Annotated in this window: 68 protein-coding genes, 1 tRNA gene, 1 other RNA gene and 2 pseudogenes (2 of these 72 cut by a window edge); 61 read left to right on the top strand and 11 right to left on the bottom strand. The window is 57.4% G+C overall.

Going from position 1 to position 115,343, the window contains the following annotated elements; genetic code table 11:
- Positions 1-1,726, bottom strand: the 5' portion of a protein-coding gene (locus tag OZX67_RS08005) for an ABC transporter permease subunit (RefSeq protein WP_277142385.1). The gene continues 41 nt to the left of window position 1, outside the view; the window shows 1,726 of its 1,767 coding nt (coding positions 1-1,726); the start codon lies at positions 1,724-1,726; the stop codon falls past the left edge of the window.
- A gap of 1,110 nt (positions 1,727-2,836) precedes the next feature.
- Here OZX67_RS08005 and rplS point away from each other — a divergent pair.
- The 4 genes from rplS (at position 2,837) to OZX67_RS07985 (ending at position 6,298) form a co-directional block, all read left to right on the top strand.
- A complete protein-coding gene (gene rplS / locus OZX67_RS08000; protein ID WP_277142383.1) occupies positions 2,837-3,205 on the top strand; it encodes a 50S ribosomal protein L19 in 369 nt (122 codons plus the stop codon).
- A 202-nt stretch (positions 3,206-3,407) separates the two neighbouring features.
- The gene (gene lepB / locus OZX67_RS07995) at positions 3,408-4,163 is read left to right on the top strand and encodes a signal peptidase I (RefSeq protein ID WP_277142381.1); all 756 of its coding nucleotides are present in this window, start codon (positions 3,408-3,410) and stop codon (positions 4,161-4,163) included.
- Between the two features lie 186 nt (positions 4,164-4,349).
- Complete coding sequence (locus OZX67_RS07990; RefSeq protein WP_277142380.1) at positions 4,350-5,102, top strand: ribonuclease HII; 753 nt, start codon at positions 4,350-4,352, stop codon at positions 5,100-5,102.
- Positions 5,103-5,182: 80 nt separating this feature from the next.
- Positions 5,183-6,298, top strand: a complete 1,116-nt coding sequence (locus OZX67_RS07985; RefSeq protein ID WP_277142377.1) for a LacI family DNA-binding transcriptional regulator — start codon at positions 5,183-5,185, stop codon at positions 6,296-6,298.
- An 11-nt stretch (positions 6,299-6,309) separates the two neighbouring features.
- Here OZX67_RS07985 and OZX67_RS07980 read toward each other — a convergent pair whose 3' ends face one another.
- Both OZX67_RS07980 and OZX67_RS07975 read right to left on the bottom strand, forming a co-directional pair.
- Positions 6,310-7,308 (bottom strand): helix-turn-helix domain-containing protein, encoded by a 999-nt coding sequence (locus OZX67_RS07980; protein WP_277142375.1) that lies wholly within the window; start codon positions 7,306-7,308, stop codon positions 6,310-6,312.
- A 246-nt stretch (positions 7,309-7,554) separates the two neighbouring features.
- Positions 7,555-10,182, bottom strand: a pseudogene (locus OZX67_RS07975) (DUF6020 family protein); the annotation flags it as partial.
- Positions 10,183-10,402: 220 nt separating this feature from the next.
- Here OZX67_RS07975 and OZX67_RS07970 point away from each other — a divergent pair.
- The 25 genes and pseudogenes from OZX67_RS07970 (at position 10,403) to OZX67_RS07850 (ending at position 61,068) form a co-directional block, all read left to right on the top strand.
- Positions 10,403-11,542: a biotin--acetyl-CoA-carboxylase ligase gene (locus OZX67_RS07970; RefSeq protein WP_277142373.1), complete on the top strand. Its 1,140-nt coding sequence runs from the start codon at positions 10,403-10,405 to the stop codon at positions 11,540-11,542.
- Positions 11,543-11,796: 254 nt separating this feature from the next.
- Entirely contained in the window at positions 11,797-12,825 is a 1,029-nt protein-coding gene (locus OZX67_RS07965) for a sugar kinase (protein ID WP_277142371.1), read from the top strand.
- A 72-nt stretch (positions 12,826-12,897) separates the two neighbouring features.
- A complete protein-coding gene (gene eda / locus OZX67_RS07960; protein ID WP_277142369.1) occupies positions 12,898-13,593 on the top strand; it encodes a bifunctional 4-hydroxy-2-oxoglutarate aldolase/2-dehydro-3-deoxy-phosphogluconate aldolase in 696 nt (231 codons plus the stop codon).
- A gap of 67 nt (positions 13,594-13,660) precedes the next feature.
- Positions 13,661-15,106, top strand: a complete 1,446-nt coding sequence (locus OZX67_RS07955; protein ID WP_277142368.1) for a tagaturonate reductase — start codon at positions 13,661-13,663, stop codon at positions 15,104-15,106.
- Positions 15,107-15,166: 60 nt separating this feature from the next.
- Positions 15,167-16,735: an altronate dehydratase family protein gene (locus OZX67_RS07950; protein ID WP_277142366.1), complete on the top strand. Its 1,569-nt coding sequence runs from the start codon at positions 15,167-15,169 to the stop codon at positions 16,733-16,735.
- Between the two features lie 102 nt (positions 16,736-16,837).
- Entirely contained in the window at positions 16,838-17,875 is a 1,038-nt protein-coding gene (locus tag OZX67_RS07945; protein ID WP_277142364.1) for a LacI family DNA-binding transcriptional regulator, read from the top strand.
- Positions 17,876-17,975: 100 nt separating this feature from the next.
- A complete protein-coding gene (gene uxaC, locus OZX67_RS07940) occupies positions 17,976-19,394 on the top strand; it encodes a glucuronate isomerase (protein ID WP_277142362.1) in 1,419 nt (472 codons plus the stop codon).
- Positions 19,395-19,417: 23 nt separating this feature from the next.
- Positions 19,418-20,962 (top strand): glycoside hydrolase family 43 protein, encoded by a 1,545-nt coding sequence (locus OZX67_RS07935; protein WP_277142358.1) that lies wholly within the window; start codon positions 19,418-19,420, stop codon positions 20,960-20,962.
- Positions 20,963-21,197: 235 nt separating this feature from the next.
- The gene (locus OZX67_RS07930) at positions 21,198-22,589 is read left to right on the top strand and encodes an extracellular solute-binding protein (RefSeq protein WP_277142356.1); all 1,392 of its coding nucleotides are present in this window, start codon (positions 21,198-21,200) and stop codon (positions 22,587-22,589) included.
- An 87-nt stretch (positions 22,590-22,676) separates the two neighbouring features.
- Complete coding sequence (locus OZX67_RS07925; protein WP_277142354.1) at positions 22,677-23,621, top strand: sugar ABC transporter permease; 945 nt, start codon at positions 22,677-22,679, stop codon at positions 23,619-23,621.
- 8 nt (positions 23,622-23,629) lie between these two features.
- Entirely contained in the window at positions 23,630-24,607 is a 978-nt protein-coding gene (locus OZX67_RS07920) for a carbohydrate ABC transporter permease (protein ID WP_348519626.1), read from the top strand.
- Between the two features lie 306 nt (positions 24,608-24,913).
- Positions 24,914-29,956: a pectinesterase family protein gene (locus tag OZX67_RS07915; RefSeq protein ID WP_277142350.1), complete on the top strand. Its 5,043-nt coding sequence runs from the start codon at positions 24,914-24,916 to the stop codon at positions 29,954-29,956.
- Between the two features lie 347 nt (positions 29,957-30,303).
- Positions 30,304-32,112: pseudogene (locus tag OZX67_RS07910) on the top strand (biotin carboxylase N-terminal domain-containing protein); the annotation flags it as partial.
- Positions 32,113-32,360: 248 nt separating this feature from the next.
- On the top strand, positions 32,361-33,968 hold the full coding sequence (locus OZX67_RS07905; RefSeq protein WP_277142348.1) for an acyl-CoA carboxylase subunit beta: 1,608 nt from the start codon (positions 32,361-32,363) through the stop codon (positions 33,966-33,968).
- A 141-nt stretch (positions 33,969-34,109) separates the two neighbouring features.
- Entirely contained in the window at positions 34,110-43,574 is a 9,465-nt protein-coding gene (locus tag OZX67_RS07900) for a type I polyketide synthase (protein WP_277142346.1), read from the top strand.
- 522 nt (positions 43,575-44,096) lie between these two features.
- Positions 44,097-47,606 (top strand): BspA family leucine-rich repeat surface protein, encoded by a 3,510-nt coding sequence (locus OZX67_RS07895; RefSeq protein ID WP_277142343.1) that lies wholly within the window; start codon positions 44,097-44,099, stop codon positions 47,604-47,606.
- An 825-nt stretch (positions 47,607-48,431) separates the two neighbouring features.
- Complete coding sequence (locus OZX67_RS07890; protein WP_277142341.1) at positions 48,432-51,380, top strand: BspA family leucine-rich repeat surface protein; 2,949 nt, start codon at positions 48,432-48,434, stop codon at positions 51,378-51,380.
- Positions 51,381-51,760: 380 nt separating this feature from the next.
- Entirely contained in the window at positions 51,761-52,099 is a 339-nt protein-coding gene (locus OZX67_RS07885) for a hypothetical protein (protein ID WP_277142339.1), read from the top strand.
- Positions 52,100-52,346: 247 nt separating this feature from the next.
- On the top strand, positions 52,347-52,913 hold the full coding sequence (locus OZX67_RS07880) for a 4'-phosphopantetheinyl transferase superfamily protein (RefSeq protein WP_277142337.1): 567 nt from the start codon (positions 52,347-52,349) through the stop codon (positions 52,911-52,913).
- 382 nt (positions 52,914-53,295) lie between these two features.
- Complete coding sequence (locus OZX67_RS07875) at positions 53,296-55,551, top strand: exo-alpha-(1->6)-L-arabinopyranosidase (RefSeq protein ID WP_277142335.1); 2,256 nt, start codon at positions 53,296-53,298, stop codon at positions 55,549-55,551.
- Between the two features lie 342 nt (positions 55,552-55,893).
- Positions 55,894-55,964: transfer RNA gene (locus OZX67_RS07870), tRNA-Gly, on the top strand.
- 153 nt (positions 55,965-56,117) lie between these two features.
- Positions 56,118-56,867: a hypothetical protein gene (locus OZX67_RS07865; protein ID WP_277142333.1), complete on the top strand. Its 750-nt coding sequence runs from the start codon at positions 56,118-56,120 to the stop codon at positions 56,865-56,867.
- A gap of 281 nt (positions 56,868-57,148) precedes the next feature.
- Positions 57,149-57,418 (top strand): 30S ribosomal protein S15, encoded by a 270-nt coding sequence (gene rpsO / locus OZX67_RS07860; RefSeq protein WP_277142331.1) that lies wholly within the window; start codon positions 57,149-57,151, stop codon positions 57,416-57,418.
- Between the two features lie 315 nt (positions 57,419-57,733).
- Positions 57,734-60,481 (top strand): polyribonucleotide nucleotidyltransferase, encoded by a 2,748-nt coding sequence (locus OZX67_RS07855; protein ID WP_277142327.1) that lies wholly within the window; start codon positions 57,734-57,736, stop codon positions 60,479-60,481.
- Positions 60,482-60,729: 248 nt separating this feature from the next.
- Positions 60,730-61,068, top strand: a complete 339-nt coding sequence (locus OZX67_RS07850) for a hypothetical protein (protein WP_277142325.1) — start codon at positions 60,730-60,732, stop codon at positions 61,066-61,068.
- A gap of 15 nt (positions 61,069-61,083) precedes the next feature.
- Here the strand turns inward: OZX67_RS07850 and OZX67_RS07845 are convergent, their stop codons facing one another.
- Positions 61,084-61,326: a hypothetical protein gene (locus tag OZX67_RS07845; RefSeq protein ID WP_277142323.1), complete on the bottom strand. Its 243-nt coding sequence runs from the start codon at positions 61,324-61,326 to the stop codon at positions 61,084-61,086.
- Positions 61,327-61,396: 70 nt separating this feature from the next.
- Between OZX67_RS07845 and OZX67_RS07840 the strand changes: the two genes are divergently transcribed.
- The 14 genes from OZX67_RS07840 to leuA all read left to right on the top strand — a co-directional run bounded on the left by OZX67_RS07840 (position 61,397) and on the right by leuA (position 76,776).
- Positions 61,397-62,398 carry a hypothetical protein gene (locus OZX67_RS07840; protein ID WP_277142321.1) on the top strand — a complete coding sequence of 334 codons (1,002 nt, stop codon included), beginning with the start codon at positions 61,397-61,399 and terminating at the stop codon, positions 62,396-62,398.
- A complete protein-coding gene (locus OZX67_RS07835; RefSeq protein ID WP_277142319.1) occupies positions 62,398-63,384 on the top strand; it encodes an ATPase, T2SS/T4P/T4SS family in 987 nt (328 codons plus the stop codon). Before OZX67_RS07840 ends, OZX67_RS07835 begins: the two co-directional genes overlap by 1 nt.
- Before the next feature lie 4 nt (positions 63,385-63,388).
- Positions 63,389-64,078 (top strand): hypothetical protein, encoded by a 690-nt coding sequence (locus OZX67_RS07830; RefSeq protein WP_277142317.1) that lies wholly within the window; start codon positions 63,389-63,391, stop codon positions 64,076-64,078.
- Between the two features lie 24 nt (positions 64,079-64,102).
- Positions 64,103-64,756 (top strand): hypothetical protein, encoded by a 654-nt coding sequence (locus OZX67_RS07825; protein WP_277142315.1) that lies wholly within the window; start codon positions 64,103-64,105, stop codon positions 64,754-64,756.
- A gap of 397 nt (positions 64,757-65,153) precedes the next feature.
- Complete coding sequence (locus OZX67_RS07820; protein ID WP_277142314.1) at positions 65,154-65,441, top strand: DUF4244 domain-containing protein; 288 nt, start codon at positions 65,154-65,156, stop codon at positions 65,439-65,441.
- Between the two features lie 69 nt (positions 65,442-65,510).
- A complete protein-coding gene (locus OZX67_RS09670; protein WP_348519602.1) occupies positions 65,511-66,041 on the top strand; it encodes a TadE family protein in 531 nt (176 codons plus the stop codon).
- A 200-nt stretch (positions 66,042-66,241) separates the two neighbouring features.
- Complete coding sequence (locus OZX67_RS07810) at positions 66,242-66,595, top strand: Rv3654c family TadE-like protein (RefSeq protein WP_277142311.1); 354 nt, start codon at positions 66,242-66,244, stop codon at positions 66,593-66,595.
- A 209-nt stretch (positions 66,596-66,804) separates the two neighbouring features.
- On the top strand, positions 66,805-69,816 hold the full coding sequence (gene dnaX, locus OZX67_RS07805; protein ID WP_277142309.1) for a DNA polymerase III subunit gamma/tau: 3,012 nt from the start codon (positions 66,805-66,807) through the stop codon (positions 69,814-69,816).
- Positions 69,817-69,819: 3 nt separating this feature from the next.
- A complete protein-coding gene (gene recR / locus OZX67_RS07800; RefSeq protein ID WP_277142307.1) occupies positions 69,820-70,422 on the top strand; it encodes a recombination mediator RecR in 603 nt (200 codons plus the stop codon).
- Between the two features lie 428 nt (positions 70,423-70,850).
- Positions 70,851-71,615, top strand: coding sequence for an aspartate kinase (locus OZX67_RS07795; protein ID WP_277142303.1), 765 nt, complete (start codon positions 70,851-70,853; stop codon positions 71,613-71,615).
- 155 nt (positions 71,616-71,770) lie between these two features.
- Positions 71,771-72,313, top strand: a complete 543-nt coding sequence (locus OZX67_RS07790) for an ACT domain-containing protein (protein ID WP_277145042.1) — start codon at positions 71,771-71,773, stop codon at positions 72,311-72,313.
- 194 nt (positions 72,314-72,507) lie between these two features.
- Positions 72,508-73,581, top strand: coding sequence for an aspartate-semialdehyde dehydrogenase (locus OZX67_RS07785; protein ID WP_277142301.1), 1,074 nt, complete (start codon positions 72,508-72,510; stop codon positions 73,579-73,581).
- Positions 73,582-73,779: 198 nt separating this feature from the next.
- The gene (locus OZX67_RS07780) at positions 73,780-74,400 is read left to right on the top strand and encodes a DUF5701 family protein (protein ID WP_277142299.1); all 621 of its coding nucleotides are present in this window, start codon (positions 73,780-73,782) and stop codon (positions 74,398-74,400) included.
- A 465-nt stretch (positions 74,401-74,865) separates the two neighbouring features.
- Positions 74,866-76,776 (top strand): 2-isopropylmalate synthase, encoded by a 1,911-nt coding sequence (gene leuA, locus OZX67_RS07775; protein WP_277142297.1) that lies wholly within the window; start codon positions 74,866-74,868, stop codon positions 76,774-76,776.
- Between the two features lie 150 nt (positions 76,777-76,926).
- On the opposite strand, the gene OZX67_RS07770 is transcribed toward leuA, so the two are convergent.
- A complete protein-coding gene (locus OZX67_RS07770; RefSeq protein WP_277142295.1) occupies positions 76,927-79,242 on the bottom strand; it encodes a transglycosylase domain-containing protein in 2,316 nt (771 codons plus the stop codon).
- A gap of 286 nt (positions 79,243-79,528) precedes the next feature.
- Between OZX67_RS07770 and OZX67_RS07765 the strand changes: the two genes are divergently transcribed.
- Positions 79,529-80,671 (top strand): inositol-3-phosphate synthase, encoded by a 1,143-nt coding sequence (locus tag OZX67_RS07765; RefSeq protein WP_277142293.1) that lies wholly within the window; start codon positions 79,529-79,531, stop codon positions 80,669-80,671.
- 104 nt (positions 80,672-80,775) lie between these two features.
- On the opposite strand, the gene glf is transcribed toward OZX67_RS07765, so the two are convergent.
- On the bottom strand, positions 80,776-81,957 hold the full coding sequence (gene glf / locus OZX67_RS07760) for a UDP-galactopyranose mutase (RefSeq protein WP_277142290.1): 1,182 nt from the start codon (positions 81,955-81,957) through the stop codon (positions 80,776-80,778).
- A gap of 319 nt (positions 81,958-82,276) precedes the next feature.
- Here glf and ffs point away from each other — a divergent pair.
- The 10 genes from ffs (at position 82,277) to OZX67_RS07710 (ending at position 100,918) form a co-directional block, all read left to right on the top strand.
- Positions 82,277-82,373, top strand: an RNA gene (ffs, locus tag OZX67_RS07755) — signal recognition particle sRNA small type.
- A gap of 40 nt (positions 82,374-82,413) precedes the next feature.
- A complete protein-coding gene (locus OZX67_RS07750; RefSeq protein ID WP_277142288.1) occupies positions 82,414-87,393 on the top strand; it encodes a PD-(D/E)XK nuclease family protein in 4,980 nt (1,659 codons plus the stop codon).
- Positions 87,394-87,395: 2 nt separating this feature from the next.
- Positions 87,396-92,096, top strand: coding sequence for a UvrD-helicase domain-containing protein (locus tag OZX67_RS07745; protein ID WP_277142286.1), 4,701 nt, complete (start codon positions 87,396-87,398; stop codon positions 92,094-92,096).
- A gap of 240 nt (positions 92,097-92,336) precedes the next feature.
- Entirely contained in the window at positions 92,337-93,038 is a 702-nt protein-coding gene (locus tag OZX67_RS07740) for a GNAT family N-acetyltransferase (RefSeq protein WP_277142284.1), read from the top strand.
- A 339-nt stretch (positions 93,039-93,377) separates the two neighbouring features.
- Positions 93,378-94,733, top strand: coding sequence for an MFS transporter (locus tag OZX67_RS07735; RefSeq protein WP_277142282.1), 1,356 nt, complete (start codon positions 93,378-93,380; stop codon positions 94,731-94,733).
- A gap of 215 nt (positions 94,734-94,948) precedes the next feature.
- Positions 94,949-95,701 (top strand): 4-hydroxy-tetrahydrodipicolinate reductase, encoded by a 753-nt coding sequence (dapB, locus tag OZX67_RS07730; protein ID WP_277142280.1) that lies wholly within the window; start codon positions 94,949-94,951, stop codon positions 95,699-95,701.
- 282 nt (positions 95,702-95,983) lie between these two features.
- The gene (dapA, locus tag OZX67_RS07725) at positions 95,984-96,895 is read left to right on the top strand and encodes a 4-hydroxy-tetrahydrodipicolinate synthase (protein WP_277142278.1); all 912 of its coding nucleotides are present in this window, start codon (positions 95,984-95,986) and stop codon (positions 96,893-96,895) included.
- A 336-nt stretch (positions 96,896-97,231) separates the two neighbouring features.
- The gene (locus OZX67_RS07720) at positions 97,232-99,106 is read left to right on the top strand and encodes a ribonuclease J (protein ID WP_277145040.1); all 1,875 of its coding nucleotides are present in this window, start codon (positions 97,232-97,234) and stop codon (positions 99,104-99,106) included.
- 334 nt (positions 99,107-99,440) lie between these two features.
- A complete protein-coding gene (locus tag OZX67_RS07715) occupies positions 99,441-100,283 on the top strand; it encodes a phosphatase PAP2 family protein (RefSeq protein ID WP_277142276.1) in 843 nt (280 codons plus the stop codon).
- Positions 100,284-100,423: 140 nt separating this feature from the next.
- Positions 100,424-100,918 (top strand): hypothetical protein, encoded by a 495-nt coding sequence (locus OZX67_RS07710; protein WP_277142275.1) that lies wholly within the window; start codon positions 100,424-100,426, stop codon positions 100,916-100,918.
- 108 nt (positions 100,919-101,026) lie between these two features.
- Here OZX67_RS07710 and OZX67_RS07705 read toward each other — a convergent pair whose 3' ends face one another.
- Positions 101,027-101,317: a hypothetical protein gene (locus OZX67_RS07705; RefSeq protein WP_277142272.1), complete on the bottom strand. Its 291-nt coding sequence runs from the start codon at positions 101,315-101,317 to the stop codon at positions 101,027-101,029.
- Complete coding sequence (locus tag OZX67_RS07700) at positions 101,308-101,775, bottom strand: hypothetical protein (RefSeq protein ID WP_277142270.1); 468 nt, start codon at positions 101,773-101,775, stop codon at positions 101,308-101,310. The genes OZX67_RS07705 and OZX67_RS07700 overlap by 10 nt, the downstream gene beginning before the upstream one ends.
- 210 nt (positions 101,776-101,985) lie before the next feature.
- On the opposite strand from OZX67_RS07700, the gene pepN reads away from it, so the two are divergent.
- The 3 genes from pepN to OZX67_RS07685 all read left to right on the top strand — a co-directional run bounded on the left by pepN (position 101,986) and on the right by OZX67_RS07685 (position 107,144).
- Positions 101,986-104,595: an aminopeptidase N gene (pepN, locus tag OZX67_RS07695; protein ID WP_277142268.1), complete on the top strand. Its 2,610-nt coding sequence runs from the start codon at positions 101,986-101,988 to the stop codon at positions 104,593-104,595.
- A gap of 387 nt (positions 104,596-104,982) precedes the next feature.
- Positions 104,983-106,371 carry a phosphoglucosamine mutase gene (glmM, locus tag OZX67_RS07690; RefSeq protein WP_277142266.1) on the top strand — a complete coding sequence of 463 codons (1,389 nt, stop codon included), beginning with the start codon at positions 104,983-104,985 and terminating at the stop codon, positions 106,369-106,371.
- Positions 106,371-107,144, top strand: a complete 774-nt coding sequence (locus tag OZX67_RS07685) for a peptide deformylase (protein WP_277142264.1) — start codon at positions 106,371-106,373, stop codon at positions 107,142-107,144. The genes glmM and OZX67_RS07685 overlap by 1 nt, the downstream gene beginning before the upstream one ends.
- Before the next feature lie 118 nt (positions 107,145-107,262).
- Here the strand turns inward: OZX67_RS07685 and OZX67_RS07680 are convergent, their stop codons facing one another.
- The 3 genes from OZX67_RS07680 to OZX67_RS07670 form a co-directional block, all read right to left on the bottom strand.
- A complete protein-coding gene (locus OZX67_RS07680) occupies positions 107,263-108,258 on the bottom strand; it encodes a helix-turn-helix domain-containing protein (RefSeq protein WP_277142262.1) in 996 nt (331 codons plus the stop codon).
- A 113-nt stretch (positions 108,259-108,371) separates the two neighbouring features.
- Positions 108,372-108,791 (bottom strand): hypothetical protein, encoded by a 420-nt coding sequence (locus OZX67_RS07675; RefSeq protein ID WP_277142260.1) that lies wholly within the window; start codon positions 108,789-108,791, stop codon positions 108,372-108,374.
- On the bottom strand, positions 108,788-109,000 hold the full coding sequence (locus OZX67_RS07670) for a type II toxin-antitoxin system HicA family toxin (protein WP_277142258.1): 213 nt from the start codon (positions 108,998-109,000) through the stop codon (positions 108,788-108,790). The genes OZX67_RS07675 and OZX67_RS07670 overlap by 4 nt, the downstream gene beginning before the upstream one ends.
- Before the next feature lie 509 nt (positions 109,001-109,509).
- Here OZX67_RS07670 and OZX67_RS07665 point away from each other — a divergent pair.
- From OZX67_RS07665 to OZX67_RS07650, 4 genes are all read left to right on the top strand, one after another.
- Positions 109,510-111,144, top strand: a complete 1,635-nt coding sequence (locus OZX67_RS07665; protein ID WP_277142256.1) for an FGGY-family carbohydrate kinase — start codon at positions 109,510-109,512, stop codon at positions 111,142-111,144.
- A gap of 286 nt (positions 111,145-111,430) precedes the next feature.
- Complete coding sequence (gene araA, locus OZX67_RS07660; RefSeq protein WP_277145038.1) at positions 111,431-112,948, top strand: L-arabinose isomerase; 1,518 nt, start codon at positions 111,431-111,433, stop codon at positions 112,946-112,948.
- A gap of 379 nt (positions 112,949-113,327) precedes the next feature.
- Positions 113,328-114,674 carry an extracellular solute-binding protein gene (locus OZX67_RS07655; protein ID WP_277142255.1) on the top strand — a complete coding sequence of 449 codons (1,347 nt, stop codon included), beginning with the start codon at positions 113,328-113,330 and terminating at the stop codon, positions 114,672-114,674.
- Between the two features lie 137 nt (positions 114,675-114,811).
- Positions 114,812-115,343: the 5' portion of a sugar ABC transporter permease gene (locus OZX67_RS07650; protein ID WP_277145037.1), read on the top strand. The gene runs 398 nt beyond the window's last position; 532 of the gene's 930 nt are visible here — the first part of the coding sequence; the start codon lies at positions 114,812-114,814; the stop codon falls past the right edge of the window.

Raw genomic sequence — 115,343 nt, 5'->3', positions numbered from 1 at the left:
GGTTCCAGAAAAGGCGGTTGACGGCGACCACGAAGATGGCCATGACGGCCACGCCGATGATGGTTTTCATGCTTGCGGCGTGGGCGGTGGCTTCGGCGATGTAGGAACCGAGGCCCTTGGCGACCAGCGTGTGGCGTCCGTAGCTGACGATTTCGGAGACGATGGAGGCGTTCCATGCGCCGCCTGCCGCGGTGATGCCGCCGGTGACCCACGAGCCGAAAACGGCCGGCAGGATGAGCGTCTTCCATTTCATCCATCCGGTGATGTGAAAGTTCTTGGCCATTTCGATCAGGTCATCGGGGATGGCGGATGCGCCGGCGATGACGTTGAAGAGGATATACCATTGCGTGCCCAGTGCCATCAGCAGAATCGAGCCCCAGTTGATGTCGACGCCGCAGGCGACGAAGACCATGACCACGAATGGGAAGATGAAGTTGGCCGGGAAGCTGGCCAGCACCTGTACCAGCGGCTGAACGAGGCGCGAAATCTTCGGGTTCATGCCGATGATGGCTCCGAGCGGCACCCAGATTATCGAGCAGACCACCGTCAGCAATGCCACGCGCAGGAAGGTGATGCCGCCGAGTCCAAAGGCCGTTCCAAGCTCGCCCAAGCCTGTGGTTTTCATAATGGAGATGATCAGTTCCACGGCTCCGGCGATGACCGCGACACCCACGATTACGCCAAAGACGACGTCACCGGCGCGGCGACGGCTGGGCTTGGCGCCCCATTTCGAGCCGGTGTGGCCGAGCGGGCGGGTAATCCAGTTGAGGAATTCACCGACGGGACGGAAGAGACGGCCGATGAAGTCATCGATATGTGACTGACGGATGAGCGTCAGGACGGCGCTGCGCTTGGGTTCCGAGGACTCGCTTTGCGTGATGCGGAACTTCTCGGCCCAAGCCGTCAGCGGTTTCCAGACCAGCAGATCGATGGCGAGCACGACGATGACCATGGTCAGGATTGCCCAGCCGATTTTGCCTGGATTCTCCTCGGCGGCCGCGGCCTCGACATAGCTGCCTATGCCGGGCAGGGCGTAGGTTTTGTTGTTGACCGAAATCATTTCCGAAGCGGTCAGGAAGAACCAGCCGCCGCCCACGCTCATCATCATGTTCCAAAGCAGCGGAATCATGGAATTGGGCACGTCGAGCACCCAGAAGCGCTGCCAGTGCGAAAGCCGCAGATTGCGCGCCGCCTCGTCGAGTTCCTTGGGTTCGCTTTTGAGCGACCGGTAGAACGAGAAGGTCATATTCCAAGCCTGCGAGGTGAAGATGGCGAAAATCGACGCGGCCTCGACGCCCATCATCGAGCCGGGGAAAAGCGCGAGCCAGATGGTCACGGTCGCCGAAAGGAAGCCCAGGATCGGCACGGACTGCAGGATGTCGAGCAGCGGAATGAGCACCTTGCCCAGCCTGCGCGAGCGGGCCGCGGCCAGTCCATAGACGAAGGTGAACACCAGCGAGAAGAACAGGGCGATCGCCATGCGGAAGACGGAACGCAGTGCGTAATACGGCAGGTTGCGCGGGTCGGTCGAGACGGTGGAGGGGATGCCTTTCGGCCCCACCGGCGCGTTGATGGCGGGCAGGACCCAGGCGATCAGGCCGAAGATGGCGAGGATGCCGACGGCCACCACGCAGTCCGAGACCACGCGCTTGGTAAAGCTGGTGTTGCGGCCCACGTCCGATGTTGCCGGCGCGGCGCGGTTGAAGTTGAAGGAGAAGTTGGTCATGATGATTCCTCATGAACGGCGTATCGTGGCATTGCAAAAACACGGATTAAGCGGTTGGCATTGCTGATTTGGACGGCGGGTCGCGCATCAGAAATTTACGATTCCTGCAATGCCGACTTTCGAGTCAAGCCGGTCAGGTACAGACTACGAGTGGTGAATCGTAAATCCTTGATGCGATTATTTGCCGAATTCCGTGAACTCTTGCAGCACGAAAATACGTTTAGTTGAATTGAAAGGGAATCTCGAAGACGGAATCATGGGCAAGTTGGTTGGAATCGTTTTACATCGTCTTACGCTCGTAGCGTGACGCGCAAATCGAGAGATTTTACATCCAACGCCGAGTCATCGTGTCGAGATGAGGTTGCGCACAGCTGCACAAATGATGCAGATCGTTGATACTACTAGGAAGATCGTCAGCCATGATCCCCACCTCCTTCGACTCGGTGTGCGGGGCACAGAAATTATTACCGACCCTAAAATAAGGGGGCCGGAGGAGTTTGTCAACTCCGTTTGTTTCGAGCGGGTATCATCCGTCCGGGTGCCAATACGGTAGGCGTGTCGCATCTGCAATAGGGTTTTGTATTTGCGACGTAAGGGGACGGTTTTCCGGCGCTTCTGCAATTATTTGGTTTTTGCGACGCTTCGATGTGGTTTTGCGTCACGTTCGCAATGGTGGATTGTATTTAGAACGCAAATTGGCGGATTATCGTTGCATTGGTAATCATCGGTTGTTTTTGCGACGCTGGGCCCGCGTAAGCGTGGCGAACGAAATCCGAATGCAATGCCGTATACCAACGTCAAGCGCAACCTCGGTAGGCGATTGGTAGGAGAGCCGTTGTAAACTGCCGTATCTGTCTGGCCACGACGTTAAAATTATCGTTTGTTATGCCAAGGGGCGGGCTGCCGCATGGGTCCGCTTCTTCATTTGGGTTCAGCCTCGTGGCCTCGTCCGTTAAACCGGTCGGGTCCGCCGCGGCGAATCGGCAACATTCCGCCGGGTTTCGGCGGAATACGATAGTGGGCGCGTTCGGCATCATTTGCCGCAGAGGCACGAAAGTGCGGCGCCGCCCCTGACATGTACGCTGATATGCGGCAGCGACAGGTGAAACAATGGTTAACGCTATTGAGGCATTTGATGCCAAGCACATGAAGCCCTCGGATTCCATCCCGGAGTTCCGTCCCGGCGACACCGTCGAGGTCAACGTCAAGATTCAGGAAGGCAACAACTCCCGTCTTCAGGCGTTCACCGGCGTGGTGATCGCACGGCAAGGCGCCGGCCTGCGCGAGACGTTCGTCGTCCGCAAGGTCAGCTTCGGCTGCGGCGTGGAGCGTCGCTTCCCGCTGCACTCCCCGGTGATCGATTCCATCAAGGTGCTGCGTCACGGCCGCGTTCGTCGCGCCAAGCTCTACTACCTGCGTGCTTTGCGTGGCAAGGCCGCTCGTATCACCGAGCGTCAGGACAACAGCGCCAAGGCGTGAATGCAAGCCTAAAAGGCTTTGTGCTTTACGGCAGTCGGGATTTGTTTCCGGCCGCCGTTTTTGCTTTTATCAAAATTCGGGCACTTGTATCGTGATGCATGACATCTCTGTACGGTCCCACATACTATGATGGTTTTCGGTTATCGAAAGTTATCGTTTGAATAGCCGCGGATATGGATATATTGACGGTTGGGAGATGCGGATGGCAGGGGATGATACGCGCAGCGACGAGCGGCGTGAGGCGGATTCGCATATCATCGAGGTCGCGGATTACGGCGTGAGTCCTGAACCCAGACCGCGCAATATTCTCAGCAATCCGGAACATGCTGATCCCGAATCGCAAGGCTATACGTTCCGCGATTTATTGAGTTTCGTCATCCCGTTTACGGTGTTCGTGCTGGTTCTGGTGCTGCTGCGGGTATTTGTCATCGGCGTCTACGAGATTCCTTCCGGCTCGATGGAAGACACCATCCAGATCGGCGATCGGTTGGTCACCAATCGTCTCGCGCGGCCGATGAACAAGCTGAAGCGCGGCGATGTCATCGTTTTCAAGGATCCGGCGCATTGGCTCGCCGGCACCGACAACCACGGCTCCGACGACTTGATCAAGCGGCTGATCGGCATGCCCGGCGACGTGGTGGCCTGCAAAGGCAACGGCTCGCCCGTCACCGTCAACGGCGTCGCGATCGATGAAACTGTCTATATCAAGCCCGGCACCGAACCCAGCAATTTCGCGTTCAAAACCAAGGTGAGCGCCGGCAACGTCTTCGTGATGGGCGACAACCGTGCCAATTCCGCCGACTCGCGCTACCATGCCGACGATGGCAATGGCGGGCTGGTGCCGATGTCCGACATCAGCGGGGTGGCGATGCTGACCATTTGGCCGTTCAGCCATTTCAAGGTCGTGAAGTCGTACCGTGATGTTTTCGCTGCCGTGCCAGGCGTGCCGAAATCTTAGGCCGATAAACGAGAGGGTGCCGTTTAACCGGTTTTAATATTGTATGACATTTTACATGTCTGAGACGTTTACTCGTGTAAGGTCAAACCGCAATCTTAGGCACCGCTCTCCGGTCTATACTCGAGACGTGCTTTTGATGGAGTATCCTCGTTTTTAGTAATGGAGCATTGCTGAAAGGCAAGATATATGGACGTCAGAGCGACTTCGGAAGTCGGCGATGCGACCGGCCACAAGCGTCGTGGTGCCGCTCACCATGTTGCCGCGCCGACATTGGATTTGGAACGAGAACTGGCAGGTCGCGGATTTGATTTGATTGTCGGATTCGACGAGGTGGGACGCGGTGCGCTCGCAGGTCCGGTAATGGTGGGTGCGGCCGCGGTGTGGGCCCGCGATTTGGACGGGCTTGACGTACCGGATGGCGTGGCCGACTCGAAACTGCTTACGGAACACAAGCGCGAGGCGATGTTTGAGGGCTTGTGTTCATGGTGCGCGGCCAGTGCGGTCGGGCAGGCGAGCAACAAGGAAATCGACGAGTGGGGGATAACCTATGCGTTGGGTATTGCGGCCCTGCGCGCGGTCAATGAGGCTGAGCGTGAGCTGAACATCGACTCGGGTGAGTTTCGTGTCGGCGCGATTCTCGACGGGCCGAACGACTATATTTCCAAGGCTGCAGGGACGTTCGACGCGCCGGTTGTTCCGATTGTGCCGAAAGTGACCACCAAGGTAAAGGCCGACCAAAGCTGTGCGCTCGTTTCGACGGCATCCGTCATCGCCAAGGTCACCCGAGACCGGCTGATGGTCGCCTTGGCTCAAGGCAACCCGAATTACGCGCCCTACCAGTGGCAGCACAACAAGGGCTACGGCTCTGCCGCCCATCGCGCCGCCATTGCCGAGTATGGCCCGACCCCGCTCCATCGCGTCAGCTGGCATCTGGTCTGATAGGCAACGTCGAGTAGACTTGTGAGCGTTCACTGAAGGGTGCGTCTCGGGACGTGCATCGACTGGCAAGAGGAGGCAGGATGAGCGCTCAACGCAATTCGGGCAAGCGGCCATCGATGTTCGAGGTAGCCAAAATGGCCGGGGTCAGCCATCAGACGGTTTCCCGCGTCATCAACCATTCCTCCGAAGTCTCCGACGCAACGCGCGCCCGCGTTCAGCATGCCATCGACGTGCTCGGCTACCGTCCGAGCAATTCCGCGCGTACGCTTGCTTCGCACCGTTCCCGCACCATCGGGCTTATCGCGGGCGGCCTCAATTTCCTCGGACCGATTTCCGCGATCGCCTCCATCGAAACCATCGTGCGCCGTCACGGCCTTTTCCTCATGGTCTCCATGGTGCACGAGGCGAGTTGTACGCAAAGCGAGTTCGAGAATCTGTGCCGCACCTTTGAAGAGCAGAACGTCGACGCCTTCATCTTCCTGACCCCGACGGATATCATGTTTTCGGCGGCCTGCCGCACGAGGCTTCCCGAACCGCGCGTCCTGATCACTTCCACCCACGGCAACCTTTCGATGAGCCGGGCGGGCGGGTTGATGGACGCCGAAGGCCGCGGCCGGACGGCTTTGGTGGGCATCGACCAGTGGGGTGCGATGCACGAGGTGGCGCGTCTCGTTTCCCGTTTTGGTCATCGCTCCGCGCTTTATTTCGTGGGGCCGGTACAATGGCGCGATGCTGTGACGCGTTTGCTTGGCTGGCGTAAAGCCGCTACTCAGTATCACATCGAATCCCGCGAGATACAGTGCAATTCCTGGGATTCCTCCGAGGCGTATGCTCGGATGAACCACGAACTGGAAAACCTTGGTTCGGCCGGTGCCGAGAAGCCCACTGTTGTTGTCACCGCCAACGACGCGCAGGCAATCGGCGTGGCCCGCGCCCTGCACGAGCACGGCTTGCGCATTCCGCAGGATATCAGCGTGGTCGGCTTCGACGACATGACCGGCGTCAACGACATGTGGCCGCCGCTGACCACCGTTCACCCCGATTTCGAAGGACTCGGCACTGCTTCGATGCGCGAGACCTTGCGGCTGCTCGGCGAAGGTCCAGAAACGACGTTCGTGGCCAATGCCCACGGGGCCGGTCTTATTCCCGCCGAAGTCATTCAGCGCCATTCGCTGGGCCCCGTTCCGCGGCTTTAAACGGGCGGATTTCAGCTGATGATGCCGTTTCCGGCGTCGCGGATGGCACCGATGGTGATGGCGGTGCGCAGCACATAGGCGTCGCGCGGATCGTTGGCATCCCAACCGGTGGCGTCGGCGGCGCGTTTGATGCGGTAGCGCACGGTGTTGGGGTGCACGTTCAAAGCCTTGCCGGTCGCCTCAAGCGAGCCGCCATAAGTGAGGAACGCGGAGACGGTCTGCAGCGTCGGATCGTTTTCGTTCTCGCTTTTAAGACTTTGGTAGACGGTCTGATAAAGCTCGTCGACGGCATCCTCATCGCCGACGAGCGCACGTTCCGGCAACATGTCGGCCGCGCGGGCCGGCCTTGGCAGCGGGTGGATTGCCGGCATCACGTGAAAGGCTGAGAGCACGGCGCCCAATGTCCGCGCGGCGCCGTTGACATTGCGCCGCGTGGGGCCGAGGCATACGGGCTTTTCGCGGTCAAACGCTTTCATTATGGCCGTGCATGTCACTTCCGGCGTGGCCGCGCTTTGCACTATGATAAGCCCGATGATTAGCCCGTTGCTGCGTCCGACCAGACAATATTGGCTGCCGAGGTCATGGGCGCCCCTGGCAATGATGGATTGCGATTCTTCGAAAGTCGAAGCGGCCGTACCCCCAACGGCAAAGCAGCTGAACGTCTCCGGCCATTTCAGCACATGCAGCAGGGAGACGACCCGCTTGTCGCAAAGCCCGTCGGCCAGGCACTCGAAGGCGATGGCCTCCAGATTCTTGCGGTTGCCCAGCATTTCGAAGGTTTTTGCCGCTTCCTTGTTTTTCTGGTTGTCGTGACTGTCCGCGATGACGGTGATTCGAGGTATGCGATGCCGGTTGGCGTTCTGATCTCGGCCGGTATCCGATGATTCCGCAGCCGCTTTGCCGCCCGCCTTTTCATTTGCAACGCTGCCGGCCATCGATTGCGCAAGACCTAGGAAATCGGCGAATTGCCCTGGTTCCTCGTCTTTTTGGTCGGTATCGTGCTTGTTCATACTTTATGATTCTAGTCCGCCTGTTTCCGTCGTGCCGGCGGCGTTGGCGTCTAACGTAACAGCGGTGTCTAACGCAACTGCAGTGTCGAATTTATTGCTCTCGGGCTTGCCGGGAACATTGCCGTTACCGGGAGCCTTGCGCTTATCGGCAGTCTCCAGGTTACCGGCAGGCTCATCAACGTCAATCCGCTTCTCGGCAATGTTTCCGGCGGTGTCGTCGGCGTTCCGTAACGCTCGTGCCTGCGTGCGTTGTGCGCGTGAATCCTGCCAGAACGTGAGGAGCACAAAGCCCAAAACGAAGACCAACGGGAGCATGTGACGCTCGAAATTGTTGGCCGGAGAGGTGACCATGACCCCCATCAGCAGCAGAAGCGGAAGGTGCGTGGCCAAGGTTTTCCAACGGCGCAGAACGACTTCGGCCGCGCCCAAAAGCAGCGTGATGATGACGTAGGTATTGCCATGGATGAGCCAGCCGAGCACAGGTTTTGCGCTCCAGTTCTGCGCGAAGTCGGTGACATTTTTTCGCCAGTCGGAGCACCAGCTTCCGATCCAATCGGTGAAGTTCGCATTGCCGGCGTATATGACGTAATACGTCATGTCGATATAGGGTTGATCCACGATGTCGAAATATCCGTAGCTTTTGGCGAGCAGTGCATCCATCGCGATGCGCGGATTGGCCTTGACTATTTCAAGCCACGCCGCATTGAAATTCTTCATATCCGCTTTTGTGACCGTGCGCCAGCGGTAGCTGACGCGCTTTGTCTGGATCCCCGACGATTTCACCGGGTCGGCGTCCTGCTGGGAGTAGGCTTCGGCCATCTGGTCGAGGTTGAAGATCGGGGCCAGTTTGTTTCGGGCGTCCTGCGGGATTCCGTTTGGGTTGAGCACGGCCACGCGTGCGATCTGCTGCAGTTGGACGCCGTGGCTTTCGATCGGGTCGCCGTTGATGATGGCGCCGTCGCGCGTGGCCAGACCCACAGCCCCCTCGAAGAGGATGACCGGCAGAAGCAAACCGATGATGTAGGTTTTCCAACGTTTGCGGTCCGCGATCAGGGCTATCACCAGCGCGAAGAGGATGATATACAGTGCGTATTTCGCCGAAATCATCATCACGATAGTTGAAAGAAGCAGCGCGATGAACGTGCGTTTGCGCAGGTGAAGCACGATCCTGTCGTAGGAAGGGGCGGAGTCGATGGCTGCGGTCTCGTTCTTGTCGTGGTTAGATGTTGTCGTATCGTTGTTGCGCCCGGTGTCCAGTTTCCATGGTTTGGGCAATGACGTCGGTTTCTTGGGTGATGTTTGTTGACGCAATTTCGCGGTGCAAAGTATTTCGTACCCGACCCCGAACCACCAAACGAACGCAAAGGCGAACAACGGCGATTTGGTGAGGCTTATCGTCGAAAACAGCACCAACGGGCAGACCAGGAAGAACAGAAGAATGAAAAAGCGGGGGAGAGGCCCGACGAATCTCGAGTCATCGGCTTTTTCGTCCGCTAAGGCAGGCTGCTCTTTTTTGGACGGTGACGCCGAGAGGAAATCAATCAGTTTTCTACGTGGCTTGAGCCAAGGATGATTGAAGAAGCGATTCGCGGTGGCGGCCAGGCAGAATGCGGCGAACAGCAGCTGACCCGAGGCGAGGAAGACGATGCCCCAGTCATTGGCACCGGTGAAATAGCGCGAAATCGTTCCTGCGGCGCCGTAGACCAGCGTGAGCACGATGTTGTGTTGGTCGGTCAGGTAGGTGGGTTTGGCGGGCCACAGGTAGTGTGCGGTGGGGTAGATGTCCATCGGCACGAACGAGAAGAAGCCGATATAGGGCTGTTTGAGGCCGGTCCATTGGTTCCAGGCCCAGCTGAACTCGCGGAACTGGCTGCGGATGTCCGCGCCGAACGCCGCTATGAGGGTTATCGGAACCCAAAGCCAGCCGATGATGAGAATAAGCGCGATTTTCCACCATTTGTCGGTGATTGACATCATGCATCGATGCGCTCCCGAGCGAATGCGGGAAGCGATATGGCATATTCGTCGCCAGACTCGTCTGCGCGCTGAATGGGAGGTGCCTGGTTTAGTGCCTTGTTCGCTATCGGCTTTGCCGTTTGGCGCGCCTGTAAGGGATACGTCTAACTTGTTGGTTTGGCTATTTGGTGTGCTTGCAGATATCGTATCTACAGTGCCGGTTCGGCCGTTTGTCGTGCCTGCAGAAGCGCTGTCTAAATTATCGATTTTTCCATTTGGCAAGCCGATGGAAGACGTTTCTGAATTGTTGGTTTTTCTGTTTGATAAGCAGGCGGAAACCGTGTCTGAATTGTTGGTTTTCGCATTTGCCGGGTTGTGGTTTTGACGGCGTTTCCGCCACGCCTTGAATCTGGCGCGAATGCCGAAATCGTAGGGAACGAGCAGTTGGCCGCGCCCGAAGCGAACCAGTTCGACGATGACCAGTATGCAGATGGCGAAAGTTAGTACGAAAATGGCCGCGTTGTGCCACGAAAAAGCGCGGATTGTGGCGATGTCCGGATTGAATTCGTATTGACGATAGAGTGGCCCGAGTGCCGTGCACAACGCGATCCACAAGCTTGCCGCCACCGCCAGCGCCCAACGCAGGAATGCGAAAAGCCTGCCGGAATGCATTGGTGTTGTAGCCTTTGCCAAGGTAGTGGTTTTTGGTGAAGCGTCGGTATTGTTGGTAGCGGAATCAGTGGCCGAATCGTCGATTTCGGTATTGCCGTTCATTGTCGCGGCATTCGCCGTTTTCTTCGAAAAATCGTTGCTGGATTGTGATAATTGGTCTTTTTTATCGTTATCCCCGAGTTCCTGCGAATATGCTTCGCCGCCATCTTGGCGGCTGGCTGCGGCCGCAGGACTGGGATTACTCATAACCGGCATTCTATCGTTTGATATCAACCTTGACTGTATTAAATAGTGCTTGAATTGCAGGAAACCACAAAGTGTGACGGAGACCAAACGTGGTGGGCGCCGCACAAGTCGGCATATCGGTTTTGGGAAACTTTGATATTCCGCCATTCTTAAAAACCTATCTACTGACTTGTGCGAAATGACAAAGCCGAACAGCGCGGTTGCGCATACAGTGGGGCGTATGGATAACGAGACTGATTCCCCGATGGCGGGGTATGTGAAGCAGATCGAAACGGAATATGCGGCTTTCGCGCGAAGGGCCGGGGCAAGCAAGCCGCAGATGCCGGAAACGGCCGGTGCGGTCAATGAGCTGGTGGCGCTCGCGGCGCTCGATTCCACCAATATTTTGGCTCGGAAGATACTGGCAAACGGAGACCTTCGCGTCATTGATGGGGGAGGCTTGCCTGGGATGGCGGCGGTTTGTGCGGATACGCAAAGCGCAGGGCACGGGCGTCTCGGCCGGCAGTGGAGCGACAAGGCCGGCGGTGCCTCGTTCCTGGTTACGTATGTCACCGCATTGCCGCAACGTTTGGTGACCGATTCGCATTACAATGGGTGGTTCACGGTCATCGCCGGGCTTGCGGCGCTTGATGCCTTGAACGGCGCGTTGGAAAAGTGTGGTGCCAAGCCGCTTGACCCGGCGCATGGCCTTGAGCTCAAATGGCCGAACGACATTTTCTATAACGGCCACAAACTTGGCGGTATCTTGGCCGAACTGGTCGAATTACCGGAAGGCCTGAACCGTCTGGCGGTGCCGCAATCCCAACTTTCTTCGGAACTCCAGAAAGAACATGGCGACGGACGGATTGCGGCGGCTTCTGTGTCAGATTCCGATGACGCTGCCGATTCGTCTCATGCTGCTTTGCAAAGTAACGATGCGAAATCTTTTGCCGGGAATGTTGAAGAAGATTCGTCTGACGCCAGTGAGCTCGCCGTCGGCGTGATGTTCGGCATCGGCATCAACCTTGACATCGCCGAGGAAAGTCTGCCAACCCCGATTTCCACCTCTTTGCAACTGCTCTATGCTCCGTTGCCGGTTCCGGCTACGATGCGCGACATGGTTGCCGCGCGCCTCGCAGCGTCGTTGAAGCGGCGGCTTGCGGCTTTGGTCGCGAATCCTGGCGCCCAATTGGCGAAATTGTGGGAAGAGGCACAGGCCAAGTGTTGGACGCTGGGCCGTGAGGTTGAGGCGAAGTTCACCGACGGCTCGAAGCTGGCGGGCAAAGCCATATCGCTCAACCCCGATGCCTCGCTGACAATACAGGATGCGCAGGGTACCCCCCACGTCGTCAAAACCGGTGACGTGGGCGTACTGGCCTGAATACCGGGGCTTCGCGGACAATGTTGTCTGCGAAGCCTAAATCCCGCTTTGTGTCTATTGCTTACGTTTATTGTTCGTTTTTATTCCCAGCATCGCGGTTTTGCAACGCGTGGCAACAATATAAGGTATTGATTGCTTTTCTTCTTACACTCCTAAACATAAAAGGATGATTATATTTTTCCTTTGAAAATGGGTCAGCAGTAGGCCCATAATGTTTTGCTCTGATGTGTGCAGCTTGGAGGGGAAGGGCTCAGATGAATGACATACAGGAAGCATATTCGTCTGAGGCAGATCAGGAATCATCATTTGCAATCCATGGGTTGAACAAGGGCAAGGTCCTTCTCGTGGGTGAAAGCATGGGGTTGTTTGCTGCTGATACGGAAGGGCCTTGCAGCAGGGTGGATGTCTTCAATGCCTCGGTCGCGGGTGCGGAGCTCAACGTCGCTTTGGGTTTGTTGCGCATGGGTCAGCAACCCGTGTATGTTACGCGGGTCGGTGACGATCCATTTGGTGATCGTATCCGCATATTTCTTGATAAGAACGGATTAACCGATTCAAGGGTGACGGTCGACAAAACGCGCCACACAGGTTTTATGATGAAAACCAAGGTTTCCAAAGGAGACCCCGTCACTTCCTATTTCCGCAAACGGTCGGCTGCTTCCGCAATCACGCCGCAGGATATCTTTGATATTGACTTGACAGGCATTTCGGTGCTTCACCTTACGGGGATACTTCCTCCGCTTTCATCGACGACAATAGAGGCTTCGGATGCCCTCGTCGCGCGGGCGCAGTTCAACGATCTCTTCATCTCCTTCGACCCCAATTTGCGCCCAGCTTTGTGGAAGAACCCTCATCAGATGCACTCCACATTGAAACGTCTCGCCTCACAGGCCGATCTGGTGATGCCTGGCAGAAGTGAGGGACAGGAGCTTTTCGGCGTTTCCAATGTCGAAGATGTCGGCAAGGCGTTTATCGATAACGGCGCCAAATATGTCGTCGTCAAGGATGGCGCACGTGGCGCTTGGGCCACAGATGGTGAAAAGGGCGTTTACGTTCCCGGATTCGTTGTCGATCATGTAGTCGATAGCGTGGGTGCCGGTGACGGTTTTGCTGCCGGTCTGCTTTCGGCGTTGCTCGACCGGCTGCCCATAGAAGCCGCCGTTGAACGTGGATGCGCCATCGGGGCCATCCAGACGCAATTCACTTCCGACAATGAAGGTCTACCCGACAAAGCTCGGCTCATGAGCTTTATGCATACTCACGTCCGTGCGAAGGTCCATTGAGTCAGACGATTTGGAGCCTTTTCTTCTTGATAAATATCAATAGGTATCTGTTTGGCAAAGGAGTTGTACATTATGTTCACCACAAATCCGACTCGCGAAGCACACGAGCGGTTGAACAACTCGGAACTGACCGAGTATTTTTCTTCAATCGGCATTGTGCCGCTGGTCACGTTGAATTCGCCCGATGAGGCTGTACCTCTGGCTCAGGCATTGGCGCTCGGAGGCGTGCCAGTGGCGGAAGTGACATTCAGGTCATCGGCCGCGTTGGAAGGCATGCGTCGTATCAAAGCCGAGGTGCCTGAAATCACTTTGCTCGCCGGAACGGTACATTCGGTCGAACAGGCGCGTCAGGCTCTGGAAGCCGGATGCACGGGAATCGTCACTCCTTCTTTCGATGAGCAGGTCGTCGATTGGTGCCTTGGAAGCGACGTCCTTATTGTTCCTGGCACAGCTGTGCCCAGTGATGTCGAAAAGGCGTGGGACAGGGGTCTGCGTTTCGCCAAGTTCTTCCCGGCCGAAGCTTATGGCGGCGTGAAGACGCTCAAGGCGTTGAACGGCCCATTCTCAGATATGAAGTTCCTGCCGACCGGCGGCGTGAATCTCAAGAACCTTGAGGAATATATGAATCTTCCCAATGTTTTCGCTGTCGGAGGCAGTTTCGCGGTTCCCTCTGCTGCGCAAAAGAACAAGGATTGGGATGCTATCACCGAGACTTGCAAGAAGGCCCGGGAAATCGTCAAGCCGATCATCGATAAGAAAAACGCCTGAAACCTGCCGGTAGCGATGCCGCGGCGTGTCAATTGAAGTCAACGAAAAGAAAACGAGGAAGCTTACCATGGATACTCTCAATAGGAAACTTGCCATCGAGCGTGGCCTGACCAACGAAAAAGCACAGTCACGTCCCATCAAGATCATCCAGTTTGGTGAAGGAGGGTTCCTGCGTGCATTCGTCGACTGGACCGTTCAGCAACTCAACAACAACGGCCTTTTCAACGGCAACGTTGCCATCGTTCAGCCGATGCCCAACGGCCGGGTCGATAACCTGAGGCAACAGGACAACCTATACACCGTTGTTCTGCAAGGGATACTGGACGGTAAGAAGATCCTGAGCAACACCCTCGTCGACTCCATCGGTACTACGGTCAAGCCCTTCGGCGAATGGCAGGAGTATCTGAAGCTTGCCGATAATCCGGATACCAAAATCATCATCTCCAACACCACGGAGGCCGGCATCGCCGTAACCGAGAACGACACTGTCGATATGGCTCCTCCGCAAGGTTATCCCGCTAAGTTGGCGCAGCTCTTGAAGCGTCGCTATGACGACGGATTGCCCGGTTTCCTCATCATTCCCTGCGAGCTTATTGCTGACAATGGCAAGGCGTTGCGCAAGGCCGTCATCACCATGTCGCGTCAATTCGGTTTTAGTGACGATTTCATCACCTGGATCGAGCAGGAAAATACGTTCGTCTCCACGCTGGTGGACAGGATCGTCCCGGGCTATCCGGCGGCGCAGGCCGAGTCCCTGTGGGAGCAGATTGGTTATCGCGACGATATGATCGATAAGGCGGAGCCGTTCTATTCGTGGGTTATCGCGGGTGATAAGAAAGCGCAGGAGCTGGTCGACGAACTCATCCCGGCTCGTCGCCTCGGCATCAACCTCATCCTTACCGATGACGTCCAGCCCTACCGCGAGCGCAAGGTCTACCTACTCAATGGTCCCCACACCACGCTGGCTCAAGTGGCCCGTTTGGCCGGTATGAGTACCGTCGGCGAAACCATGGAAGACAAGACCATGCACTCGTTCATCCTGAAGGAAATGAACGAGGAGATCATTCCTGTGCTTACCCTGCCGAAGGACGAGCTTGAGACGTTCGCCTCCCAGGTGCTCGAGCGTTTCTCCAACCCGTTCAATGAGCATAAGCTGGACTCTATTGGCCTCAATTCGGTGTCGAAATATGCCGTGAGGCTTCTGCCGCTGGTCACCGCCAATACACAGAAAAGAGGAAAGCTGCCGGAACGTATCGTCTTGGCTCTTGCCGCGTTGCTCTATACCTATGGCGGTTTCGCGCAAGGCAAGGTCAACATCAAGGATGACCAGGCTGTGGTGGACACGCTTGCCGCGTTGGCCAAAAACAACACTTACGTTCATGACGCGCTGTCCTCAAGCAAGCTGTGGGGGCAGGATCTGACCCGCATAGACGGCTTGGAGCAACTCGTTGAAAAGGACTTGCAGGGCATTGTCGACAACGGCATCGAGACGTTGGTTAAGTCTCTGGCCTGAGCTCTCGTTCGTCCATGTGCGTCGGTACAGAAATACACTTCAATAATCGAAAGGGATGAAATGGATACCATTAAGCTTGATGCTGCCGATAAGGTAGTTGTGGCCAGCCGTGATTTTCATAAGGGTGACAAGGTGGAAGTGGAAAGTCTCGACACCCCGATTACCTTGTTGCAGGATGTCCCGCGCGGCCACAAGATAGCGATTCAAGACATCGCCGTCGGCGAACAGATCATCAAATACGGCTACTCGATTGGGCATGCAAAAGAGGACATTCCGGCCGGCTCCTGGGTGCATACGCATAATTGCAAGTCCAATCTTGGCCCTGATCTGACGTATGAGTATCATCCCGTTGCCGGTGTGGTCAAACCCGGCGTCGATACCGTTGACGGCGTCTCCGACAAAACCTTCAAAGGTTATCGTCGCTTGACCGGGCGAGTCGGTATCAGAAACGACCTGTACATCGTTCCGACCGTAGGCTGCATCAATTCCCTGTGCGACAACATCGCCGCTGATTTCAAGGCCCGGCATCCCGGCAACGGCTCGTTCGATTCCGTGGTCATCGCGCATCATCCTTACGGCTGCTCGCAGCTGGGGGGAGACCACGAGATGACAAAACGCCTCTTGCAAGACATTGCCGCGCATCCCAACGCCGGCGGCGTCCTGGTGGTCGGTCTGGGTTGCGAGAACAACCAGATCGACGAGTTCCAAGCTGGGCTGAGCTGCTGTGGCACCGATTCGGAGAATCCGCAGGAGGCTATCGACGATATCCGCGAGGGACTGGTATACGACCCGCAACGCGTGAAGTTTATGGTCTGCCAGACCGTTGATGACGAATACGTGGCTGCGCGTGATCTTTTGGACGAAATCAACGAGGCTGCCAAAAACGATCATCGCGAGGACATCCCGCTGAACGAGCTTACGGTCGGCGTCAAATGCGGTGGTTCCGATGGGCTTTCAGGTGTCACGGCCAACCCTCTGGTGGGTCGTTTCGCCGAGTTCCTGGTTCGTCAGGGCGGCAAGGTCGTGCTGACTGAGGTCCCTGAGATGTTTGGGGCCGAGCAGGTGCTGATGAGCCATGCCAAGGACGAGGCGACGTTCAATGACATCGTCTCGCTGATTAATAATTTCAAGGATTATTTCCGCCGTTATCACCAGCCTATCGGTGAGAATCCCTCTCCTGGCAACAAGAAGGGCGGCATCACCACCCTCGAGGACAAATCATTGGGCTGCATCCGCAAGGGCGGAAAGTGCCAGGTCGTGGACGTCATTGACTACGGCAGGCTGGCGAAAAAGCCGGGATTGACGTTGCTGCGCTCGCCAGGCAACGATCTGGTGTCTTCTTCGGCATTGGCGTCCGCCGGCTGCAACATCGTCCTGTTCACCACCGGCCGCGGCAATCCCTTCGGAACCTATGTGCCGACGTTCAAAGTGGCGACCAACGATCCGCTTGCCCAGAAGCACGGTCGTTGGATCGATTTTAACGCCGGGCGTTTGTTGAGTGAACCGATGGACGAAGTCCTGCCTGATTTCATCGAGGCCGTCTTGAAAGCCGTCAATGGTGAGCCCACCAGGAACGAACAGTTTGGCATGCACGAAATCGCGATTTTCAAGGACGGCATCACCGAATAAATAGACTATTATAGAGTTCGTATATAAAAATGTAGCCTGGGCACCAATGTGGCTAGCTAATGGCTTTGGGTTATGAAGATTGTCATATCAAACGAGGGACTCATGGACAGTTCGAAGAAGAGAGTTACCATTCGAGATGTCGCGAAACTGGCCCAAGTTTCACCTTCCACAGTCTCTCGAGCGTTTGCCCGCCCCGATCGGGTAAGTGCGGAAACCACCAAGAAGATTTTCGCAGCTGCCGATGAGTTGGGCTATCACGAGGATGCCGTTGAAACGCGTCCTTCGCGTCATCGGCATGATCTGATTGCCATCAGCGTACCCGATATCGCCAACCAGTTCTTTTCGGACATCATCCGTAGCGTGCAGCATGAATGTTTCAATCGCGGGGTCGGGCTGATCGTTTCCGAAACGCGGGAAAGCGCCTCCTGGGAGCGGCTGGCGTTCGATAAGGTGGTCAAGAACGCCGATGGCATCATTTTGGTATCTTCGCGAATGCCGGATTCGATGATTCGTAAGTGTGCGCAAGCCAGGCCGTTGGTGGTGGTCAACCGTGAGGTCCGGGGAGTCTCCAGCGTCGTCGTTGATGTGAGGCAGGGCGTCCATGAGGCCGTCGAACAGCTGCAAATAGGGCAATATCATGCCATTACCTATCTTGATGGGCCGGCGAATTCGTGGTCCGTCGGTATACGGTGGAAAGCCATACGAAGCGAATGTCACAGCCGCAATATCGAAGTGCGTCGTCTATGGCCCGGAGTCCCCACATTCGAAGGCGGCTACGCCTGTGTGGAGCAGTATTTGCAGCATCCTACGGGAGCTGTGATTGCCCATAACGATTTGATGGCGATAGGATTCATCGCCGGCATGCGCAAGCGCGGTTATGAGTGTCCGCGTGATTTCTCAATCATCGGTTTTGACGACGACACTGTCGGGCGGATGAGTGAGCCTTCGATTTCCAGCATTCATATGTCGCTTGCCAAACTCGGCAGTTACGCCGAACGCCTGTTGTCGGCCTCCATCAAAGGCCAGGCCGAGCCCGGGATGTTGGCACGCATCCCTTCGTCGCTGATTGTTCGAGAAAGCACAAAAACGCGCGGCATTGAGCCGAAATCCCTCTCTCACGCAAACGATGGCAACAATTAGCGTCTACGAATTTTTGCAATCATATGATGGTCCCGTCTTGTCTAATACACATTCGGCCGGCAATGAGGCCGATACTTGTTTGCGAAGGAAAGAAAAAAGCATGGAATTCCTAGATGATGATTATCTACTGACCACCGATCTGTCGCAGGAGCTGTTTCACAGCTGTGCGCAGAATCTTCCGGTTGTCGATTACCATTGCCATCTGCACCCCAAGGAGATTTTTGAGGACACCAATTTCTCCAATATCGTTGAAGCTTGGCTGACCGATGGCAAGAATTACGGGGATCATTACAAGTGGCGCCTGATGCGCGCCAATGGTGTTCCTGAAGAGCTGATTACGGGCAGTGCCGATCCCTGGGAGAAATTCCAGGCATTCGCCTCGACGATGGAAAAGGCTGTAGGAAGCCCGGTATTCCTGTGGACCCATATGGAATTGCGCCGGTATTTCGGCATCTCTTCCGTATTGAGCACCAGGACCGCGCGCGATATCTTCGACCAAACCAATGAAATGCTCAAGAAGCCTGATTTTTCACGCCGTTCCTTGCTTCGTCGTATGGGGGTTGACACGGTTTGCACTACTGACGATCCCGTTGAGGATCTTCAATATCATGAGCTCTTTGCCAAGCAAGACGAGACGTTCAGCATGATTCCGGCTTTCCGTCCGGATCCTGCGTTGAAGCCCGAGCAGCCCGGTTTCGGCGCGTGGATCGAACAGTTGGAACAGGCCAGTGGCATCGAGGTCCATTCGTTCGATGATCTGGTCTCGGCGCTGTCCAATCGCATCGATTACTTCCATGCCCATGGCTGTCGTCTTTCCGACCACGCCGCCGGCATCATGACCTATGACGTCGCCACCGGCCCGCAGCTTAACGCGATCCTTGACAAGGCAAGGGCCGGCAAGCCCATCACTGCGCTCGAGTATTCGCAGTATCGCACCGCCCTGTTGATTGCGCTGATGGGCATGTATAACGCCAAAGGCTGGACCATGCAGCTGCATCTGCATTCCTTCTTGAACCTCAACAAGCGCGGTTTTGCCGATCATGGTCCCGACACCGGCTTCGATGCCATGAACGACCGTTCCATCGCCGAGCCGCTGGCCGCCCTGCTCAACGCGGCCTCGGAGCAGGGTGGCATCCCCAAGCTTCTGATCTACTCGCTCAACCCCAACGACTACATGGTCATCTCCACGGTCGCAGGCTGCTTCCAAGGTGGAATGAAGCAGCGCTTGGCGTTGGGCAACGCGTGGTGGTTCAACGACACGCACAACGGTATCCGCCGTCAGCTTGAGGTGATGGCCGAGACGTCCTTGTTGGGCAACTTCGTGGGCATGACCACCGATTCCCGCAGCTTCCTTTCGTTCCCGCGCCATGAGTTCTTCCGCAGAATCCTGTGCGAGATGCTTGGCGAATGGGCCTCCAACGGCCAGATTCCCGCCGACCCTGAGTTCTTGGAGCCCATTGTCCGTGATATCTCGTTCAACAATGCCAAGGAATTGTTCATCGACAACAAGAACGACTGATACGACCATAAGGAAGTGCATTGATGCGTAATCCCGTGCTGCGTGGGTTCAATCCGGACCCGGTTATTTTCAGCGATGGACAACAGTACTATATCGTGGTTTCCACCTTTGAATGGTTGCCGGGATTACGCGTATATGCTTCTGACGACCTGTGTGATTGGCACTACGAGACTTCCATCCTCGATCGTGACAGCGGCATCGATCTGCGAGGCAACCCGAGAGGTTGTTCCATTTGGGCTCCCTATGCTGGCTATCACAACGGTAAGTACTACGTTTTGTATACTAACGTCCGACAGACCAAAGTACCGTATAAGGACGTCGACAATTACCTCATCACAGCCACCGACATCCACGGTCCATGGAGCGAACCGGTGTATATCAACAGTTCCGGATTCGATCCCTCGCTGTTTTTCGACGATGACGGCAAAACCTATTTCATCAACGAGATCTGGGACTATCGCAGGCATGAGCACAACAAGTCCGCCGGTATCGTGATGCAGCGTATCGATTCGGATACATTCGATTTGTGCGATGAACCGGTGCGTATCTTCCCGGGGACCGAGGCACAGAAAACGGAAGCGCCGCAGATGTACAAGTGCGGCGGCTACTACTATCTGCTTGTTGCGGAAGGTGGCACCGAATCCGGGCACAGGGAGACCGTGGCCCGCAGCCGTAAGATCTGGGGACCGTACAAAACCGATCCTCAAGGACCTCTGGTCACTTCCTATGACGATCCGACGTGGTCGTTGCAATGCGCTGGACATGCGAGCCTGGTGATGGGTCCTGGCGAGCAATGCTATATGGCACACCTTTGCGCGCGTCCGTTCGGCCCAGACGGTGCCTCGATACTGGGACGCGAGACGGCGTTGCAGCACGTGGTCTTCGATGATAATGGATGGATTCGTTTGGCGGACGGCGGGCATAAGCCGTCTCTGGAAGTGCTGCCGCAATACGACGCAAAACCCACTGCCGCTTCGTTCCGTGACGATTTACGTCAAGGTCTGCCCGATGACGAGCATTGGAACACGTTGAGGGAATTTCCTGACGCTTCATGGCTTCAGGCCACTTCAGATGGTTTGCGTATTGCCGGAGGGGCCTCGCCCCAATCGACGTTCGAGCAACACCTGATCGGTACCAGGCAGACCGAATTCGATTGCAGGGCTTCAGTCCGTATGCTCTATGCCCCCAAGAGCTATCTGCAACTTGCCGGGCTGTCGCTGTATCTTGACGTCGAAAACTACATGCTGTGCATGGTCACCGCCAATGATTGCGGGGAGTCGGTCGCGGTACTCCAGCAATGTGTGGCCGGTAACTTCAGCGAGGTATGCAGAGTGCCGGTTTTTGGTCGTTCTTTCAATATTCGTGTGGGGTTGTCGGGTCATGAGGCAGCTTTCATCATGACCGATGTGTCCGGGATAGCCTACGACTTCGAAGGGCCTCACGATGTCACGTTCCTCGCCGGAGGATTCACCGGTAATTTCATTGCTTTGGATGCCATCGATATGTATCGTCATAATTCATCCTCGGCGGTATTCAGCGACTTCCAGTATGAGGTTCTCTCCAACTAAGTTAAACGAATGTATTAAGCAAACGCTGGCAACAGATGACCATGTAATCAAAATCACATTTCATACTAGAGATGAAGGAATTTGCATATGGTCTCTGAGAATTCAAAGGTGTGGACCCGGTCAACGTTGTGTGTCTGTGCGTTTGTTTTCCAGAAGCTGGCATTGCCGAACGTCGTTGCTGACGTTATGCAGTGATAGGGCGAATTTCATTTTCAGAAGAAAGGTGCAACTCATCATGAAGTTCTCTAAATCGATTATCGCAGCGGTGGCGTCAGTCGCCATGCTGGCTTCTCTGGGTGCCTGCGGTTCTGGCTCCCAATCTTCATCCTCTTCGCCCAAGAAAGATGGTGCGAGTATCTCGATGGATGATGTCAATGCCGCCCTGAAGAGCGACAAGGATGTAACACTCAATTTCTGGACGTGGCGTGACGATATCGAAGGTCCGAGTATTCAGGCGTTTGAAGCCAAGTACCCGCACATCAAGATTAATGTAGTCAAGACCGGCGCCGCAGCCGACCACTACACGAAGTTCCAGAACGTGTTGAAGTCCAAGAAGGACATCCCGGACGTCGTCCAGCTTGAGTATGACTATCTGCCGCAGTACGCCGTCAGCGGCTCCTTGCTTAACTTCTCGTCGAGCAGCATCGAGTCCTCCATGGGCAAGCTTTACAACAACGCTGCCTGGCGTAACGTCCATGTAGCCAATGGTCTTTACGGCGTCCCGCTCGATCAGGGCCCGGAGGCGTTCTTCTGGCGTCACGATGTACTCGACCAGTATGGCATCCAGATTCCCAAGACCTGGAAGGAATTCGAGGAGTCCGGCATCAAGCTGCACAAGGCGAACCCCGATAAGTACATGGGCTTCATCGACACTACTGACGTGCGCTACATGGCCTCCATCATCCGCCAGTCCGGCGCCATTCCGTGGAAGGTCGATGGTGTGCAGAACGTCAAGCTCAGCATGACCGACGCCAAGGTGAAGGAAGCCGTCGATTTCATTCAGAAGCTTATTGACGAGGATGTTCTCGAGCCCGTGGCCAACAAGAGTGATGAATACAATCGTGGTTTCGCGCAAGGCCGTTGGGCCGTGCAGTTCGATGGATGCTGGAAGGGCACTTCGTTCACCCAGCAGCAGCCTTCACTCAAGGGCAAGATGGAAGTCGCGCTTCCTCCGGCCTGGGGCGATGACGCCAGCAACCTGAAGACCGGTGAAGTCGGCGGTTCGCTGATTTCCGTCACCTCTGCCACAGCCAAGGAGAAGCGCGCGGCCGCAATCGCCTTCTGCAACTGGATGAGCTCCAGCAAGGAATCCATCGATCTCTTCCAGAAGACCGGAAGCTTCTTCAACGCAGCCAAGTCCTTCCAGGAAGATCCGAAGCAGGCTTCGGTCAAGAATGACTACTTCGGTGGTCAGGCGGTCAACAAGGTCTACTTTGAGTCCGCGAAGAAGCTGAGCACCGGCTGGACGGTACTGCCATTCAATTCGCAGTATGCCACGAGCTTCAAGGACATTGTCGTTCCCGCTCTGAAGAAGAACGGCAACCTCTTCGGCAAGTTCGCTCCTTGGCAGGCAAACCTCAAGCAGTATGCCGAGGATCAGGGCTTCAAGATTACGGAATCCAAGTAATCGAACCGGATATATCGAGTGTGCCGGATGTTCAATTCGGCACACTCGTTGCAAATTTGTTGATGTGAAATAAAGGAGAGTCCAATTATGAGCGCTGCTGCAGTGTCCGCATCAGTACCGGGGGACAAGGTCAAACCCGGGAAAGCGGAACAAGGCTTTAGAAAGGAGAAACGGCATTATATCGGCATACTGTATTGCTTGCCATATGTCGTGGTATTCCTGGCAGGCACCATTCTGCCGATGTTTTATGCCCTCTATCTCGGCTTTTTCAAGACGCAACTTATCGGGGGTGAAACATTCGCAGGTTTCTCCCAATACATCAAGGCGTTCAAGGACCCTCTGTTGTGGAACGGCTTTGGACGAGTCTCGCTTTACGCGGTCATTCAGGTTCCCATCATGTTGCTTCTGTCGTTGATGGAGGCGCTGATGCTGGATTCGCAGCGCATTACGCATGTCGCGGTGCCTCGTATTTTGCTGTTCCTGCCGTATGCGGTCCCCGGCGTCATCGCCTCTTTGATGTGGGGCTATATCTATGGCGGCGATTATGGCCTGTTCGGCCAAGTTTTCAAGGCATTTGGAGCGACACCTCCGGATATGTTCTCGCAGAAGCTGATGCTGGTCGCGATGATGAACATTGGCACATGGATCTACATGGGTTACAACATGCTGATTTTCTATTCTGCACTTCGTGCGCTGCCTGAGGAGTTGTATGAATCCGGCAGGGTCGACGGGGCTTCGGAATTCAGGATTGCTTGGTCCATCAAGATTCCGCAGATCAAGGGTTCGGTCATCATGACGCTGCTGTTCTCCGTCATCGGTTCCTATCAGCTCTTCAATGAGCCGAGCATGTTGCAGGTGCTTGCACCGCAGACCGTCACCAGCTACTACACCCCCAACCTCTATACCTACAGCTTGGCGTTTAACGGGCAAGACGTTAATTACGCCGCTGCGGTGTCGTTGGTGGTGGGCCTGTTCACCATGATTATCGTGACGGTTGTGAAACTAATCGGCAATCGCTGGGAGGATAAGTAAAGATGAGTATGGCACAAGCTTCCGGCAGCGTTGCTGTTCGTAAGGAGAAAAGAAAGGAAGCGCTTGCGAAGAAGGATTGGAAAGTCCGTCAGAGCAAGCAGAACAAGAATAAAGGCGTTAAGGTCGCGTTGACGGGCAAGCAGAAGGTCCTGAACGTCCTGCTTCACCTGTTCATGTTGCTTATGGTGCTTTACTGCGTCATTCCCTTGATTTGGCTAGTGTTTTCCTCGACCAAGACCAATGAAGGGCTTTACAGTTCTCCTGGTCTTTGGTTTGCCAAGGACAACGTGTTCTTCCAGAACATCAAGGACACCTTCCAGTTCCAGAAGGGGATTTTCCCGCGTTGGCTCTTCAATACCTTGTTCTATGCGATTGTCGCCGGTCTGGGTTCCTCCATTTTCGCTACATTCGCAGGATACGCGATTGCAACGATGAAGTTCCCGGGTCGTGGGGCACTGCTCTGGATCACGTTGATTTTCATGTCGATTCCGACCACCGTCATCACCGTGCCGCTCTTCCTGATGTATTCGAAGATAGGGTTTATCAACAATCCTTGGGCGGTGATTGTCCCGCAGCTTTCCAGCCCGTTCGGCCTCTACCTCATGATCATCTACTGTCAGACATCCATACCGATATCGTTGGTCGAGGCAGCAAAGCTCGATGGAGCGAACAGCTGGACGATTTTCTGGAAAATCGCCTTCCCGCTGGTCTCTCCCGGGTTCGTCACCGTGCTGCTCTTCGCGCTCGTCGGCGTTTGGAACAACTACTTCCTGCCGCTGATTATGTTGCAGGACACTAGGGATTACCCGTTGACGGTCGGCCTCAATGTGTGGATGAAGATGGGAGGCGATGCGACATTGCATTCGGTGCCTAACAACCTGATTCTTACCGGGTCGTTCATAGCCATCATTCCGTTGATTATCGCGTTCCTCTTCCTACAAAGGTATTGGCAGTCTGGCCTCACCGCCGGTTCTGTCAAGCAATGACAAATACGCTGCACCGCGAGGTGGTGTCGAAGACGGACTCTCCGGACATCACCTGGCGGTGTAGTTTCCACTATTCACTATTACGGTAATGCAATTGACGAATATGGATATTGACATTAACCGGAAAGGAGTATGCTCGGCGTTTCGGCGCCTCCATTAAATCTTGATATGCGGCAATCGGCTGATACCGCTGTGGGTGTTGACCGATATGGCTGTAGACAGTTACAAAGAGAAAGTATATGGAAATTGAATTCTAGAGTATCTTCTGTTTTGGCTGTCTGTGCTTCAGCGGCAACGGTATTGGCGATGGCGCTTACCGTTCCTTCCTCTGCACAGGCATCTGATTTCAACATCTCTGCACCCTCGGGTCTGGCGATGGCACCGGCATCCAATACCGACACCTCCGTCGTGCTTACGTGGGAAAAACCGGAGCATTATTCGAATATCTCCGGTTACAACATCTATCTCGGCGGTGTCTTGGTGGCAACGACGAATATGACCTATTACAAGATTACGGGGCTTAGCCCTTCCGCGACGTACGATTTTACGGTAAAGGCGGTAGGTAGCGACGGAGCGGTTCTCTCCTCACCGAGCAACCAGCTCGAAGTGACGACGACGGCTACGCCCAAGCGCTATAACGTCAAGGATTATGGCGCTACGGGCGACGGCACGACGAAGGATACCGTCGCGTTGCAGAAGACCATCGACGCCTGCAAGGAAAAGAACTGCGAAGTATACTTGCCTGCGGGTGTCTATCTCAGTGGTGCGCTCAATCTGCATAGCGATATGACGTTCTATGTCGATGCGAACGCACAGCTGAAGCCGAGCGCCGAGCTCAAGGACTATCCGTTCACCAGTGCCCGACACGATATCGAAGACATCTATGGCAAGAACCCGGCGTATTCGAGCTTGCTCAACGCCGGCACCATGGACAAGACAAAAGATGTGACCACCAAGAACATCAAGATCATGGGTCCTGGCACCATCGGTGACAGCGACAACGGATTGTTGCTGCGCAAAGCATACGATGATTTCACCAACAATGGCAATGGTGGGAATCTCGATATTCCCGGCAATATCTACCAGCCCAACGAGCATGTCGGCGGAGGCAGCCTGATCAGCCTGAAGAATTGCGGCAGCGTGTATATGGATTCGTCGCATATACGCAACGGCATGATGTGGACCATCGTCCCTGTCTATAGCAAGGACATCACGGTTTACGGGCTTGATATCGTCACCTCGGTACACAACGGCGACGGTTTCGACCCGAATTCCACATCGAATGTATGGACCCTGGCCACTCAGTTCTCCACTGGTGATGACAACAGCGCCATCAAGTCCGGCAAGGACGCCGAGGGTATCGCTATCGGTCGTCCTTCCGACCACCTCTATTACCGTGGCGATGTGTTCAACTCCGGCCACGGCGGGGTGACGCTGGGCAGCGAGATGTCCGGCGGCATCAGCGACGTGTTTGTCGAGGATTCCACATTGGTCCCGGTCGATTTGACCAGTGGGGCGGTGAACCCCGGCATCCGCGTGAAGGTCAGCCCCAAGCGTGGGGCTTACATCCGCAACATCCAGGTTCGTGACTCGGTGGTCAACAAGATCAGCGTGATCACCAATTACGACAGGACCAATGCCAGTGAGCTGACACCTGGATTGACACTTCCCGACATCGAGAACTTCAGGTTCTCCAACCTCACCGCTCCCAACTGGGACAACAACAACGGCAAGGGCAACACGATCGATATCAGCGGTTCGAACTTCGGCAGCGGGCTAGTGAAGTATTTGAAGAACTTCCAGTTTGACAACTGCAAGTTTCATGCAGCCTTGCTCGACACCACGCAGAACATCGCCTTCCGCAACACGAAGTTGACCGATGGTCTTTCCTCCACCCGTTCGATCAACGTCACTCAGGACGGTGTGGTCGACAGGGACCATTCCTTCCCTGTCAACGACGATTTCGAGAACGTCACGGACGGAAAACTGCCGCAGTATTGGAAGATGCAGAAATCCGACACCGGTGCGGGTGCGACTATCAAAGAAGAACCCGGTAATAAGTACGTTCAGCTGAAGGATAACGGTCCGGGCTATGAGACCTTGGACCGCACATTCACTACACAGAAGGAGAAGGTGCACGCCGAGTTCGCCTTCAGACTTCCGGAAATCAGTGCCATGAACAACAATGCCGTCATTGATTGGCAGGATGTTAGTGCAGCCAAGAACCTCGCCGATTTCAAGATTAAGGGTAACGGCGACGAGCTGCATATGGGCACTACAAGTGGCGAGGAGACCATACTTTCCGGTATTCAGGCCAATCAGTGGTATACAGTCGCGGTTGATGCCAACATCCCTGAAAAGAAGATGACGGTGTCGGTGGATGGCAACCCTGTGCTTACGGATCATGCATTCAGTGAATCCAAGGCCGCTGGTATCGGAATGTTCGAAGCTCATATGGCCAACAACAATACGGCTCCGGTTGCGATGGACGTTGACAATGTGAAGGTAACTGCACAGTTGGTTTCCGCCAAGAAACAGATTACCTCCATAGTTCCTAGTGCGCCCGCTAATTCCATCACCACCAAGGACGGCACATTGCAACTGAGCGCCGCCGTGGAAGCCAACGATGCTTCGGTTGACAAGTCCATTGAATGGACGGTGACCCGCCCCGATATGGCTTCTACTGACATAGCGACCATCGATCAGAACGGTTTGCTGACAGCCAAGGCCAATGGCACGGTTCTCGCCGTCGCTACGGCGAAGGACGGTTCCGGCACGCTCGGCGTGTTCCCTGTGGTCATCACCGGTCAGCAGAGCGTTTCCGGTTTGGTGCCGGTCAGCGTCACCACGACAGTTGGTGTCGCTCCTGTGCTGCCTAATTACGTCTATGAGCGCAACAGTGATGGCACCGTCATGCCAGTGGCCGTTTCCTGGGGCAGCGTCAAGCAGTCCGATTATGCCAAGGCCGGACAGTTCACGGTCAAGGGCACCGTCAAGGATGTCGGCTCCGTGGACGCGACCGTGACCGTCACCGAAGTCGGGGTCAAGTCCCTCGACACGGCGATTGTCAAAACCACTCCGGGCAAGCTGAAGATGCCGTTGACCGTCGTGGCTCAGTTCAACGATGGCTCAAGCCAGCGCGTGAGCGTTAAATGGGACAAGGTCGACGCTGCGCAGTACGCCAATAAGAATCTCGATGGATTCACCGTTTCCGGTACTGTTGCTGGTGTCTCCCAGAAGGCCAAGGCCGTGGTCATGGTATTGCCTGAAGTCGTCGCCGGAGTGACCCCTATCGTCGTCTCCGCGGACGGCAACGGCGATTTCCGCACCATGGGTGAGGCTATTGCCTCCATTCCGCAGAACAACAAGCAACGTCGTGTGATTTTCGTCAAGCGTGGCACCTACAAGGAAAAGCTGTCGATTGACCGTCCGTATCTGACGGTCGTGGGTGAAAGCCCTGACAGTACGCGCCTGACCTACGATGCCAAGCCCAGTGACATTGGTAAGGACGGCAACCCGCTCGGTACCTATCACGACTATTCGGTCAAGATCACGGGCAACGATTTCTCGGCCAAGGACATCACCTTCGAGACGACGGCAGGCTCGACCGTCGGCCAGGCCGTGGCGCTTGATGTGCGCGCCGATCACGCCTCCTTCGACAACTGCCATATCCTTGGATATCAGGATACGTTGCTTCTGCGCAACAAGACCGATGCCAGCGTGACCGACAACGTGCCGGATCAGCCCACAGTGCAGACCTATCGTTCCTACTTCAAGAACTGTTACATCTCCGGTTCCGTGGATTGGGTGTTCGGAGCCGCCGAAGCGGTGTTCGACAAGTGCACGATGCATGCCATGCTCAACGGCTATGCAACTGCTGCCAGCACTCCACAGGCTCAGAAGTACGGCTTCGTCTTCAGGGATAGCGTGGTCACCGGTGAAAACCCGTACAGTGGTGCTTTGCAGACCTACCTCGGCCGTCCTTGGCGTCCGTATGCCGCTGTGGCGTATGTCAACACCAAGATGGACAGGAACGTTCCGGCCATCGGCTGGCACGATTGGGGCAAGCCCGCCAACCAGTCCACGGCACGTTACTATGAGTGCAACAGCTCCGGTGACGGATACAATGCCGCCGGACGTGCCACGTGGGTGAAGACCTGTAACGCAAGCGATTTCACGGTGGACAAGGTCTTTGCCAAGACCAGTGGCATCAACGCCGCTGACGACTGGGACCCGACCCAACTGGTCAATCCGCCTGCCGCCGATGCCGTCCCTGAGGCTGTGGATGCCACTGCTGAAACGATGCAGGGTATCGCCTATACCGGAGATCTCTCCGCGTATGCGCAAGCTGATGGAGTCGATTCCTTGAAGTTCGAGGTTGTGAACAGGCCGGCGCACGGTGTGCTCACCTTGCAGGAGAATGGTGCATACAGCTATCTGCCGGATCCGAGTTTCGCCGGTGCCGATACGTTCACCTTCAAGGCCATTAATGGGTCTGCCGTTTCCAACGAGGCCAAGGTTTCCATCAACGTTCGCTCGGTTACGGCCGATCTGAATGCAGCCCCGGTGAAGACCATCAAGGGAACCGAACAAGGCGATGGCGTCTCCGCCACACTGACGCAGAGCGATTTTTCCGGCATTAGCGATAGCGCCGGCAACATCCTCTTTGATCTGGGCAATACGCAGGTCAAGATTCCGTTCGAGTTCGCCCGTATGCTTGCCGGTTACGGCAACGGACTCAAGGTCTCTGCGCTTTCGGTCTCCGACGCTGACCAGAAAGCCGTTGATAAGGCGCTCGGCAAGGATGCGAAGGTTTTGGCTGATCGCAACCTGATCATCGAAACCGTCGATTCCCAAGGTAAGACCACTTCGGTGTCCAATTTGCCGGGCATGATTTCCGTCTCCTTGGACTTCCTCTCTCCGCGCGACGCGGGTGAGACCGGTCCGGATACGGCGGTCTATCGCTTTGTCGACGGTATGTTGACCCAACTTGAAGGTGCAGTTGATATGACCTCCGGTTCCGCCAATATGCGTACTGACCGAACAGGCATCATGATCGCCGAGCAGTCGCTGACTGAGAATGCTGGCTCTGATACTCCAGGTAATCCGGGTGCCCCGAATAATGGTAATCCGGCTCCGGGCGCCCCTGGTGCTCCGGGCGCTCCAGTCACTTCGGGCAATCGGACTTCCGCTCCCAACGCCTCCGGCAATCAGAAGAGTCGCAAAGGCGGCCAGCTGACTGCTACCGGTAGCGCAGTGCTCGGCGTCGGTATCGTCGTTGTCATGCTACTTGTAGCTGGCATTGCTGTGACGGTGGTTGTAAGGGGGAAGCAGAATTCTGCAGACTGATTTCACCAATCAGTAAGTGGATTCAAGAGTTAGCCTCTTAAAAAATCGACTGGCAAAACCGTTTGGATGATGATTCTTTATCACCACCATTCGGTCCCGCCGGCCGATTTTTATATGTTTTTTCTTGATCCTTCATGGATGCTTGGTCTGTTGATTGCTGCTAAATATTTTTTGTGGATGGGTTCAGGATTTTCGCCCATGGAATGGCGATATTTCGACAATCGGCTCACAGATTATCGAGATATGTATTTTAATGATGCGATTTGTGCAAACATACAAAAGCGTTCGGGCGATTTTGTCGATTTAGGCGATTTCATCGGTAGGGGATAGGCGATAGGTTGGATAACATGGTCAAAAATGTCAATAAACTGCTGGTGGCGAACCGCGGCGAAATCGCGTTGCGAGTAATCCGCACGGCCCACGAAATGGGGATACCGACCGTAGCGATCTACGCCGAGCAGGACAGAGATGCACAGTATGTAGAGATGGCCGACGAAGCCTATCTGCTGCATGGTGATTCCTACCGTTCCTACATGGACGAGGATCTGATTATCGACGTGCTGCGCCGCAGCGGTGCCGACGCGGTTCACCCGGGGTATGGCTATCTTTCCGAAATCGCATCGTTCGCCGACAAGGTCATCAAGGCGGGCGCCACTTGGATTGGCCCGAGCCCGACGGCCCTGACCGACCTCGGCGACAAGATCACCGCCCGACGCGTGGCCAAGCATGCGCACGTGCCACCGGTGCCGGGACTTTCCGAGCCGGTCAGCAACATGCGTGAGCTCCTTACTTTCGCTCAGATCAACGGTTATCCGGTGATGATGAAGCGCACCGATGGCGGCGGCGGCAAAGGTATTACGCTCGTACACAACGATGACGAGTTGCGCAGCTTCTATATGAACCATGACGCGCTCGAAGGCGGCGACTTGAACGAGTACTTCGTCGAGCTGTTCATCGACAAGGCGCGTCACGTCGAAACGCAGTCCGGCCGTGATTCGCACGGCAACTTCACCGTCTACTCGACGCGTGACTGCACCGTGCAGCGCCGCAACCAGAAGCTCATCGAGGAGGCTCCAGCTCCGTTCCTCACTGATGACGAGCAGGAACAGCTCGAACGATACTCCCGAAGTCTTTTCAGTGCCGTCGATTACGTCGGCCTCGGAACTTGCGAGTTCATGGTCACCCAGCAGCACAAGGTCTACTTCCTCGAAGTCAACCCGAGGCTCCAGGTGGAGCACACGGTTTCCGAGCAGGTCTCCGGCCTGGATTTGGTGCGTGAGCAGATCAACATCGCCAACGGCGAGGAACTCACCCAAGCCCCCGAAAGCCACGGCCATGCCTTCGAACTTCGTATCACCAGCGAGGATCCGGACAAGAACCTCACCCCTTCCGGCGGCACGCTGACCCGCCTCGACTGGCCCAGCGGCCCCGGTATCCGCATCGATTCCGGCGTGAAGGTCGGCGATGTGGTCTCCCCGAAGTTCGATTCGATGATGGGCAAGCTCGTCGTCACCGCTCAGGACCGGCCCACCGCTGTCGCCCGTGTGCGTCGCGCGCTCAAGGAATTCCGTCTGGAAGGTGTGCCTACACCGAAAACGCTTTTCGAGACGATTTTCAACGATCCGGAATTCACCGCCGAAGATCATCCTTTCTCCGTCTATACCAAGTGGCTTGAGCGCAAGTACCTGAACCGCAAGCCCAACACCGCCGGCAGTGGCCAGCCCGCCTCGCTTTCGGGAAGCGAAGAGAAGCCCAAGAAGCAGGAGACCGATTCCTTCGTTATCGAGGTCGACAACAAGCGCGTCAAGCTCACCGTTCCGCGCGATATCGTCGATAATCTTACCGGTTCGGCCCGCGCCCGCGGAACCCGGCGCCCGACCCAGCCGTTGCGCGGTTCTTCTTCTGGTGCCGTCGAGGAACGCGCGAAGGTCAACGACGGCAAATCCGGCGTCATCGATTCACCGATGCAGGCCATCGTCACCCGTGTCAACGTCGCCGAAGGCCAGGCGGTCAACAAGGGCGACCTGCTGGCCGTGCTCGAAAGCATGAAGATGGAGAACTACGTCTACGCGCCTGTCAACGGCACCGTGCAGAAGATTTTCGTCGGCCCGTCCGATTCCGTGGACGCCGGCACCACATTGATGAAAATCGATGTGGATGGCGCAGCCAACCGCGAGAAGTCCGGTGCGAACGACGCAGCTGCGGATAGCAATGGCAGCGATTCGGATAATAACGATACCAACGACGGCAAGTCCGCGGATAAACCCACGGCCGATAGTGGTGTCGATACTCCTGCGGATCCCGCCACTGTCACGGATTCCGCAGCGACCGGTACCGATACGGATTCCGCCCCAACCGCAACGCCAGCCTCACCTGACGACGACACGAAGGAAGGGGAGCGCAGATGACCGACATCATGACCACCACGGCCGTCGAAAAGGCCATGGCCAGCAGCCAGCCTCTTGATCAGCAGCCCATCCGTGCCTCCGTAGCCCGTGCCGCCGAACTCGCGCGTGACGCCGAAAACCACGCCCACGACCGGCAGAGCGCCAAAGGCAAGTTCACGGCCCGCGAGCGCCTCGACCTGCTCTTCGACACCGGCACCTTCCAGGAGATCGGCCGCTTTTCCGGCGGCAACATCAACGAAGGCATCGCCGGCTCGGCTGTCATCACCGGCTTCGGCGACGTTTACGGCCGCAAGGTCGCCGTCTATGCGCAGGACTTCTCCGTGCGCGGCGGCACGCTCGGTCACGCCGAAGGCGAGAAGATCTGCCACCTGATGGATATGGCGCTCGACCTGAAAATTCCGGTCGTGGCTCTTATCGATTCCGGCGGCGCACGTATCCAAGAGGGCGTAGAAGCTTTGACCCAGTACGGCCACATCTTCCGCAAGACCTGCGAGGCCAGCGGCTTCATTCCGCAGCTCTCGCTGATTCTCGGTCCCTGCGCGGGCGGCGCGGTCTATTGCCCAGCGCTCACCGATCTCATCATCATGACCCGTCAGAACTCCAACATGTTCGTCACAGGCCCCGATGTGGTCAAATCCGTAACCGGCGAGACCATCTCCATGGAGGATCTGGGTGGCGGCAAAGTGCATAACACCGTCTCCGGCGTGGCTCATTATCTGGGCGAAGACGAGGCGGACGCCATCGATTACGCGCGTACCGTACTTGCCTACCTGCCTTCCAGCTCGGACGATAAGCCGCCGGTCTACGCCTACGCGGCCACCCGCGCCGACCGTTCCACGGCCGAACGTCTGGCCACCATCGTTCCGGACAATGACCGTCAGCCTTACGACATCAATGAGGTCATCCGCTGCATCGTCGATTACGGCGAATTCGTGCAGGTGCAGGAACTTTACGCCAAGTGTGCGGTGGTCGGCTTCGCTTGCATCGAGGGCCATCCGGTCGGTGTCGTCGCGAACCAGCCCAACGAGCAGGCCGGCATTTTGGACGTCGATTCCAGCGAGAAAATCGCCCGGTTCGTCCGCCTTTGCGACGCGTTCAACCTTCCGGTGGTCACCTTGGTTGACACCCCCGGTTACAAGCCCGGCAGCGACCAGGAGCATGCGGGCATCATCCGCCGCGGTGCCAAGGTCATCTATGCCTACGCCAACGCGCAGGTGCCGATGGTCTCGGTCGTACTGCGTAAGGCCTTCGGCGGCGCCTACATCGTGATGGGTTCCAAGGCGATCGGCGCGGACGTCAACTACGCCTGGCCTTCCAGCCAGATCGCAGTTCTGGGCGCGGCCGGAGCGGTCAATATCATCCACCGCAAGGACTTGCACAAGGCCAAGGAACGCCGCCAGGACGTCGAGGCGTTGCGTCAGCAGTACATCGACCAGTACGAAAGCGAGACCCTCAACGCGAACCTTTCGCTGGAAACCGGCCAGATCGACGCGATGATCGACCCCGAGCAGACGCGCGAGGCCATTGCCGAATCCCTACGGCTGCTGCGTGGCAAGAAACGTGTCCGCCGTACCAACAAACACCATGGAAATCAACCCATGTAACGTTTGACCCCAAAGCGCAATTAAAGGCGAGGCAGGTAAGATTGTTTTTTGGAGCTGTCTCGCAATATCGCTTGACATTGATCTTTTGATTTTTTGTAATAACCGTATCCATGAGAATTTCAACCAAATATAAGGAAGATAATGACTGAAAACACCTTCTTCTTGAACCGCCTCAGCACCGAGCCCCACGCGCTCATCTTCAGCGGTCAATCCACGCCGTGGGTCAGCTCCCTGGCCGACGAATGCACCGACCCGAGCCTGGCGGAGAAACTCAAGGCGCACGCCGACGCTTCGGATCGTCTGCTTTCGGCGGTCACCCCCGACCTGCTGGCCACGATGGGTGGTACTGTCGACCTCTTCGGTTTCACGGCCAATCCGGCCAAGCTCGGCCCCGCAGCCGACGCAGCGGCGAGCGTTCCGGGCATCGCCTTGGCCCAGTTGGGCGCGTTGATCGACGCCGAAGGCCTTGGCTATAGCGTGGCGAAGGCCAAGCCGGTCGCCGTTCTCGGCCATTCCCAAGGCATCATCGCCGAGCATATGGTCGACGCCATCGAAGCAGCTGGCTCCATCGATGCGGCCAGTAAAGCCATCGACGAGATTCTCGCCATCGCACGCCTGATCGGTGCCGCCGGCACCCGCCAGTCCCGTCTGCTTCCGGTCTCCACGAAATTCGGCGACGCCACCCCGATGCTTTCCGTTCGCGGCGCCACCAAGCGTCAGATCGAGGTTTTGGTCGACCGCGTCGTCAAGCCGCGCGGACCGATTGCTTTCGCCGTGACCAACGCCACCGACAATTACGTACTTTCCGGCCATCCCGAGGATCTTGCGGCCTTCGCCGTCGAAGTCGGCAAGGAGCACCGTCGTCAGGCCAAGCTGCGCGCCGACAAGGTTCGTGGCGGCGAGGTCTTCGATCCCATCCTCGAATATCTCGAGGTCACCGTTCCCTTCCACTCCCCGCTGATGGCCGAAGCCGTCGAGTCCACCGTCTCGTGGGCACAGGCTTGTGGTCTGGACGCCGAACGCGCCCGCACGCTGGCCAGCGAGGTGCTGGTCAACCACGTCGATTGGGCCTCGCGCACCGATCAACTGCTCAAGAGCAACGACCCCACCAAGCTGTGGATCGTGGACATGGGCCCGGGCAACACCGTCGGCAAACTCGTCAGCGCCCTGGTGCAGGGCACCGGCGTCGGTGTGGTCGAGGCCGACAGCGAAGAGGCCCGCGCCGCGCTTTCCACCATGGAAGAAGATCCGACCCGCACACAGGACTGGCGCAAGTTCGCCCCGAAGGTCATCTCCACCCCCGCGGGCGATAAGATTCGCACCAAGTTCAGCGATCTGACCGGCAAGCCGCCGGTGCTTCTGGCCGGAATGACCCCGACCACCGTCAATGCGGACATCGTCTCCGCCGCCGCAAACGCCGGCTACTGGACCGAAATGGCCGGTGGCGGACAGGTGAGCTCCGAGGTCTTCGACCGCAATGTCGCTTCCCTCAACAAGCAGCTCGAAGAGGGCCGCACCATCGAGTTCAACGCCATGTTCATGGACCGGTTCCTGTGGAACATGCAGTTCGGCCCCGCAGGCATCGTTCCCAAGAAGCGCGCCTCCGGCACCCCGATTGACGGCGTCGTTATTTCCGCCGGTATTCCCGAACTTGACGAAGCCAAGCAACTCGTTGCCCAACTCAACGAGGAAGGCTTCCCGTACGTCGCCTTCAAGCCCGGCACCGTCGACCAGATCCGTCAGGTCGTGCGCATCGCCAAGGCCGTAGCCCCGGTCTCCATCATCATGGAGGTCGAAGGCGGAGCGGCCGGCGGCCACCATTCCTGGGAATCCCTCGATGTCCTGCTGATGGACACCTACGCCGACGTGCGCGCCTGCGACAACCTTGTTTTGGTCGCCGGCGGCGGCATCGGTACGCCCGAACGCGCTGCCGACTACATTTCCGGCCAATGGTCACGCGCCTACGGCAAGCCCGACATGCCCGTCGACGGCGTGTTGATCGGCACCGCCGCGATGACCGCGAAAGAGGCCCACACCAGCCCCGACGTCAAGCGCAGGCTCGTCGAGACTCCGGGCATCGATGCGAAGCCCGACGATTCCGACCCGTTCGCGCCGCTCGGTGAGAACTGGGTTCCCGCCGGTGTGGTCTCCAAGGGCGGCGTCGCCAGTGGTCTGAGCCATCTGCATGCCGATATCTACGAGCTCGAAAACGCCTCCGCGCGCTGCGGACGCCTGCTCGTGCGCGTCATGAAGCATCCGGAGGAGCTGGAAAGCCGCCGTGACGAAATCATCGAGGCCCTCTCCAAGACTTCGCGCCCCTACTTCGGCGACCTCGACAAGATGACCTACGTCCAGTGGGCGCAGCGTTTCGCCGAACTCTCCTATCCTTGGGCCGACCCGACCTACGCCGACCGCTTCCTGCACTTGCTGCAGCGCGCCGAAGCCCGCGTCTGCGATCAGGAATCCGGCGAGTTCGCTTCGCTCTTCAATTCGCGCGAGGACGTCGAAAGCGATCCGCAAGGCGCCATCGACAGGTTGCAGCGCGCCTATCCGCGTGCCGCCGAAGTCACCGTGAGCCCGACCGACGTGGCCTGGTTCCCGACGCTCGTTCATGAATTCCACAAGCCGATGCCCTTCGTGCCGCAGATCGACAACGACCTGCTGCGTTGGTGGGGTCAGGACCAGCTTTGGCAGTCCGAGGATCCGCGTTATTCCGCCGATTCCGTGCGTGCCATCCCCGGCCCGATTTCCGTTGCCGGTATTACAACCGTAGATGAGCCGGTGGGCTCCATCCTCGGTCGCTTCGAGGCCGCCGCGCTTGACCGCACCCGTGAGATCAACGGGGGAGTCGAGCCGGAGCAGGCTTACGCCGAGCTCGATGCCGCGCAAAGTGCCGAGGACTTCATCCGCAAATCCCCGAACATCTCCTGGGTCGGCCACCTCATGGCCAATCCTGCCTTCGGCACGCCGAATGGCGATAAGTATTACGAAATCCGTGAGGTGGGTGACGAGGACGGCACCCAGATGTTCGATCTCGATATCCATCTCGACACCTTCTGGGACAACGATCCCGACGGCGGACTGACCAAGCACGCAGTGCGCGACATCGTCATCCCGTTGAATGTCAAGCCTAGCGAATCGGGCCTCTACCCGGTCGTCGACCGCGAGCGCCTCCCGAAGCATGTCTACGCGATGCTCGCTGACACCGCCGGCATCGGCAACACCGCCATCACCGGCGACAAGTTGACCGCCATGCCGCAAATCGAAGAGATGAGCGACAAAGAGGCCTTCCCCTATGGCCAGGCCCACACCAGCTACACCCTCTCCGCAAACCTCGGTTACGACCACGAAGCCGCCACGGCCGGCAATATGCCCGGTTCCTTGAACGCCTCGCGCATCGCTCCCGACGCCTTGGTCGGCCCGGCCTGGCCCGCGATCTACACGGCCCTCGGCTCGGTTTACGTTCATGGCTATCCCGTTATCGAAGGCCTCCTGAACGCAGTGCATCTCGATCATCAGATGGAACTTGAGGTCACCGAGGACGAGCTTCTGGCCCACACCGGCGAGAAGATCGACTTGACCAGCTGGGCCGATGCCTACGCCGAGTCCGCTTCCGGGCGAATCGTCACCATCCATGTCACCCACACCGCCATCGACGGCACCGTTCTGGCCCACGAGGTCGAGCGTTTCGCCGTGCGCGGCCGTTCCTATTCCGACGAACTGCCGGCCGACGTGCCCGATTACGGCGACTATCTTTCCTATCGTGAAGCCCGCACCGGCGCTGGTACGCCGTTCGAAGAGGATGAGGACAAGGGACTTGACCCGGTGGTGGCCACCCCGCGTCGTATGCTCCGTCGCGTCACCCTGACCGCCCCCAGCGAGATGACCGCGTTCGCCCGCACCTCCGGCGATTTCAACCCGATCCACACCTCGCATCGTGGCGCTGCGGTCTCCGGCCTCAAGGCCCCGCTGGTGCATGGCATGTGGCTTTCCGCCGCCGCCCAACACGTCGTACAGGCGCGCGACGACAAGGGCGCCCACTACGAGATCGTCGGCTGGACCTACAACATGTACGGCATGGTGCAGCTGGGCGACAAGGTCGAGATTTCGGTCGAGCGCATCGGCAAGCTGCGTCACGGCGGCATGACCCTCGAGGTCACCTGCCGCATCGACGGCAACATCGTCTCCCGTGGCACCGCCGCGGTCCGCGCCCCGCGTTCCGCCTACGTCTATCCTGGCCAGGGTATCCAGCAGCAGGGCATGGTTTTGGACGAACGTGCCAAGTCGGCCGCCGCTCGCGAGACCTGGGAGCGGGCCGACAAACTCACCCGCGAAAAGCTCGGCTTCTCGATCCTCGCCATCGTGCGTGACAACCCGAAGACGCTCACGGCCAACGGCGTGACCTATCATCACCCCGACGGCCTGCTGAACCTGACGCAGTTCACCCAGGTGGCGCTCGCCACCGTCGCCTACGCCCAGACCTCACGTCTGCGCGAGGCCGGCAGCGACATCTGGCCCGCCTACTTCGCCGGCCATTCGCTGGGCGAATACAATGCGCTGAGCTCCTTCGCCGGCATCATCCCCTTCGAGACGGTGCTTGAGCTGGTCTTCCAGCGCGGTTCCGCGATGAACAGCTTGATCGACCGCGATGAGCAGGGACGTTCCAACTACCGCATGGCCGCTTTGCGTCCGAATCAGTTCGGCGTGGGCGACGACGGTGTGGACGATTACGTCAAGTCGGTGAGCGAGGCGAGTGGCGAATTCCTGCAGATCGTCAACTACAACCTCTCCGGCCAGCAGTATGTCATCGCCGGAACACTTAAGGGTCTGGAAGCCTTGAAGGAGGATTCCGCCCGCCGCGTCAAGGAATACGGCGGCAAGCCGGCGCTTATGTACGTGCCCGGCATCGATGTGCCGTTCCACTCCATGCTCCTGCGCAAGGGCGTGCCCGACTTCCGCAACAAGCTCGACACCCTGCTTCCGGCGCATATCGATTACCAGCGTCTGGTCGGCCGTTACATTCCGAACCTCGTGGCGACGCCGTTTGAGATGACGAAGGAATTCGCCCAGAAGATTGTCGACGTCGTGCCGTCCACCCGCATCCAGGAAGCGCTCGACAACCCGGAGGTCTGGGATTCCTATGCCGCCGACGAGCAGAAGCTCGGCCGTTTGCTCTTCACCGAGCTTCTGGCCTGGCAGTTCGCCTCCCCGGTGCGCTGGATCGAGACGCAGGCCATCATGTTCGGTGATCCGGCTCAGGGTGGCTTGGGCGTGGAGAACTACGTCGAAGTCGGCCTCGGCAACCAGCCGACGCTTGCGAACCTGGCCACCAAGACCTTGCGTCTGCCTGATTTCTCCGGCAGCGAGGTTGCGGTCTACAACCTCGGCCGCGACGAGCAGCGCGTGTATATGAGCGATTCCGACAGCCTCGTCCCCGAAGCGGACGATGACGCAGAAGAAGTTTCTGCATCGGCTCAGCCCGCGGAGGGGAATAGCGGAAAGCCCGGTGGGGTTTCCGCCCCCGACGCTGAGCGCGATTCATCGAGCGCGAAGCAGCAAAAAACGGCGGCGTCAGCCACTCAAAATTCTGCGATTATGACTCCTGTCGCATCTGCTCCTGCTTCCGGCGAACGTCCTGCGGACTTGCCGTTCAAGGCCTCCGATGGCATCGCGATGCTCCTGGCTTATGCGGCCAAGGTGCGTCCCGACCAGATCGGCGAAAGCGACACCACCGACACCTTGACCAACGGCGTCTCTTCACGTCGTAACCAGCTCTTGATGGACATCAGCTCCGAACTCGGTGTGGCATCGGTCGACGGCGCCGCCGAGGCGTCGATCACCGACCTTTACGCGCTGGTCAACAAGGTGGCCCCGAACTACAAGCCGTTCGGTCCGGTGCTTTCCGACATCGTGCGCGACCGTATCCGTGGTCTCTTCGGCGCTTCCGGCGTCAAGCAGCCCCAAATTGTCAAGCGTGTCACCGACACCTGGCAGCTGGGCCTTGGCTGGGCCGACTATGTGCTCGGCACGTTGGTGCTTGAAACCCGCGAAGGCACGTCCTCGCGCGGTGACGACCTCGCCAGCCTCAACACTGCCCAGGTCTCCAACGCCAACGATGCCAACGCGCTGATCGACGCGGCCGTGCAGAAGGTCGCCGCCGATCATGGCATAACCGTGGCCCTACCGAGCGCTGGCGGTGCCGGCGGTTCGGTAGTCGATTCCGCAGCGCTCGACGCCTTCGCCGAGAAGGTCACCGGTGCCGACGGTGTGCTCGCCAAAACCGCGCGTTTCGTGCTCGACGAGCTTGACATCAAGGCTCCTGTCGTCGCCGAAGCCGAGGACGAGGATGCAGTCGTGGTCGAGACCGTCGAAGCCGAACTTGGCAGCGACTGGGTCGATCAGGTCGCCCCGCGCTTCGACGAGCGCAAGGCCCTCCTGCTCGATGACCGTTGGGCCACCGCTCGTGAGGATCTCGCCCGTCTGTATTACAATCACGACCAGAAGGTTTCTTCGCTGAGCTTCATCGGTGCAGGCCACGAGGTCGCCGATCAGGCCACCTGGTTCGCCTCCAAGGCAGCAACCGATGGTGATAGCATTCTGGCTTCCACCTTCAACCGCATCGCCGTTGAGGCTCGCAGCAACGCCAAGACCGACCCGAAGGCGTCCCGTTTTGCCGGCGACGTCGCCGTGGTCACCGGTGTGGCTCCGAACTCCATCGCAGGCCAGGTCGTCGAAGGGCTTTTGGCTGGCGGCGCGACGGTTATCGCCACCTCCCATAGCTTCAAGCAGTCGGTGAAGGCTTGGGCTGAGCAGGTCTACCGCGAGCATGCGGTCGGCGATGCCAGGCTCTGGCTGGTTCCAGCCAATCTTTCCAGCTACCGCGATGTTGACGCACTAGTCAAGTGGGTCGGCGGCGTGAGCAAGAAGACCACCGGCGCCACCACCACGATCCTGAAGCCGGCCTACGAGCCGAGTCTCTTCTTCCCGTTCGCGGCGCCTCCGGTGCACGGCACGATGGCCGATTCCGGTCAGCTTTTCGAGTCGCAGGCACGTCTGATGCTCTGGGGCGTCGAACGCGCGATCACCGGCTTTGCGGCCATCGGTGGCGACACCGACGTGCAGCACAAGCTCCACGTCATTCTGCCCGGTTCCCCGAACCGCGGCGTCTTCGGCGGCGACGGCGCCTACGGCGAGGTCAAGGCCTCGTTCGATGCCATCGTCAACCGCGCCCGCTCCGAAAAGGACTGGTCCGGCAGGGTCACCTTCGCCCACCCGCTGATCGGTTGGGTGCGTGGCACCGGCCTGATGGGCGGCAACGATCCGCTGGTCGATGTGGTCGAACGCCATGGCATCCGTACCTATTCGACCGTTGAGATCGCGCAGCAACTGCTTGACTTGGCCGACGCCGACGCCCGCAAGCAGGCCGAAAAAGCACCGCTTCGCGCCGATCTGACCGGCGGTTTGGGCAACGAGCCCATCGACATCACCGCCCTGCGCGCCGAAGCCGAGGCTGACAAGGCCAATTCCGCCGCGGCAAATGCGGACGAGAATACGCAAGCCGACACCGCCAAGAACAAGGACGGGAAGGCGACGCTCATCAAGGCGCTGCCCACCCCGAACTCTCCGCGTCAGGCCGAGGTCAACCTCGCCGATTGGCGCAATGTCACCGTCAAACCCGAAGACCAGATCGTCATCGTCTCCATCGGCGAGCTGGGTCCGTGGGGTTCCGGCCGCACCCGTGCCGAGGCCGAACTCGGAATCCACCCCGACGGCAGCGTCGATCTGTCCGCAGGAGCGGTGCTTGAGTTGGCTTGGAATATGGGTCTGGTCACCTGGCAGGACAGTCCGAACGCCGGCTGGTACGACACCGACGGCAACCTCGTGCCCGAAGCGGACATCGCCGAGCGCTATCACGACGAAGTCGTGGCACGTTCCGGCCTACGCCCCTTCGACAACGGCATGGGCAGCGGCGACTATCAGGAAGGCACCGCCAGCGGCGAGGTTGAGATCTACCTCGACCACGAGGTCACCTTCAGCGTTCCGAACGAGGAAATCGCCCAGCAATATGTCATCATGGACGCCGAGCACACCTCGATTGCCCAAGATGAGGAATCCGGCGAGTGGAGCGTCACCCGCGAGCCCGGTTCGATGATTCGCGTGCCCAAGCGCTTCGCGATGACCCGCACCGTCGGTGGCCAGTTCCCGAAGGGCTTCGACCCGGTCAAGTGGGGCATTCCGGCTTCCATGGTCGGCGAAGTCGACGAGATCGCGCTCTGGAACATCGTCACCACGGTCGACGCTTACCTCTCTGCCGGTTTCACGCCCGCCGAGGTGCTGCAGACGATTCATCCGTCGATGGTCGCTTCCACGCAGGGCACCGGTTTCGGAGGCATGGCCAGTATGCGCAAGCTCTATCTCGACCGGTTCCTCGGCCACGAGATTCCGACCGACATCCTGCAGGAAGCCCTGCCGAACGTCGTCGCCGCGCACGTCATGCAGTCCTATATCGGCGGCTATGGCAACATGGTTCAGCCGGTTTCGGCCTGCGCCACTGCCGCGGTCTCGCTGGAGGAGGGTGTTGACAAGATCGCCCTCGGGAAGGCTGACTTCGTGGTCACCGGCGCGATCGATGACATCGGTGTGGATTCGGTGATTGGCTTCGGCAACATGGGTGCCACCGCCGACGCCAACGTGATGTACGGCAAGGGCATCTCCGACCGCTTCTTCTCCCGCTCCAACGACCGTCGCCGTGACGGCTTCGTGGAGAGCGAGGGCGGCGGCACGATGCTCGTCACCCGTGGCGACATCGCTTTGAAGATGGGTCTGCCGGTCGCGGCCGTGGTCGGTTACGTCCACAGCTTCGCCGACGGCGCGCACACCTCGATTCCGGCTCCGGGCCTCGGTGCCTTGGCCGCAGCTCAAGGTGGCAAGGACTCCCAGCTGGTCCGCCAATTGGCACCTCTCGGCGTCACCCCCGACGACATCGCCGTGGTATCCAAGCACGATACGTCCACCAACGCCAACGATTCCAACGAATCCGAGCTGCACAACTCCATCCAGCACGCCATCGGCCGCAACGACGGCAACCCGCTGTTCGTCATCTCTCAGAAGTCGCTTACCGGTCATGCGATGGGCGGTGCCGCGATCTTCCAGATCGATGGGCTGACACAGCTCTTCAAGTCCGGTGTCATTCCGGCCAACGCGGCTCTCGACTGCGTTGACCCGAAGATGCGCAAGGATGACCACATGGTCTGGCTGCGCAAGCCGCTTAACATCGGTTCCATCAAGGCCGGCCTGGTCACCTCGCTCGGCTTCGGCCACGTCTCCGGCTTCGTCGCCCTCGTGCACCCCGGCGCTTTTGAGGCGGCCGTGGCCAACGAGTATGGTCAGGATGCGCTCGACGAATGGCGCAAGCGTGCCAACGAACGTCTGGCCCGCGGCGAACGCCGCCGTCTGATGGGCATGATGGGCGAGGCCCCGCTCTACGAGGAGATCGACAACCGTCGCTTCCACGAAGACACGAAGACCTACGATTCCCACGAGGCCGAAAAGGCGATGCTCTTGAACCCGGATGCACGTCTCGGCGCCGATGGCTACTTCGCATAGTCGATAACAGGTAAGGAGATTCCTTCATCGCTGTTGAACGTTTGAGGCCTTTGAACGTTTGATACTGCAATAGTCCGCCGCTGGCATGTTCTCCAACGGCGGACTTTGTTGTTGCCTGTTGTCGTTGTAGTTGCAGGAGTTCGAGATTTTCGCATTATTTTAATACAATAAACGTTATCGAATGGCGTTTCTCGTCAAGTGCTTCGCTTTGTCATACCGGCTTTATGTTTTCGATGAATTTGCCGAAGATGATGGATGGCATCGCGCCTTCGCGCTTTCAAGGCTTTTGCAGTGCGGCAGTGTCGGAACAGCATATTTTCAGCGGTCAATATGATTTTTTCATTTGTGCAGACAACTTTTATATTCTAATAAATAGTCATCTCGTAAATATTTGTCGTAATGCATTGTTATACTAATAGTGAGCTAATTGGGGATTTAGAAGCTGCATTGTGGGCAGCGGTGCTAGGTTCCGGCGGTTGATGGCACGACGAGTGGTATCAACCGCAGAGAGGATGAGAAGCGATGAGGTCTTTCAACAAAGCAACCATTGGTCTGATTGTTGCCACTGCGATGCTCGCGGGGACAGTCGTTACGGGAGCTTCCGCCAACGAAATCATAGGGGCTCAGATCCAGCCAGACAGTGAGGCGACTACTTCTGTTCAGGAGTCTACGTCCGCCGCGGGCGAAACGGCCAAGGATGATGGACAAAAGGATGCATCGGCGTCCGGCACGGCGCAGGGGAGCGCCTCGGGAAAGTCGCAATCCTCGAGCGCCGAGTCGTCTGCTGGAAGTCAGAGCGAGGCCAAGTCCGGCCAGCCTTCGGCCCAGTCCCAGGAACCGGCGTCTACCCCGACCCCGCAAACTGGGCGGCAGCCACAAGCGCAAGGCGGCATGGATTCTTCGATCAAGTTCCAGGCGGATTGGGGCCCTGATGGCGACAGTTCAGATGCGCACTGGTACATACAGGAAGTCGGTACGAATCAATATGTAATGCATATTGGTCCGGGTGTGCTTGCCGGTGAGCATAATTCACCGAACGAAAAGTTCGCTTACGATTCGGTTGCCGAGTCATTGAAGAAAAATATCGTGCGTATTGTCTTTGATGATGCTCCCAATACGCATGTCGTACCTTCGACCCATTTCTACTTCAATGGATATCAGAGACTTGAGCAGATCGATAATGTAGGAGATGTTGATTTCAGCGGTTTGCAAGGGCCGGCTCAAGAAGGGCACGAGCATTTCGATTTTTTGGGCTCCTTTGCAAGCAATCCCGTGTTGAAGAGTCTCGACCTGACTGGTTGGGGCACAAGCCGTAGCGCTGCGGGTGCTGGTCTTCCCGGTAGCAAGGCTTCCAGCAAATGGAAGACGAAAATGACCCTCAGCATGGGGACTATGTTCGCTTATGATCCTGACCTGACCACAATCACCGGTCTTGACGATTGGGATACCTCCGCTGTCACCAGCATGAGCTTCATGCTCCGAATCTTGGACGGGCGTTCGCAGCTGCGTTCCGTCGGCGATTTGTCACGCTGGGATATGAGCAACGTGACTGATACCCAATACATGTTCCAAGGCAATGGCAGTCTCGAAGGCCTTGGCGATCTCTCCGGTTGGGATCTCGGAAAGGATGAGTGCACCGAATATATGTTCGACGGCGCCTCGTCCATCGGCACTCTCGGCAACGTCTCCCACTGGGAAATGGGCAACGTCACCGATATGCAAGGCATGTTCATGGATATGCACAGCCTCTCCGCTTTGCCGGGTATCGGGAGCTGGGATGTGAGCAAGAATATGTGGTTCAATTCCATGTTCCAGAATGATTCTGTGTTGACAAAGCTCGACCTGACTGATTGGAACACCGATTCCGCCACTGAAATGTCCTACATGTTTTATAACTCTTTTGCTTTGACGCAGATCAAAGGGATTGAGAATTTCAAGACCGGCAAGGTGGCTCATATGAGCGGGATGTTCGGTGGCGGCTTTAGCCGGGTCGGTTCCGTGACCACTTTGGATGTTTCCGGATGGGACACTTCGAATGTTGTCGATATGAGCAACATGTTTAGGAGCCAACAGAACCTGACCGAGATTAAGGGGCTCCAGGATTGGAATGTCTCCAAGCTCGTCGATATGTCTGATATGTTTTGGGGTGATTACAACCTCACGACAATCGATCTTTCTGGTTGGGGTACCGGTGCTGTGACTGTAGGGCCGGATGCTTTTCCTTATGGCCTGAAATCCCTCAAGCTTGGTCCGCAGACCAAAATTAAGGATACATTCTTTTATTCGGAGCCCAGTGGATCTGGTGCCGTTGAATCCGACGGCTATACCGGCCGTTGGGCGCAAGCCGATGAGGGTGGCGACTGGGCCAGCGATGCCACGCAAGGTGATAATGAGTCGCTTTCCGCGCTGACTCAGACATCGGACTTCAAGGGCGGCACGTTTGTCTGGCAGGAGTTCGCCGAGGTGAGCTTCCGCAAGAACGCCCCTAAGGGTGTGAAGGTGACTGGGAAACCGGTGACGATTCGCAAGGTGGGGGCCGATGCCAGCAATCTTAGAATCAAGGTTCCGCGTCTGATGTTCCATGCCAAGAACTACAAGTTCTTTGGTTGGAATTCCGGCAAGAATGGCGGTCAGGTTCTGTATAGGAAGGGTGACACCATCACCAACTTCAAGCGTGGGGAGAAGATTCGTCTCTGGGCGCAGTGGCAGAGCAAGTCTGTGCCTATGACGCCGGTTACCGTGAAGTACACGGTTCATTATGAGGCGGATGCGCCGGAAGGTCTGACGGCCGGCGGTGCCACCCCTGATGACGTGTTCACGGTGGTTCCCGCCGAAGGGCTCGACCTGATGCGTTATCCGAGGACGGTCGCGGCCAACGGATTTAGCGTGGATGGCTATAAGTTCGTCGGGTGGAGTACCGAGAGTGCCGAGTCGGGTGAGCCTAGAAGCAGGTTCCTTCCGGGTCATGAGATCTTAGTGGCACCTGGCACGACGACGTTGTATGCGGTGTGGGAGACGGCTCCTGTTGACACGGGAACGACCCTGGGGCCTGTTAAGCCTGCCGGGCCTACCAAACCGACGACCCCCGCTACGCCGGCGGAGCCCACGATCCCGGCTGGGCCGGCTACGCCCCCGGCCTCATCGGTCACGCCGATTCCTCCGGTGACTCCGCATCTGCCGGCTCCCCCGGCTCCGGTGGCTCCTCCGACCAAGCCGACGAATCCGCCAGCGACCCCGGCAAACCAGCCCAAGCCGGTCACCCCGGTGAATCCGAGTAAACCGAAGCCAGCGACTCCGGCAAACCGGCCCAAGCCGACGACTCCGGCAAATCCGAATAAGCCGAAGCCAGCGACCCCGGCAAACCGGCCCAAGCCGACGACTCCGCCAACGACTCCGGCAAACCAGCCTAAACCGACACCGGCGACACCGGCGAGTCCCGCGGCTCCGACTTCATCTCCTACATCTACGGCACCATCAGAGCCTGCTGGCCCGGTGGCTCCGGTGTCTCCGTCGACTTCTGGTGTGATTCAACGTGCTCAGGCCGGTAATGCGGTCGTGCCGCAGGCGGCGGTGACCCCTGTGGCCGCATTGCCTGCCCCGGCTCCTGCCCTGGCGGCTGCGCCTGCCCCGGCGTTCGCGCCTGCGCCTGGTGCTGCAGGCAATGCCCCGGCTCCTGTCACCGGCAACGACGGTGTGGCGCCGGTACCGCAGCAGCAGCGGCCGCGTCCGACCTGCATTCCCGAGGACGTCTATGGACGGATGAAGTCCGGCAAAGGCACCCATCCCGTCTATTGGATCGAGCCTGACGGCACCGCTTACGTCCAGAAGGCGTGGAGCCTTTCGGACTACAACGGTCTGCCGAGGTGTTCGATTGAGGCCACGGCACCAGCATCGGGTGTGCGTGTCGGTTTCAACTTCCTTTGGTTGCTGATTTTCCTCATCCCCCTGTTCCTGCTGTTCCTTGCCTATCGCAACGGCGGCTACATCGTGGCGCGCCATCGTGATTTGGACTCCGCCGAGATCTCGAAGTAGGGTGTTTCCCGTCGCCGAAGGGTCCTGATTGGCCGTCCGGCGACGCGGACCAGGCAGCGGCATTGTTGGCCCCATGCCTGACTGCTTGAAGGCTCTGAAGAAGTGTCCACCACTGTTGTGCTCGGTGGTGGACACTTCTTTCTAACGGGTTTGCGGGGAGTCCATCTTAAGATGGACTCGATATGGTTAACGTTTTGTGTTTCCGTCTACCCGGTATTTTCATCCGTTGATTTTTCTTTTTTAAAATTGTTCAGTATTCATTTCAAGCCCTGTTTAGTGGCGTGGAATTCAGTATAATTATTCACCCGCTTGTATTATAAGTTGTACTCTTATTCCAAGAAATCAGTGGTGCATTCTACGCTGCGTTTATCGGAATGTATTAATTATTAACGTTTTATATAAAACATATTTTCAGACTTCGTCAATCGTATGTTTTGTTTCTAAAAGCTAATAAATCATTTGATTTTGCGATAATATATATTCACTCTAAGCTGAAATGTCAAACGTTTTTCTAGAAATCTCATTACTAGCATGTGACGCGCGATACAATAACGAGTATTGCAATTGTGCTCACCGTATTGTCATCACCATGTTCGATGAATATCCTGCATTATCGTTGAAAAGGCGAAGGTCAAGGAAGCATTGCGAAACGAGAAAGGGAAAGAAATATTGAAGTCGTTAAGTAAAGCGATTGTCGGCTTGCTTGTAGCGTCGGCGCTCGCCATTGGCCCAGTTGTTAGTGCCTCGGCCGAAGAAACGCCCCAAAGTGTTTCAGGGCAAGAAACAAGTCAGTCCGAAGTGCCACAAGGCGCAGACTCACCACAGTTGGCCCAGTCAGACGGTTCGCAAAAAACAGCAAAGTCCGAGGAGTCCCAACAGCCGCAAACGGGTGCTTCGGCTCAGGCGGGAAATTCCGGTTCTGAAGCTCAGTCGCAAACGGTAGCTTCCTCTCAGGTAGGCAAGTCCGGTTCTCAATCTCAGCTGCAGCCCGACCAGAAGCCAATCGTCGAAGACAAGCAGTCATTGCTGGTGCCTTCTCCGCAAACGCAAGAATTGCCGGGTGCCCAAGGTCTTTGTCCGAGCTCTGCGACCGGCACGTGGGGGAATGTTCCTGGTGCGGCTCCCTATCGTTTCGAAGCCCCCAGCGCTGGAGGTTGTGTGGTTCACGTAGGTGCCGGCACCGTCGGAATCCGTGGCGATGCGCCGTGGAGTTCGAACGTCAACCCCGGAATCGAACAGGTGCTTACCGGCATTGTCTTCGATGGCCAGGTGACTCCGCGCAGTGTCGACGAAGGCTCGTTGTTCTCCGAGCTTCCCCAGCTGACTTCCATTCAGGGGCTGGACAAGCTCGACACCTCTCATGTCACTGCATTCGGCGCGATGTTCTACAATCTTCCGAAATTGCAGAGTCTCGATGTCACCGGCTTGAACACCTCAAGCGCCACCGACATGAACAGCATGTTCAATACCGATCCTGCATTGACCAGCATCACCGGCCTTTCCGGTTTGAACGTGAGCCATGCGACGAATCTTTCCGGCATGTTCCAAAGTTCAACCGCTTTGCGCTCGCTGGATTTGAGCGCTTGGCATCCAACCGCTTTGAAGGACACCGGCCTTGACCGCATGTTTTTCGGTACCACGTCGCTGAGCCACCTCACCGGACTGCGCAACTGGGACGTCTCGAACGTCACTTCATTGAACAGAACCTTCTCCGGCACCAGTCTTGAGGCCTTGGATCTGAGTGGCTGGAACGTCTCGAAGGTGCAGGTGTTGCAGGCGACCTTCAGCAACATGTTCTTGATGCCCACCCTCGATTTGCGCAACTGGAACCCCACTTCCTGCTGGAATTTCAACCAGCTCTTCATGAATGACCGAGCGTTGACCAGCGTTCGCGGCATCGAAAACTGGACGACCCCGGCGGCCACCAACATGGGAGCGACTTTCGCTGGTGCTTCCTCGTTGACTTCGCTCGACCTGCACAACTGGAATACCGATCACGTGACTCATTTGACACAAACGTTCACATATGCGACATCGTTGAAGACGATCAAGGGACTTTCTAACTGGAATACCTCCAACGTCTCCGACATGACCGGTATGTTCCAAGGCGACACCGCACTTGGGTCCGACAATGCGGACCATGCTTTCAACGGTATTTCCGGTTGGGACGTCACTCACGTGAGCACCATGGCCTCGATGTTCGAGGGCTGCAACAATCTGTGGTCCCTTGATATATCCGGTTGGAACTCTGCCCCGATACCCGCCGACGGCAAGCACAACGTTCTCCCGCAGGGCCTGCGTAAGCTCACCCTCGGTGCCAGCACCAAGTTGCCGGCAAGTTTCTTTACTTCCGAGCCTTCGACCGTCCCGGTCGCTTTCGGCAATCCGGCCACGCCTGCCAACGGCTATTCCGGTCGTTGGACCAAGAGCGACGACAGCTGGACCAGCAGCGCGATGGGTGACAGCGAATCCCTCGCTGCGTTGACCCAGGCATCCGGTTTCGCCGGCGGCACGTTCGTCTGGCAGCAGCAGGCCACGATTCACTTCGACGCCAACAAGCCGAGCGACGCAAGCGCCAGTGTCACCGGCAGCGTTCCCGACGCCGTCAAGACCGGTGCGACGGTCAATTCCGTCGACATCCCGGCAGGGCAGTTCTATCTCAACGGATACAACATGGTTGAGTGGAATACTGCAGCCGATGGTTCTGGTCAGGATTACAGTGTGGACGGAACAGGCAATATCCCGGTCTCCGGCAAACGAAATGTGACCCTCTACGCCAAGTGGTCGCCCAAGAGCAACCCCGTAAGGAGCGCGCACTACACGGTGAAGTACCTGGCCAACGCCAATCCCTACGGTGGCGATGACCTTACCGATGATTTTACGGTTGAGACCTCCGATCCGAGCGTCGACTTCAACCATTATCAGCGTCCCGCGCGTGCCAACACCTATACCCGTACCGACTACAGGTTCATCGGTTGGTCCTATTCGCGCACCGACAATGTCAATCTCATCGCTCCCGGTGAGCCGCTGATTCTTGAGCCTGGTACCACGACGCTTTATGCGCAGTGGGAGAAGGTCCCGGCCCCGGCTCCGGCTCCGGCTCCCGCTCCGGCCCCCGCCCCAGCGCCAACCACGCCGCCTTCGAACACGAACCAAGGCAACGATAACAGTGGTAACGACGGTAACGGTAGCGACGGCAACCAGAACAACAACGGCAACCAGCCGACGATTCCCGCTTCGAATCCCGCAGCCGACAACGGCAAGGGTGGCACCACGGTGGTCTACCGGACGTTGAACACGCCCACCTATAACTACCGCACGGTCATCAACAACCCGGCGCCTGTGTTGGGTTCGGCCTCGCCGACCAGAAGCAGCGTGGCCCCGCTTGCTCCGACGGTGATCGTTCCGCAGAGCAACAACGGCTCCGCCAACTCGGACAACGGCTATGTTCCTGACAACAATAACGGCAACAGCACCAATGACAACAATGGAAACTCTCCGAAGAAGTATGGCAGGACCTATAAGTGCGCGCCGATTGTCCAATCCGGCTACACTCGTGGTGCCGCCTGGATTGAGCCCGCAGCAAGCGAACCGGTTTGTGTGCCCGCCAATACTGACTCTTCTGCCCAGAAGCAAGGCTTCAACTGGTGGATCCTGGTCGCGGTGATCGTAGCAGCTGTGGCGCTGCTTGAGGCCGGTTTCATCTTCGGCAAACACCAGGAGGAGAAGAACGCCGAGTACGCGGGAGCACCCGCACATTACAGCGGGCGGTAAAATCCCGAGCAGGTGCCGCCTTGAGTATCTGCGAGCCCGTTTCTCTGAAGGCCAAGACGGGTACTCAAGGCAATATCCGGCGTGAACGGAGATGGCGCTGCGCTCTAAATAATCGTACGGCTCCCGGAAACGGGGACCGCACCTGATGATTGAAAGAAGTGGCGGTTGGCATTGAGTCTGTCAACCGCCACTTTTTTATATGCTGAGTAAAGCCGTTAAAGAATTATCTTCCTCTTTCTTCTTCTCTTTCTTTCGTTGTTCGGTTCAGGCTTTATGTCGTTTTTCATGCTGTTTGTGCCAGATATTTGATAAATCGAGAAACGCCGTGCAATGACCATCTTCTAATTGTGTGGCGGTTTTCTAGCGGTGGTCTCAACACCATGACCGTTCCGAAGAAGGTCCACCCGAAATGCATGCCTGATGACGTCGCCCGCAGGCTCAAGAGCGGCCAACGCCATGCCAAGAAGGTCGCGTGGCTTGAAGCCGATGAGACCGCATATGGCACGCCTGCCGCGTGGAGCGATTCGGATTACGAGGGACTGCCGCAATGCTTCTTCGCAACGCCTGCTTCCACAGGTGTCCAGGTTGGTTCCAGTTTCAGTTTCTGGTGGCTGCTGGTGTTCCCGATCCTCCTGTTCTTGCTGTTGCTTGCCTACAGGAATGGCGGCTACATTCTGGCGCGTCACCCCAATCTGGACTCTGCCGAAATTTCAAAGTAAGTGATGTCTCGATGCCGCCCCGCGATTCTGATTGATTGTATGGCGGCGTCGGGCTCATCCAGAGTGTATGAAGACGTCCCTTGGTGGGAATATCCATCGGGGCCTCTTTGTTTTTGTCGCTGGTTTGTCGCCACTTTCGCTGGGGTTGTCCGACGCCAGCTTGTTGTTGTCGGATTTGCACGACTGTATATGTGGTGATTGACCGTGGTGGCCTTTTGAATTCATGTCGGGCAGGTAGCATGAAACCGTGATTGACGTCAAGGTTAGCGGTGAGGCAAAGCCCCATGGTTCGCTCGTGCTCGGACTGGGGCACGATGTGGTGGATGTTGCCGATTTCGCCCAACAACTGGATGAGCCGGGTTCGCGTGGCAGGCTGCTGTTTTCTGCTCGTGAGCTGCGGCAGGCCTCGGTGCGTGCCAGGCTCAAGCACGACGATGAGGCAGCGCATCTCGCCGTTCGCTGGGCAGGCAAGGAAGCCGTGCTCAAGGCGTGGTGCGAGGCACTGGGGGAGCGCCCGAATCCATACACACTTGACGATTTTCCGTGGGCCCAGGTCGAGATTCTCGATGATTCGCGCTCGCGGCCGCGTGTGGTATTGGTGCGGGATTGCGAGGCTATGCTGCTCAAATCGTTGGGTGCAAATCAGACGGAAACGGCGGTGACTGATGAGACGTCATCGGCTGAGGATTCGTTTGCGTCCGATCGGCAGTTGCGGGGCACACAACCGCTGGCGTTGCGTTGGCACGTGTCATTAAGTCACGATGGACCGGTTGCTTCGGCCGTTGCGGTGCTGGTGGGTGGTTTCGGACTGTGAATTTTGGGACTGTAAGTGTTAACAGGCTCAGAGCGAAACTGTACTCCGGCGTCGTGGTGAACATAACCGATTCACTTGGGTTTTGACGTTATCTAAGATTTGCATCCGGCAATAAACAAGTGCCTGGACAGGTGCGATGCCGTCGTCTTGGCAGGGGAAAATATTTTGCCGGGCGGCGGCTTTTCGTCGGAATTTATTTTATGGTGATTTGTCTGATATCAACGACGATGGTTTATGCTAATATGAAGCTACCTACCGGTCGGTAACTAAGCGGTTATCCTGAAGCTACAGGAAAGGCCGGATCGGCAATAACTGAACGTAATAAAGGTGTACGGCAGGGCTCAGTGATGAGTTTTGCTTGCAATACAAGAAAGGTTGCACAATGACCAATCAGACAACACCAGTAACCGACGCCAAAGACCTCAGCGTAGAAGAGCAGGCGGCGCTGACCAGTGGAACCAATCCGTGGAGTATTGGTTCAGTGCCCGAAAAGGGACTGCCGAACTATACGATTACCGACGGCCCCCACGGACTGCGCAAGGCGCAGAACCTCGAAGGCATGGACGTCGAAAAGGCCGTTCCGGCCACCTGCTTCCCCCCGGCCGCTGGCATGTCGTCAAGCTGGAACCCGGATCTGGTACGCGAAACCGGCGAGGCGATGGGTGAGGAATGCATCCAGGAACAGGTCGCCGTCATCCTGGGCCCTGGCATCAACATCAAGCGCAACCCGCTGGGCGGCCGCTGCTTCGAGTTCTGGAGCGAGGATCCGTACCTGGCCGGACACGAGGCCTGCGGCGAGATCGAAGGCATCCAGTCCAAGGGCGTCGGCACTTCGTTGAAGCACTTCGCAGCCAACAACCAGGAAACCGACCGTATGCGCGTAAGCGCCAACATTTCGCAGCGCGCGCTTCGTGAGATTTATCTGTCCGCCTTCGAGCACATCGTCAAGAAGGCTCAGCCGTGGACGATCATGTGCTCCTACAACAAGATCAACGGTGTCTATTCTTCCCAGAACAAGTGGCTCCTGACCGATGTGCTGCGGGGCGAATGGGGCTTCAAGGGCATCGTCATGTCCGACTGGGGCGCCGTGCACGACCGTGCCGCAGCCCTGAACGCCGGCCTGAACCTTGAGATGCCGCCGACCAACACCGATGCCAAGGTCGTCCACGCGGTTCGCGACGGCGAGATGACGCCTGAGCAGCTCCAGAAAATGGCCCAGGGCATGATTGATCTTGTCAACAAGACCCGTCCTGCCATGGAAAAAGGCAAGGCCGGCTATCGCTACGACATCGACGCCCATGATGAGGTCGCCCGTCGCGCCGCCCGCGAGGCCATGGTCCTCTTGAAGAACGAAGATGGCCTGCTGCCGGTAAAACCCGGCACCAAACTGGCCGTCATCGGCGAGTTCGCCCGCACCCCGCGCTACCAGGGCGCCGGCTCGTCGCTGATCAACCCGAACAAACTCACCAGCTTCATGGACGCGCTGAAGGACCGCGGTATCGACGCGGACTTCGCTCCGGGCTTCACGCTCGAAGACGATCCGCAGGACCCGGCTCTGACCGCTGAGGCCGTCAACGCCGCCAAGGGCGCCGACACCGTGCTGCTCTTCCTCGGTCTGCCCGCCGCTTACGAATCCGAAGGCTTCGACCGTACTTCGCTGGCTATCCCGGCCAAGCAGGTCGAGCTTCTGAAGGCTGTTGCCGCCGCCAACAAGAACGTTGTGGTCATCCTTTCCAACGGTTCCTCGGTCTCCATGCCGTGGGCTGGCGATGCCAAGTCCATCCTTGAAGCATGGCTGTTGGGCCAGGCTGGCGGCGCCGCAACCGCCGATGTTGTCTTCGGCGATGTGAGCCCGTCCGGCAAGCTCGCCCAGACGATCATCAACGATTTGGACGACGATCCGACCATGATGAACTGGCCGGGCGAGGAAGGCCACGTCGACTACGGCGAGGGCGTCTTCGTCGGCTACCGTTACTACGACACCTTCCACAAGCCCGTCGTGTATCCCTTCGGCTATGGTCTCTCGTACACCACGTTCGACATTTCGAACGCGAAGGCCGAGAAGACCGGCCCGCAGTCCGCTCGCGTCACCGCAACCGTGAAGAACACGGGTTCTGTGGCCGGCGCCGAGGTCGTGCAGTTCTACGTGGCCCCGCCGAAGGAAGCCGTCGCGCGTCCTGTCCACGAGCTCAAGGGCTTCAAGAAGGTCTATCTTGAGCCGGGCGAGTCCGCCGAGGTCTCCATGGATCTCGATTCCCGTGCGTTCGCCTATTGGTCCGAGCGTTTCGAAGACTGGAAGGTCGAGGAAGGCACCTATAAGATCGAGGTCGCCACGTCTTCGCGCGACATCGCCGACACCGTCTGTGTCGATCTGGAAGACGACGGCAAGGTCGCCAAGCTCACCAAGTGGTCCACCTTCAAGGAATGGAAGGACGATCCGGTCGGTGGCCCGATTGTCGAGAAGGTGGTGGCCAAGCTCAACAAGCAATTCGGCCACAACATCATGCCTGACAGCAGCCTGCTGGTGATGTTCGTCGACAGCTGCACCGTCGGCGGCATGGCCATGATGCTCGGTGCCGACGTCGCCGAGGAACTCACCAAGAACCTCCTGGCGGAATATGCCAAGGTCAGCAAGTGACAACATTCATCCTACCGGGCAATCGATGATCGTTGAGTAGCCCAGGTGAACGTGCAGCACGGAAGCGTTGATACATCATTATCAGCGCTTCCGTGCTTTTTCTTTGACTTATTGAAAAAGAAGAATGGCTTGATTCCGACATTTTTAAAATTGGGTTTCGGCATTGGTGCAGCACGGAATATCGATTGGCATCCAATTCATCGTTTGGTGCTACGTGGCGGTGATTGGAGAATATTGTCGCTTCATCGATCGCGCAAGTCTATGAACGTGTCGCCAATTCCGAGCTTCGTGTATACTAAAAGTCGTTGTTTTGTGGGCTCTAGGAAACTTGCAAAACGGCACGCGGATGTAGCTCAATGGTAGAGCCTCAGTCTTCCAAACTGATTACGCGGGTTCGATTCCCGTCATCCGCTCCCATTGCGGGGGTGAGCGGATGACGGACTTATGGCATATATAAGGTATCGTTTCACCGTCGTTTTTGGTGCCACTAAAGGCGTGACAGATGTTTCGTGACACTGGAAGGCTTTGATGGGGCAGTGCGAAAAGGTTCGTAAGATCAATGAGGCATGGCCATGACGGATGATTCGACAGATACAGACCACGAGCCCTCAAAAAATTCCTCCCAGAAGGCCGCACTTTCCGAAAAGCCGGAAAAACGTAACGAAGCCGTTGAAATCGTCGAGGGCAAAGTCGAGAAAGTCAGTGTTTCCAAGCATCCCGAAGCCTCCATCCCCAAGACCGAGCTTTCCTTGGCCGACATCAAACGCAGCCAGTTTCGGCCGATTCGCTGGGTGGTCTATCTGGTCATTCTGCTGATTGCCATCATCGGTCCGTATTGGATTGGGCGTGTGTTTGCCGTGAAGCATACCGCACAGATAATTAAGCTGTTGAGCCCGTTTGCGCCTCAAGGCGTCGCTCTCGTTTCGTGGGCAGTGACCGTTTTCGCGCTCGCCACATTCGCGCTTTCGTTTGTGGAGGCGCATTCATGGCTATGGCGCAACCTTTTCCTGCTTCTGCTGGCTTTCGAGCAGCTGATTGCAGGCGTTTCGCTCCTGAAATTCAAATTCTGGTTTTCGACGTACGTCATGTATGGCTCCTCGTCGGCGCTGCCGAATGCGGCGAACCTCGGCATTATCGCGGCACTGGTAGCGGCTGGTGTTTACGCGATTCTCTTCGTCGGCCTCTTGATCGGCATCAAAAAGAATTCCCCGCTGAATGTGCTGACCCGTAGCTGGGCTTCATTCCTCATGTACTTCGTCATCGAAGGCATCGCCCTCTTGACCGTCCTCTTCAGCGGCCTGCTCACCGCCGTGTAAGAGGTTTTCGTCAGCCCAGCGAGGTCTGATTCCAGTGGGAAAAGCACTAAATTAAGGCCAAAATGGTGCTTTTCTCCCTGAAACGCTACTTACTGAGGAGAAAAGCATCTTTTGGGGGCGTTTTTGGTGCTTTTCTCACTGAAAGTTGGATATCGCGACGATGAGGTTTCATTCATCCGTACCTCTTCCTATACTTGAAACTTGGCGTGTATTCGCCCGCGGATAGAGAGCGCTTCGGCACAATGCCGATGGCACCGCGCAGCAACTATAAGGAGGATGCCGTGGCACTTACGGCTGAAGAAAAGCACGAGATCGTAACCAAGTATGCGACGCACGAAGGCGACACGGGTTCCCCCGAGGTTCAGGTTGCGCTGCTGAGCAAGCGTATCTCCGATCTGACCGAGCACCTGAAGACCCACCAGCACGACAACCACTCTCGTCGTGGCCTGCTGCTGATGGTCGGCGATCGTCGTCGTCTTCTCAACTATCTGAAGAAGGTCGACATCAACCGTTACCGCTCCTTGGTCGAGCGTCTCGGTCTTCGTCGTTAACTGTTTTATGCCCGGGCTTCGTGCTCGGGCTTTTTCAGAGGTTTGGTTGGACATAGACGGTAGTAAAAGTCTAATATTGTTCGCGAGTGAAGAAAAACCGACGACCCTAAGGTGAGGGTCGATAATTGAAATATCTGGATATGTGTTCCGGCGAGATCGCCGTCAATGCTGCTTCAGACTGAGAAGTGAAAGTCAACGTGCCGTCCACCAACGTTGGTGAGGCCAGGTAAGCCTTGCAAAATAAACAAAGGTCGGACGTTGACAAAGCATTTTGCAGTATGTTGGAAATTAGGAAATTAAACAAAGGAGGAACCCTTGGAGGGTCCCGAAATTAAGGCCGTAGAGGCCGTTATTGACAATGGTTCATTTGGTAAACGTACGTTGCGATTCGAGACCGGTCGTCTCGCACAGCAGGCCGACGGCGCTGTAGCCGCCTACCTCGATGACGATTCGATGGTCCTTTCGACCACCACCGCCGGAAGCAGCCCGAAGGAAAACTACGATTTCTTCCCGCTCACCGTCGATGTGGAAGAGAAGATGTACGCTGCGGGCAAGATCCCGGGCTCGTTCTTCCGCCGTGAAGGCCGTCCTTCGAACGACGCGATTCTCGCCTGCCGCATCATCGACCGTCCGCTGCGTCCGCTCTTCCCGCACACGCTGCGCAACGAGGTCCAGGTCGTCGAGACCGTGCTGGCTTGCAATCCGGACGATGCCTACGACATGATTGCTTTGAACGCCGCTTCCGCGTCCACCATGATTTCCGGTCTGCCTTTCGAAGGCCCGGTCTCCGGCGTGCGCCTGGCGTTGGTCGACGGCCAGTGGGTCGCCTTCCCGCGTTGGAGCGAGCGTGACCGCGCGGTCTTTGAGATCGTCGTGGCTGGCCGTGTCATCGAAAACGGTGATGTCGCCATCGCCATGATCGAGGCCGGAGCTGGCAAGAACGCTTGGAACCTCATTTACGATGAGGGTCAGCAGAAGCCGGACGAGGAAGTTGTCGCCGGTGGCCTCGAAGCCGCCAAGCCGTTCATCAAGGTCATTTGCGAGGCTCAGAACGAGCTCAAGGAGAAGGCCGGCAAGGCCAACGACAAGGAATTCCAGCTCTTCCCGGAGTATACGGACGAGCTTTACAAGCGCATCGACGAGATCGCCCACAACGACTTGAACGACGCCCTGTCCATCGCCGCCAAGCTGCCGCGCCAGGAGCGCATCCACGAGATCAAGGAAGACGTCCGCGCCAAGCTCGCCGACGAATTCACCGACATGGATGACGCCGAGAAGGAAAAGGAACTTGGCAACGCCTTCAAGGAGCTGCAGCGCCAGATTGTGCGCCGTCGCGTCCTGACCGAAGACTTCCGCATCGACGGCCGCGGCTTGCGCGATATCCGCACGCTTTCCGCCGAGGTCGGCATCGTGCCGCGCGTACACGGCTCCGCACTCTTCCAGCGCGGCGAGACCCAGATTCTGGGCGTCACCACCCTGAACATGCTCAAGATGGAGCAGACGCTCGATTCCATCTCCGGGCCGCAGACCAAGCGCTACATGCACAACTACGAGATGCCGCCGTATTCCACCGGTGAGACCGGCCGTGTCGGAAGCCCGAAGCGCCGCGAGGTCGGCCACGGTGCGCTCGCCGAAAAGGCGCTCGTGCCGGTGCTGCCCAGCAAGGAAGACTTCCCGTACGCCATCCGTCAGGTCTCCGAGGCCATCGGTTCCAACGGCTCGACCTCCATGGGCTCTGTTTGCGCCTCCACGCTTTCGCTGCTCGACGCGGGCGTTCCGCTGAAGGCTCCTGTCGCGGGCATCGCGATGGGCCTGATTTCCGGAGACGTCGACGGCAAGCACATCTACAAGACCCTTACCGATATTCTGGGCGCTGAAGACGCGTTCGGCGACATGGACTTCAAGGTCGCCGGCACTTCCGAATTCATCACCGCGCTCCAGCTCGACACCAAGCTCGACGGCATTCCCGCCGACGTTCTGGCCGCAGCCCTGCAGCAGGCGAAGGAAGCCCGCACGACCATCCTTGAAGTCATCAACGAGTGCATCGACGCCCCGGCCGAGATGAGCCCGTATGCCCCGCGCATCATCACCACCACCGTTCCTGTCGACAAGATCGGCGAGATCATCGGGCCCAAGGGCAAGATGATCAACCAGATTCAGGAGGATACCGGCGCTGACGTCAGCGTTGAGGACGACGGCACCATCTACATCGCTTCCGAAGGCGGCGACGGTGCTGAAAAGGCAAAGGCCACCATCGACGCCATCGCGCACCCGCACGTTCCCGCCGTCGGCGAGAACTTCAACGGCAAGGTCGTCAAGACCACGAGCTTCGGCGCGTTCGTCAACCTGACTCCCGGCACCGACGGCTTGCTGCACATCTCTCAGATCCGCAACCTGACCAACGGCGAGCGCATCGACGCCGTCGAAGACGTGCTGAAGGAGGGCGACACCGTTGAGGTGACCGTTCAGGGCGTGGACGACCGCGGCAAGATCTCGCTGGCCATCCCCGGCTTCGAGGATCAGGAATCCGGCCCGCGCGGCGGTGGCCGTGGCGGACGTCGCGACCATGACGATCGCGGTGGGCGTGGCTATCGTGGCCACGGACGCGACCGTGAGGACCGCGATGACCGTCGTCGTTCCGAGCGTGATGATCGTGATGACCGTCGTTCCAGCCGTGGCCGTGAAGATCGCGAGGATCGCGACGATACCGAGTTCGAGGATCGTCCGCGTCGCCGTCGTGAAGATCGCGACGATCGTGACGGCCGCCGTCACTCCGACCGTGATGACCGCCGTGGCCATGACCGCGAGGATCGTGACGATCGTGATGACGATGCTGATTTTGAGGATCGTCCGCGTCGTCGCCGTGAGGACCGTGACGATTACCGTCGTTCCGACCGTCACGAAGGACGCCGTGGTGGCGGCTATCGTGGTGGCCGTCATGGCGACCGCAATCCGCGCTACGCGACCGACGATCACTATGATGAATATCGTGAGAACCGCGAAGAGCGCAGCGAGCGCCCGCGTCGCCGTGTCCGCCGCGACTTCGATCCCTTCGATGACTGATCTGATTGTTGTCCGCGCCTGAGCGAATATTGCACAGACGCCGACTACGATGAACCGGCCCGCAACCTATGGTTATTCATTTGGTTGCGGGCCGGTTTTGTTGTAAATAGTTTCTTTTTAAGTCCAGAATGCCGACAAAACAGAAGTTTTTTTTGTGATAAACATACGTATTTATGAATGACTTTTTATCTATTAAAGATAGTGCCTATTACTTTTTACTTATTCAGCGATAAAAGTCTAAGGTATTTGTGCATGAATGTGTACGGTTCAGCCACCCACCCCGCGACACGCCTCAAATGTGGATAACCCCTATCATCCGACCACAGTACCCGTTTCAGCTTGCGTTCCCGGCCTATGAATGGATTGAATGGGTATATGGAAAATGCATTATCGATTTCAAGGCCACGCCGGGTAGGTACCTCGTTTCCTCGGCACAAAAGAATACTGCTGCCAGCCGAGGTGAAAGGCAGACCGATCAAAAGGTTACAGCAGCAAAAACCGCTTTCTGCGATGCCGCCGCCGACGAGGTTGCCGAGATCTGCGAAATCGTTGCCGTGTCGGCCGCAGAGACCTACGCCCGTGCTTGAATTGCCGCGTTCTCCTCAAATGCTGAATGCGCCCGATTTGTGGCTCAGCGCGCCCGCTCGGCTGTTGAATGCGTCTGTTTCGAAACTGCCGGGGTCGGACTCGGTGCGTGCGACGGAAGCAAATCCGCGGGTGCCGGCGCAACCATATACTCCCCGGAAGCTGAGCTCGTCGACTTCGCTTGTACCCTCGCTTTCGTCGACACCGTCGGCCCCTCTTTCAACTCCGCTTTCGACTGCCCCAATGCCCAGTCCTGCCATGAACCGGGAACTCGCGCTTCGCCGACATCAAACGTCGGCCCCAACGGTATTGACACGTACACAACCTCCGATGCCTCAGGTGCAGAAAGCGCGTGGTGTTTATGAGACGCGAGAAGTACACGAAGAAAAGGCGGACCTTGCCTCGCCAAAGGATCCGTCGAGCACAGAAGACAGCACCACTCATGTGTTCACCGGTCATACGGCGGTTTTCCTCTCGGCCAGTGGGGGAGTGGGATTGAGCGCGCTCTGCTCGCTGACCGCCTTGCAGCTCAAGGTTCAGGGAACACGCACAGCATTGGTGGATGGGGATTTTACTTCCGGCGGGCTCGATACCCTGCTTGGCTTGGAAAACGACAAAGGCCTGCGGTTCGGCACACTGAATGCGCCATTGGGCAAAATCGACGGAGAAGTATTGTGCAAGCGTCTTCCGCATTGGGAAGGTATGCCCGTTCTTGCCTTCGATTCATGGAACAGTGAGACCCCTGAATGGTGGGAGGTCGAGGCCGTGTTGACGGCCTTGGAACGCAGCGCGGACGTGGTGCTGGTCGACGGTTCGCGAGGGCAGATCGTTGATATGGTTCCTGCCCTGGGGCGCGCGCCGGTCGTCGTGGTGGCCGAACTTTCCGTGCTTGGCTTGGCCCGTGCCAAGGCTTTGCTCAATAAGGTCGCTTCGGGTCGTATCGGCTCGACTGGCGGAAGAGACGATGGCCCTCCCCATGATTTTGCAGATTCCCTTGAATCGTCGAAGCGGCCGTTGCCGCAATCGCTCGGTGGTGGTTTGGCTTTGCAAGAGTGCGAGGTTCAAAGCCTTGAAAGCCGTAAAACCTCGCAACTGGCGGCGATTGTGGGTATCGAGCCAAGAGGCGCCTCACGGCGACGCGGTGTGGTGAGCGTCAATGAGGCCAGCGAGTATTTGGGGCATCAGGTCCTCGGGCCCGTGTGCCCGAACAGCGCGAGAACCAGCGATGCGTTGGAAGGGTTGGGGCTTAAGATCGCGAAAGCCGACAGGACGGTGATGGGAGAGTTGGCCCAGGCCGTCAGTGATGCGGTTGAAGGAGATGGTCGACATTGATGTTCGGACCCCTTGAAGAGCTTGCCCATGAACGGGCGGTGACCGATATAGCTGTGACTTGCGAGGGTCGTGTATGGGTCGATCGGGGTGGCGGGATGAACGAATACCATCCCGCAGTGCCGTTCCGCTCCCCGCAGATTGTGCGCGAATACGCCACCCAGCTGTGTGCACAACTTGGCAAGAGACTCGACGACGCCTGCCCGATCGCCGATGCCTCAAGCGTCGAGGGCATCCGCATTCATGCGGTTATTGCACCGATTGTGCCGATGGGAGCGAGCATTTCCATACGATTCCCGAGCCGAAGCGTTCCGAGATTGAGCGGATTGGGTTCGAAAGGCCTCTTTCCGCCATCCTGGTTCCCGCTGCTTTGCGGTTTGGTGAGCAAACGCGCGACGATTCTGATCACCGGCGGAACGGGTGCCGGCAAGACCACGCTGCTCAAAGCCCTGCTTGCCCAAGCCGACCCTGCGGAACGTGTCGTCAGCGTCGAGGAGGTTCGCGAATTGGGCACGCTCGGCCGTGGCAATCATGTTTCGCTGGTTGTCCGCGAGGCTAACGTCGAGGGTGCGGGCGCGATAGGCTTGCCGGAATTGGTGAAGGCGACGCTGCGTATGCGCCCTGACCGCATCATTCTGGGAGAGTGCCGTGGCGAGGAGATAGCCGACCTCCTGCGTGCCTTCAATTCCGGGCATCACGGAGGCATGGTCACTCTGCACGCCGACAGCGTCGATCGCGTGCCCTCCCGGTTGGTTTCCCTTGGCCTTTTGGCCGGTCTCAATCAGCCGGCGCTGACCATGCTTGCCGCAGGGGCTTTTGATGTGGTTTTGCATCTCGAACGCAGCAACGGCAAGCGACGAATCGCCCAGATAGGAAGACTTTCCAAGGATTGTGAGCATTTCGTCGGCGAGCCGATAGCGACCTGGAATGGTTCGGGAATGCCCGTGCCTGGTCCGGGTTGGGATGCTTTCGTCAAGCATTGGGGGTGATTTCATGGATTGCTACGCGTTGATGGCCGGGCTTTTGCTTTCGGGCGCAATTGTCTGCCTTGGCTGGCCAAGCACGGCCGGCAAACATGGGGCGTTCGCCTTGGCCCCCGCTGTGGCTTCAGGGAAGCACAAGGCGGGTATTCTTTCGTGCATCGATGCGTTGAGGGCTTCGGTCAAGGCAGGCGGATCGCTTGAGGATGCTTTTGCCGAGCAAATACAGGGTGAACTCCTCAGCTCAACTGCCGCCATGCCTGATTTGGCCCAATTGCATGACATCCTCTATGCCCAATTGGGTGAGAACGAGACGGCCGAACAGGCAGATCAGGCGGCGATCGAGTTGGATCTGGCCTGCAGACTGAGCAAAACCCTAGGATGCGAGGCCTCGCATTGCTTGGACGCCGTAGCCGCGTCTTATAAACGCAACCGGATGATGAAGACATTGAAAGACAATGCCTTCACTGTGCCGAAATCCACGGTGAAACTCCTTTCGTTGTTGCCCTTGGCCACGCTCGTTTTGGCACAGCTCATGGGTGCCTCGCCGCTCACGTTCCTTTTCGGCAACGGTGCCGGACGAGTCTGTCTGCTGCTCGGAGCCGGCACGTATGCGTTGGGGATGCTGTGGATGAAGGCCCTGATGGATGGCGTCGGTGCGGCTGGAAGCGGGGTGCGAAAGAGCGGTCAAGATGCGGCTTGAAATGTATTGCGACAGTAGGGGTAGATGAGTATGAATGCATTTGTTTCGGGATGCTTGGCGGCTGCCGCTTGGATTCTATGGCACCCGTCTGCGCAGATGCTTTCGCGGCAGTTGCAAGGCCTGAGCGTGGGCTTTGCGGCCAAACCGTCCCTCGGTGTCATTTTGGAGATGATGGCGGTGGCCATGCGCGAAGGCTCCTCGATTCCCCATGCGCTCGAGGTTATCGGCTCGATTGTGGGAGGAACGTTGGGGGCTGGTCTCTGCCGAGCCTCGTATTCGTTGATGCTCGGGTTCAGTTGGGAGGATGCGTGGTTTGCGGCTTCCCTGACCTGCCAAGACAGCGAAGAGGGAGCTCGGCAAAGACCTAAGTCAAATGGCAGGCATATCCGAAAACGGCAGGATAAGGATGATGATTCGCCTTCAGACGATGTCGCTGGCGCACTTGAAGCGTTAACCGTCATCGACGGTGCCTTGAAAAGGACTTGGACCCGCGGCGTTTCGCCCGTTGGCCCGTTGGAAAGTGCGGTGGAGCAGCTGGATGCCAGGGCCCGCGCCTCAATCGAGCAATCCGCTCAGCGGCTTTCGATCAAACTCCTTTTGCCGACGGGTCTCTGTTTTCTGCCCTCGTTCATGCTCATCGGCATTATTCCGGCTATAGGATCGTTTATCAGCCATTGAGCCGATGCCGTTTCTGCCTGTATCCGACGTTAGCGGTGTATTGAAAGTGCTGGTCGCATTCCGGCTTTCGGAAACATGGCGATGGCTGGGTTGACCAATTGGATTAATTTATCTTCGGAAATAACAAATAAATATTCCGATTCATTTTCCTGTTCGGCTTTATCTGTTCTTGTCGTTTTTCTGCATTCTGTAGGATGTTGACAACTTATCGGCATTCCACATTTTGTCAACATTTTTTGTGGATGAAAACCGCGACACGCCCGGGATGTGCATAACCCCGACCATTCGACCACAGTGCCCGAAATCGTCACGGTAAACGGCGGACTTCTGTCAGACTGGGGGTATCACAGCCACACCGGCTGCGATAGCGAATTTCAGAGAAATCAAAGGAGTAATCATGAGTAAAGAATTGATGACTATCAATCAAACCAACAACGGTGTTGTCACGGGTTTTGCCTCTCGCGTTTCCGAGCGTTCCAGGCAGATCAAAGGGCAGTTGTGCCTTTTGGATGCCCGTTTCCGCACGGCGATGGCCGAACCTGACGAGGGCGCCGCGACGGCGGAATATGCGGTCGTTCTGGTCGCTGCCACGGGATTCGCGGCGGTTTTGGTGGCCCTGCTCAAATCCGGGGCTGTAAAGACACTGCTGATGGCACTGGTCAAGAAGGCGCTCAAGGTGGTCTGAGTTTCCGGGTTTCTCGGTTTGGAAACGATAGAAAAGGATGATGAGGATTGCGGAGAGGAGGGGAGTATCATGCCACTTCAAAAGATGCAATCGCAAGCGCCGGTTGACGGCCATTGGCATAGAAGCCTCATCCCAGCGGGCAGTAAGTCATCTCGCTCGTTCCGGTCGCCGACTACGTGGGTATGTTACTTGCGGCACTGGTTTCATACCCATCCGGTCGGCCGCAGGCATTGGCGTTTTGGCCATTTCGGCCCTCGGAGGCAAATACGCGCTGACGAGGGAGCAGTCACCGCCGAGTTCGCTGTTGTGCTCCCAGCCGTGATGGCGATGGCCGTGCTGCTGATGATGCTGGCCCGCGCGGTCACGGTCGAGATGAACTGTCAGGATGCCGCCTCTGCGGCTGCGCGCGTGGCTGTGGTGTCCACCAGCGACACCGAGGCCCGTCTTGCCGCCCATGATGCCGCAGGTGGTGATGCCAGTGTTTCGATATCTCGAGGTTTCAAACAGGTCAAGGTCACGGTCAGCTGCCGCGTGGTGCCTGATCCCATGCACGTGCTGCCCATGGCCGTCGTCGGCAAGGCGACCGGGGTAACCCAATGAGGTGCTGGGGGAAGCGCCGCCGCTCCAAAGAGGAACCGAAACACATCGGTTTCAGCGGCCGCGGGCAAAATGGAAGAAAGTGTCGTGGATGCTTGTCTCCGCGGAATTTTCAATCCGTGGTGTCGAATCAAGCGAAGCGGTTCTTTGCTTTGCCCGTATTCGGCAAGTCGGCGGCGTCAACGTTGGAATGCCATCGGTTTTTGAAAGGCGGTGTATGCGATGAAGGCTCAGGAACCATCAACGGCCTCATGTTGATCGCGGTCGCGGCGGTGCTGCTATCCGCGATTGCCTTGGGTGGCAATCTGCTGGTTTGCATCTCCGAGGCCCGATCGGCCGCCGATCAGGCCGCTATCGCTGGAGCGGCCTCCGCTCGTGACGGCGATTTTGATCCATGCATCAAATCCCGTCGTGCTTCGACGCTGAACAAGGCCTCTCTGCTCGCTTGCACAGTCGATGAAGAGGATGTCACCGTCAAAGTCGCCGTGAAAACGGCGGTTCCGTTCGTTCCTCTTGTTTCCCGCATGGCTCGGGCCGGTCCGGTAGAATGCTCATGAGCATGCTCGTGATTGAAGCCATGCCCAATCTGGTTCGTCGTTTTCATCATGGCGATTGTGGCGAAGTCTTGCTTCAATGAGAGAGCATAAAGGTCGTGAAACGGATTCTGGGCATTGGGTCTTGCGCTTGCATCATGCGGAAGGAAAAGCGAGCGATTTCGGCTGTGAAGCTTGGTGAAAAATAGTCGGGTGAAGGTAGGTTATAGAGTATGGCACTTGCATTGTATCGACGGTATCGGCCAGACACATTTGATGGCATCATAGGGCAGGATCAGGTCACGGTCCCGCTTTCCAGAGCGTTGGATGAGGGCAAGCTCACCCATGCCTACCTGTTCAGCGGGCCTCGTGGATGCGGCAAGACCAGTTCCGCCAGGATACTGGCCCGGTGCATCAATTGCGCCAAAGGCCCGACTTCGCATCCGTGCGGCGAATGCGAAAGCTGCAAGGATTTGGCCACCGGTGGCCCCGGCTCGATTGATGTGGTCGAGATCGACGCGGCCAGCCACAACGGCGTCGAGGACGCACGTGAACTGCGTGAGCGCGCGGCGTTCGCTCCGGCCCGCGACCGTTACAAGATTTTTATCCTCGACGAGGCCCACATGGTCACCCAGCAGGGATTCAACGCCTTGCTTAAAATCGTGGAGGAACCGCCGGAACATGTTATGTTCATCTTCGCGACCACCGAGCCTGACAAGGTGATCTCCACGATTCGCTCGCGTACCCATCACTATCCGTTCCGTCTGGTGCCTCCCGAAGTCATGGGCCCGTACTTGGAAGAGGTTTGTGACAACGAGCATATCGACTTGGAGCCGGGTGTGCTCAAGCTCACCATGCGTGCCGGCGGTGGCTCCGTGCGAGATACGCTTTCCGTGCTCGACCAGCTGATGGCAGGCGCCGTTGACAACGAAGTGTCATACGATTCGGCCGTCGCCCTGCTCGGGTTCACTCCCGATGAGCTCATTGGTGAGGCCATCGACGCCGTCATCGATAAGGACGGCGAGAAACTCTATGGCGTGGTCGAGAAAGTCGTCGTCGGCGGCTTCGAGCCCAGACGGTTTGTGGAGGATCTGCTTTCGCGTGTTCGCGATCTGCTCGTGCTTACCCTTGGTGGGGAGAAGGCCGAAAGTGTGCTGAGTGATGATTCCGCAGTCGAAGACATGAGCGACCTGCATCGCCAGTCTTCGGCGTTGGGGCTTTCGACGCTTACCGCCATGGCCGAAACCATCAACGACACCTTGGGCAACATGACCGGGGCGATTTCGCCTCGCATGCGTTTGGAGCTTTTGGCCGCGAAACTGCTGGCCGGGCGTGAGAACGGTTTTGCGCCGAGCGCGGCTCAGGCCGGTTCCGCTGCTGTGGGTATGGGCTCATCAGAGTCTTCTGCCAGCAATAACGGGGCCCGCCAAGGCAACAATGTGGCGCGTGGCCGTGGCGGTTTCATCGGTTCGAGCAGGAACGCTGCCAATCAGCAGCCTGGCAATCATCAGGCTCAGCCTCAGCCTCAGCAGGCATCCGCATTCCAAGGTTTTGCATCGAACGTTTCGGCGCAAAACCCGCAGAATGGCAATAATGCCAATGTGCAGGCCGCTGTCCAAAATGCCAATCATGCCCCGAACGGCAATAACGAACCCAATGGATGGCAAGGCAACGGGCAAGGTGGAAGCGCGCAAAGTCAGCGATCTTCAAGCCAAGGTGTCACCACCGCCGGCGTTGGCGCGAACGCCGGTGCACAGCGGAACGCTCAGACTGCAGGGGTTGCAAAGGTGAAAGTTGATCCGAATGCCACCGTCGAGGAAAAGTGGGATGCGGTGCTCAAGGCATTGCCGGAAAACGTGCGTGAGTATGTCGCTCACAGCAAGGTACCCACAATTTCGCTGGCGACCAATAACGCCGGCAAGTCACGTCTGTCGATGACGTTCGACTGCGCGCTGAGCCAGCACGCCTTCGCGTTGGCGCTCGCCTCCGATGCAGAGCACAACGGGCAGAAAGCCGCCAATGTGGTATTGGACGGAGTGCGCTCGGTTTTCGGCCCCCACACGATGATCGCCCCCACCGGCGTGGCGGCGAACGGCGAAAAAGTCATTTCCACCAAACGTATGAAGCCCGAAGAACTTGCCAAAGTCAAGCGCGACATCGCGGTTGCCAAGGTCTCGGCGACCGGCGGCTTGGGCATGGCTGCCGGGCAAGGTGTCCACAGTGCCTCGGCTCCCAAGGAACAGAAGAAGTCCGATACCGATGCCGCCGACGAATCCGATGATTCCTCCCATCGAGCAGGTTCTCCGGAAACCGAGAATGGCAGAGGCGGAGAGCCTAAAAGAGAATTGGATAGCGATAGCGCGGAAACCGGAACCCGCATATCGCAAAGTGACGATATGGCAGCGGAGAGATCCGCTTCGACACAGGGGCACCGTGGGGAGACTTCCGCGAACCCGGTTACGTTGAACCAGGGATCGCAGAATCCCATGGATGACGATTACGATCCGTGGATGAATCCATTGCCCGCGCCCGACCCTCAAGGCGGTGCGGCTTCAAAACCAGGAGAACAACAATCTGCCGGGATTGCCGCTGCCCACTCGGTGCGGCACTTCGATGAGAATGCCGCGGGCCATCCTGCACTCGGCGATGAACCGGGGAATCAGTCTCCCGAACATCACAGGAAGCACATCGCCGTCCCCGACATCAGCGATGGTATCGACCCTTGGGCCACGCCAGCGGCACAGGAAGGAGCCGACAATGCCCACAGCGATTCGGCTGTTACGCAGACCACAGGCAACGGTAGAGTGAACGGGTCGCAACCGCTTGCCAATGTTGAAAATTGGGGAACAAGGTCTTCGGGGTCATCCGCCGATGGCTCTTATACTCCGCCGAAGGCCGCGGCAGATGGTGGGAAACCGGTTTCTGCACAACCTCATAATTCCCGATCGCAATCTGCCGCCTCGAACGGCAATACAGCCATCAAGCCGGATGACAGGGGAGACGTGGCCGCACGTTTCCGAAATGTCGATTTGGCCGATGACTCACAACAGCATCCGCGAGTGGCCGCCGAGGACGATGATTACTCCCTGAACGATCAGTCATTGGGCGATGCCACGGCAGTGGGTTTGGATGAGCTCTCGAAGCTTTTCGACGTCAAGAAGGTCGAGGACTTCAAGGCAGACGATCCGAAGAACCCGAAGAACATCAAACCGGTCGAGCGGCATCCGCAAGAGGAGAACCGATAACAGATGGCATTGGCTTATGATGGTGCGATCCAGCACCTTATCGACGGTTTCGCGCGTCTACCGGGCATTGGCCCGAAAGGCGCACAGCGCATAGCGTTCTACCTACTTTCGGCAAGTGACGAGGAAGCGCAGGATCTGGCGGATGCCATCCGTGAGGTCAAGGAGAAGGTGCGTTTCTGCGAGATCTGCGGCAATGTGTGCGAGACGAGCCCGTGCCCGGTTTGTTCCGACCCGCGCCGCGACCATTCCATCATCTGCGTGGTCGAGGAGCCCAAGGACGTGATGAGCATCGAGCGAACCCGGGAATTTCATGGTGTCTACCACGTGCTTGGCGGTGCCATCAACCCGATGGCCAACGTCGGTCCGGGAGACCTTGCCATCCCCAAGCTACTTGACAGACTCAAGACCGACGAGGTCAAGGAGATCATTCTGGCGCTCGACCCCAACATCGAGGGCGAGGCCACGGTGACCTACCTGAGCCGCCTGCTTTCTCCCTTGGATCTCAAGGTCACGCGGCTTGCCAGCGGTCTTCCTGTGGGCAGCGATTTGGAATACGCCGACGAAATCACGCTGGGGCGGGCCTTGGAAGGTCGTCAGGAAGCCTGAACGCTGCTTGGCGTGGGCAGTGGCAACAGCCGCAGCATCGCGAGTTGCGCGGGTGTCGGCTTAATGGCTGGGTCCCGGTTTGCGTTTGTCTAAGTTCAACAACCGAATCCGGACTTGCTTAAGTGCCGGCCCAGGTGTCGAACTTCGGCCGGTGTCAGCTAGCCTAGCCGCGGAGTCCCGACCTGTGTTGGCCGATCCGAAAGCCGAGTGCACATGATCGTATGCCCGCATGGTGGTAAGCGGCACGGCCGGGCGCGGGACCGGCATATAATGCAATCATTACTGTCGAAAAGCCGACCACAAGACCGGATTATGCTGCGTTGTGTTGCGATGCGTTGTTTCGCATGATGTTGTCTGTTGGTCAGCATTGAGATTTGGCGGCGTGCGTTTGCAAAGCAACGTATCCGCCAGGGGAGATAAGGAAAATCGTGGCGCTTATCGTGCAGAAATACGGCGGGTCCTCTGTGGCCGACGCCGAGTCCATCAAGCGCGTCGCCAAGCGGATTGTGGAAACGAAACGCAAAGGCAACAACGTGGCCGTGGTCGTTTCGGCGATGGGGGACACCACCGACGACCTGATCGATCAGGCGATGAGCATTGATTCCAACCCTCCCGCACGCGAGATGGACATGTTGATGACCGCAGGCGAGCGTATCTCAATGAGTCTTCTGGCGATGGCCATTCACGCTGACGGAGAACGTGCCTACTCCTTCACCGGCTCGCAGGCAGGTTTCATGACCGACGCCCGATTCGGCGCGGCACACATCAAAGCCGTGAAACCCGAGCGCGTCGCCCACGTGGTGGGCGATGGCAAGATCGCCATCGTCGCCGGGTTCCAGGGCATCAATGCCGACGGTGACTACACCACGCTCGGCCGTGGAGGCTCGGACACCTCGGCGGTGGCGCTCGCAGTGGCGTTGGGCGCCGATATCTGCGAAATCTACACCGATGTGGACGGCATTTTCACCGCCGACCCGCGTATCGTCCCCACCGCGCGGCGCATTCCCTCCATCAGCTACGATGCCATCCTTGAAATGGCCTCCTGCGGCTCGAAGGTTCTCGCCCTGCGTTGTGTGGAATACGCCCAGCGTTTCAATATGCCGTTGCACGTGCGTAGTTCATTCTCACACCGGATGGGCACTTTGGTGGTCCCGGAAGGCGTCGACGCACGGAAATTGCCGAATCTCGAATAAGCAAGCCGGCAGCGAATGCAAGCGCAAAATAAAACCGATATGAGCATGAATCGTTATCAGAAAGCAAAGGAAACACAATGAGCAGTGACAGCACGAAAGACGATGACGTGAATCCGGCCGAACAAAGCAATACCGGCAAGAACGAAAACAAGTCGATGGGTGATATTTTCCCGGATCTCGGCCCCGAAACCCCGGTCATTTCCGGCGTTGCGCACGACCGCACCGAATCCCTGGTCACCGTGCGTGGCGTTCCGGATGAGCCCGGCATGGCCGCCCGCGTGTTCACCGAGCTTGCCAAAAGTGGCATCAACGTCGACATGATCGTGCAGGCCGGCGCATCCACCGGCAAGGCCGACATTTCCTTCACCGTCCCCGATTCCACGGTGAAGACCGTCGAAAAGGCGCTTGACGGTAAGAAGACCAGGCTCGGCTACGACTCCTACTTCGTCAATTCCAACGTCGGCAAGGTGGCCGTGGTCGGTGTGGGCATGAAAACCCATTCCGGCCTTGCCGCCAAGTTCTTCGAGTCATTGAGCGCCCAGCACATCAACGTGATGATGATCTCGACCTCCGAGATCCGCATCGCCGCCCTCGTTCCGCTTGACCAGCTCGATGACGCGGTGCGTGCGCTGCACACGGCTTATGGCCTTGACGCCGATCAGGTAGAAGCCGTGGTCTACGGCGGCACCGGTCGCTGAAGTATTGCTGCATCTCGCGTACCATTTCTAAATCTCATATAGTCGTTTTGTGCCCTCTTCGCGTGGCACCTCGCGCTATGATATGGCACGTATAACGGCCTGTCGGATTTTCCGGCAATCCGACTCGAAGGGAATACACGAGATTACGGCGGTGAATGTCAAGAGCGCGTAGCCGTCAAACGGGAGGAACAATCATGGCTGAGTTCAACGAAAACCAACAGCGCAAAGTCAACGTCGCGGTGCTGGGAGCCACCGGGCAGGTCGGCATGGTGATGCGTCGCGTGCTTGACGAGCGTGATTTCCCCGTCGATAATCTGCGTTTTCTGGCTTCCTCACATTCCGCTGGAACGGTATTGAAATGGCGTGACCGCGACATCGTGGTCGAGGACGTCGCGAAGGCCGACCTGAGTGGTATCGATATTGCCATTTTCTCCGCCGGCGGCGGCACTTCCAAGGTCTGGGCGCCGAAGTTCGCCGAGGCCGGTGCTTATGTGATCGACAATTCCTCGCAATGGCGTATGCACGACGACGTGCCACTGGTCGTGGCCGAAGCCAATCCCGACGATCTTGACGACATTCCGCGCCGCATCGTCGCCAACCCGAACTGCACCACCATGGCCTGCATTCCGGTTCTGAAGGCGTTGGACACCCACTTTGGCCTGAGGCGCCTTATTGTCAGCTCCTATCAGGCAGTTTCCGGAGCCGGGCGCGCCGGAGTCGAGCAGCTGATGAACGAGGCCAAGGCCGCCGTCGATCAGGGCGCCGATAAGCTCGTTTTCGATGGTTCCGCCATCGATTTCCCCAAGCCCACCAAGGTCGTGCGCACCATCGCCTTCAACGCCGTGCCGTTCATCGGCGCCATCGTCGATGACGGCAGCGAGGAGACCGACGAAGAGCAGAAGCTACGCAACGAAAGCCGCAAGATCCTGCACCTGCCGAACCTCGCCGCTTCCTGCACCTGCGTGCGCGTCGGCGTGTTCACTGCCCACGGCATGTCGGTCAACGCCGAATTCGAACGCGACGTCACCCCTGATATGGCCCGCGAAGTTCTGAAGGACGCGCCGGGCGTCGAGCTCAACGACATCCCGACCCCGCAGCTGGCCGCCGGCCGCGACCCGAGTTTCGTCGGCCGTATCCGCCAGGACCAGGCCGTCGACGGCAAGAAGGGCCTCGCCTTCTTCATCGCCAACGACAACCTGCGTAAGGGTGCCGCCCTCAACGCCGTGGAACTCGCCGAGATCGTGGCCCGTAAGCATTTCGGAGCGTGACGCTCTCATAGCGCGTTCTTATCTTCTCTAATGCGACCAAAAGCACGAAAATTGGCCCGAAATTGTGCTTTTGGTCGCATTCACATACAAGTACAGGGGCGTCTGGATTCAAGGTTCCACGGTGGGATAGCTGGTGCGTCATCGTCTTCGATGTGAATCCATCCGCACTTCATCATGAGCAGGTGACATACTGGAGGTATGTCGAAGGCATCTCAAGAAGCACAAAAACAACTGGACCGCATCGTGGCGTTGGGCTACCCGGACGTAGCGGATATGAGCGCGGCGGCGTTTCGTGCGCTCGCACGCCCTCTGATCGATGCCCTCAAAGACAGCGATCTGGGTGAGAATATCCTTTTGGTGCCTACCCACGAGCTGGTAAGTCCCGAGTCATTGATTGCTCGAACCAGTATCAACCGCATGGCCGGTTTCACCACCATGCCCCCGCGCGATGTCGCCAGTTTCCTGCCGCAGGACGGTTTCGAGCCGCCGGAAGGCCCGTTCTACCTGGTCGTCGACCCGCACACCGGTACGGCCTACGTCAATCGCGAGCCGGACGTCGCCCGCAAGTTGATCGATTCCGACGAGCGCATGCCGCTGACCCTTGAAGAGGGTCTGGCCATCGCCACCCAGCACCCCGATTGGCTCGTGAAGAAGAACGGCTTCAACCTGCTCGGTTCTCGCAGCGCCGACGGCCGCGTGCCGAGCATCTGGATGAGCCAGAACGCGCCGCGTCTGGGTTCGGTCTGGCCAACCTCCCGCCATACGTGGCTCGGCAACGCTTACTGCCAGGCCCGTCGCGGAGTTTCGCTGTTTCGCTGAACGATTCGTCTAGAGCTAGGTTCTTGGGCTTGGTGTGTCCAATTTCGCACCATACACGGTTTGGCGATACTTGCTGTAAGGCTCGTCGCGGAGTCTCGCTGTTCCGCTGAACGATTCGTGGAAATTGCCTGTTGACTGCGGTCTGCTGATTTTCGTTTTTCATCACGATTCCGGCATGGTTTGCGGTTTTTGGGCTTACTGTCGAGAAAGTGGCTCACACTAACCCATGGTTACCAAAAGATACCGTACGTATTCCCATGGTTTCTTTTGGTAACCATGGGTTAGTGTGAGCGGGGATTTCATTTTCCTCGTCAAATCTTGGAATATTGGCGGTTTGAGCGCGTCAAACCGTCTATCATTAGCATTTATATGTTTCTGCAAGGTAATTAAGCCTATCGAAACATATAGTTTTTAGTTACTTCGCGTCGCAACCTGCGGTGCGTAATACAAAGAAAAGGAGGAGTGATGGGTCAGGATCAAGAATCATCGGTATTTGATCTCGCGGCGGTCGCCGCACAGTCCAATGGAGGTAACAACGACCTGCTGCTGCCTCCGCCGCGTTTCGTAGGAGAACCCCAAAAGCCGAGCTCGATGCCGTATACGAAATATGTCGCATATGACAAGCAGATTCCGTTCGATTACCCCGAGCGCACTTGGCCGGAAAAGAAGCTGCGCCGCGCCCCGCGTTGGTGCTCGGTCGATTTGCGCGACGGCAACCAGGCGCTGGTCAACCCCATGGATTCCGAGCGCAAGCTGCGTTTCTGGAACCTTCTGATTTCCATGGGCTTCAAGGAAATCGAGGTCGGCTTCCCATCGGCTTCCGACACGGATTACGATTTCGTGCGTCTGCTGATCGAACGCGAGCTCATCCCCGACGACGTCACGATTGTCGTTTTGACGCAGGCCCGCGAGCACCTGATTCGCAAGACCTATGAGTGCCTGCGCGGCGCCAAGCGCGCCGTCGTGCATTTCTACAATTCCGTTTCCGTTCTGCAGCGCGAGGTGGTCTTCCGCAAAGACAAAGAAGGCATCAAGAAGCTTGCGACCGACGCGGCCGAGCTTTGCAAGGACCTCGAAGGCGCGGCCGGCGGCACCGACCTGTATTACGAGTATTCGCCTGAATCCTTCACCGGCACTGAGCCGGATTACGCCGTCGAAGTGTGCAACGCCGTCATCGACGTCATCAAGCCGACGCCGGATCACAGGATGATCATCAACCTGCCGGCGACCGTCGAAATGACCACGCCGAATGTCTTCGCCGACGAGGTCGAGTACGTCTCCAACAACCTCAAAGACCGCGATTCCATCGTCCTCTCCCTGCATCCGCACAACGATGAGGGCATGGGCGTGGCCGCAACGGAACTGGCCGTGCTCGCCGGCGCCGACCGCGTCGAAGGCTGCCTCTTGGGCAACGGCGAACGTACCGGCAACGTCGACTTGGTCACGCTGGGCCTCAACATGCTCACCCAGGGCGTCGATCCGCAGATCGACTATTCCGACGTGCCGAAGATTCGCAAGACCGTCGAATACTGCAACCAGCTCACCATCTCCGAGCGCCACCCCTACGCCGGCAACTTCGTGTTCACCGCTTTCTCCGGCTCCCATCAGGATGCCATCAAGAAGGGGCTCGAGGCCCGTGAAGCCGCGGCCGAACGTGCAGGAGCCAACCTCGACGATTTCGTTTGGCTCGTGCCTTACCTGCCCATCGACCCGAAGGACATCGGCCGCAGTTACAAGGCCATCATCCGCGTCAACTCGCAGTCCGGCAAGGGCGGCATGGCCTACCTCTTGAAGACCAACCACAATCTCGACCTGCCGAAGCGCCTGCAGATCGAATTCGAGAAGGTCGTGCAGGACTACGCCGACAAGACCGACAAGGAGGTCAAGGACGACGAGATCTGGCGACTCTTCAAGGACGAGTACCTTCCGGTCGAGGAGAACGGCGCATTTGCAGCCAGCGACGCCGTGGGCGACGAGAGTGACGACAATCTTGAGTCGTGGGGCCGTTTGAAGCTGCTCAATGTCTCGGTGACTTCGGGTGCGGATGGTTCCGATACCGTCTTGAAGGCCAAGTTGCTTGACCGCGGCGCCGAGTACGGAGCCGATCCGATCGAACGTGAGGTTTCGGGAGCTGGCAACGGCCCGCTCGACGCGTTCCTCAACGCGCTTTCCTCGATTGGCATTACGGTGAGCGTCATGGATTACGCCGAGCACGCCATGACCGCAGGCACCGACGCGATGGCCGCCTCGTATATCGAGTGCCAGATCGGCGGCGAATCGAATGCGAAGATCATCTGGGGCGTCGGCATCGATTCGTCGATCACCACCAGCTCGCTGAAGGCGATCATCTCCGCGATTAACCGTTCGATGCGCTGATAGAGTCATCTCGTATTTCCTGTTGTTCCGGGTCAGAGAACCGGAACAACAGGAAATACGGAAAATGTAAAACAATAAAGCTGTGGGCTTGCTCCGTTGAGGATGCAAGCCCACAGCTTTATTACTAGTGTCTGGCTGCTGTTATTCCTGTTATTGCTGGTCTTGCGGGCTCTGCTGTTGCTCGCTGTTGCCGCCGGTATTGCTCCCGGTACTGCCATTCGATTCGGTCTGGCCCTGGCTTGGGGTTTCGCCGGTTCCGTTTTCTGATTCACCGGCAGTTCCGCTCCCGGAGCCAGAGCCTGCGGAAGTCGATCCGTTCGAAGAGCCTTCGGAGGAGTTGTCCGAATTGTTGTTCTCGTATTTCTTATATCTGTAGCTGCCGGAAGAACCCGACCTTGCCCCGCTGCCCCACGTACCGTCCGGGCCGCCGATCTTGCCTTCATCGTGGGCTACGGGGAAGGTCTCGTTCGGCTGGTCGGCAAGTGCCTGCTTCATGTATTCGGTGAAGAGGTGGGCGGGGTATTGGCCGCCGGAGCCGTAGCCGTCGCGCAAAGGCTGGATTTCCTGTGGCGTGCCGTTGGGCCCGGGGCTCCACATCGCGAAGACGGTGACCACGCTTGGGGTGAAGCCGATGAAGCTGCCTGCCGTCGAATCGTTTGCGGTTCCGGTTTTCCCGGCGATGGTCTTGCCCACCTTGCGCACTTCTGTGGCCGTGCCGTACTGCACGGTTCCCGTCATCGCCTTGGCCACAAGCGCCGTGTCGTTGGCCCCGAAGACGCGTTCGGTGTCGGTGGGGGCGCGGTACATGTCTTTGCCGCTCGAATCCTTGACACTCGCGACGATATGCAGCGTGGGCTTGTTGCCCTGATTGGCGATGGTGGCGTAGGCCTGCGCCACGTCGGAGACACGCACGCCGTTGTTGCCGAGCACGGTGAAGGGGTTGTCGCCGGGCACGAGCTTCGGGCTCATTCCCGCCGCCTGCGCGGTCTGCGCCACCTTCTTGGCTCCCAGATGCTCCTGCAGGTCCATATAGACGGTGTTGACCGAATTCGCGGTCGCGTTGTAGAGGTTCGTATAGCCGAATTGCTCGTTGCTGAAGTTTCGGACCGGCTGGGTGATGCCGGGGTAGGTGCGCGGCGAATTGCCGTTGAAAGCCGTGTTGAGGCTCACCCCGTCTTGGACCGCCGCCAGCAGTGCGAACGGTTTCATGGTCGAGCCGAGCTCGTAGGTGGCCTGTGTGGCGTTGTTGAGCTGCTTGGTCAGGTAGTCGTCGCCCGCGTAGAAGGAGATGATGGAGCCGTCCTTCGGATTGACGCTCATTGCTCCGGTCTGCATGCCTTGGTTGAGGATTCTGGCGTTCTCTTTGGTCGAAGGGCTTGCGGTGTTGAACATCAGGTCCTGCTTGCCTTTGTCGATGGTGGTGACGATGGTATAGCCGCCGGTATCGAGGTCGTCGGGCGTGAAAGCGCCGTTGCCGGTCAGTTCGTCGCGCACCATCTGCAGAATGTAGCCGTTCGTGCCCTTATATGAGCTTTCCTGGGATTGTGGAGGTACCGTTGGAGGCATTTGTGGATTGGCCGCGGCATCCTTTGCGCTAATGTATCCCTGTTTTTCCATGATGCCTAGGACGCGTGTATAGCGTTGCTGCGCACGTTTCGGGTTTACCGCAGGATCCCAGGTCGAAGGCGCCGGGATGATGCCTGCCAGAAGCGCCGATTCGGGCATGGTCATGTCTTTGGCGTCTTTGTTGAAGTAGGCCTTTGACGCGGCTTCGATGCCGTACGCGCCGCGTCCGAGATAGATGGTGTTCATATAGTTGCACAGGACCTTGTCCTTGTCTTGCGACTTCGTGATTTTCATCGCGAGAATCGCTTCGCGCACCTTACCGGAGTAAGAGTGCGTGTCGCCCATATAGTAGCGTTCCGCGTACTGCTGCGTAATGGTGGACGCGCCCTGTCGAGCTCCGCCGCTCACGTTGTTGAGCAAGGCTCGTGCGATGCCTTTGAAATCGACGCCGGTATCGTTGTAGAAGGTCTGGTTTTCACTTGCCACCATGGATTGGCCGATATATTTGGGCAAGGCGTCACAGCTGATGATCTCACGATTCTGGGTGGCAAAATTGCCGACTGGAGTAGTGCCGTCGGCGTAATAGACCTTGGTTTTTTCCGCCATCGCGATTTTCTCTGGTAGCGGGATTTCGGTGGTGGCGTAAAGATAGGCAAATGTTCCGGCGCCGGCGAGAATAATGATCGCGATGATACCCAGTGTCCATTTAAGAATGCGATGCTTATGCTTTTTGGGTGCCTTGCGTTGCGGGCCGTGTCCGTTCGAGCGTTTGGGCGCACTATTGGCGCCGCGGCGCGGATATTGGTCGCGCTGTGACTTGGCGCCTCGGTAGTTGCGTTTGGGCTTGGCTCTGTTCGGGCTTGCGGCGCGCGCCGAAACTGTGCGAAACTCTGTGACCATGCCAACTACCGTAACGGTTGCCCCTGAAAAACTACTGGGATTGGCAGGCAGAAGCGAAATTTATGTGCAGTTTTGGTGACGAAAAATCGAAGAGTGACGTAGACCATATAATTATTCCGAAATTTCTATTTCGTCTGTTTCATCTGCTCTATCCTTTGGTTAATTCGTACCAATCTATATAATTCCTGCTACATTCTTGTGTGTGCGCTGCGTGTGCCGGTGCCCTTTTCTTCATAAGGGGCTAAACTTACTAATGGAATTTTGCACGTGAAATAAAGGAGTCAATATGAGTATTCGCGTGGCAGTGGCAGGTATCGGTAACTGCGCCTCGTCCCTGATTCAAGGTGTCGAGTATTACAGGAACGCGAAGGACGACGAAAAGATCCCCGGCCTGATGCACAACAACTTCGGTGGCTACCGGGTTCGCGATATTGAATTTGTGACGGCGTTCGACGTCGATTCCCTCAAGGTGGGCAAGGATATCTCCGAGGCCATCGGGGCTTCGCAGAACAACACCTACAAGTTCTGCGACGTGCCGAACAAGGGTGTCGAGGTGCTGCGTGGGCCGACCTACGATGGTTTGGGCGAGTACTATCGTCAGATGATCACCGAGTCCGACGCCGAGCCGGTCGACGTGGCTCAGGTCCTCAAAGACAAGAAGGTCGACGTGCTGGTCAGCTATATGCCCGTTGGCTCTGAACAGGCCGACAAGGCTTACGCACAGGCCGCGATGGACGCCGGTTGCGCTTTCGTCAACTGCCTGCCTGTCTTCATCGCTTCCGACCCCGAGTGGGCGCAGAAGTTCCGTGATGCCGGCGTGCCGATCATCGGCGACGACATCAAGAGCCAGGTCGGCGCCACCATCACCCACCGTGTGATGGCCCGCCTCTTCGAAGACCGCGGCGTGCGCCTCGACCGCACCTATCAGTTGAACGTCGGCGGCAACATGGACTTCATGAACATGCTGCAGCGTTCGCGTCTGGAGTCCAAGAAGGTCTCCAAGACCCGCGCCGTCACCTCGATCGTGCCTCACGAGATGGAAAGCCGCAACGTCCACATCGGTCCGTCCGATTACGTGGCTTGGCTCGACGACCGCAAGCTCGCGTTCGTGCGTTTGGAAGGCACCACCTTCGGTGACGTGCCGCTGAACCTTGAGTATCGCCTTGAGGTCTGGGATTCCCCGAACTCCGCCGGCATCGTCATCGACGCCGTGCGCGCCGCCAAGATCGCGCTCGACCGTCATCTTGCCGGCCCGATTCTTGCTCCGAGCTCCTATTTCATGAAGTCCCCGGCCGTCCAGCATGAGGACACCGAGGCTCGCGGCCTGGTGGAGAAATTCATCAAGGGCGAGGTTGAGGCCGACGAAGCTGAACTCGATGCCGACGTGAAGTCCGCCAAGGACAACGGCAAGGACGTCTGGCACGCCTGAGTGAAATCGTTCTGATACACGGGAAACCGTGTAACTAATATTGTGGGGCTGCAACCTGTAATCGGTTGCAGCCCCACAATCGTTTATCGGCTGTTATCGTGCCGTTACTTGCCGAGCATCGGGCCGACCTGCTTCTCATAGGCGATGAGCGCCGAGTTGATGACCTGATGCATGTCGTAGTAGGCGTAGGTGCCGAGGCGTCCGCCGAAGACGACTTCCGGTTCCTTGGCTGTCAGATCCTTGTACTGTTGGTAGAGCTTCTGGTCGGCAGCGGTGTTGATGGGGTAGTAGGGCTCGTCGTCACGTCCGGCCGAACGGCTGTACTCCTCCCAGACCACGGTCTTGTCCGGGTTCTGGGATTCCTTGCGTTCGGGGTTGAAGTTCTTGAACTCGATGGCGCGGGTATAGGGCACGTCGGCATCCACGAAGTTCATCACCGGGCAGCCGAAGTGGTCGCCCTCGTCGTAACGCTGCTCCTTGAAATCGACTGTGCGCCACTTGAGGTCACCGAGCGCATAATCGAAGTACTTGTCGACCGGGCCGGTGTAGACGATCGGGACGCGGCCGAGGAGCGCCTTCTTGTTAAGCGGCTGGGTTTCATCGAAGAAGTCCGTGTTAAGCGTGACGTGAATCTTCGGGTCGTCGATCATGCGCTGCATCCAGGCGGTGTAGCCGTCCTTGGGCAGACCCTCCCAGGTGTCCTTGAAATAGTGGTTGTCATAATTGAAACGCACGGGAAGTCGCTTGATGATCGAGGCCGGCAGCTGCGCCGGGTCGGTCTGCCACTGCTTGCCGGTGTAGTTCTTGATGAACGCCTCATAGAGCGGACGGCCGATGAGCTGGATGCCCTTGTCGTTCAGATTGCTGGGATCCGTGCCGGCCAGTTCGCCCGCCTGCTCCTTGATCAGCTCCTGCGCCTGAGCCGGCGTGTAGTGCGCATGGAAGAACTGGTTGATGGTCCCCAGATTGATCGGCATCGGATAGACCTCGCCGTCGTGCGTGGCATAGACGCGGTGCTGGTAGTCGGTGAACTCGGTGAAGCGGTTGACGTAATCCCACACGCGCTTGTTTGAGGTATGGAAGAGATGCGCGCCATACTGGTGGATCTCCGCTCCGGTTTCCTTGTCCATATAGGAGTAAGCGTTGCCGCCGATATGCGGGCGGATGTCGATGATCTCGACGGTGTGTCCGTTCTCGGCCGCCTGTTGCGCCACGGTGAGCCCGAACAGCCCTGCGCCCACTACCACCAGATCCGGCAGTGATGTTTCCTTTTCATTATCGGTCATTGCGGTTTCCCTTTCCGTCCCTTAATCGGCTTTTCGCTAATTCCTTGGTTTGGCCGGAATGCGCCTTTCGGTGTTTTCGGTCACGGATGAGTCAGATTCATGTGGTTTTCAATCGTCATCCACCATGTGTTGCCGTGTGTTTTCGGCGATTAACGATTCCATGATACTCGTAAGCTTGTTTTTTGTCGGCCTCTGCGCCGCTGCTCAGTATCGCCAATGTTTTATCAAGGCCATTTCAGAGGAGACGGCGCGGTACCGTTTCCTGCCACGTCCATCGGTTTTCGCTGGATGTAGTGCGGTCCGGGCATGGGGTATACTGGTTAAGCCTTCACGTGGCGTTACGTCACCCAATCCCCCCAGGGCAGGAATGCAGCAAGGGTAAGTGGCCTCTGTCGGGTGCGTGAAGGTTTTCTTATGCCCGCGACCACACCGGCCTTTAGACTTTGAACTATGGCTATGAGTGGGAACGATGTGTTGGATTTCGGTGATTGTGCCGCAATGGATGCGGTGAAAACATTGCTGGATCAGATGCCTGATATACCGGTGGACACCAATTCTCAATCTGCCGGAATTTCGACTTTCTCTGGTGATTCGAAGGCTTCTCCCGCTGGTTCATCCTCTGAAGTCAGCATCGGCCAACGCGCTCACGCCGGCACACTTCTGGTGGCCGGCGCGCCCGGGGCTGGTAAAACCGAGTTCGCGCTCGCGGCGGCACTCGTTGGCATCTCGCAATTCGGTGATACCAGGGTTTTTATGGCGGTTTCGGGGCGGCGGGCCGCAGACAAACTTTCCGACCGAATCATTCGCGCCGTTGGCTCCACTTCGAGCGCCCGACCGGTGACCACCCTTTCCGCCATCGCCTTTCGTTTGCTTTCCGCGATCCGTGAGAGCAACCGCGAGCCATTGCCGAAACTTCTAAACGGTGCGGAACAGGACGCGCTGTTGCGTCAGGTGGTCGCGGTGCACGTGCGCCATGCCCGCTCTGGCGAGTTGTGCGATACCTGCGAGCTGATGCGGCAGTATTTCGCCGCCGATGATTGGGTCGATACCGTTTATGGCGAAAACGGAAGCGAGACGATTGGCAAGCCGCGTGAAACAGGTGGCGTGTCTCGTGGCTTGGTGTCTGGCCGGCGTGCGGCAGATGCGTCGAGTAATGATGACCAACCTCGTTCGACCTCGAAGGGCATCGGTTCCAGCGATGTTCTTTTCGCCCGCGGGATCAACGATGCGTTTGTAATGCAATTACGTGACATGTTGGCTCGTATGGATGAGCTGGGCTTGGGTTTCGAGCGCGAGGACGAGGTTCTGCGAATGCTCGCTGATTCCCAGAATGCCGGGGAAGGTTACAGCTTGTGTAACGAACGCCTCGGCGTCCAGTGGCGGCTGGCCTTCGCGTTGCGTCGTGAGTATGTGCAGGCGGTGGTGGACGGATATCCCGGGGAGTTCCGCCTTGATTCCTCGCGTCTGTTGGTCGAAGGTGCGCGGGTTGCCGCCGAGGTGGCAGAGCAGGTGCTTCCGAAATTTGTGGTGGTTGACGATTTTCAGGATCTAACGCTGGCCGGGCTTGCCTTTCTTGAGGCATTGACGCGACGGGGCGTGAAGTTGCTGCTTGTCGGCAACCCCGACGAGGCCGTGCAGACCTTCCGTGGTTCCTATCCGGAATATCTGTTTGCACGTGCGCAGCAGCCGCCGCTTTCGGCCGGATTGATGACGTTGCCGGTTCGTCTGATTCGTAAGGTTACGAGTGCCTCGAACGGGTCCGGTACCGTCGCGGAATATGGGGATTCGCAAAATCTGACGGACGAGAACAAAACCGCTGGGACTGAAGTTTTCGAGACAGTCGACAATGGGAATCATGCTGAAACGGTTTCTGAAACCGCTGAAAGCAAAGATAATGTCGAAACGGTTTCCGAAAACGGTTCTCCCGCATCGCCGTCATATCTCGACCTGCTGGCTTCGCGCGTCTCGCTTTCCATCGCCGCGAACGAGGAGACTTCAGTGGCGTTGCCGGATCGTCCTGGAAAATTGCCGCGTATGGCCGCAACTCTTCCCATCGCACCGCTCGATTCCAATGATCCCAAACTACGCGACGGAAGCGTAACGACCTTGCTTTACCGAAACCCGCGCGAGGAGCTGGACGATGTGGTCTGGCGCATCAAGGAAGCGCATCTTTCGGCTGGCCGTCAATGGAACGATTTCGCGGTGATTGCCCACGACAACGACACGGTTCGCGCTTTCGGCGAGCGGCTGCGTGGCGACGGGGTGCCGGTGCGCTATTCGGCGGTCACCAAGCCGCTGAAGGACGATCCGAGTGTGCAAGGGCTCTTTGCGCTGCTGGAGCTGGCAAAGCTGCGCCATGACGGCATTGGCGCTGTTGGCATGTCATTGAGCGAAACGGCAAGGTACGTACGCAGCCGGGTGCAGACCCTGCTGGAAAGTCCGTTGGTCAGTCTGGGTTCGTCTTCGGCGGTTTCCGTTTCGTCGTCGCCCGCCCGCCTGGCGCCGGTGGAATCGGTGATGAAAGCCATCGCCTCGTTGGCGCAGGTCGTCGATGGCGAAATGAGTGGTCAGGCCCCGGCAGTGGATGCCGACGAAGACGGGCATGCTTTGGATGTCACTGCGCAACTGCCGCGTTTGCAAGCCGCGTGGCGAGCGTTGCGTAACAGGGTTGTCGCGCAACGTCCGGCAGGTGATATCGAGGTGGATAACAGCCTTGTCGAAGGTATTTCCGACCAAGACGAAGTCGACATGCCCTTTGGCTTGGACGCGATGTACATCATGCTGGCATTCGATGGTTCTGGACTGGAAAACGATACCGCCGGTGCCGCCGAAGCTGTATTGCAGTTGCTTGGCAAGGTGGGTGGCGACGCCTATACCCGCGCCTTCGCCCACGTCTGGAATTTGGTGGATAAAGTCGAAAAGGGACTGCTCTCCCTGCCAAGTCTGGAGCCGCAGTATGCGCTTTCTTTGGCGTGGGACGCAAGCCACGTGGCCAGTGCGTGGCAGGTTCAGGCGCTCGCGAACAACGCCGATGGTCGTGCCGCTAATGACCGGCTCGACGTGATGATGCGGCTTTTCGCCTATGCCTCGGGTTCCGGCGCGAAGCAGAGTATCGAGGATTTCATTTCCAGCGTGCGTTCGATGCGCATTGAGGCGGATTCATTGGCCAAGGTCGCGCCCATCGACCAGGCAGTCACGCTCACCACTCCGGCCGGTGCCGCAGGCGGCCATTGGCGCTTTGTTTTCATCACCGAGATTCAGCAGGACGTCTGGCCGAATCTTGCTGCCCGCAACACCATGTTCGGCGGCGAGGATCTGGCCGACATCGTCTTGCACGGCGGCATGCGCGAGGAGCATGAGCCGGGTATGGCCGGAGGGGACCGGGAACTTGCGCAAGTGCTTTCAGCCGAGCAGAAAAGCTTCCTGGTGGCGCTGACGCGGGCGAGCGAACAGGTGAGTCTGAGCGCCGTGCTGAGCGATGACACCGTACCGTCTGATTTTCTCTATACTTACGTTCCCGAACGTTTCGACCGCATGCGTGACGCCGATCTTGAGACCAGGAATTATACGCCACTGGCAGATTCCGGCCGTTTTGCCGGACTCGACACTGATCCGCGTGGGCTGGTCGCGGCTTCGAGAATCGAGTTGATGCGGCAGCCGGATACAGCCGGAACTGGGACGGGTGAAACCGGTGAAGTTGGTAACGATACGGTCAATAACAACCAAGACGTGGTTGGCAAGAATACTGGCGCGTACGGCGTTGCTGGTGCCGAAGCGGATTCCTTGCAATCAGCCGTCGCGCCCGACGCGCTATCCTCGGCACGTGTGCGTGATGCGGCCGCGTCGTTGGCTTTGCTCGACGATGCCGGACTTCAAGCGGCCAACCCCGACAGTTGGCCTTATACCTTCAATGCACCCAACGCTGCTAGTGCCAGCTGGCAATCCGAAACCGCGCAAAATACCTATGCGTCTGATTCGTCACAACGCAATGAATCGGTGAGACTTTCAGGGTTGCAGACATCAGGAAATGTCTCCGATTGTGATGACTCCAACTCGTTTGAGGCTTCGCAGGAGCCGCGGAATATCTCGCATCTTGATGAATCTGCTACGTTCCAGACTTCACAGGAATCGCAGAACGCTTCGCAAGACAATGAGCTACCGCTTTCGGCTCCGACCGTCACGCTTTCGCCCTCGCAGGTCGATCGGATTTGGGCCTGCCCGGTCTGCTGGATGTTGGAAAACCAGTTCGCCGGTCCCCGTCCGTCCAATGCGGCCACCAGCTTCGGAACGCTGGTTCACAAAGTCGCCCAACTTGCCAGCGAGGCCGGCCTTGACGCTCCCGATTTCATGTCGGACAGCTCTGAAGACGACCATATCAAAGCGATTACGACACGTATGATGGATATGTACCACGAGCTTGCCGATGACCTTGACGCCATCGACGATCCCGAGCAGCGCTATCGTGCCGAAAGCAAGGACGAAGGCGCCGAGCAGACACTCACCGATATCGCGACCTATTTCGTAACCTCAAATGATAAGGATTATCCTTACGGAAATCTCAAGAACTTCACTGTGGGTCACCTGCAGCATGCGGACAGCGAGTATGAGTTCGCCGCCAGATTCGGTCTTGACGATATTCGCGCAGCCTACAACGCCATCGATGGCATCAACCCGATTGATACCGATGACCTTGTCGGTATCATGGGTGTGCTCAACGGCGGTTGGCCGGAGGGCATGAGCGCTGATTTGCAGATACGTCTGACCGGACGCATCGACCGCATGGAGTGGCGGGATTTGGGGGACGGCAAAGAACACGTGCGTCTGATCGATTGGAAAACCGGGCACGGCCACAGCGGCAAGCAGATGTTCAATGATTTGCAGCTGGTCTGCTACCAGCTCGGTTTGGCGTTCCCCGAGGCGAATCGGTCGAAGCAAAACAACGACGGAAGCGGAACTTCGGCGGTCCTTCCCAATGTCGGATTGCATGGTGTCGAAGCGCTCAAGGCCATGCCCGACATTACCCAAAGCGCGTTGTTCGATGTCGATATGGCCACGTCCCCGGCGCAAAGTTACGGAGCGGCGGAGACGGTTTTCCAACCTACGCTGTTCCATGCGGGAACGTTGAACAGTACCGGTTTCACCAAACGCAGTCATTATTCTGATCTGCAAAAACTGGCGGATTTGCCCGATCTGCCGGCCGATGCGCCACAAGGTGTGAGCGCACATGCCTGGGAGCAGTTCCTTTCGTTGCGGGGTACACAAGCGGTTTGGGCGTTGACCATGATCTCGCGCATCTTCTACGCCGCGGCGGCCTCGCGTTCCAGCGTTTTGGTCGCCCGCCCGCAACCAGACCACGTGGCTTGGTGCAATATGAAAACGGTGTGCCCGGCCTGCGCCGGCGAAGTGGACACGGTCTACGAAGTGAGGAGGGGCTAAAGATGGTAAACGAGCAAAATTTGGGCCGGTTCAATGACATTGACGGTGTACGCGTCGACATGAACATATCGGATAGCAATAACCATGACGTCGAAGGAAACGGAACCAACAATATGGGCAAGGCTCCCACTGTCGCCAATGCCGGCGATACCTCTAATGCCGCTGGAATCGTCAATAACGTTCATGCTGCCAAACTCGCCAATACCGACAGCCCCGAGCAGGCCGCCGTCATCAACGCGCCCGAAAACGCGGACGTGCTCGTGGTTGCGGGTGCCGGGTCCGGCAAGACCTACACCATGACCCGTCGCATCATCAACCTGATCAAGGTGGGTGTGCCGCCCGAAAAAATCCTTGGCCTGACCTTCACGCGCAAGGCCGCTTCCGAGTTGCTGGGTCGTGTGTCGAGTGCGGTGGCCGAGAACGCTCGAATGGCCGAAACCGATGCGAACGCTGCCGGCAACCCGCGTCGTACCAACGTTTTCCTGAAGCCGCAGGTCTCCACCTACGATGCGTTCTTCCAGTCCATTGTGCGTCAGTATGGCCTGCTGGTCGGCTTCGACCAGAACACCCAGCCGTTGAGCGAGGCCGGCGCCCACCAGCTTGCCGTCACGGTCATCGACGAGAACATGGATATCCTGCGCGGGCAGGGCTTCGGGAGTTTTTCTGACACGGTCAGCAAGATGCTGGACCTTTCCAATGCCATCAGCGGTTCGATGATCGGCGAACATTGCACCAGCGTTCCTGAGGCCATTGCCCGAATCCGCGAGTGGGATCAGGCATTTATCGCGCAGATGGATACCGCCATCGGCGACGAGGCCGTTCCCGAGGATGAACCGAAAACCGGCAAGCCGCCGAAACGCAGGAAAAAGGACACCGATGAGCAGTTCGCCGATCGCATCGCCGAATATCGTGCCGCTTTTCATCAGTTGGCCATCTATCGCAGCGCCGGCTTGCGCGATGTCGCTAAAAAACGCGAAATCCTGCTGACTTTGGTCGAGCGTTACCACGAGCGCAAGCAACAGCTCAATATGGCCGAATTCAACGATTTCACCGTGGCCGCCTATGCGTTGATCACCCGTTTCCCGTCAATCGGGGAGCGGCAACGCCGGCGCTATACGCATGTCCTGCTCGACGAATATCAGGATACGTCCACCACCCAGGCTGCGTTGATTGCCGCCTTGTTCCATCCCGATGATTCTCAACTGGGATCAGGCAGTTCCGCAGTCAACGCCGTCGGCGACCCCTTCCAGTCCATTTACGCTTGGCGCGGCGCAAGCCCCGGAGCCTTCCGTATGTTCCAACGCGATTTCGGCATGGACGAGACGTCCAAACCGTATTCGCTGAGCGTCACCCGACGCAATTCGCGAGTGGTGCTGGAAGCCGCCAACGATCTGACCCAGCCGTTGCGTACCCCGGACCGTATCCCCTCAAGCTCGCCGATGCGCGAGGTACCGGTACCGGCGCTGAGCACGATTGACGATGCCAAAGAGGGCACGCTGGGTGTGCTCAGTTTCGACACGCTTGGCCAGGAAATCGACGCCGTCGCTCGGTTCGCCAAAACTTCCATCGCCCGGCATACACCGACCGACCCAAGTCAGAAGGATGTTCGCCCTCATGTCGCCGTCCTGTTCCGAGGCAAGAAAAATATGCCCGAATTCGCCGAGGGGTTGCGCAAAGCAGGGTTGACAACGCTGACCGTGGGGTATTCGGCACTGCTGGACCGCCCGGAAATCCGCGACGTTCTGGCTTTGCTCCACGTTGTCGCCGACCACACGGATTCCGGCGCTTTGATGCGGCTTTTGGCTACACCCCGCTTCGGATTGGGCAGCAGCGACCTGAGTGCCTTGGCCAGGCTCGCCAGCCGCCGCAACGACGAATATCGCTTCCGTGCGTTGGCTGGGGCCGGTCTGGTACCGGCTGATGCCAGGCCGGGGGAGATGTCGAAACTGGTCGCCGAGCATCGCGACCAGGTGCCCAATATGGTCTTTCTCGCCGACCTTCTGATAGACAATAAACTTGAATCTTCGCTGGATTCGCCTCGTGTCGCTTCGCTTTTCAGTGCTTCCGGGCTTGTGGCCATCCGTCACGCCTCCCAGGTTTTGCGGCAGGTCAATGCCGTCATCAACCACTCACTTACCGAAATCATCGAAACGGCGGTGGAAGCGCTCGATCTCGATATTGACACAGTGGTCGCCCAAGCCCTGCAGCAGGAAGCCGGTAAACCGGTGGAACCCGCTTTGGCTCGCTCCCCGATGAACGCTCTGGTGGATCTGGTCAACACTTATACGCAGGAAATTACGGAAGGTGCGACGCCGACGTTGCGTGGGTTCGTTTCCTGGGTGGATTCGCTCAGCAGTATTCCCGACGAAATGGCGGCAGTGCCGAATGACCCGGTCGACGTGGTTTTGATGTCCATTCATCAGTCCAAGGGCCTCGAATGGGATTCCGTCGCCATTGTCGGCATGAAGGCCACGAGTTTCCCTTCCAATACGGGCGACAAGCTCAAGATCAAGTTGGACGAAGAACATATCGGCGGGCTGCGAGGCGGCGTTTGGCAATCGCCGCAATATCACGAGACCGCCGACACCTGGCTTGACAATCCGGCCGCAGTGCCCGTTCCGGTACGTGCCGACGCCGATATCCTGCCCCGCTTCCCGCACGATGCAGGGGTCGGTGACGATCCGATTGAGGCTTTGCATAAACTTTCCGACGTCGAAACCATGGCCAATGAGTCCGAAGGGTTGATGCGAGTCTTTGATGAGATTGACGGCAGTGATAGTGATACATCTGATGCCGGAGGAGCCTCCGTATCCTTCGGCGGCGGTGTGTCTGGTGCCGAAGGGACTTCCGCACCCGGCGGCGGCCCCGTGGATTATCTTTCCCAGCAGGAGGAATACGGCCGCAGGCTGCATGCCGACGAACGCCGGCTCGCTTACGTCGCCTTGACCCGTGCCCGCGAAGAGGTGCTGATGACCTACAGCCGTCACGCCGAACTTTCGCGTGACCCCGAGGCCGCGGGTAGTGGCCATGAGTCCAAGCCGTCGAATTTCTTTACAGAAGTCCATGACGCTTTGGCCTATAGGGACGACGTGGTGGTGGTCGAGGCTGATTCCAAAGCTAACGGTAACGATGACGGTGGCGATGGTGATGGTGACAACCCGAACAATCTGAAAACCTCGGATATCGAAGATATGTCGCAAAGCGATCATTCCGGGGCCGCGGAAACAGGCGATACCGTAAACCTTACGGAAACCAATCCATCTGCCCACCCGACGTTATCGGAACTGAACGCCCCGAAACCGGACGGTCTTTTCGTCGGCTCGCATGCTGAAGAATATGAGCAGGCCATCGTTGAGGAGGCTTGGCAGACGCCTATGTGCGAGGACGAAGCGCAGGAGGATCAGCCGTTGCCGTGGCCCGCTTCGATGAGCCAGGAGATGGCGCATCGGTTGCGCCGTTCGGCCACGCTGACCCGGCGCATGCATGAGAGTCTCGTTGCGGAAGTCGGAAATGGCATGGCTGAGAATGATGATAATTCAACTGTTTTCAGAGCCAGGCTCGGAAATCCAACGCTAAATATCAATGCAACCGGGGATGGCAGTAAAAGTGGAAAAGGCCGTAATGCGCAATCCGTTCCAGGAGACACAACCCGCATAGTGACGCCAGCCATAGGGGCGGCTGAACCTGAATCCGTCGCGGGAGCCGAAACCGATGTTGTGACGCAAGCCATCGATCGCATCGCCGCCGACCTGCCGGAAGGCCAGTCGTTGGCCAAACGCACGCAGATGCTGTTGGCCGATGAGGATCTGATGCCATCACTGCAAATCGCGCAAACCGGCAACGGCGGTACCTCGGGCGAGCTCAGCCACCAGCCCGACCACTCCGGCTCGAAGGCGGAAAATGCCAACGAGTTTGATATCGAAGTCCGCAGCCGCGGCGAACGCATCCTCGCCAGCCGCCGGCAGAATGTCACCTCATTGCAGGCCAGCGCAGGCAATATGAGCAAGCGGGAGAGCGAGCAATATTGGCGTGCCCTCGTGCGCCCGATCCCTCGCGTGGCCTCGCCAGCCGCGCAGGCCGGTACGCGTTTCCATGCGTGGGCCGAGCGTTTTGTGAACGCTTTTGACGTTGATGAGGTTGCCGATACGCCCGTAGACGACGGCATTTCGGCCGTAGCCGGAGCTAGTCAAGCCGAGACCCGAGCCTCGCTCATCGCCGGTCTCGCCCAGGCCGAACAGCATCCCGAAGCCAATCAAACCGCGACGGACTGTAAGATCCTGACCTGGCAACGCCGATTGGTCGAGGGACGTTGGGCGACCCGGCGCCCGTATGCCGCAGAAGAGCAGATTGTCGTCGCCATCCCCGAGCTTCAAAACCGTATCGTCAATGGCAAGCTTGACGCGGTTTTCTATGGTGGACTTGACGAAAGCGATCCCACGAAACGTTTCACGATAGTCGATTGGAAAACAGGCAAAAAGCCGACGAAACAGGAGGATATCGACCAAAAGCTGACCCAGCTCGACATGTATCGCCTGATGTTTGCCCAGATGAAGAACATTCCGCTTGAAAGCGTAGATGCCACGTTGTATTACGTAAGCGTAGCCTCCGAAGACAAGCGCGCGGTGTATGCCAAGTCCAAGTCCAAGCCCGAGATTCTCAAAGAGCTGAATGCCGGAATTCCTGTTATCAGCGACGAAGACTAGACATTGAGAAAGGAAATGTATACCCACCTGATGGTATATTGTGCGTTGTTTGTGCCTTAGTAAGTTTCTTCAGCCTTGGATATGGCTGGTATGGCTCGCAGCGTAACGGTTTGTGGGTATGATGTAGTGGCTTTGGTTTTTAATGAGCTTTCAATAAGGGCTTTTGACTGGAAGGCGAATGTCGCGTCGGTAGGGGCCGGCGGGCGGCAGGGCTCAGACAATTATGGAGGGAAACAACTCATGGAGAATATTGGGAACGGCGATGCCGGAATCGGAGTGGTCTATTCCCCGATGATCTGGAGTGATGTCGAGGCCATCACCCGGCAGTTTGATGAGACCTGGGGCCATTACGCACCCATTGGTAACGATAAAAAGCTTTCGATGTTGCTTTCCTATCATTTCGTGTTGCATTATATCGAGCCGGCCACACGCGGTGAGATCGCCCACAAAAATGGCGAATTCATGGGGGTTGTTCTTTCCCGTGTCGTAGGCCAGCCGGTGATGTTCGGCAACGTTGCCAAGGAAATGGCGAAAATCGACGAACGGCTCAATTCCACTCCGGCCGGACACAAGGCGCTCGCGGATCTCGAGCTTGGTTTCGAGATCGAGCGGCGTATGGAACGTCAGACCGGCATCAATGACAAGGCACCAGCCGAAGTCGAGCTGTTCTTGGTGTCCTCGGCTTCCCGCGGCCGCGGAGTCGGCGGCGAGCTGTGGAGCCGGACGATGGATTATTTCGAGCGTTCGCACGTGCCGATGTTCTATCTGCACACCGATTCGGATTGCGACGTGAGTTTCTACGACCGCCACGGCATGAAGCGCATCGCCGAGCGCGAAGAACAGCGTCACCCCGACGATGGCCGCGACCGTGAGATGGCCCCCACCGAAATGTTCATCTATGCAGGCATGCCCGGAAGGGTGAAAGCGACCGTATCGGCATGATGATCATAAAAGCGGTATGAAGGTAGTGCAGGCATAACGTAAATAATGTCCGTTTCGGATATCGCTTACGTTCCTGCTTGCGTTTACTGGATTTCGAAAGGCGGCCCAGTGCCGCTTTTCGCGTATTTGGCGAGTCGTTTCATAATTCCGTTTTCATAAACTCCGCAGTTACGCTGCGGGCAATGCGACCGAGCCGGGTGGATAGACTGGATATATACATAGAAAGCATCGAATTATGTGGTTGATATCTGCTTCAACGATTCGGTGGTTTCGGCTTTGAAAATGTGATTTTTGATGACGCCATCGTCATCGCAACTTGTCGGAAAGGATTGATGGCCAGTGAGCAATGCAGGTCGCAGCGTGCCAAGTCAGCGTCACAAGTCGCCGTACGGACGGCTTTTCGCGATACCTGGCGCCAAGGCGTTCTGTATTTCCGGGGCGGTCGCGCGTCTTCCGATTTCGATGATGAGCCTTGGCATCGTGCTCGCGCTGAACCACATGTACAACAACTGGACGGTCGCCGGCACGATGAGCGCGGTGTATATTCTGGCTGTCGCCGCCGTCACGCCGCTTTACGCCCGTCTTTTCGACCGGTTCGGCCAGCACAAGGTCGGCTGGGTCGCTTTGGGACTTTCTGTGGTGTTCATGTTGGTTTTCGCCGTGGCCGCGTGGGCCCGCGTCTCGATTCCCATCTTGTTCGTTCTGGCGATTTTGATGGGTTTGACGCAGTTTTCGTTCGGGGCTTTGGTGCGTACCCGCTGGGCCTACGCGCTGCGCGACCCGAAAAACAGCGGTCTGCTCGATACTGCCTACGCCCTTGAAGCCGGCATCGATGAGATGGTCTTTATTCTCGGTCCGATTCTCGCCGCGTTTTTGGCGACTTCCGTGAGCCCCGTCTCGCAGCTTTTCGTCCCGACCATTGCCTGTGCCGTCGGGGGAGCGGTCTTTTTCTCGCTTAAAGACACCCAGCCTCCGGTCATCGAAACGGTGTCCGTCGTTGCCGCCTCTCCGACAGACGTTGACGTGAAAGCGGCTTCCGAAAACCGCGGGGGTTCGCAAGGTTACCGGCTTGACGAAGATGGTGTGAGCCTCCACCAGTTGCACACCCATAACCAAAAGCCGAAGAGCGTGCTGTTGTACGCCGGCATCATTCCGCTGCTGGTCGTGTTCGTCGTCTTCAACATGAGCTTCAACGAGTTCGATGTCTCCGTCACCGCGATGATGAAGGCCATCGGCTGCGAACAGTTGCTCGGCCTTCAGCTGGCGATGTTCGCCGTCGGCTCCTGCATCGGCGCCTTCATTTTCGGTTCGAAGAAGCCGAAGGGCTCCAACTGGCAGCACATGGTGATTTTCCTCACCCTGCTCACGTTCGGTTATGTCTTCTGCCGCTTGGCGATGGACAACCTCATTTTGCTCGCCGTCGCCTCGGTTCTCTCCGGTCTGTTCGTCTCGCCGCTTTTCGCGACCGGCAACCTCATTGTCAAAGACATCGTCCCTCCCAGCTCTCTGACTGAGGGTCTTTCATGGGTCACCACCGCCGGTTCGGTCGGCACATCGTTCGGTTCGTCGCTCGCCGGCATGGTGCTCGATGTTTCAAGTCCTCACGTCGGTCTGCTCCTGCCGATCGCCACCACTTTCGCCGCCGTTCCCTTGGCGGTTTTGGGTTGGTTCCTCGCACGAAAACATAATGCATGAGCGGTGTAAAACGCCGGGTACCTGGGGTTTACGTTGTTAATGACTTTTCTCTTTGTGTTATTAAGTTAGAGCTGAATCTATTGGAATTTATACCGGCTTTTTAGAGCGATGATTGAAGGATATTGGTATTCTGGATTCACTGGATACTTCCTCGGAGTAAAATATTCATCAGATATTTGTGACATCAAGAAAATATAAGAGTTAAGGGATTGACGATGATCAGAGTTTCAGTGGTCGGAGCGCAGGGGCGCATGGGCGGCAGTGTGGTGAACGCGGTCGAGGCCGCGAACGATATGGAAACCGTCAAGCGGATTGGCGAGGGTGACGATATTTCGTCCATCACGCCGGATAATACGGACGTCGCGGTCGAGTTCACTGTGCCAACGTCGTCGCTGGGCAATGTGCTGAAGCTCGTCGCACAGGGTGTCAACGTGGTGGTGGGTACCACCGGCTGGACCGACGAGAAGCTGGACCAGGTCAAGGCAGCGCTCGCCAACGCCCCGCGCAAAGACCAAGCCGTCTTCATCGCCCCGAACTTTGCCATTTCCGCAGTCTTGGCCGACAAATTCGCCGCCGAGGCCGCCAAATACTTCACTTCCGCCGAGGTTATCGAGCTGCATCACCCCGACAAGGTCGACGCGCCTTCCGGCACCGCCATCCACACCGCGCAGGCGATTTCCGAGGCCCGCAAGAAGGCCGGTTGTGCCCCCATGCCCGATGGCACACAAGGCGAGGCAGCTTCCCGCGGCCAGGTCGTTGACGGCGTCCATGTTCATGCGGTGCGTCTGCAGGGCCTCAATGCCCACGAGGAAGTGTTGCTGGGCAACACCGGTGAGCAGCTCACAATCCGCGCCGACAGCTTCGACCGCGCCTCCTTCATGCCCGGCGTCCTGTTGGCCGTGCGCAACATCGCAACGGGTGCTCACCCTGGACTGACCGTCGGTCTCGACGCATTCCTTGACCTTTGAGGTCAACCGCGAATCCGTCTGATACGCAGATGCTTGCACGAGTTGACTCATTCTTTGAAATCTCTAGGCACAGGTGCCAGTCTGTCTGATGCGTGGGGGCTTGCGCCATTCAACCATGCCTTACGATTCCTAAGATGAGCCGCGAATCTGTCTGATACGCCGACAGGTGCAAGGCAAGCCTGTATTCGGCGGTTTCGCATGAGCGGGAACCGCAATATGTATTGCAATATTGTTGTTTATCACGAGCTAATAACCGTCCCGCCCGAGAAGTAGCGTTGAAGTATGAGTGAGTCTTCTATGCATCTACTTGATCGTGCGCCATTCGGCCGGGTTATTCCCGCGATGGTGACGCCGATGCACGGTGATGGTTCCGTCGATTTTGAAGCATCTGCGGCATTGGCCAAGCATTTGGTCGCTTCCGGTGCCGATGGTCTGTTGGTCAACGGCACGACCGGCGAGTCACCGGTCACGCATATGGACGAGAAGGTCAAGCTCGTCCAGGTCGTGAAGGCTGCCGTCGACGTGCCGGTGATTTCCGGTGCTGGTTCCAACGACACAGCCCACACGGTGCGTATGGTCGAGCAGACCCAGGAGGCCGGCGCCGATGCGGTGCTGGTGGTCGCTCCTTATTATTCCCGTCCTTCGCAGGAGGGTATTTTCCAGCACTATCAGGCAGTCAACGAGTCGGCGGACAAACCGATTATCGTTTACGACGTTCCAGGACGCACCGGCGTGCATCTTTCGCTTGAGACCTATTGCAGGCTCTCGGGACTTGACCATATCAAGGCCGTCAAGGATGCCACGGGCGACATCGCGGGAGCGGTGCGCAAGCGTATGGAAACCGGATTGACCTGGTATTCCGGAGACGATGCGCTGTTCCTGCCGTTCCTTTCCATCGGTGCCGTCGGGGTCATTTCGGTGATCGCGCATGTCGCGTCCAACCCGTTGCGACAGCTTGCCGATGCCTTCGACCGCGGCGACATCCGCGAAGCCCAGCGTCTTGCGGTTCGTCTCGCCCCGCTGGTCGATGCCGTCAACGGCACCGGATTCCAGGGAGTTCTGGCCAAGGCTGCGCTGCATGAGCGCGGATGGCTCGACGAGACCAAGATGCGTTTGCCGAACGTCGGCCCGGGCGAGCCGGAGTTCAAGCGTGCCCACCAGGGCATGGTCGATGCCGGTATCTTGGAAGCCTAGGTTTTAAGGGTTTGACGATCAGGCAAGGCGAAAGCACAACTCATTACAGCGGGGAAGTCGGTGGCGCGTAAGCGGTCACGGGCTTTGTTCCGCTGTTTTTATTCCTCGTCTGCACACAGGTGCAGACAATAAGCAAACAGAAGTTCAGTAATAGATATGACAGATACAGAAGAAAAAACCACAGCGCCGACCACACATCGTCGTGGCAGCGCCAGCAAGGCACGTGCCCGCAAAAGCGAGACGGCTGCCGAGAAAACCGCAAAGCGCGGTACCCGTGCCAAAACCAGCACGAAAAGCGGCGAAAAGCATACGGGCAGTAAGCGCACGAGCGCAAGCATAAGTACGAAGCGTAGCGAATCCCGCAGCTCCTCCCGTTCCGGTTCACGGCGTTCAGGCGGCTCCAATTCATCGCGCAACACACGTGGTGGCGGCCGTTCCAACAGCCGTCGTTCCAACCCGCGCACCGTCTCCCGCACCCCGGGAACCTCGCCCAACCAGGACGCCGTGCTGATCGCCCCGCCGAAATACCGCAAGGGCTCCATGCGTATCGTGCCGCTCGGTGGCCTCGGCGAAATCGGCCGCAACATGAACGTGATCGAATACAACGGCCACCTGCTGCTGATCGATTGCGGCGTGCTCTTCCCCGACGAGGAGCAGCCCGGCGTCGACCTCATCCTTCCTGATTTCAGCTATATCAAGGACAGGCTTGACGATGTCGAAGCGCTCGTGCTGACCCACGGCCACGAAGATCATATCGGTGGCGTGCCCTACCTCTTGAACCTCCGCCCGGACATCCCGCTGATCGGCTCGAAGCTCACGCTGGCCTTCGTCAAGGCCAAGTGCGAGGAACACCATCAGAACCCGCGTTGCATCGAGGTCACCGGCCGCGACAAGATCAAGGTCGGTCCGTTCAACCTCGAATTCGTCGCTGTCACCCACTCGATTCCCGACGCACTGGCGGTGTGCATCAACACGCCTGCCGGCACCGTCATCGACACCGGCGACTTCAAGCTTGACCAGCTGCCCATCGACCATCGTATTACAGATTTGGTCGAGTTCGGCAAGCTCGGTGAGAAGGGTGTCGACCTGGTGATGGTCGATTCCACCAACGCCGAAGTCCCCGGCTTCGTCCGCCCCGAGAGCACCATCGGCCCCGAGCTCGAGCGTGCCTTCAGCGAGGCCACCCGCAAGATCATCGTCGCCTCCTTCTCCAGCCACGTCCACCGCGTCCAGCAGGTCGTCGACGCCGCGCACAAGGTCGGACGCAAGGTCGTCTTCGTCGGCCGTTCGATGGTGCGCAACATGTCCATCGCCGCCGATCTCGGCTATCTGCACATCCCTGAAGGCACCGTGGTCGACCTCAAAAAGGCCAAGGATATTCAGGACAACAAGCTGGTTTACATGTGCACCGGTTCGCAGGGCGAACCGATGGCAGCACTCGGCCGCATCGCCGACGGCACTCACCGCGACATCACCATCAACGAGTTCGACACCGTCGTGATGGCCAGCTCCCTGATTCCCGGCAACGAGAACGAGGTCTATGGCATGATCAACAAGCTCGTGCAGAAGGGCGCCCGTGTGGTCAACCGCGACAACGCGAAGATCCACGTCTCCGGCCACTCCAACGAAGGTGAGCTCACCTACTTCTACAACATCCTGAAGCCCAAGTGCGTCATGCCGATCCACGGTGAAAACCGCCACCTGGTCGCCAATGGGCTCGTGGCCGTCAAGACCGGCGTCGACCCCAACAACGTCGTGCTCGCCGAGGACGGCGACGTGGTGGATCTTTACCACGGCCAAGCCGCGGTCGTCGGGTCCGTGCCGTGCGGCTATGTTTACGTCGACGGCGATACCGTTGGCGAGCTTACCGACGAAGAGCTCGAGAAGCGCAAGGTGCTCGGCACCGAAGGCTTCGTCTCCGCGTTCGCCGTGGTCGATACCGACGCCAAGAACGTCATCTCCGGCCCGAAGGTCTACCTCAACGCGATGCCCGAGGACGAAAGCGAATTCGAGAATGTGCGTCACCAGATCGTTCAGCAGCTCGAAGACGCGATGATGGATGGCACGCACGACACCCACAAGCTCCAGCAGATCATGCGCCGCACCATCGGCAGCTGGGTCTCCCGTCAGCTTCACCGCAAGCCGATGATCGTCCCGGTCATCGCCGACATCGCCCACGACGTCATCGATGGCACCCCGGCAGGTAACTGAGGCTGAGCGAGTTGCGCTTGGAACGTTCGGTTTTGGCTTCATAGCCGAACATATCAGTGAATAATTATTTGATTCCCCGGCAGGTTTCGTGCTTGCCGGGGAATTGCCATGCTTATCGATGCGAACCCATGCAAATATGTGGGCCTATGTGAACTTTTGCTGAACCTCTGGCCATCTGTCGGCTTTGGGGCTTCCGAGAGAATACACTGTTAAATTCGGATAAGCTTTCACTTGGTTTCAGACGGCCGAGGCTGTCGCCGTATATGTTTTTAGATATGCGGTACGGCAGTTGGCGCAAAAAGCGAAAATGACACGGACCACAAGGAACGAGCGTATGAAAAAGATATTTCCTGCCACAGCAATCGGCGCGCTGGTGCTGCTGATTATCGGCACGTTTGCCGATCTGCGCATTGACCAGGCGGTTTACATGCCCGGCAACGGCTTCTCGGCTTTCTTCGAACGTCTCGCTCCGATTATCGGTGCGACCGTGTTGATGATTGGCGCGGCGTTGCTCTTCTGGACTTACAAATTCGTCAAGGAAAATTTGGCAAAGCTCATACTTTCAGGGCTTGTCTACTTTGGTTCGACGCTGATAGGCCTTGCGTTGTGTTATAAATACTGCCATCTGTTCGGCGTGGCGTACGGTGTCATCGTCGCCATTCTGATCGCCTGTATCGTCTACAAGATTCCTGACGAGCTGAAGCAGCGTTATCGTTGGGCCGGCATCGCCATCGTGGCGGTGTTCCTGGCCTCGATGTGCCTGCTGGAAGTGCTCAAGATCTTCTGGGGCCGTGTCCGTTTCCGCTCGATGCAAGGCTATTTCGACCTCTTCACCCCGTGGTATCACCCGAACGGCAAGCACTATCTTGCAGCTGTCGGAGGTGTGGCTGAGGAGGTCAAATCCTTCCCCTCCGGCCATTCGCAATTTGCCGGTGCTGTTTTGTCGCTTTGCCTGCTCGCCTTGGTCAATCCGCGCTGGAAAAACAAGGAGAGCATGGTCTATGGCATCGCACTGGTCTACGCGTTGATCGTCATGTTCAGCCGCATGATGCAGGGTGCCCATTTCCTCTCCGACGTCACCTTCGGTTTCGCTTTCCCGTTCCTCGCCCTCTGGCTTGCGCGTTACCTGCTTTTGAAGCAGCTTGCGCTGCATTATCCTGCGGAATATTTTTGCTAATGAATCTATTCAGTGGTTTGATTATTGAACGATAGCATATAGAAAGATTGGTAAATGTTGTCTACTAAGCAGTTCATATTTTATAGTGTTGTGAATTACTGTTTGTTTGATAGGGAGAATGATTTTAAACAATGGAGAATATGGAGAATAAAGAGATAACAGCAAACTCGGCTAATTCAATTGGGAAGAATTCGTCAGATTCTGTGGATAAGTCATTGACTTCAGATGAAAAGGCAATGGAAACAAAGATTTTAGAAAGGTACTGGGAAGCAGTAGGAATTAGGTATCAAGGTATTAATTGCAAACAAGTTTTGATTCATTGGTATGATTATTGTATTTTAATTGCTGTTATTTTGATTGGTTGTGCTGTTTTAGTCGTTCCCACTGACTTGAAAGTAGTTAAAGTCATAATAACTGTATTGCTGGGGCTTGCTACTTTTTATTACTCGTTTGTGGAGTGGGAAGGTGATGTGTTAAAGGAAATTGAAGAACGTACCACTCATGGTGTTGCGTCTGAGCTTAATAACAAATCTGATTCGATAAGAAATATTCGCAGTCGTGCTATTTACGCGAAAATGTTCAAATTCATAGCGGCATTAATGACAATCATTGCAGGTTGTGTAACTGTGGCCTAATTTTTCTTAGTTTATAAGCCGTGTCAAGTTTTTATTCATAGCTATGTATTGAATAAGCATATGTAAATGATAAAATTACATTTATTGTTGTATAGAGTAATTTTTAATTTATTTCATCGCGGAAACGTAGACTTTGTGGCTGCGGGGGAATTCGCGTTTGAACGCTTGCTTAACGGCACGCTTGCATTCACGGGTGGTCTTGGAGTCAGCGGCAGCAGCGAAAGTCGTGTTTTCACCCCGATAACCCTGTTCGATCAGAACGACGTCATTTTCATCGTGCTCAAGGCTAAGCGAACGGTCCTTTTTCGCGGTCAGCAACGTGATTTTCCTATACTCCGATTTCGTCGTCGCTGCGTTCTCCATCATGCTCAGCGCCTGCTTGACGGGGATCAGTCGCATAGCCCGGCCTCCTTCAGATTGTGTTCGAGCAGGCGGGTGAATTCGTCCTTCTGCAAGGTTGAAGAGATGAACAGTACGGTGACGTTTTTATCGTTTGTTATGCCCTGACTTGTCTTCTTGGCTTCTGGCTTACGCTGGTTGTTGTTTTCGTGTCGGCTGTGGTCGGTTCCATTGAAAGTGTTGTTCTCTTTATTGGATAGATGATTATTGTTGTCACAGTCATCGTTTTCATTGACAATAAACGCGACGCGAGCGGAACCAGTGCGTTTGAGATTGACACGACATTCATAAACGCATTGCCCGCCGACCCTTGCCGACACCGCTCGCTTGACTTTCGACATGCCCGTTTCCAGCTGCAGATTGAGCGCGTTTTCGATGCAGCTTTTAATGGTCTTTTCATCGTCGCGATGCTTTTTGAAAAACTGTTTGCAACCGGAACGTTCATACGTAATCTTCATATCGGTGCAACTTTCCTGACGCTTCCCCAACCATTTTTAAGCATAAAGGTTTGCCAGACATCGCCGATTCCACTGCTCAAGTGAGGTGGCAATTCGTCGTGTGCGCTGTCGGCGTGGTGCTGACGTGCCCCGTTGACATAATGGAATCAATCTCTTGATCCTGCGGCGCAAGCTGTTGCCGCCGCATGCACGAAATAATAAAGGAGCGAAATGCCAGGAGCGAATCTCACACGTGTCGAAGCCGAGGAACGTAAGTCCGTTATCACTGGGCCGGTCAGTTATCATGTCGATCTCGATCTGACGAAAGGACCGAAGAATTTCCCGTCGGTTTCCGAGATTACGTTTGACGCGAAGGCGGGTGCTTCAAGTTTTGCCGATCTCATCGCCGACGAGGTCAGTGACATCGAGCTGAATGGCGAGAAGCTGGACCCTGCGAAGTATTATGTTGACAACCGCATCGAATTGCCGGTTTTGAAGGAACGCAACACTCTCAAGGTCGTTTCCTCCTGCCAATACTCGACCACTGGCGAAGGCCTCCACCGCTCTGTTGATCCCGCCGACGGCAACGTCTACCTCTACTCCCAGTTCGAGGTGCCGGACGCCCGTCGTGTCTATGCCGTTTTCGATCAGCCCGACATCAAGGCGACGTTCGATTTCGAAGTGGCCGCGCCGCAGTCCTGGCTTGTCACCTCCAACATGCCGGTTAAGTCTACTGAAAACCTCGATGCGATGACCGCTGAAGGGACGCTCGGTACGCACCCCGCCGAGACCACCAAGCGCTGGGTTTTCGAGACCACGCCGAAGATGAGCTCCTACCTCACCGCCATCTGCGCCGGTCCGTACGCCGAGTGGCACACCACTTATGCCAACGAAGACGGTCGCACCGTGCCGATGGCGCAATATTGCCGCCAGTCGCTCAAAGCCGATTTCGACAAGGACGCCGAATACCTTTTCGACATCACTAAGAAGGGCTTCGCCTTCTACGCCAAGACCTGGGGCGTGCCTTACCCGTACGCCAAGTTCGACCAGATCTACGTGCCGGAATATAACGCCGGCGCGATGGAGAATATCGGCATGGTCACCATCCGTGACTCCTATGTTTTCGGCTCCAAGGTCACCGACGCGTTGGCCGAGCGCCGTGTGGTCACCGTGCTCCACGAGCTGGCGCACATGTGGTTCGGCGATCTGGTGACGATGAAGTGGTGGAATGACTTGTGGCTCAACGAATCGTTCGCCGAATTCATGTCGACCCTCTCGACCGCCGAGGCCACGGAATGGAAGGATTCCTGGGCCACGTTCACCTCCGGCGAGAAGAGCTGGGCCCTGAACCAGGACCAGCTGCCGACCACCCACCCCATCACCGCGCCGATCAACGACCTGCACGACACCGAAGTGAACTTCGACGGCATCACCTACGCCAAGGGCGGCTCCGTGCTGAAGCAACTCGTGGCCTACGTCGGGCGCGACAAGTTCTTCAAGGGCATCAACAGCTACCTGAACAAGCATAAGTATGACAACGCCACGCTGAACGATTTGCTGGTTGAGCTGGAAGCGGCGAGCGGGCGAGACCTCAAGACTTGGAGCAAACAGTGGCTCGAGGAAGCTGGCATTAATACTATTGCCGCTTCTGTTGAAGAGAACGACGACGGCACTATTAAATCGCTGACTTTGACCCAGACCGCGTCGGCCGAACATCCCGTGCTGCGCGTCCATCGCATGGCCATCGGCTTCTACAACCGCAATGCCGCGACCGGCAAGGTCGTGCGTACCGACCAGATCGAGCTTGATGTCGACGGCGAGACCACTATTGCCGCCGAAGCCGCCGGGAAACCGAGTCCTGATTTCATCCTCCTGAACGACGATGATCTGACTTACACCAAGTTGCGTTTCGATGACAAGTCGCGCGAGTTCGCCGCCGAGCATCTCTTCGAATTCGATGACGCTCTGGCACGCGCCGTGGTCTGGCTGGCGTTCTGGGACATGACGCGCGACGCCGAATTCCCGGCCGAGCGCTTCATTGACCTGAGCCTCAAGATGCTTTCGACCGAGCATGAGTCCACCACGTTCCGTTATGCGTTGAGCTGCCTCAAAACCACCGCCACGCACTATGCTGCTCCTGCTCGCCGCGAGGCCGTCGGCAAGCACGTCGCCGAGGGTCTGTGGAACTTGGCTAACGAGGCCGAGGCCGGCAGCGACGAGCAGTTCCAGCTGGTCACCGCCTATCTTGGCTATGGCGAGATCGGCGATGCCCCGTTCATTTCGAACGTGAAGGGTCTGCTTTCCGGTTCGCTGAAACTCAAGGGTCTCGAAATCGATAACAACATGCGCTGGGCTCTGGTCAAGGCGCTTGCTGCCGTCGGTGAGATGGACGACGAGGCGATTGATGCGGAACTGAAGCTCCGCGACACCACCGACAACCGCGAGTTCGCCTACGGTGCCCGTGCCTCCGTGCCGACTGCCGAGGCCAAGGCGTGGGCTTGGGACGCTTCCATCCATGACCTGAACCTCACCAACTCACAGCTCGCCGCCGCCGCGCTCGGCTTCTCGTCGAACCTCACCGGCAAGCTTGCGAAGCCGTATACCGCCCAATATTACGAAACAGTCGACTGGATTTGGGAAAACCGCACCTTCCACATGGCCGAAACCCTGCTCGAAGACCTCTATCCTTCTTACGCCGACCCGGCCGAACTGGTGAATCTTGGCGACGAATGGCTGGAGTCTCACAAGGACGCCGCCCGCGCCCTGCGCAACATCGTCATCGGCAACGTCGAGTCTTCGCGCCGTGCCCTGAAGGTGAGCGCCTACAACGCCAGCCTGTAAGGCCTAGTTGCTGATAAGGCTCTGAACGATAAAGGGGATTGACGTTCGTCGTTGGTCCCCTTTACTGGATTATGCTGAAACACAGCCTTGCAATTTGTCGTTGCAAGAAATCAATAAATCTTGCCACGCGAGATTGCAAGGAATACCTGAATCTTGTATATCTACGTTGCAAGAAATAGGTATTTCTTGTATAGCTACTTTGCAAGTGCAATGTTTTCCTGAGATTGCCGCGGCTTGACCAATGATTTACCGGATTGATTTAGGTATTAATCCAGAACTCTCCAAATGCGACGAAATCGGGCAGTGTTGGGGCGTGCGCGGCGTTCCTGAAATCTGTTGAGTAAGATTGGGGCCAGTAACATTCGTGCAAACGGAGGATGTGGCAGTATGCCCAATATGTTTGGAACCGATGGCGTTCGCGGATTGGCGAACAGGGATTTGACGGCAAGGCTGGCGCTCGACTTGGGCGATGCGGCGGTGCGTGTGCTTGGGGATTCCTCCGGAACCGAAGAGGAACACAGGGAAGGTCGTCGGCGTGCGTTGATCGGCCGCGACACCCGTGTTTCCGGCGATTTTCTTGCCTCTGCGCTCGCGGCAGGTATGAGTGCCGGCGGTTTTGACGTCATCGATGCAGGCATCATCCCGACTCCGGGCGTGGCCTACCTGACCAGCGAACTCAACGTCGAAATGGGCGCGGTCATCTCAGCTTCGCACAACCCGATGCCCGACAACGGTATCAAGTTCTTCGCTCGCGGCGGTTTCAAGCTGCCGGACAAGAAGGAAGACGAGATCGAAGCCGTTTTGGGTCAGGATTGGGACCGACCGACCGGCGCCGGCGTGGGCCGCATCAGTCACGACATCAACACCGCCACCAATATGTATATCGACCATCTGGTTTCGGCCATCGCGCCGATTGCCGCCGACAAGACCCAGCCCAAGCCGCTCAAGGGTCTCAAGATCGTGGCCGACTGCGCCAACGGCGCCACATCCGTGGTCGCGCCGGAAGCCTTGCGTCGCGCGGGTGCCGAAGTCTTGGTGATCAATGCTTCGCCCGATGGCTACAACATCAACAAGAAGGCCGGTTCCACCCACCCCGAGCAGCTGCAGGCTATGGTGCGTGCTTCCGGTGCCGCGATGGGCGTGGCGTTCGACGGCGATGCCGACCGTTGCCTCGCCGTGGACGAAGACGGCAATATGGTCAACGGTGATCAGGAGATGGGCATCCTCGCGCGCGCCAAGAAGCGCGAGGGCAAGCTCAACCATGACACGCTTGTGGTTACCGTGATGAGCAACCTCGGCCTCAAACTGGCGTTGAAAGACATGGGAATTTCGACGGTGCAGACCAATGTCGGTGACCGCTACGTGCTCGAGGAAATGCTCAAGGGCGACTATTCCATCGGCGGGGAGCAGTCCGGCCATGTCATCAACCGCGAGTTCGCCACTACCGGCGACGGCACGTTGACCGCGCTGACGGTTTGCAACGAGGTCGTCAAGTCCGGCAAGTCGCTGAAGGAACTCGCTGCCGACTTCCCGCAACTGCCTCAGCAGCTCATCAACGTTCCCAAGGTCGACAAGAAGGCTGCGCCCACCAATGCCAAGGTGCAGGATGCCGTCGCTCGCGAAGAGAAACTGCTCGGTGACACCGGCCGTGTGCTGCTTCGCCCGAGCGGTACCGAGCCGTTGGTCCGCGTGATGGTCGAGGCTGAAACGCAACAGCAGGCCGACGAGGTTTGCCAGCGTTTGGCCGAGGTGGTCGCGCAGGAGCTGGCGATCTGATGTTCTCTCGCAATTCCAAAGTCGATACCGAACTCAACCACGCCGTCGAGCAGCTCATCAAAACCGGAGGCAAAGAGAAGATTCTTCCCATCGTGCAGATGGGGGAGCCGGTGCTGCGGCAGAATGCCGCCGAATATGATGGCCAGCTGAGCAAGCGAACGCTTGCCAAGCTCATCGAGGCCATGCGCGTGACGATGCTCGAAGCGCCGGGTGTCGGTTTGGCCGGTCCCCAGATCGGTTTGGGGCTGCGTATTGCCGTGGTCGAGGATCATGTGCGCGTTGGCGGCAGGGGAGTCGATGACAATCCCGAAGGGCATGTCGGCGGTAAAAGCGATCAGAATTCATCGAATCAAGATAATGGCTCCGATGGCGGCAACGAAAATGAAAACATGATCGACGATACGAACGACCCGCGAGAAATCGCCGAATTCCCGTTCCGCGCCATCATCAACCCAACCTATGAACCCATCGGCACCGAACAGCGCAGCTTTTACGAAGGCTGCCTGAGTTTCTCGGGCTATCAGGCTGTGCGTCGTCGTTGGCTCGACATCACCGCCCGCTGGCAGGACGAGGACGGCAACAAGCACGAAGAGCATCTGCACGGCTGGCCCGCGCGTATCTTCCAGCACGAGACTGATCACTTGAGCGGCGAGGTCTACATCGATCAGGCCGAAATACGTTCCCTGGCCACCGACGAAAATCTTGAGGATTATTGGTGCGAGGATCCGGTCCCCGCCGATGCCGCTCGCGAGTTAGGTTTCAAGCTTGCCTGAACCTACTCGCGTCAGAAGCCGGTCATCTGCTGCTTGTCAGTGGCCACTTTTTTGCATTTCAACCTGGTTGTGCTAGAAATTGGCCGGTTCTTGTGGTTTATGCGGATTGTCTGGCTCCCTAAAGGGTCCCGTTTCTCTTTTGTTCCCCGCAAATGGTGAGAACTTCATGCCAGATCTGCGTATGGCATTTGGCCTTGATATGGCTGCGATGAGAATAAATCGTATTGACGGAAACGCCCAGTTGTTCTGCAACCTCGGCCGGCTTCAATCCTCTTCTGCTTAACTTGATGACACGCAATTCCATAGGTGTGATCGGGACTGTAGGCAGATTCGCTTGGTTGGCGGCTTCCATTTTCAGCCGTTCTACGGCCAGATCATGATTTACGGGCTTCGATTCCGAAAGAATCCCCCTATGTTCCCCCTCATCGGCGTCACGCAAGGAGACTTCACTTCGTTGTGAACGTTTCCTCTTGCGAGGTGTCCTACTTTGGTTTTGTCTGCTTGGTGCAAGTGCCGTTATGTCGTTGCTTTGGTTTGAACCGTCATAACCGTTTAATGACTCGCTATGACATTCCATTGTGCCTTGACAGTATGGTTCCTCATAGGAACAGGACAATTGGCTGCGAATATCTTCGCTGTGGCCGGGAGGTGGCGGCCCTGATTCTTTATCATGTGCTACGGGCACACGGCGGCGAGGCTTTTTCTGGCGATAAACGCTTTCGATGATATATGGCAGTTCGTAATATAATTTGACTTTGCTGACGATACGATGCAATTGCAACAATTTAGCCATTGATTGAGGATAGTTTTCGATATGGGACGTGATTCCGATAATGACGATGCCAGGGCGTAATTCCCTGATTTCACGGGTAACGTTTTGTCCGATTTTATCCAAAAGAGACAGCTCAAGGAAAACGACATCCGCCGGATGGGGATCATGTGCGCACTTTTCCAAGCCAGTGTTGGGTTTGAAGGTGCCCCATACCCGCAAACGGAATCCGTTGTAATTCTGCAGACGGTTCAGAAGATTCTTTTCGCATTGTAAGGCCAATGGGTCATCCTCGATGATGATTATGCTTAGTTCGCGTCTTTGCGATGATTTCTTGTTTCCCATATTTCAATACTAAACAAAATATGGTAAATAATCTAATTAATAGGTAAAAATTCAAGATTTCTTGATTTTTGCCTTCTGGCTTGACTTTTGCAAATATCGTGCAAATCAAGGTTTCACCCATTGATCAACTGGCTCGCACGCTGGTAGGAAATCCCTAGAGCCTGGCCGATTTGCCGCAGGGTAAGGCCTACCTGCCGCAACCCTTTCGCGGCTTTGCGCGATTCCTGCGCCGCAAGCGTGTTCGCTTCCTTGGACTGCTCCCGATAGCGTTTCATGGCCTCGAGGTGGGCTTCTACCTCTTCAGGGAACTTCATCTCTTTGGTCATGGCGAAATTTTGGTCTCCAGTCATGATCTCGATGTAGTCGCGTGCCATGGCGTCAACCTCGCTCAGTGTCCGGGCCTGTGTCACCCCAACACCGGGAATGGTCAGTATCCAGTACTTTTCGCCGGCTTCAATGGTAACGCTGTAGTTGTCTTGGTGCTTTGTCGGTTTGCCGTCAGCGGTGGTTTCCAGATATTTTTTCCTTCTCATTTGAGCCAGTCCTTTCCGAGTTTTGCGGATGCTTCTTTGATGATTAGTTGAGCTGTCGGCTTTTCTAGTTCGTTGTGTCGAGGTATGGGGATTCTAAGATTATCCAAATAGAAGATTTCGTGATTTCCTCCTTGACGCTCTCGCACTTGAATTCCTTGAGCTTTTGCCTCTTTGCGTAAGGCTTTGATAAGCCATTTCCTTTGAACCATATGCTAAACCCCTCACTAGACTAAAAACGCAAGCCCGCACTAGACAAAAGAAATATTTTGTATCGCTTGTGTCTGTTCTTCGTAGCTTAGGGAATCTTCGACGTTTACCGTGTCAAAAACGCCCATTGTGGTCGAATGCTATGGGTTATCCGCATCCCGGGCGTGTCGTGTGCGAGTTGTCAACATTTCTGATATCTCGGCGGAGTTATCTACGTGAACGTGTGATGGGGAACGGATTTAATACATCACTTTTGCTTCTGTTTCGAATCGTGAATTAGTGAATTCTAGAGGAGTTGCGGACTTGGCAACGGCTACGTGTAAGATATTGTTTAGCAAATGTGAGCGCTCACATTACCGAAGGTAAAATAGCCAACGACGGTAATGCAGGGCTTGCAAACGGGAGGAATGTGGCTCTTCGCGATCGACGAGGCGCGTGCTTTGTCGGAGATGACAGCGCATTCCGTGCCAACGCAGTAGTCTTCGACGATAGTAAAGGAGCTGGAATCACGATGGCAGTTGCAAAAGACACCACGGAGCATGTGGCGGCGATAGCGGAGAAGATACGTGCGGGCAAAACCTCGCTTGGTATCGAGTTCGGGTCCACGCGCATCAAGGCCGTACTCATTGACGATACCTATTCGACCATCGCTGCAGGTGATTACGGTTGGGAAAATCATCTCGAAAACGGGCTATGGACCTACTCGCTCGAAGAGGTATGGTCTGGTCTGCAAGCGGCGTATGCGGCGCTTGCAAACGATGTCGAAAACGCTTACGGCGAGAAGCTTACGAAGATTGGTACGATGGGCTTCTCCGCGATGATGCACGGTTACCTCGCCTTTGATAAGGACGATAAGCTGCTCGTCCCGTTCCGTACCTGGCGCAATTCCAATACGCACGCGGCGCACGAAAAACTTTCCGAACTTTTCCAGTACAACATTCCTGAACGTTGGTCGATTGCTCATCTCTATCAGTGCATCCTCAACAAAGAGGACCACGTAGCGAATGTCGCGTTCTTCACCACACTCGCCGGCTACGTGCATTGGAAACTCACCGGCAAGAAGGTGCTCGGCATTGATGACGCGTCCGGCATGTTCCCGATCGACTCGGAGACCCATAGCTGGAACAAGCACATGCTTGCGCAGTTCTCGACGCTGCCTGAGGTCGCGGCCCAACCTTGGAGCATCGAGGATCTGTTGCCGACTCCGCTGGTCGCCGGAAGTGACGCGGGAGCATTGACCGCCGAAGGCGCGAAGCTGCTTGACCCAACTGGAACCGTGCAACCCGGCACGCCGCTCGCCCCGCCGGAAGGCGATTCCGGCACCGGCATGGTCGCCACGAACTCCGTACGAGTCGGCACCGGCAATGTCTCCGCCGGCACTTCGATTTTCGCTTCCGTCGTGCTTGACCATCCGCTGGAACGCCTGCATCCCGAAGTCGACTTGGTCTCGACTCCTGCCGGCGACCCCTGCGGGATGAGCCACGCCAACAACTTCACCTCCGACCTGAACGCCTGGATCAAGGTCTTCAGCGAATTCGCCAAGGCCATCGGCACGTCGCTTGATGCCGGCACACTCTACGGCACGCTGTTCCGTGCGGCCATCGGCCCCGACGCGGATGACAACGCCGGCGGACTTATCAACTATTGCTTCTACTCCGGTGAATTCTTGGCGGGCCTTGAGGAAGGCCGTCCGGTCTTCGCGCGCGGTCCGGAAAGCCACATGAACCTTGCTAACTTCATGCGTGCCCAGCTGTTCGGCGCGTTCTCGCCGGTCAAGATCGGCATGGACGTGATGACCAAGGACGAGCACGTCAAGGTCGACTCGATGGTCGGCCACGGCGGCATCTTCACCACCCCGAAGGTGGCACAGAAGATTCTCGCGGCGGCATTCAACACCCCTATCAAGGTGATGTCTACGGCGGCGGAAGGCGGTGCCTGGGGTATGGCCGTGCTCGCCGATTATCTGTGGCACAAAGACACTCCGTTGGATCAGTATCTCGACCAACGCGTCTTCGCCAACGCCGAATCGACCACCGAGGAGCCCGATGCGAAGGATGTCGCCGGGTTCGAGGACTTCTTCGCCCGTTTCACCAAGGCGTTGCCGATTGAGAGAGCCGCCATCGAGACCATCGATTTGGAAAGCTAAATCCTCATGGTGATACGGCTGATGTGTATAGCGGCTGAAAGCGCCGCTGGAAAACCGCGCGTCAGTCTCCGCCAGATGTTGTTTACCGGCATAAGAAGGCTGGCAATGCAGGTAAACGGCACATGAGACCGGTCGAGGTGCTGTCTTCCAGTACCAGAAGTTGGCGATGCTGGAAGACGGCATATAAGTATGACCAAAATGCTGTTCACCAGCATGTAGGTGTATGAAATAGCGCACGGGTATCTGTAATAAGTGAATATAGCAACTACAACAAAAGGAAGTAATGATGACATTCGAAAATCCATTTGAAGGCAAGACCGTATGGTTCGGCGTCGGCTCGCAGGACCTCTACGGCGAGGAGGCGCTGCGTCAGGTTGCCGAGCAGTCCACTAAGATCGTCGACGCGTTGAACGCAACCGGCAAGATTCCGGTGAAGCTCGTGCTGAAGCCGACGCTGAAGTCCTCCGACGGCGTGAAGCAATTCATGACCGAGGCCAGCGCCGACCCCGGCTGCATCGGCGTTATTGCATGGATGCATACGTTCTCGCCGGCCAAGATGTGGATCCGCGGCCTTGAGGTGCTCACCAAGCCGCTGCTGCAGCTCAACACCCAGTTCCATAAGGAAATTCCTTGGGACACCATCGACATGGACTTCATGAACCTGAACCAGTCCGCCCACGGCGACCGCGAGTTCGGTTACATCGTCACCCGTCTCGGCATCCCGCGCAAAATCGTCGTCGGCCATTACACCGATCCCGAAGTCGCCGAGAAGATTGCCACCTGGGTTCGCGCCTGCGCAGGCTGGAACGAGTCGCGCAACATGCGCGTGATGCGCTGGGGCGACAACATGCGCAACGTCGCCGTCACCGAAGGCGACAAGACCGAGGCCGAGCGCGTCTTCGGCACGCAGGTCAACACCTGGGCCGTCAACGAGCTGGTCGGCTATTACGAGAAGGTCAAGGACGATCAGGTCAAGGGCATCATCGAGGACTACAAGGCCAAGTATGACGTGGCCCCCGAGCTGTTGAATTCCCGCTACGAAGAGCTGTTCATCGCCGCCAAGGAAGAGGCCGCGATGGTCAACATGATGAAGGACAACGGCGCCACTGCCGCGGTCGACAACTTCGAGGACCTCGGCACTCTGCCGCAGCTGCCGGGCGTCGGCGCCCAGAGGCTCCCCAGCGAATACGGCTACGGCTTCTCCGCCGAAGGCGACTGGAAGACCTCGGTACTCGTGCGCATCGCCAGTGTGATGGGCTACGGCCTTGAGGGTGGCTCAAGCCTCATGGAGGACTACTCCTACAACTTCGTGCCGGGCCACGAGATGGACATGGGCTCGCACATGCTCGAGGTCTCGCCGTCCGTGGGCACCATCGCCAAGCCGAAGCTCGAGATCCATCCGCTGAGCATCGGAGGCAAGTCCGACCCGGTGCGTCTGGTCTTCACCGTCGCCCCGCACAAGGCTGCAACGGTCATCTCCATGGCCGATATGCGCGAACGCTTCCGCCTGCTGATGGACGTGGTCGACGTGGTCGAGCCGGAAGGCTCCTTGAAGGCGCTGCCGTGCGCCCGCGCCCTGTGGAAGCCGCGCCCGAGCCTCAAGATCGCGGCCGAGTGCTGGCTGCGTGCCGGCGGCTCGCACCATACCTGCATGACCACTTCCTTCGGCCGCGAGGGCTGGGAGGACTTCGCCCGCATCGCCGGCGTCGAGCTGGCCACCATCGACGAGAACACGACGCCACGCGAATTCGAGCGTGACCTCGAGATCTCCGAAATGTATCATCGTCTCGACAACCGCTGCTGAAAATCATCTGTTCGCGGGATGCCGATATAAGGTGATTGATCGGTCGCGCGCGATTGGAATAAATGAGTTGGGCACTTTGTGGAATTTCCATAAGGTGCCCGATTCGTTGTCGGCAATGCCCTGATCCAATGATGAAGAGGGCGTTGTCTGCGCTGGCTGCGGATATGGTTAAACCGGACTATAAGGTCCAATAACTAGACTTACTGTTTCAAATTGACAAATAGAAACAACTGTGTATCATAAGAAGCGTAAATGATACACAGTTGTACCAAGCAATTGAGTATCAAAAGAAAAGCCGTGTTTGGGTGATCTTATCGGTTGATGACTCGAACAGAGCGTGCAGACGTAGTGCCTAGAGAAACAAGACAAAGGAGCCAATATGAGTAATGTAAAAAGAGTTGTTGCGGTTGTAGCTGCTGCAGCGACGATGATCGGTCTGGCAGGCTGCGGCTCGTCAAATTCAGGCGGCAGCAAAGGCTCGGATTCCAAGGCGGATCTGGTCTTCTGGGGCTGGGACACCGGTAACTCGATGAAGAAGATCATCGCGAACTTCGAGAAGGATAACCCCGGAGTGACGGTGAAGTTCAACAACACCGGCACCGCGGAAAAGACTTCGACCGCACTGACCAACGCGGTCGCGGCCAAGAAGGGTATCCCGGATGTGGTGATGCTTGAGGATCCGACGGTCACCCAGTTTGCGGTTACCGGCGATCTCGCGGATCTAAGCCAGTTCGGCGCGGACAAGCTGGCCAACGACTTCACCGCCGGCCCTTGGAACAAGTTGCAATATAGTGCCAAGCCCTATGCGCTGCCCATCGATGCAGGCCCGGAAATGTTCTTCTACAACAAGGCCGTCTTCGACAAGGCCGGAGTCGATGGCGAGTCGATCAAGACTTGGGACGATTACTATGCAGCAGCCAAGAAGATCAAGGCCGCCGGCTCCTACATCACCAACAGCTCGGGTGCGTCAGGCGATTATCAACCCTTCACCGCACAGGCCTGGCAGGCCGGTGCAAAGCCTTGGAAGGTCGACGGTGAGAAGATCACCATCGATATGACCAAGGACCCGGGCATGAAGAGGTACATTGATTTCCGTCAGAAGCTGATTGACGAAGACCTCATCGATACCAAGACCGCGAACTGGTCGGACGAATGGAACCGTGAGCTCAACGACGGCACCCTTGCCTCGCTGACGATCGGCGCCTGGATGCCGGTCAACCTCATCAGCGGCGCTCCCGACCAGAAGGGTAATTGGCGCGTCGGCTCGCTGCCTCAGTGGGAAGCCGGCAAGCAGGTTTCCGCCGAAGATGGCGGTTCCGCTCTTGCTGTGCCGAAGGCCGGCAAGTCGCAGGCCGCAGCCTACAAGTTCGTCAAGTACATGACCCATGACGCGGGCGCCCAGCAGATGGCCGACAGCGGCACGTTCAGCAGTCTGAAGAAGATTTTGAATTCCAGCTCCTTCACCGACCCGACCACGGCGGCCAATAAGAAGGTCAACGACTACTTCGGCGGTCAGAACGTCAACAAGATCCTGGCCGAAGGCGCACAGCGTCCGGTTGAGAAGTTCCAGTATCTTCCGTACAACCCATTCGCTCAGACCGCTTACGGCGATGAGATTTCCAAGGCTTACAGCAAGAACATCCCTCTTGAGAAGGCTATGGAGAATTATGCCCAAAAGCTCGCCGACCATGGCAAGCAGGAAGGTTACAGCGTAACCGTCAAGTAAATGCGCACAGCGGCATAAATGAATGAGCGGAGAAGATCGCGGCTTGGCCGGCGTTCTTCTCCGCTATTATGAAAGAGGGTATTTTGTCAACGAAAATAGTTAAGGACGGCGCCGGCGGCTCTTGCGCTGATGCCACCTTGGGTGTTCCCGGAGCTTTGAGGGCTTCGACTTCCGATGCACCTGCCGTGTCGGTGAATCGTCATCGTGTGGATTGGCGTGGTTGGAAGTTTTTGTGGCCGTTTGTTCTGGTGTTTTTGTTTGTGTTCATCGTGCCGGTCGTGTATGCGGTGTATCTGTCGTTCTTCCAGACGCGGATGGTGGGGGGCACGGTGTTCGTGGGTTTCCAGAATTACGTGCGGCTGTTCCGTGACGGGCAGTTCTGGGGTTCGGTGTGGCGGGTGACGCTGTTCACGCTGGTGCAGGTACCCATCATGCTGGCCCTGTCGGCGTTGCTGGCTTTGGCGTTGGATTCGATGAGGCTTCATGGCACGCGGTTCTTCCGTATCTCGACGTTCCTGCCGTACGCGGTGCCGGCGGTGGTCTCCACCCTGATCTGGGGGTTCATGTACGGGGCGAAGTACGGTCTGGTGGGTTCGCTGAACTCGTGGATGGGCGTGCATCTGGACGTGCTGCAGCCGGGGGTGCTGCTCGCGTCGATCGGCAACATCG

The sequence above is a fragment of the Bifidobacterium sp. ESL0728 genome, assembly GCF_029392015.1.
Taxonomy (GTDB): domain Bacteria; phylum Actinomycetota; class Actinomycetes; order Actinomycetales; family Bifidobacteriaceae; genus Bifidobacterium.
Note: the sequence above shows the minus strand (reverse complement) of the source record. Positions and strands in the feature narration are given on the sequence as shown.

Excerpts from the sequence above, each read along its gene's own strand:
- rplS (WP_277142383.1), top strand. The coding sequence starts at position 2,837 with ATGGTTAACGCTATTGAGGCATTTGATGCCAAGCACATGAAGCCCTCG.
- lepB (WP_277142381.1), top strand. The coding sequence starts at position 3,408 with ATGGCAGGGGATGATACGCGCAGCGACGAGCGGCGTGAGGCGGATTCG.
- OZX67_RS07990 (WP_277142380.1), top strand. The coding sequence starts at position 4,350 with ATGGACGTCAGAGCGACTTCGGAAGTCGGCGATGCGACCGGCCACAAG.
- OZX67_RS07985 (WP_277142377.1), top strand. The coding sequence starts at position 5,183 with ATGAGCGCTCAACGCAATTCGGGCAAGCGGCCATCGATGTTCGAGGTA.
- OZX67_RS07980 (WP_277142375.1), bottom strand. The coding sequence starts at position 7,308 with ATGAACAAGCACGATACCGACCAAAAAGACGAGGAACCAGGGCAATTC.
- OZX67_RS07970 (WP_277142373.1), top strand. The coding sequence starts at position 10,403 with ATGGATAACGAGACTGATTCCCCGATGGCGGGGTATGTGAAGCAGATC.
- OZX67_RS07965 (WP_277142371.1), top strand. The coding sequence starts at position 11,797 with ATGAATGACATACAGGAAGCATATTCGTCTGAGGCAGATCAGGAATCA.
- eda (WP_277142369.1), top strand. The coding sequence starts at position 12,898 with ATGTTCACCACAAATCCGACTCGCGAAGCACACGAGCGGTTGAACAAC.
- OZX67_RS07955 (WP_277142368.1), top strand. The coding sequence starts at position 13,661 with ATGGATACTCTCAATAGGAAACTTGCCATCGAGCGTGGCCTGACCAAC.
- OZX67_RS07950 (WP_277142366.1), top strand. The coding sequence starts at position 15,167 with ATGGATACCATTAAGCTTGATGCTGCCGATAAGGTAGTTGTGGCCAGC.
- OZX67_RS07945 (WP_277142364.1), top strand. The coding sequence starts at position 16,838 with ATGGACAGTTCGAAGAAGAGAGTTACCATTCGAGATGTCGCGAAACTG.
- uxaC (WP_277142362.1), top strand. The coding sequence starts at position 17,976 with ATGGAATTCCTAGATGATGATTATCTACTGACCACCGATCTGTCGCAG.
- OZX67_RS07935 (WP_277142358.1), top strand. The coding sequence starts at position 19,418 with ATGCGTAATCCCGTGCTGCGTGGGTTCAATCCGGACCCGGTTATTTTC.
- OZX67_RS07930 (WP_277142356.1), top strand. The coding sequence starts at position 21,198 with ATGAAGTTCTCTAAATCGATTATCGCAGCGGTGGCGTCAGTCGCCATG.
- OZX67_RS07925 (WP_277142354.1), top strand. The coding sequence starts at position 22,677 with ATGAGCGCTGCTGCAGTGTCCGCATCAGTACCGGGGGACAAGGTCAAA.
- OZX67_RS07920 (WP_348519626.1), top strand. The coding sequence starts at position 23,630 with ATGGCACAAGCTTCCGGCAGCGTTGCTGTTCGTAAGGAGAAAAGAAAG.
- OZX67_RS07915 (WP_277142350.1), top strand. The coding sequence starts at position 24,914 with ATGGCGCTTACCGTTCCTTCCTCTGCACAGGCATCTGATTTCAACATC.
- OZX67_RS07905 (WP_277142348.1), top strand. The coding sequence starts at position 32,361 with ATGACCGACATCATGACCACCACGGCCGTCGAAAAGGCCATGGCCAGC.
- OZX67_RS07900 (WP_277142346.1), top strand. The coding sequence starts at position 34,110 with ATGACTGAAAACACCTTCTTCTTGAACCGCCTCAGCACCGAGCCCCAC.
- OZX67_RS07895 (WP_277142343.1), top strand. The coding sequence starts at position 44,097 with ATGAGGTCTTTCAACAAAGCAACCATTGGTCTGATTGTTGCCACTGCG.
- OZX67_RS07885 (WP_277142339.1), top strand. The coding sequence starts at position 51,761 with ATGACCGTTCCGAAGAAGGTCCACCCGAAATGCATGCCTGATGACGTC.
- OZX67_RS07875 (WP_277142335.1), top strand. The coding sequence starts at position 53,296 with ATGACCAATCAGACAACACCAGTAACCGACGCCAAAGACCTCAGCGTA.
- OZX67_RS07865 (WP_277142333.1), top strand. The coding sequence starts at position 56,118 with ATGGCCATGACGGATGATTCGACAGATACAGACCACGAGCCCTCAAAA.
- OZX67_RS07845 (WP_277142323.1), bottom strand. The coding sequence starts at position 61,326 with ATGGCAGGACTGGGCATTGGGGCAGTCGAAAGCGGAGTTGAAAGAGGG.
- OZX67_RS07840 (WP_277142321.1), top strand. The coding sequence starts at position 61,397 with ATGCCTCAGGTGCAGAAAGCGCGTGGTGTTTATGAGACGCGAGAAGTA.
- OZX67_RS07835 (WP_277142319.1), top strand. The coding sequence starts at position 62,398 with ATGTTCGGACCCCTTGAAGAGCTTGCCCATGAACGGGCGGTGACCGAT.
- OZX67_RS07830 (WP_277142317.1), top strand. The coding sequence starts at position 63,389 with ATGGATTGCTACGCGTTGATGGCCGGGCTTTTGCTTTCGGGCGCAATT.
- OZX67_RS07825 (WP_277142315.1), top strand. The coding sequence starts at position 64,103 with ATGAGTATGAATGCATTTGTTTCGGGATGCTTGGCGGCTGCCGCTTGG.
- OZX67_RS07820 (WP_277142314.1), top strand. The coding sequence starts at position 65,154 with ATGAGTAAAGAATTGATGACTATCAATCAAACCAACAACGGTGTTGTC.
- OZX67_RS09670 (WP_348519602.1), top strand. The coding sequence starts at position 65,511 with ATGCCACTTCAAAAGATGCAATCGCAAGCGCCGGTTGACGGCCATTGG.
- dnaX (WP_277142309.1), top strand. The coding sequence starts at position 66,805 with ATGGCACTTGCATTGTATCGACGGTATCGGCCAGACACATTTGATGGC.
- recR (WP_277142307.1), top strand. The coding sequence starts at position 69,820 with ATGGCATTGGCTTATGATGGTGCGATCCAGCACCTTATCGACGGTTTC.
- OZX67_RS07790 (WP_277145042.1), top strand. The coding sequence starts at position 71,771 with ATGGGTGATATTTTCCCGGATCTCGGCCCCGAAACCCCGGTCATTTCC.
- OZX67_RS07785 (WP_277142301.1), top strand. The coding sequence starts at position 72,508 with ATGGCTGAGTTCAACGAAAACCAACAGCGCAAAGTCAACGTCGCGGTG.
- OZX67_RS07780 (WP_277142299.1), top strand. The coding sequence starts at position 73,780 with ATGTCGAAGGCATCTCAAGAAGCACAAAAACAACTGGACCGCATCGTG.
- leuA (WP_277142297.1), top strand. The coding sequence starts at position 74,866 with ATGGGTCAGGATCAAGAATCATCGGTATTTGATCTCGCGGCGGTCGCC.
- OZX67_RS07770 (WP_277142295.1), bottom strand. The coding sequence starts at position 79,242 with ATGGTCACAGAGTTTCGCACAGTTTCGGCGCGCGCCGCAAGCCCGAAC.
- OZX67_RS07765 (WP_277142293.1), top strand. The coding sequence starts at position 79,529 with ATGAGTATTCGCGTGGCAGTGGCAGGTATCGGTAACTGCGCCTCGTCC.
- glf (WP_277142290.1), bottom strand. The coding sequence starts at position 81,957 with ATGACCGATAATGAAAAGGAAACATCACTGCCGGATCTGGTGGTAGTG.
- OZX67_RS07750 (WP_277142288.1), top strand. The coding sequence starts at position 82,414 with ATGAGTGGGAACGATGTGTTGGATTTCGGTGATTGTGCCGCAATGGAT.
- OZX67_RS07745 (WP_277142286.1), top strand. The coding sequence starts at position 87,396 with ATGGTAAACGAGCAAAATTTGGGCCGGTTCAATGACATTGACGGTGTA.
- OZX67_RS07740 (WP_277142284.1), top strand. The coding sequence starts at position 92,337 with ATGGAGAATATTGGGAACGGCGATGCCGGAATCGGAGTGGTCTATTCC.
- dapB (WP_277142280.1), top strand. The coding sequence starts at position 94,949 with ATGATCAGAGTTTCAGTGGTCGGAGCGCAGGGGCGCATGGGCGGCAGT.
- dapA (WP_277142278.1), top strand. The coding sequence starts at position 95,984 with ATGAGTGAGTCTTCTATGCATCTACTTGATCGTGCGCCATTCGGCCGG.
- OZX67_RS07715 (WP_277142276.1), top strand. The coding sequence starts at position 99,441 with ATGAAAAAGATATTTCCTGCCACAGCAATCGGCGCGCTGGTGCTGCTG.
- OZX67_RS07710 (WP_277142275.1), top strand. The coding sequence starts at position 100,424 with ATGGAGAATAAAGAGATAACAGCAAACTCGGCTAATTCAATTGGGAAG.
- OZX67_RS07705 (WP_277142272.1), bottom strand. The coding sequence starts at position 101,317 with ATGCGACTGATCCCCGTCAAGCAGGCGCTGAGCATGATGGAGAACGCA.
- OZX67_RS07700 (WP_277142270.1), bottom strand. The coding sequence starts at position 101,775 with ATGAAGATTACGTATGAACGTTCCGGTTGCAAACAGTTTTTCAAAAAG.
- pepN (WP_277142268.1), top strand. The coding sequence starts at position 101,986 with ATGCCAGGAGCGAATCTCACACGTGTCGAAGCCGAGGAACGTAAGTCC.
- glmM (WP_277142266.1), top strand. The coding sequence starts at position 104,983 with ATGCCCAATATGTTTGGAACCGATGGCGTTCGCGGATTGGCGAACAGG.
- OZX67_RS07685 (WP_277142264.1), top strand. The coding sequence starts at position 106,371 with ATGTTCTCTCGCAATTCCAAAGTCGATACCGAACTCAACCACGCCGTC.
- OZX67_RS07680 (WP_277142262.1), bottom strand. The coding sequence starts at position 108,258 with ATGGGAAACAAGAAATCATCGCAAAGACGCGAACTAAGCATAATCATC.
- OZX67_RS07675 (WP_277142260.1), bottom strand. The coding sequence starts at position 108,791 with ATGAGAAGGAAAAAATATCTGGAAACCACCGCTGACGGCAAACCGACA.
- OZX67_RS07670 (WP_277142258.1), bottom strand. The coding sequence starts at position 109,000 with ATGGTTCAAAGGAAATGGCTTATCAAAGCCTTACGCAAAGAGGCAAAA.
- OZX67_RS07665 (WP_277142256.1), top strand. The coding sequence starts at position 109,510 with ATGGCAGTTGCAAAAGACACCACGGAGCATGTGGCGGCGATAGCGGAG.
- araA (WP_277145038.1), top strand. The coding sequence starts at position 111,431 with ATGACATTCGAAAATCCATTTGAAGGCAAGACCGTATGGTTCGGCGTC.
- OZX67_RS07655 (WP_277142255.1), top strand. The coding sequence starts at position 113,328 with ATGAGTAATGTAAAAAGAGTTGTTGCGGTTGTAGCTGCTGCAGCGACG.